The 115,343-nt window shown below is 42.9% G+C and carries 108 protein-coding genes and 1 riboswitch (1 of these 109 running past the window's edge); of the genes, 57 read left to right on the forward strand and 51 right to left on the reverse strand.

Going from position 1 to position 115,343, the window contains the following annotated elements; genetic code table 11:
- Positions 1-113: 113 nt before the first annotated feature.
- Positions 114-1,484, reverse strand: coding sequence for an exopolysaccharide biosynthesis polyprenyl glycosylphosphotransferase (locus Q0L00_RS09440; RefSeq protein WP_297336632.1), 1,371 nt, complete (start codon positions 1,482-1,484; stop codon positions 114-116).
- A gap of 157 nt (positions 1,485-1,641) precedes the next feature.
- Here Q0L00_RS09440 and Q0L00_RS09445 point away from each other — a divergent pair, with 157 nt between their 5' ends.
- The gene (locus Q0L00_RS09445; protein ID WP_297336633.1) at positions 1,642-2,310 is read left to right on the forward strand and encodes a methyltransferase domain-containing protein; all 669 of its coding nucleotides are present in this window, start codon (positions 1,642-1,644) and stop codon (positions 2,308-2,310) included.
- On the opposite strand, the gene Q0L00_RS09450 is transcribed toward Q0L00_RS09445, so the two are convergent.
- Positions 2,307-4,094: an ABC transporter transmembrane domain-containing protein gene (locus Q0L00_RS09450; protein WP_297336634.1), complete on the reverse strand. Its 1,788-nt coding sequence runs from the start codon at positions 4,092-4,094 to the stop codon at positions 2,307-2,309. The two genes, Q0L00_RS09445 and Q0L00_RS09450, sit on opposite strands and share 4 nt — an antisense overlap.
- A gap of 71 nt (positions 4,095-4,165) precedes the next feature.
- Positions 4,166-5,284: an N-methyl-L-tryptophan oxidase gene (gene solA / locus Q0L00_RS09455; RefSeq protein WP_297336635.1), complete on the reverse strand. Its 1,119-nt coding sequence runs from the start codon at positions 5,282-5,284 to the stop codon at positions 4,166-4,168.
- A 141-nt stretch (positions 5,285-5,425) separates the two neighbouring features.
- Between solA and Q0L00_RS09460 the strand changes: the two genes are divergently transcribed.
- A complete protein-coding gene (locus tag Q0L00_RS09460) occupies positions 5,426-5,659 on the forward strand; it encodes a hypothetical protein (protein ID WP_297336636.1) in 234 nt (77 codons plus the stop codon).
- On the opposite strand, the gene Q0L00_RS09465 is transcribed toward Q0L00_RS09460, so the two are convergent.
- Positions 5,660-6,256, reverse strand: a complete 597-nt coding sequence (locus Q0L00_RS09465) for a hypothetical protein (protein ID WP_297336637.1) — start codon at positions 6,254-6,256, stop codon at positions 5,660-5,662.
- A gap of 155 nt (positions 6,257-6,411) precedes the next feature.
- Between Q0L00_RS09465 and Q0L00_RS09470 the strand changes: the two genes are divergently transcribed.
- Positions 6,412-7,611 (forward strand): tetratricopeptide repeat protein, encoded by a 1,200-nt coding sequence (locus Q0L00_RS09470; RefSeq protein ID WP_297336638.1) that lies wholly within the window; start codon positions 6,412-6,414, stop codon positions 7,609-7,611.
- Positions 7,612-7,619: 8 nt separating this feature from the next.
- Here Q0L00_RS09470 and Q0L00_RS09475 read toward each other — a convergent pair whose 3' ends face one another.
- Together Q0L00_RS09475 and rbfA are read right to left on the reverse strand one after the other, a co-directional pair.
- Entirely contained in the window at positions 7,620-8,846 is a 1,227-nt protein-coding gene (locus tag Q0L00_RS09475; protein WP_297336639.1) for an FtsX-like permease family protein, read from the reverse strand.
- A 15-nt stretch (positions 8,847-8,861) separates the two neighbouring features.
- On the reverse strand, positions 8,862-9,245 hold the full coding sequence (gene rbfA / locus Q0L00_RS09480) for a 30S ribosome-binding factor RbfA (protein ID WP_297336640.1): 384 nt from the start codon (positions 9,243-9,245) through the stop codon (positions 8,862-8,864).
- Positions 9,246-9,329: 84 nt separating this feature from the next.
- Here rbfA and Q0L00_RS09485 point away from each other — a divergent pair, with 84 nt between their 5' ends.
- Together Q0L00_RS09485 and Q0L00_RS09490 are read left to right on the forward strand one after the other, a co-directional pair.
- A complete protein-coding gene (locus Q0L00_RS09485) occupies positions 9,330-10,721 on the forward strand; it encodes a hypothetical protein (protein ID WP_297336641.1) in 1,392 nt (463 codons plus the stop codon).
- 110 nt (positions 10,722-10,831) lie between these two features.
- Entirely contained in the window at positions 10,832-12,502 is a 1,671-nt protein-coding gene (locus Q0L00_RS09490; RefSeq protein ID WP_297336642.1) for a PQQ-dependent sugar dehydrogenase, read from the forward strand.
- A 48-nt stretch (positions 12,503-12,550) separates the two neighbouring features.
- Here Q0L00_RS09490 and secDF read toward each other — a convergent pair whose 3' ends face one another.
- The 4 genes from secDF to Q0L00_RS09510 all read right to left on the reverse strand — a co-directional run bounded on the left by secDF (position 12,551) and on the right by Q0L00_RS09510 (position 17,220).
- Positions 12,551-15,502, reverse strand: a complete 2,952-nt coding sequence (secDF, locus tag Q0L00_RS09495) for a protein translocase subunit SecDF (RefSeq protein WP_297336643.1) — start codon at positions 15,500-15,502, stop codon at positions 12,551-12,553.
- A 92-nt stretch (positions 15,503-15,594) separates the two neighbouring features.
- Positions 15,595-15,939, reverse strand: coding sequence for a hypothetical protein (locus tag Q0L00_RS09500; protein ID WP_297336644.1), 345 nt, complete (start codon positions 15,937-15,939; stop codon positions 15,595-15,597).
- A 57-nt stretch (positions 15,940-15,996) separates the two neighbouring features.
- Positions 15,997-16,617, reverse strand: a complete 621-nt coding sequence (gene udk / locus Q0L00_RS09505) for a uridine kinase (protein WP_297336645.1) — start codon at positions 16,615-16,617, stop codon at positions 15,997-15,999.
- A 21-nt stretch (positions 16,618-16,638) separates the two neighbouring features.
- The gene (locus tag Q0L00_RS09510; protein ID WP_297336646.1) at positions 16,639-17,220 is read right to left on the reverse strand and encodes a non-canonical purine NTP diphosphatase; all 582 of its coding nucleotides are present in this window, start codon (positions 17,218-17,220) and stop codon (positions 16,639-16,641) included.
- Positions 17,221-17,348: 128 nt separating this feature from the next.
- Here Q0L00_RS09510 and Q0L00_RS09515 point away from each other — a divergent pair, with 128 nt between their 5' ends.
- The gene (locus Q0L00_RS09515; protein ID WP_297336647.1) at positions 17,349-17,909 is read left to right on the forward strand and encodes a fasciclin domain-containing protein; all 561 of its coding nucleotides are present in this window, start codon (positions 17,349-17,351) and stop codon (positions 17,907-17,909) included.
- Between the two features lie 51 nt (positions 17,910-17,960).
- Here Q0L00_RS09515 and Q0L00_RS09520 read toward each other — a convergent pair whose 3' ends face one another.
- The 3 genes from Q0L00_RS09520 to ytxJ all read right to left on the reverse strand — a co-directional run bounded on the left by Q0L00_RS09520 (position 17,961) and on the right by ytxJ (position 22,536).
- Entirely contained in the window at positions 17,961-19,046 is a 1,086-nt protein-coding gene (locus Q0L00_RS09520; RefSeq protein ID WP_297336648.1) for a BF3164 family lipoprotein, read from the reverse strand.
- A 190-nt stretch (positions 19,047-19,236) separates the two neighbouring features.
- Positions 19,237-22,083, reverse strand: coding sequence for a TonB-dependent receptor (locus Q0L00_RS09525; protein ID WP_297336649.1), 2,847 nt, complete (start codon positions 22,081-22,083; stop codon positions 19,237-19,239).
- Positions 22,084-22,200: 117 nt separating this feature from the next.
- Positions 22,201-22,536, reverse strand: a complete 336-nt coding sequence (gene ytxJ, locus Q0L00_RS09530; protein ID WP_297336650.1) for a bacillithiol system redox-active protein YtxJ — start codon at positions 22,534-22,536, stop codon at positions 22,201-22,203.
- Between the two features lie 70 nt (positions 22,537-22,606).
- Between ytxJ and Q0L00_RS09535 the strand changes: the two genes are divergently transcribed.
- Positions 22,607-24,019 carry a DUF4403 family protein gene (locus Q0L00_RS09535; RefSeq protein WP_297336651.1) on the forward strand — a complete coding sequence of 471 codons (1,413 nt, stop codon included), beginning with the start codon at positions 22,607-22,609 and terminating at the stop codon, positions 24,017-24,019.
- On the opposite strand, the gene Q0L00_RS09540 is transcribed toward Q0L00_RS09535, so the two are convergent.
- The 7 genes from Q0L00_RS09540 to Q0L00_RS09570 form a co-directional block, all read right to left on the reverse strand.
- Positions 24,008-24,682: a 3'-5' exonuclease gene (locus Q0L00_RS09540; protein WP_297336652.1), complete on the reverse strand. Its 675-nt coding sequence runs from the start codon at positions 24,680-24,682 to the stop codon at positions 24,008-24,010. The two genes, Q0L00_RS09535 and Q0L00_RS09540, sit on opposite strands and share 12 nt — an antisense overlap.
- Positions 24,679-26,610: a DUF294 nucleotidyltransferase-like domain-containing protein gene (locus Q0L00_RS09545; protein ID WP_297336653.1), complete on the reverse strand. Its 1,932-nt coding sequence runs from the start codon at positions 26,608-26,610 to the stop codon at positions 24,679-24,681. The genes Q0L00_RS09540 and Q0L00_RS09545 overlap by 4 nt, the downstream gene beginning before the upstream one ends.
- Positions 26,611-26,767: 157 nt before the next feature.
- Complete coding sequence (gene acs, locus Q0L00_RS09550; RefSeq protein ID WP_297336654.1) at positions 26,768-28,660, reverse strand: acetate--CoA ligase; 1,893 nt, start codon at positions 28,658-28,660, stop codon at positions 26,768-26,770.
- A gap of 29 nt (positions 28,661-28,689) precedes the next feature.
- Complete coding sequence (locus Q0L00_RS09555; RefSeq protein WP_297336655.1) at positions 28,690-30,375, reverse strand: sodium:solute symporter family protein; 1,686 nt, start codon at positions 30,373-30,375, stop codon at positions 28,690-28,692.
- An 11-nt stretch (positions 30,376-30,386) separates the two neighbouring features.
- The gene (locus Q0L00_RS09560; protein WP_297336656.1) at positions 30,387-30,650 is read right to left on the reverse strand and encodes a DUF4212 domain-containing protein; all 264 of its coding nucleotides are present in this window, start codon (positions 30,648-30,650) and stop codon (positions 30,387-30,389) included.
- Positions 30,651-30,844: 194 nt separating this feature from the next.
- On the reverse strand, positions 30,845-31,597 hold the full coding sequence (locus Q0L00_RS09565; RefSeq protein ID WP_297336657.1) for a zinc permease: 753 nt from the start codon (positions 31,595-31,597) through the stop codon (positions 30,845-30,847).
- Between the two features lie 152 nt (positions 31,598-31,749).
- Positions 31,750-32,814 (reverse strand): FAD:protein FMN transferase, encoded by a 1,065-nt coding sequence (locus Q0L00_RS09570; protein ID WP_297336658.1) that lies wholly within the window; start codon positions 32,812-32,814, stop codon positions 31,750-31,752.
- 124 nt (positions 32,815-32,938) lie between these two features.
- Between Q0L00_RS09570 and ruvB the strand changes: the two genes are divergently transcribed.
- A complete protein-coding gene (gene ruvB / locus Q0L00_RS09575) occupies positions 32,939-33,973 on the forward strand; it encodes a Holliday junction branch migration DNA helicase RuvB (protein WP_297336659.1) in 1,035 nt (344 codons plus the stop codon).
- Positions 33,974-34,005: 32 nt separating this feature from the next.
- Here ruvB and Q0L00_RS09580 read toward each other — a convergent pair whose 3' ends face one another.
- Both Q0L00_RS09580 and Q0L00_RS09585 read right to left on the reverse strand, forming a co-directional pair.
- A complete protein-coding gene (locus tag Q0L00_RS09580) occupies positions 34,006-34,509 on the reverse strand; it encodes a hypothetical protein (protein WP_297336660.1) in 504 nt (167 codons plus the stop codon).
- 66 nt (positions 34,510-34,575) lie between these two features.
- Positions 34,576-35,139 carry a TIGR00730 family Rossman fold protein gene (locus Q0L00_RS09585; RefSeq protein WP_297336661.1) on the reverse strand — a complete coding sequence of 188 codons (564 nt, stop codon included), beginning with the start codon at positions 35,137-35,139 and terminating at the stop codon, positions 34,576-34,578.
- Between the two features lie 253 nt (positions 35,140-35,392).
- Between Q0L00_RS09585 and Q0L00_RS09590 the strand changes: the two genes are divergently transcribed.
- Entirely contained in the window at positions 35,393-36,421 is a 1,029-nt protein-coding gene (locus tag Q0L00_RS09590; RefSeq protein ID WP_297336750.1) for a phenylalanine--tRNA ligase subunit alpha, read from the forward strand.
- A gap of 54 nt (positions 36,422-36,475) precedes the next feature.
- Here the strand turns inward: Q0L00_RS09590 and radA are convergent, their stop codons facing one another.
- Positions 36,476-37,849 (reverse strand): DNA repair protein RadA, encoded by a 1,374-nt coding sequence (gene radA / locus Q0L00_RS09595; protein ID WP_297336662.1) that lies wholly within the window; start codon positions 37,847-37,849, stop codon positions 36,476-36,478.
- A gap of 95 nt (positions 37,850-37,944) precedes the next feature.
- A complete protein-coding gene (gene polA / locus Q0L00_RS09600; protein ID WP_297336663.1) occupies positions 37,945-40,770 on the reverse strand; it encodes a DNA polymerase I in 2,826 nt (941 codons plus the stop codon).
- Positions 40,771-40,917: 147 nt separating this feature from the next.
- Between polA and Q0L00_RS09605 the strand changes: the two genes are divergently transcribed.
- Positions 40,918-41,229: a hypothetical protein gene (locus Q0L00_RS09605; RefSeq protein WP_297336664.1), complete on the forward strand. Its 312-nt coding sequence runs from the start codon at positions 40,918-40,920 to the stop codon at positions 41,227-41,229.
- 70 nt (positions 41,230-41,299) lie between these two features.
- Here the strand turns inward: Q0L00_RS09605 and Q0L00_RS09610 are convergent, their stop codons facing one another.
- Positions 41,300-41,746, reverse strand: a complete 447-nt coding sequence (locus Q0L00_RS09610; RefSeq protein ID WP_297336665.1) for a hypothetical protein — start codon at positions 41,744-41,746, stop codon at positions 41,300-41,302.
- A 74-nt stretch (positions 41,747-41,820) separates the two neighbouring features.
- On the opposite strand from Q0L00_RS09610, the gene Q0L00_RS09615 reads away from it, so the two are divergent.
- Complete coding sequence (locus Q0L00_RS09615; RefSeq protein ID WP_297336666.1) at positions 41,821-43,497, forward strand: amidase; 1,677 nt, start codon at positions 41,821-41,823, stop codon at positions 43,495-43,497.
- A gap of 70 nt (positions 43,498-43,567) precedes the next feature.
- Here Q0L00_RS09615 and Q0L00_RS09620 read toward each other — a convergent pair whose 3' ends face one another.
- Together Q0L00_RS09620 and gpmI are read right to left on the reverse strand one after the other, a co-directional pair.
- Entirely contained in the window at positions 43,568-44,134 is a 567-nt protein-coding gene (locus Q0L00_RS09620; RefSeq protein ID WP_297336667.1) for a hypothetical protein, read from the reverse strand.
- On the reverse strand, positions 44,134-45,657 hold the full coding sequence (gpmI, locus tag Q0L00_RS09625; RefSeq protein WP_297336668.1) for a 2,3-bisphosphoglycerate-independent phosphoglycerate mutase: 1,524 nt from the start codon (positions 45,655-45,657) through the stop codon (positions 44,134-44,136). Before gpmI ends, Q0L00_RS09620 begins: the two co-directional genes overlap by 1 nt.
- Before the next feature lie 87 nt (positions 45,658-45,744).
- Here gpmI and Q0L00_RS09630 point away from each other — a divergent pair, with 87 nt between their 5' ends.
- Entirely contained in the window at positions 45,745-46,176 is a 432-nt protein-coding gene (locus tag Q0L00_RS09630) for a DUF4783 domain-containing protein (protein ID WP_297336669.1), read from the forward strand.
- Positions 46,177-46,228: 52 nt separating this feature from the next.
- Complete coding sequence (gene nadC, locus Q0L00_RS09635) at positions 46,229-47,086, forward strand: carboxylating nicotinate-nucleotide diphosphorylase (protein WP_297336670.1); 858 nt, start codon at positions 46,229-46,231, stop codon at positions 47,084-47,086.
- Here the strand turns inward: nadC and corA are convergent.
- From corA to Q0L00_RS09650, 3 genes are all read right to left on the reverse strand, one after another.
- On the reverse strand, positions 47,083-48,189 hold the full coding sequence (gene corA / locus Q0L00_RS09640) for a magnesium/cobalt transporter CorA (RefSeq protein WP_297336671.1): 1,107 nt from the start codon (positions 48,187-48,189) through the stop codon (positions 47,083-47,085). The two genes, nadC and corA, sit on opposite strands and share 4 nt — an antisense overlap.
- 4 nt (positions 48,190-48,193) lie before the next feature.
- On the reverse strand, positions 48,194-49,135 hold the full coding sequence (gene queG, locus Q0L00_RS09645; protein WP_297336672.1) for a tRNA epoxyqueuosine(34) reductase QueG: 942 nt from the start codon (positions 49,133-49,135) through the stop codon (positions 48,194-48,196).
- Positions 49,136-49,801: 666 nt separating this feature from the next.
- Positions 49,802-50,032: a hypothetical protein gene (locus Q0L00_RS09650; protein WP_297336673.1), complete on the reverse strand. Its 231-nt coding sequence runs from the start codon at positions 50,030-50,032 to the stop codon at positions 49,802-49,804.
- A gap of 140 nt (positions 50,033-50,172) precedes the next feature.
- On the opposite strand from Q0L00_RS09650, the gene Q0L00_RS09655 reads away from it, so the two are divergent.
- The 3 genes from Q0L00_RS09655 (at position 50,173) to Q0L00_RS09665 (ending at position 55,478) form a co-directional block, all read left to right on the forward strand.
- The gene (locus Q0L00_RS09655; RefSeq protein WP_297336674.1) at positions 50,173-51,273 is read left to right on the forward strand and encodes a VWA domain-containing protein; all 1,101 of its coding nucleotides are present in this window, start codon (positions 50,173-50,175) and stop codon (positions 51,271-51,273) included.
- A gap of 9 nt (positions 51,274-51,282) precedes the next feature.
- Positions 51,283-52,806, forward strand: a complete 1,524-nt coding sequence (locus Q0L00_RS09660) for a magnesium chelatase (protein ID WP_297336675.1) — start codon at positions 51,283-51,285, stop codon at positions 52,804-52,806.
- Between the two features lie 54 nt (positions 52,807-52,860).
- A riboswitch (TPP riboswitch) is annotated at positions 52,861-52,957 on the forward strand.
- Positions 52,958-53,090: 133 nt separating this feature from the next.
- Complete coding sequence (locus Q0L00_RS09665) at positions 53,091-55,478, forward strand: TonB-dependent receptor (protein ID WP_297336676.1); 2,388 nt, start codon at positions 53,091-53,093, stop codon at positions 55,476-55,478.
- A gap of 90 nt (positions 55,479-55,568) precedes the next feature.
- Here Q0L00_RS09665 and Q0L00_RS09670 read toward each other — a convergent pair whose 3' ends face one another.
- The 3 genes from Q0L00_RS09670 to hflX form a co-directional block, all read right to left on the reverse strand.
- Complete coding sequence (locus Q0L00_RS09670) at positions 55,569-56,048, reverse strand: hypothetical protein (RefSeq protein WP_297336677.1); 480 nt, start codon at positions 56,046-56,048, stop codon at positions 55,569-55,571.
- 74 nt (positions 56,049-56,122) lie between these two features.
- A complete protein-coding gene (locus tag Q0L00_RS09675) occupies positions 56,123-57,184 on the reverse strand; it encodes a PAS domain-containing sensor histidine kinase (RefSeq protein ID WP_297336678.1) in 1,062 nt (353 codons plus the stop codon).
- A gap of 34 nt (positions 57,185-57,218) precedes the next feature.
- Positions 57,219-58,478 (reverse strand): GTPase HflX, encoded by a 1,260-nt coding sequence (gene hflX, locus Q0L00_RS09680; RefSeq protein ID WP_297336679.1) that lies wholly within the window; start codon positions 58,476-58,478, stop codon positions 57,219-57,221.
- A gap of 183 nt (positions 58,479-58,661) precedes the next feature.
- Between hflX and rfbC the strand changes: the two genes are divergently transcribed.
- The 7 genes from rfbC (at position 58,662) to Q0L00_RS09715 (ending at position 64,978) form a co-directional block, all read left to right on the forward strand.
- Positions 58,662-59,216, forward strand: coding sequence for a dTDP-4-dehydrorhamnose 3,5-epimerase (gene rfbC, locus Q0L00_RS09685; RefSeq protein ID WP_297336680.1), 555 nt, complete (start codon positions 58,662-58,664; stop codon positions 59,214-59,216).
- Positions 59,217-59,963, forward strand: a complete 747-nt coding sequence (locus Q0L00_RS09690; RefSeq protein ID WP_297336681.1) for a CpsB/CapC family capsule biosynthesis tyrosine phosphatase — start codon at positions 59,217-59,219, stop codon at positions 59,961-59,963. It begins immediately after the preceding gene.
- Between the two features lie 3 nt (positions 59,964-59,966).
- Positions 59,967-60,917 carry an NAD-dependent epimerase/dehydratase family protein gene (locus Q0L00_RS09695; protein ID WP_297336682.1) on the forward strand — a complete coding sequence of 317 codons (951 nt, stop codon included), beginning with the start codon at positions 59,967-59,969 and terminating at the stop codon, positions 60,915-60,917.
- A 128-nt stretch (positions 60,918-61,045) separates the two neighbouring features.
- A complete protein-coding gene (locus Q0L00_RS09700; protein ID WP_297336683.1) occupies positions 61,046-62,461 on the forward strand; it encodes a tetratricopeptide repeat protein in 1,416 nt (471 codons plus the stop codon).
- A gap of 17 nt (positions 62,462-62,478) precedes the next feature.
- Entirely contained in the window at positions 62,479-63,249 is a 771-nt protein-coding gene (locus tag Q0L00_RS09705) for a phosphosulfolactate synthase (protein WP_297336684.1), read from the forward strand.
- A 59-nt stretch (positions 63,250-63,308) separates the two neighbouring features.
- Positions 63,309-64,244, forward strand: a complete 936-nt coding sequence (locus Q0L00_RS09710) for a DUF368 domain-containing protein (protein WP_297336685.1) — start codon at positions 63,309-63,311, stop codon at positions 64,242-64,244.
- Positions 64,241-64,978 carry a shikimate dehydrogenase gene (locus Q0L00_RS09715; protein WP_297336686.1) on the forward strand — a complete coding sequence of 246 codons (738 nt, stop codon included), beginning with the start codon at positions 64,241-64,243 and terminating at the stop codon, positions 64,976-64,978. Before Q0L00_RS09710 ends, Q0L00_RS09715 begins: the two co-directional genes overlap by 4 nt.
- Positions 64,979-64,996: 18 nt before the next feature.
- Here Q0L00_RS09715 and alr read toward each other — a convergent pair whose 3' ends face one another.
- Positions 64,997-66,151 carry an alanine racemase gene (gene alr, locus Q0L00_RS09720; protein WP_297336687.1) on the reverse strand — a complete coding sequence of 385 codons (1,155 nt, stop codon included), beginning with the start codon at positions 66,149-66,151 and terminating at the stop codon, positions 64,997-64,999.
- An 87-nt stretch (positions 66,152-66,238) separates the two neighbouring features.
- Between alr and Q0L00_RS09725 the strand changes: the two genes are divergently transcribed.
- Entirely contained in the window at positions 66,239-66,826 is a 588-nt protein-coding gene (locus Q0L00_RS09725) for a DNA-3-methyladenine glycosylase I (RefSeq protein WP_297336688.1), read from the forward strand.
- A gap of 13 nt (positions 66,827-66,839) precedes the next feature.
- On the opposite strand, the gene Q0L00_RS09730 is transcribed toward Q0L00_RS09725, so the two are convergent.
- The 4 genes from Q0L00_RS09730 to Q0L00_RS09745 all read right to left on the reverse strand — a co-directional run bounded on the left by Q0L00_RS09730 (position 66,840) and on the right by Q0L00_RS09745 (position 71,600).
- Positions 66,840-67,409, reverse strand: coding sequence for a hypothetical protein (locus Q0L00_RS09730; RefSeq protein ID WP_297336689.1), 570 nt, complete (start codon positions 67,407-67,409; stop codon positions 66,840-66,842).
- Between the two features lie 112 nt (positions 67,410-67,521).
- Positions 67,522-69,045, reverse strand: a complete 1,524-nt coding sequence (locus Q0L00_RS09735) for a sodium:proton antiporter (RefSeq protein ID WP_297336690.1) — start codon at positions 69,043-69,045, stop codon at positions 67,522-67,524.
- Between the two features lie 181 nt (positions 69,046-69,226).
- Complete coding sequence (locus Q0L00_RS09740) at positions 69,227-70,453, reverse strand: Glu/Leu/Phe/Val dehydrogenase dimerization domain-containing protein (RefSeq protein WP_297336691.1); 1,227 nt, start codon at positions 70,451-70,453, stop codon at positions 69,227-69,229.
- Between the two features lie 73 nt (positions 70,454-70,526).
- On the reverse strand, positions 70,527-71,600 hold the full coding sequence (locus tag Q0L00_RS09745; RefSeq protein ID WP_297336692.1) for an anhydro-N-acetylmuramic acid kinase: 1,074 nt from the start codon (positions 71,598-71,600) through the stop codon (positions 70,527-70,529).
- Between the two features lie 100 nt (positions 71,601-71,700).
- Here Q0L00_RS09745 and Q0L00_RS09750 point away from each other — a divergent pair, with 100 nt between their 5' ends.
- The 11 genes from Q0L00_RS09750 to Q0L00_RS09800 all read left to right on the forward strand — a co-directional run bounded on the left by Q0L00_RS09750 (position 71,701) and on the right by Q0L00_RS09800 (position 81,547).
- Positions 71,701-72,417 (forward strand): type III pantothenate kinase, encoded by a 717-nt coding sequence (locus tag Q0L00_RS09750; RefSeq protein ID WP_297336693.1) that lies wholly within the window; start codon positions 71,701-71,703, stop codon positions 72,415-72,417.
- Complete coding sequence (locus Q0L00_RS09755) at positions 72,407-73,690, forward strand: hypothetical protein (RefSeq protein ID WP_297336694.1); 1,284 nt, start codon at positions 72,407-72,409, stop codon at positions 73,688-73,690. Before Q0L00_RS09750 ends, Q0L00_RS09755 begins: the two co-directional genes overlap by 11 nt.
- Before the next feature lie 71 nt (positions 73,691-73,761).
- A complete protein-coding gene (locus Q0L00_RS09760; protein ID WP_297336695.1) occupies positions 73,762-75,066 on the forward strand; it encodes a tetratricopeptide repeat protein in 1,305 nt (434 codons plus the stop codon).
- A gap of 90 nt (positions 75,067-75,156) precedes the next feature.
- Positions 75,157-75,696: an LPS export ABC transporter periplasmic protein LptC gene (gene lptC, locus Q0L00_RS09765; protein ID WP_297336696.1), complete on the forward strand. Its 540-nt coding sequence runs from the start codon at positions 75,157-75,159 to the stop codon at positions 75,694-75,696.
- Positions 75,693-75,905 (forward strand): hypothetical protein, encoded by a 213-nt coding sequence (locus Q0L00_RS09770; RefSeq protein ID WP_297336697.1) that lies wholly within the window; start codon positions 75,693-75,695, stop codon positions 75,903-75,905. The genes lptC and Q0L00_RS09770 overlap by 4 nt, the downstream gene beginning before the upstream one ends.
- Positions 75,906-75,907: 2 nt before the next feature.
- A complete protein-coding gene (locus Q0L00_RS09775) occupies positions 75,908-77,188 on the forward strand; it encodes a hemolysin family protein (RefSeq protein WP_297336698.1) in 1,281 nt (426 codons plus the stop codon).
- A gap of 84 nt (positions 77,189-77,272) precedes the next feature.
- Positions 77,273-79,381 (forward strand): peptidylprolyl isomerase, encoded by a 2,109-nt coding sequence (locus tag Q0L00_RS09780; RefSeq protein ID WP_297336699.1) that lies wholly within the window; start codon positions 77,273-77,275, stop codon positions 79,379-79,381.
- Between the two features lie 67 nt (positions 79,382-79,448).
- Entirely contained in the window at positions 79,449-79,715 is a 267-nt protein-coding gene (locus Q0L00_RS09785; protein ID WP_297336700.1) for a DUF493 domain-containing protein, read from the forward strand.
- Between the two features lie 13 nt (positions 79,716-79,728).
- Positions 79,729-79,962 carry a 4a-hydroxytetrahydrobiopterin dehydratase gene (locus Q0L00_RS09790; protein WP_297336701.1) on the forward strand — a complete coding sequence of 78 codons (234 nt, stop codon included), beginning with the start codon at positions 79,729-79,731 and terminating at the stop codon, positions 79,960-79,962.
- On the forward strand, positions 79,959-80,696 hold the full coding sequence (gene rsmI / locus Q0L00_RS09795) for a 16S rRNA (cytidine(1402)-2'-O)-methyltransferase (protein WP_297336702.1): 738 nt from the start codon (positions 79,959-79,961) through the stop codon (positions 80,694-80,696). Before Q0L00_RS09790 ends, rsmI begins: the two co-directional genes overlap by 4 nt.
- A 47-nt stretch (positions 80,697-80,743) precedes the next feature.
- Positions 80,744-81,547 (forward strand): inositol monophosphatase family protein, encoded by an 804-nt coding sequence (locus tag Q0L00_RS09800; RefSeq protein WP_297336703.1) that lies wholly within the window; start codon positions 80,744-80,746, stop codon positions 81,545-81,547.
- Here the strand turns inward: Q0L00_RS09800 and Q0L00_RS09805 are convergent.
- Positions 81,539-82,447, reverse strand: coding sequence for an AEC family transporter (locus tag Q0L00_RS09805; protein ID WP_297336704.1), 909 nt, complete (start codon positions 82,445-82,447; stop codon positions 81,539-81,541). The genes Q0L00_RS09800 and Q0L00_RS09805 overlap by 9 nt on opposite strands.
- Before the next feature lie 105 nt (positions 82,448-82,552).
- On the opposite strand from Q0L00_RS09805, the gene Q0L00_RS09810 reads away from it, so the two are divergent.
- Positions 82,553-82,780 (forward strand): hypothetical protein, encoded by a 228-nt coding sequence (locus Q0L00_RS09810; protein WP_297336705.1) that lies wholly within the window; start codon positions 82,553-82,555, stop codon positions 82,778-82,780.
- 64 nt (positions 82,781-82,844) lie between these two features.
- Here the strand turns inward: Q0L00_RS09810 and Q0L00_RS09815 are convergent, their stop codons facing one another.
- Positions 82,845-83,219, reverse strand: coding sequence for a UDP-glucuronosyltransferase (locus Q0L00_RS09815; protein WP_297336706.1), 375 nt, complete (start codon positions 83,217-83,219; stop codon positions 82,845-82,847).
- A gap of 167 nt (positions 83,220-83,386) precedes the next feature.
- Here Q0L00_RS09815 and glyA point away from each other — a divergent pair, with 167 nt between their 5' ends.
- The 7 genes from glyA (at position 83,387) to Q0L00_RS09850 (ending at position 89,725) form a co-directional block, all read left to right on the forward strand.
- Positions 83,387-84,655 carry a serine hydroxymethyltransferase gene (glyA, locus tag Q0L00_RS09820; RefSeq protein WP_297336707.1) on the forward strand — a complete coding sequence of 423 codons (1,269 nt, stop codon included), beginning with the start codon at positions 83,387-83,389 and terminating at the stop codon, positions 84,653-84,655.
- 14 nt (positions 84,656-84,669) lie between these two features.
- On the forward strand, positions 84,670-85,527 hold the full coding sequence (gene tatC / locus Q0L00_RS09825) for a twin-arginine translocase subunit TatC (RefSeq protein WP_297336708.1): 858 nt from the start codon (positions 84,670-84,672) through the stop codon (positions 85,525-85,527).
- 12 nt (positions 85,528-85,539) lie between these two features.
- Positions 85,540-85,977 carry a ribose 5-phosphate isomerase B gene (gene rpiB, locus Q0L00_RS09830; protein WP_297336709.1) on the forward strand — a complete coding sequence of 146 codons (438 nt, stop codon included), beginning with the start codon at positions 85,540-85,542 and terminating at the stop codon, positions 85,975-85,977.
- Between the two features lie 760 nt (positions 85,978-86,737).
- Complete coding sequence (locus Q0L00_RS09835; RefSeq protein WP_297336710.1) at positions 86,738-86,992, forward strand: hypothetical protein; 255 nt, start codon at positions 86,738-86,740, stop codon at positions 86,990-86,992.
- 330 nt (positions 86,993-87,322) lie between these two features.
- Positions 87,323-87,691 (forward strand): DMT family protein, encoded by a 369-nt coding sequence (locus tag Q0L00_RS09840; RefSeq protein ID WP_297336711.1) that lies wholly within the window; start codon positions 87,323-87,325, stop codon positions 87,689-87,691.
- Between the two features lie 57 nt (positions 87,692-87,748).
- Entirely contained in the window at positions 87,749-89,206 is a 1,458-nt protein-coding gene (locus Q0L00_RS09845; protein WP_297336712.1) for an aminotransferase class V-fold PLP-dependent enzyme, read from the forward strand.
- Between the two features lie 72 nt (positions 89,207-89,278).
- A complete protein-coding gene (locus tag Q0L00_RS09850) occupies positions 89,279-89,725 on the forward strand; it encodes an outer membrane insertion C- signal (protein ID WP_297336713.1) in 447 nt (148 codons plus the stop codon).
- A 35-nt stretch (positions 89,726-89,760) separates the two neighbouring features.
- On the opposite strand, the gene Q0L00_RS09855 is transcribed toward Q0L00_RS09850, so the two are convergent.
- The 10 genes from Q0L00_RS09855 to Q0L00_RS09900 all read right to left on the reverse strand — a co-directional run bounded on the left by Q0L00_RS09855 (position 89,761) and on the right by Q0L00_RS09900 (position 99,802).
- Entirely contained in the window at positions 89,761-92,163 is a 2,403-nt protein-coding gene (locus Q0L00_RS09855; RefSeq protein ID WP_297336714.1) for a TonB-dependent receptor, read from the reverse strand.
- Between the two features lie 80 nt (positions 92,164-92,243).
- Complete coding sequence (locus tag Q0L00_RS09860; protein ID WP_297336715.1) at positions 92,244-92,945, reverse strand: fatty acid desaturase; 702 nt, start codon at positions 92,943-92,945, stop codon at positions 92,244-92,246.
- 26 nt (positions 92,946-92,971) lie between these two features.
- Positions 92,972-93,817: a 4-hydroxy-3-methylbut-2-enyl diphosphate reductase gene (locus Q0L00_RS09865; protein ID WP_297336716.1), complete on the reverse strand. Its 846-nt coding sequence runs from the start codon at positions 93,815-93,817 to the stop codon at positions 92,972-92,974.
- 113 nt (positions 93,818-93,930) lie between these two features.
- Positions 93,931-94,641 carry a lycopene cyclase domain-containing protein gene (locus tag Q0L00_RS09870; RefSeq protein WP_297336717.1) on the reverse strand — a complete coding sequence of 237 codons (711 nt, stop codon included), beginning with the start codon at positions 94,639-94,641 and terminating at the stop codon, positions 93,931-93,933.
- Positions 94,641-95,483: a phytoene/squalene synthase family protein gene (locus Q0L00_RS09875; RefSeq protein WP_297336718.1), complete on the reverse strand. Its 843-nt coding sequence runs from the start codon at positions 95,481-95,483 to the stop codon at positions 94,641-94,643. Before Q0L00_RS09875 ends, Q0L00_RS09870 begins: the two co-directional genes overlap by 1 nt.
- A 21-nt stretch (positions 95,484-95,504) precedes the next feature.
- Positions 95,505-96,989, reverse strand: coding sequence for a phytoene desaturase family protein (crtI, locus tag Q0L00_RS09880; protein ID WP_297336719.1), 1,485 nt, complete (start codon positions 96,987-96,989; stop codon positions 95,505-95,507).
- Positions 96,990-96,993: 4 nt separating this feature from the next.
- Positions 96,994-97,506, reverse strand: a complete 513-nt coding sequence (locus Q0L00_RS09885) for an RNA polymerase sigma factor (RefSeq protein WP_297336720.1) — start codon at positions 97,504-97,506, stop codon at positions 96,994-96,996.
- A 194-nt stretch (positions 97,507-97,700) separates the two neighbouring features.
- Complete coding sequence (locus tag Q0L00_RS09890; RefSeq protein ID WP_297336721.1) at positions 97,701-98,597, reverse strand: MerR family transcriptional regulator; 897 nt, start codon at positions 98,595-98,597, stop codon at positions 97,701-97,703.
- Positions 98,594-99,040, reverse strand: coding sequence for a sterol desaturase family protein (locus Q0L00_RS09895; RefSeq protein WP_297336722.1), 447 nt, complete (start codon positions 99,038-99,040; stop codon positions 98,594-98,596). Before Q0L00_RS09895 ends, Q0L00_RS09890 begins: the two co-directional genes overlap by 4 nt.
- A gap of 99 nt (positions 99,041-99,139) precedes the next feature.
- Positions 99,140-99,802, reverse strand: coding sequence for a carotenoid biosynthesis protein (locus Q0L00_RS09900; RefSeq protein WP_297336723.1), 663 nt, complete (start codon positions 99,800-99,802; stop codon positions 99,140-99,142).
- A gap of 101 nt (positions 99,803-99,903) precedes the next feature.
- Between Q0L00_RS09900 and Q0L00_RS09905 the strand changes: the two genes are divergently transcribed.
- The 12 genes from Q0L00_RS09905 (at position 99,904) to Q0L00_RS09960 (ending at position 112,317) form a co-directional block, all read left to right on the forward strand.
- Positions 99,904-100,206, forward strand: coding sequence for a DUF4286 family protein (locus Q0L00_RS09905; protein WP_297336724.1), 303 nt, complete (start codon positions 99,904-99,906; stop codon positions 100,204-100,206).
- 2 nt (positions 100,207-100,208) lie between these two features.
- Positions 100,209-100,673, forward strand: coding sequence for a TspO/MBR family protein (locus tag Q0L00_RS09910; protein ID WP_297336725.1), 465 nt, complete (start codon positions 100,209-100,211; stop codon positions 100,671-100,673).
- A gap of 104 nt (positions 100,674-100,777) precedes the next feature.
- On the forward strand, positions 100,778-101,920 hold the full coding sequence (locus Q0L00_RS09915) for a DUF4221 family protein (RefSeq protein WP_297336726.1): 1,143 nt from the start codon (positions 100,778-100,780) through the stop codon (positions 101,918-101,920).
- A gap of 5 nt (positions 101,921-101,925) precedes the next feature.
- Positions 101,926-103,077, forward strand: coding sequence for a DUF4221 family protein (locus tag Q0L00_RS09920; protein ID WP_297336727.1), 1,152 nt, complete (start codon positions 101,926-101,928; stop codon positions 103,075-103,077).
- A gap of 10 nt (positions 103,078-103,087) precedes the next feature.
- Positions 103,088-104,299, forward strand: a complete 1,212-nt coding sequence (locus Q0L00_RS09925; RefSeq protein WP_297336728.1) for a DUF4221 family protein — start codon at positions 103,088-103,090, stop codon at positions 104,297-104,299.
- Between the two features lie 32 nt (positions 104,300-104,331).
- Complete coding sequence (locus tag Q0L00_RS09930; protein ID WP_297336729.1) at positions 104,332-105,468, forward strand: DUF4221 family protein; 1,137 nt, start codon at positions 104,332-104,334, stop codon at positions 105,466-105,468.
- A gap of 3 nt (positions 105,469-105,471) precedes the next feature.
- Complete coding sequence (locus Q0L00_RS09935) at positions 105,472-106,620, forward strand: DUF4221 family protein (protein WP_297336730.1); 1,149 nt, start codon at positions 105,472-105,474, stop codon at positions 106,618-106,620.
- A 4-nt stretch (positions 106,621-106,624) separates the two neighbouring features.
- The gene (locus tag Q0L00_RS09940; RefSeq protein ID WP_297336731.1) at positions 106,625-107,776 is read left to right on the forward strand and encodes a DUF4221 family protein; all 1,152 of its coding nucleotides are present in this window, start codon (positions 106,625-106,627) and stop codon (positions 107,774-107,776) included.
- A gap of 3 nt (positions 107,777-107,779) precedes the next feature.
- Positions 107,780-108,925, forward strand: a complete 1,146-nt coding sequence (locus Q0L00_RS09945) for a DUF4221 family protein (protein WP_297336732.1) — start codon at positions 107,780-107,782, stop codon at positions 108,923-108,925.
- A 10-nt stretch (positions 108,926-108,935) separates the two neighbouring features.
- The gene (locus tag Q0L00_RS09950; protein WP_297336733.1) at positions 108,936-110,069 is read left to right on the forward strand and encodes a DUF4221 family protein; all 1,134 of its coding nucleotides are present in this window, start codon (positions 108,936-108,938) and stop codon (positions 110,067-110,069) included.
- A complete protein-coding gene (locus Q0L00_RS09955) occupies positions 110,062-111,216 on the forward strand; it encodes a DUF4221 family protein (RefSeq protein ID WP_297336734.1) in 1,155 nt (384 codons plus the stop codon). The genes Q0L00_RS09950 and Q0L00_RS09955 overlap by 8 nt, the downstream gene beginning before the upstream one ends.
- Before the next feature lie 6 nt (positions 111,217-111,222).
- On the forward strand, positions 111,223-112,317 hold the full coding sequence (locus tag Q0L00_RS09960; RefSeq protein WP_297336735.1) for a DUF4221 family protein: 1,095 nt from the start codon (positions 111,223-111,225) through the stop codon (positions 112,315-112,317).
- 229 nt (positions 112,318-112,546) lie between these two features.
- On the opposite strand, the gene Q0L00_RS09965 is transcribed toward Q0L00_RS09960, so the two are convergent.
- Positions 112,547-113,149 carry a trimeric intracellular cation channel family protein gene (locus tag Q0L00_RS09965; RefSeq protein WP_297336736.1) on the reverse strand — a complete coding sequence of 201 codons (603 nt, stop codon included), beginning with the start codon at positions 113,147-113,149 and terminating at the stop codon, positions 112,547-112,549.
- 227 nt (positions 113,150-113,376) lie between these two features.
- Here Q0L00_RS09965 and Q0L00_RS09970 point away from each other — a divergent pair, with 227 nt between their 5' ends.
- Complete coding sequence (locus Q0L00_RS09970; RefSeq protein ID WP_297336737.1) at positions 113,377-114,720, forward strand: hypothetical protein; 1,344 nt, start codon at positions 113,377-113,379, stop codon at positions 114,718-114,720.
- Between the two features lie 12 nt (positions 114,721-114,732).
- Positions 114,733-115,343 carry the start of a BCCT family transporter gene (locus tag Q0L00_RS09975; RefSeq protein ID WP_297336738.1) on the forward strand. 979 nt of this gene lie beyond the right edge of the window, so 611 of the gene's 1,590 nt are visible here — the first part of the coding sequence; the start codon lies at positions 114,733-114,735; its stop codon lies off the right edge, out of view.

Genomic DNA, 115,343 nt, shown 5'->3' on the forward strand with positions numbered 1-115,343 from the left:
GCGTGTTCGGGACTTGCACCCTATAGCTATCGCCCATGCTGGGCACACCGAAAAAGCCCGATGAAATACAAAACATTTCATCGGGCTTTTCATTGTTTTGTGGAGTAGTGAAATCAATAGGCATTTTCACGATTGAATACCAATTCATGGATGGTCTTAATCATGATGCCCATATCCAGGAGAAATGACCAATTGTTGATGTAAAAGGAATCCAATCGCACTCGAGACCGAATCTGAAATGGATTTTCAATTTCACCACGATACCCTCGAACCTGTGCCAAACCAGTAATTCCTGGGCGGATTTTATGCCTGGAATTATACCGCTCAATTTGGGTCTTAAAGGTTTTATTCATCGGAATCGTATGCGGACGCGGCCCCACGATTGACATATCGCCCAATAACACATTGATAAATTGCGGCATTTCATCCAGAGAGGTCGTCCGTAAAAAAGATCCAATTCGTGTGACCCTTGGGTCATTTTTCACCGCCTGAACGGAATCTGCATAGTCATTGGGGGTCATCGAACGAAACTTCAGGCAATTGAACTCTTTGTTATTGACACCATTTCGCTTTTGAATAAAAAACACAGGCCCTTTGGACTCCCATTTGATCAACAGCCCGACCAAAGGAATGAGCCAAGAAAGAATAAAAACTATTACCAAAGAGGCAAAAATTACATCAAATAATCGCTTGGCTAAACTATTAAATGCGCTATCAAGCGGAATTTCATTGACATTGATCACAAAAAATTCACCATACTTCGAAAAGGATAAATTTTTCTCCAACTGAAGACTTCCTCCTGGAATCATCTTGACTTTGATGTAGTTTTCATCCGCAAAATCAATCACTTTTTTGACCAGCTTAGGCTCCAAATGTTCGTGGATGTAAATTAAGTCCAAGTCAAGTGAACTGGCTTCTTTGAAGAAATCTGCAATTCCTCCCCGTGTTTGGTTACAGTTGGCCTGATCATCAAAATATCCGAGAAAATTAATCCCAAAATCCTTCCGGATGCGGAACACATCGGCCAATTTAGGACTGGTTCCGCCTTTACCGACAATAACCGCATTCTGAAAATTATGACCCTTGGCACGGTACTTCCGCAAGCTCATGTGGACAGCAATTCGAAATGCTCCCATTAAAACCAACATGCCAATTCCCAAAGTCAAGACGGGAATGACCTGTAGTTGAGGAGTCTGAAAAGGAAGCCACAAAATCGCCGATGCTCCCACAAACCAAAATACCGTGACCAGCAGTTGACTCAGCGTACGCTCATACTCATCGGTCCGACCGATTTTATAATCTTTCCGAAGACTTGAAATCAATAACCAAAGCAAGGATAAAGGCAAAAAAGCATCAAATTCGGCACCTTCAAAAATCCCCAAAAAGCTTAAAATCAGATTTAAAGCCAACAAGGAAAGTAATGAGATTATAAAATCACTTGTCGTAAATAACCACGGGAAATATTTATCAAATCTTCGTTTCATAAAAATGCCTACGCAAACAATCTGAACTCTTCAAAAACCAGGCTAGGTTGATCCTTGTATTGGAATTGCTCATTTTCGTATCCAAAATTAAGAAAAGAATCCTCAAGCATGATTACTTTTGATATTAATTTATACCCAAAAAACCAATTGGTCATTCATGATTTCATTTTCTGATTTAGTTGATTCATCCGAAAACCCTAATTCATTAGGAGCAAAATTTCGCCAACAACGTCAAGCTGTATTTGAATCACTTTTTTTTAGTCATTTTTCAGCAGATCAATCCATTTCAATTTTGGATGTGGGCGGCACACCTGAGTTTTGGAAGAAAAGTAAAATCCTTGACTTGCCGCATCTAAGCATCACCCTACTCAACCTCTCCCAATCCAAAACTTCTCAGGCAAAACTAATCAGTGTAACCGGAGACGCTACGGCCATGCCCGAATATCCGGAGGCATCCTTTGATCTGGTTTTTTCCAACTCAGTCATCGAGCATTTGTATACTTTTGAAAATCAGCAGAAAATGGCTTCAGAAATTCTCCGTATCGGTAAAAAATATTTTGTACAAACACCCAACCGCTACTTTCCCATAGAAGCTCACTATGCTTTGCCTTTTGCACAGTTTTGGCCTAAGAAATTACTTTTCAAAACCTTAACTCAAACCAAACTCAGTCGACTACATCGTTGGCCGGAATCAGCTGCTCAACAATATTTGGAAGAAATCAGACTTTTGGATCAAAAAGAAATGAAACAACTTTTCCCTGACAGCAAACTCTACCTCGAAAAAGTCCTCGGGCTCTGCAAATCCATCACTGCACACAATTTTTAGTCTGCAAACTGAAGCCTGACTAGATTGGCATAAAACCCATCTTCCCGATCCAATAGCTCTAAATGATTACCCTGCTCCACGATTTTACCTTCACTGAGCACGTAAATGCGATCTACTTTTCGAATAGTCGCCAATCGATGTGCGATGATGATAGTCGTGCGACCCTTCATAAGCTCATCCAAGGCCTCCTGTACCAAAGCCTCTGACTCTGCGTCCAGAGAGGAGGTGGCCTCATCCAAGATCAAAATAGACGGATTCTTTAAAATCGCCCTAGCGATGGCCACACGTTGCCGCTGACCTCCGGAAAGCTTTACCCCGCGCTCACCCACCAGGGTATCCATCCCTTCTGGAAACTGGGAAATAAATTGCCACGCATTTGCTTTTTTTGCTGCCAGAATGATTTCCTCCTCGGTAGCAGTTGGTTTGGCATAAGCGATATTTTCTCGGATAGAACCACCGAAAAGCAGGACTTCCTGTGGCACCATCCCGATATGACTTCGCACTTCCTCCAAGTTCCACTGGTCAAGGGCTACATGATCCAGTCGGATCTGCCCGGAATTGACTTCATAGAATCGAAGTAAAAGTTGGATAATGGTCGATTTTCCAGCTCCCGAATGCCCAGCAAGGGCCACTTTTTCACCAGGATTGACATAAAAGGAAAGCGACTGGAGCACCTCCACTTCGGGCCGAGTTGGATACTGAAAAGTAACCTGATCAAACTCAATTTTTCCCTCGAAACCTACTTCTTTTCGACCACTCGAAGTTTCGGGTTTTTCATCCATGATTTCCAAAACCCGTTCAGAACTACCGATGGCTTTTTGCACCTGTCCATAAATATCTCCCAGTCCGGCAATGGATCCTCCAATGAAGGTCGTGTATAATACAAAAGACACCAATTCGCCAGTACTCATTTCTCCAGAGGCCACCAAACTGGCCCCATACCACATCACCGCAACGATTCCTCCAAATAAAGCAAAAATGACAAAGGAGATAAAAGCTCCGCGATACTTCGCGGACTTCAAAGCAATCGCCACGACATTGTTGAGCCCCTTGGAATAGCGCGCAGACTCATATGTTTCACCCACAAATGACTTAACCGTTGCAATGGACTGCAAGGTCTCCTCAACGATGACATTGGCTAGCGCAAGTTCATCCTGGGTCTTTTTGGAAAGGCTGCGGATAAAGCGTCCAAAAACCATGGCTAAAATTACCAATACAGGGAAAGTCCCCAACATAAACAAGGTGAGTTTTGGAGTGGTGAAAATTAAAAATCCTACTCCTGCGACCAAGGTAACCACCTGTCTGAAAAGCTCTGCCAATGTTACCGAAAATGTATCTTGCAAAAGACTTACATCTGAAGTGATTCGGGAAATCAATTCTCCCGTTCTTCGTTGGTCAAAAAAGGTCATGGGAAGCCGAAGCAATTTGCTGTACAGCGCCTGACGGATATCCCTCATGGATCGTTCAGAAACCAATGCAAAGGTCCAAACGCGAAAGAAAGAAAATAGACTTTGCACAGCCAAAATCCCCAACAGGATTAAAGCAATGGAATTAATGTCAGAGACAATCCAGTCGGAGCCCTGAGCAGTATCAATCAGTTTGCCAGCTACGAAGGGAAAAGTAAGCAGAGTCAGGGAGGAAAGGAGTAAAAATACCAATCCTAAAATAAAGGTACCCCGGTAAGGGAGCATAAACTGGAAAATCCCTCCCAGCTTTTTGAAATTCTGCTTATTCAATCGCCGCTTTTCATGCTCTTCCAAAGCATTCCCTCGTTTTTTCGCCATACTTGATCGTCCTTCAATCCGCAAAATTAGGCCTTTTCACAGGAATACCATGCACTTATTTTTCTTACTCGTTAAAAGCGCATTAGAAGTTCTCCTGCTAGCTCTTCACCCAAGGCAGAAGCGTGCTTGAATCCATGTCCCGAACAAGCAGACACGAACTTAACCTGATCCATCTGGGGATGATTTCGGATGACAAATTTCGCATCGGGTGTAAGCGTGTAAAAACAAACCTCACTTCGTTCGAATTTAGGCAACAACCCCTGAAATTTCCCCTGAAGTTTTTCTTCCCAAAATCGTTCCTTTTCCCTGCGACTTACCGAACGTAAGAGCAAATCCGGATGCCCAGAATCTTCAAATTGTTCAGTGGCAATTTTGATCGTGCTTCCATCCAAACTCGGAAAACCATAGAGAAAATCGGAGGGATTGGGCCCAAAGCCCCACATAAATACTGAATTCAATTCTGCCATCGGGCTTCCCTTCTCAAAAGCGATCCAATGGAGGACTTGTCGGGAAATTTTTAACCTTTCTTTTTCCTCTTTTTCCAAAAAATCCAAGATCCACCCCCCTGCAGCAATCACCACCTGCCTGGCTCTAAACCGCTCGTGTATTAGATCAATTTCCACCCAACCGTTCCTTTGCTGAATGGACCGAACAGGCTGATTAATACGAATTTTTGCGCCGTTTCTTTCGGCCAAATCTAGCTGGGCCCGAATAATCCGCTCGGGAAAAGCATAGCCTGCCGAACGCTCCAAATATCCTCTCGCTTGATCGCTAAGCACAAATGCCGGATAGCGCTTTCGGATCGATTCCTCACTCAAAATTTCATGTTGTATTTTCTCGGATTGGGCGATTTGGCAGGTGGTATCAAAAAAACTGCTTCCCCCATGTTTAGTCCAGGGCCGAAGGCCAGAATCGATCAATAACCCGCCTGTCTGACAAAACAATTGTTGGGAGCTTTCCTGTCCCAGCTGATTCCATATCTCCTGTGAGCGCCTAGCGAGTTTTACATATTCCTGTCCCTCTCCCACAGCAAGGCGCGAAATCCGCGTTTCCCCATGGGAAGAACCCATCGGGTGAGGCGGATCAAAACGATCAATACCAAGCACCTGAGTCCCATTTTTGGACAAAAAATAGAGGGCCGCAGAACCTACTGCTCCCAATCCGATGACGATAGCGTTGTATTCCTTCATGAAAACCAAAGCATTTTGAAGGGCTTAATTAACCAAAAAATCATCTTTTCCCAACACAGAATAAATGGGGCTTGGCAATTAATCATTCGTTCTGACTATCCGCAAGAAAAAAGATAGCTTGAAGTTCAAAAAACTTGTCTTATGGTTGGTTTCATCATCACTTTCTTAGGAGCTTACCTAGCCTTTCGGGGCTACAAAATGCTGGATTTACTCAAAAAATATGAGTTCGAAAATACCACTCAGGGCGGCGTGGTCGAATTTGATTCCTACGAAAAATCAAAAAAACATGAATCCAAAAAAGTAATCGGCCGGATCATCTTTTTTGCCGGAATTAGTGTGTTTTGGATTGGATTTCTGATTTGGGTAGCCTTTTGATCAGGATTTTCCCATTTGGGCATCGATCAATTCCCGCTTAAGTTTTCGCTCCCGCTCAAGTGTGTTTTTTCGATGCTGATCAAACTCTTCCTGCAAATCGGCCAAATCACGCTGGGCTTTTTGGATTTTTTTGAAGCTTTTGAAATACTGAAAAGAAAAGAAAGCCAAAGCCAGTGCAAGCCCTGCCACTAAAATCCACATGATGGAAGAATAGACTCCTTTTTGGATTCCCATCCCCAAGAAAGAAAAGTTATCCTTAGCGTCGATGGCCTCTTGCTTCTCGATTTCGGATTGTTCCAGACGCTGATTGATAGCAGCAATGGAATCATTTTGACTTTTGATTTGATTTTTGATATCGAGGACTTCGGCGCGCATCGTCTGCATTGAATCCAAAATATTGGATTTGAGTTGGTCTAGATTGCTCCGTTTTACTACTTTGTATTCCTGAAAATTATTGGAAACCTCATAGAGGTAATCAAACTGACTGTCAATGGTCCCCGATTGGAGCGAATTTTGTTGATCCGAACTATTCTGAGCTACTGACTGAAAAGCAATGGTTAAGAAAAAGAATAGAATGCTTCGGTTAAATTGTTTCATGTATCGTTAAATTTGAAAGGCTAGGGTGATTGCCTGAAAATCAATAAATGTGCCTAAGGACAAAAGTAGGATGTTTTTTTGAAATTAAGCCTAAAAAACATCCTACAAATTGCTCAAATGAATTGATTTTCAGCTGATTGAAATCAAATGAATTTATGAAAAATCTTCTTTTAAGTCTCTGTTGTGTCCTGTTTTTTAGCACCTTAATTGCTCAGGAGGTACATCCGGATTCGGAATTCGACCTGGGAATCGAGGCATTCAATCAAGAGGACTATGAGACGGCCTATTTACAGTTCGAAATGTGGATTCAAAAGAATCCCCAAGACCCGCTTGGCTATTGGTATATGGGACAGGTCTACGAAAATTTTGAGGGAGATGGGGTACAATTTGCGTTAGAAAATTACGCCATCGCCCTCGAGTTGAATCCAGAATTGGCCGAAGTGTACATGAGCAGAGGAAGATTAAACCTGCGCCTGGAGCGCTACGAACTAGCGGAAAAAGATTTTCTCACCTACCACCGACTTCCCAAAGGGGAAACCACCCAAATCATCTATAAAAAATCAGCAACCGACCGTGGATTTTCTGGTGTTTTCACCGCCCAGACGCCCAATCCTTCGGAGGTATGGTACCATTTGGGATTGAGCCGAATGGGCATGCAAGATTTTCCAAAAGCCTTGACCTATCTGGATTCGGCGATTTTATATCAGGACAATGTGGCTGATTTTCACGCTGAAAAGGGAAAAGTACTGATGGAAATGGGTCAAGAAACCGAGGCTTTGATCGCTTTAAAAAAAGCCGTGGAAATTAACCCCAATCATTACCTGGCCCGGCAGCGAATTATTTTAGTAGAAGAGGGGGGAGACAAGGAAAAGCTGGAAATCTTAACTCAGGCCATTTCGGATGATCCCGAAGATCCCCAAGCCTGGAAATTAAGAGGATATCATCGCCTGACCCACGAGGATTACCCAGGAGCAATCTCAGATTTTACCGAGGCTATTTCCATTTTTCCCGAAGATGTGGAAAACTGGGATTATCGGGGAAATGCATTCGCAAAACTAAAGGAATGGGAAAAAGCCGAAAGGGACTACTCCAAGGCCCTTTCCCTCTCGAATCAGGATCCTTTACTCTTGCTCAGAAGGGGCCAAGCCCGCTATTATCAAAACAAATCCGAGGAGGCTTTAGCCGATTTTGTCCAATTGATCGCCCTAGACCCTCAGAATCCAACAGGATATTTTCACCGGGGAATTACCTTTCATCGATTAGATCGGAACCAAGAAGCCTGCCAGGATTTAAATCAGGCACTGTCCATGGGAATGGAGGAGGCAAAACCGATTTTGGATAAAATCTGTAACTAAATTTTTACCTAAAGCTCCTTTACCGAATCCACCCGAGCGGCGATCAAAGCGGGACGCCAAGAAGCAAGCAGGGTTATCCCCACAACGGCCAAACTAATCCAGATAAAATCCCAAAAAATTATTTTGACGGGATAGGCATCCACTAAAGCAGATGAAATGCCCAGTGAAACCAAGCCAAAATTCTGCTGTGCCAGACAAACCAAATACCCCAGAATTAGTCCACTAAGCGCACCGCTAAAAGCAATCAAGGCCCCCTGTTTTAGAAAAATTCGTCGAATCAGTTGATTTGGTGCCCCCATTGCTTTCAGTATGGCCATATCCTTTCGCTTTTCGATGGCCAGCATACTAAGGGAAAAGAAAATATTGAATGAAGCAATTGCTAAAATAAAAGTCAGGGTAAGGAACACGAAAAGTTTCTCGAGCTTTACCGTCCGAAGTAAACCGGCATGCTGCTCATCGGTATTTTTTACTAAAAACTCCTCGCCGAGCTCCTTTTTTAGCCGCTCCTGAACTTCGGCTACCCGGTAGCCGTCAGCGACTTTGATTTCAAGGGACGTTCGTTTATTGCCATAATTCAAGAGCTCTTGAGTAAATCTGAGTGGAGCAATGATGTACTCATCATCAAACTGCCGGTCTACTGAGAAAAAAGCCACAGGCTCTAAGATGGCCGAAGCATACAACTGGGACGGATCAAGGGAAGCTGCACTACGAGGCGCTTTGGGATAAAAAACCTTGAGTGGAACATTAAAATCATCGAGATTAACCGAGAGGAAAAACGCTACCCCTCTTCCCAAAATCGCTGCAGGACGCTTAGCTGTACCCAAGGTCGTATCTCCCCAAAAATATCCTTTGGAAAATCTGTCCTGATCCAGAAAATTGTCTGAAACTCCCTTGATCGTGCCCACCATTTGATTCCCCCGATAATCCAATAGCGCATGATCTTCAATCACTTCGGTCAGGACGGCTACACCTTCCATTTGCCGGATTCCTGCAAGCCACTCTTGGTCCACCACAAAGCTTTTTCCTACAGAGGCTTCAATTTTCAATTCTGCATCAAAACTCGCAAAAATACCCCGAATCAAATCTTCCAGCCCGTTAAATACGGACATGACAATCACTAATGCCATCGTCCCCACTGCCACTCCAACCATCGAAATGGTGGACAGCACAGCAATGAAATTTCGCTTTTTTTTACTGCGAAAATATCGGGCGGCTATGAAGTAACTGAGATTCAACAGATCAATTCGTCATTAATTTTCCTCATCTTCATCTTCCTGCTCGGGTGCGGGAGGAATATTCAAGTCACCAATTACTTTATCCATATATTGAGCATAGGAGGCGGATTCATCCGGAAAAAAAGCAAGTTCGGGGATTATCCGAACGGATTTTCCAATACGCTTACTTAAATAAAGTCTGATCTCTTTCTTGTGATCATTGACCAGGTCATAGATTTCCTTTGGCTCAGCCAGCAAAACACTCAAATAAACTTTGGCGACTCCCAAATCCGGGCTGACCATCACTCGTGTGATCGTAACCATGGCACGGCCGATAAGGTGACGAGCTTCCTTTTGGAAGATCTCTCCAAGCTCTTTTTGAAGAAGTTTTGCGTGTTTTTGTTGTCTTTTACTTTCCATCTGAAGTATTTATGGTACAAATTTAGCGAAATACTTGGGTAAGCTTTAATTTCGAACCCAAGCAATCTTTAAGACTTCCTATCCTTGTATCAATTTTTCAAAGTAAACGACCCTTTCCGACTCATTGGTGTGAGTTTGTTCCTCATTTTGTGGACCTTGTTGTATTTGGTCTTTTCTGATTTTCCGATCACCGCCCCGCAATTGGGTTGGATGCTATTGGGACAGCGCCTAGGAGATGGATATTTTCTTTACCAAGATATTATTGATGACAATGGACCGCTTTCGGCGGGATTCTTTTTATTTCTGGATTGGATTTTTGGTCGAAATGTAATGGCCTATGAACTCGTTGGGAGAGGTTTCATCATGTTTCAGGTGATCTATTGGAACTTTACTTTAATTCGGTACCGCGTTTTTGACGAAAACACCTATCTGCCAGCTATGGTTTTGCTGGCGCTCTTCCATTTAAGTTTTGATCTGCTGGGGCTGACTCCGGCTCTTTTGGGAAGTACCTTCCTTTTATTGGCTTTAAATCAGCTTTTTTCACAAACTGTCCTACAAAAGGACAGTAGCGAGTCAACTTTACTGATCGGAATTTACGGCGGTTTGGCTACTGGTTTTCACCCAATTTACATCGTCTTTTTACCCTTTATGATTTTTGCGGGAATCGCAATCAGCGGATTTAGCTTTCGTCAACTCGTACTTTCCCTGGCAGGTTACCTTTTGCCTCTTCTTCTGATTTCAGTTTTCTATTACTGGAATGAAGGCCTAGACGAGGCTATTCAGATTTGGCCCTTAATCTTTCTATCCGAAAAATATCACTATCAACCCTATTCCCTTTGGCTGGGGCTTGCAGCAATTCCCCTTTCATTGGCTTTATTGGGCTTTTTGGTCAGTTCTATTTTTAGAGGGGCGACGATCAATCAACAAAAACAACGACAGATCATGTTGATCTGGATGATTTTTGCAGGCATCGGAATATTCTTTGCCAAGCGTCAAGCCACCTATCAGTGGGTCAGTCTTTTACCTATGCTCAGTTATTTGATTACTTCTTTTCTGATCTACACCAAAAAGAGCGTGCTTGTCCGGGTTTCGTTTAGTGTTTTAATATTTCTTCTTCCATTGGGTTGCTGGTGGGTCATGCGTAGTCAACCCGAATTAAACGAGCAGTATTTTGTCGATCAAAAATCAGGACAGGAAAATTATCCCGATGGTGTGATGATTCTGGGGGATAGGCTTAACGGATACTTGAACAGCAGATTTACGGGACCTTTTTTAAATTTTCACCTCAGTAAACTTTTTCTCGAACAAGAACGAAACCTTACCCAACGGGCCAAACTATTCACAATGATCCATTCCCAAAAACCTCCAGTAATTCTGGATCCGGAAGGAGTGTTTGAACGGCTTTTGGAAGATTATCCGGAATTGGAGCGTGAATATGCACAACCTACTCCTGGGGTTTATCGGCTCATTGACTAGGTTCTGTTTTAAAATTCAGAAATCCATTCCGTAATTTTTACCATCCCTTTCTCTCTTTTATCTACACATTATTTTGAAAGGTTCACAAAATCGGCTAATTCGTAGGCACGATGAAACAATGGCAAATTTATATCGGGTTCAGTTGGGCTCTTTTTTCCTGCGATGCAGCAAATGAAAACAGCAAAGGATCTGAATATTCTACAGATCCTGCCCAAATCCAAGAGGGAAAAGTACTTTTTCAAACCAATTGTGCGGCTTGTCACAGCTTCTCCCAAACTACCATCGGTCCAAATCTCAGTGGACTAACCCGCCAAGTAGATCAATCCTGGATTAAACAATTTATTACCAATCCAAGCAAATTAATTGATTCCAAAGACCATAGGGCAGTTTCCCTTTTCGAAGAATTCAATAGCTACATGCCCGCCTTTCCACAGTTAACAGCTGAAGAACTAGATGCTCTGCTGGCTTACATGCATTCTTTTTCCAAAAGCCCAAAAGCCCAAAATGAAATGGCGATCGATGATCCGATTCCAGATTCCCTTTCGGATTCTGGAATCGATCTGCCTATTGAGTTTTTTACCCAGATTCCTGCTAGCGACACCATCCCTCCTTTGGCTAAAATTACCAAGCTGGAATCAGAACCCTCTTCGGGAAGGATTTTTGTGCAGGACCAACACGGGGTGCTATACGAATTAGTAGGAGACCAACCCGAAGTCTATTTCGATTTGAAAAGACGCCGGCCCAAACTGATCTCCAAACCAGGACTCGCTACCGGTTTTGGAAGCTATGCCTTTCACCCGGAATTTCGTGAAAATGGACTACTCTACACCTCGCATACTGAACCTGGAGGGACTGCACCTGCTGACTTCGCCTACCCAGACAGCATCCCGGTTTTGATGCAGTGGGTTTTGACCGAATGGAAGACTGATCAGCCGGAAAAAAGGCCCTATGAAGGAATAGGAAGGGAATTGCTGCGCATTAATGTGGTCACCCAAATTCACGGCATGCAAGAATTAGCCTTTCGGCCAAAAGCCAAAAAAACCGATTCTGATTTTGGCTTGCTTTACATCGGAATAGGTGATGGAGGCAGCGCAGAAAGTGGCTTTCCTTTTATCGCCGATCATCAAGGAAGAATGCCTTGGAGCAGTATTTTGAGAATCGATCCACTGGGAAACAACAGTAAAAATGGAAAATATGGTATCCCTGAAGAAAATCCATTTGTAGCCGAAACACAAAAAGCCGGAGAGGTATTTGCTTACGGATTTCGCAATCCCAATCGAATTTTTTGGGATGAAAAAGGGCAAATGTACGCCACCGACATTGGTCATCAACAAATTGAAGAACTCAACAAGATCGAAGCTGGGGCCTTTTACGGTTGGCCGCAACGGGAAGGAACCTTTGTTATCAATCCGTACGGAAATATGGATGAAATTTTTGCCCTGCCGGAGGATGATGATCAACTCAATGCCCACTATCCTTTGATTCAGCTGGATCATGATGAGCTGAATGCGATCATCGGTGGCTATTTTGCAAAAAATGGACCTTTAAAAGGAAAGTGGCTTTTTGGAGATGTTCCAAGTGGAAAGTTATTTTTTGCAGATTTGAATGGTGAAGGCTCACCATTAGTAAAAACCTGGAACCTAATCCTTAATGGGGAAAGAATAAGCCTCCAGCAGATGATCGGTGGAGGTCGAGTAGATTTGAAATTTGGGCAGGATGCCAGCGGCCAAGTTTACCTGATGACCAAGGCCGATGGAAAAATCTATAAAATCAAAAGCTAAAAAAAACGGCTCCCAAAATTGGGAGCCGCTTTTGATTTTTAGGGTGATTTAAGCAACTTTCTCTTTTTCTTGGTCCAATTCCCTTTTCATCAGATCGACTACTACAGGAGTGGCTATATAAATCGAAGAATAAGTACCCACTACAATCCCGATAAACAAGGCAAAAGAGAATCCTCTTAACACCTCACCACCGAAGATCAAGAGTACGATCACCACAATCAAGGTAGTGAAGGAAGTAATCAAGGTTCGACCAAGGGTCAAATTGATCGCTTCATTGAATACCTTGACCAATTTGTTGGTTCCTCGGAGTTCGATATTTTCTCGAATTCGGTCAAATACAATCACCGTATCATTGATCGAGTAACCAATCACAGTCAATACTGCAGCGATAAACACCTGATCGATTTCGAAGGTCGCACCAAATGCACTGGCTATGGCAAAAGCTGAAAGCACAAACAAGGTATCGTGGATCAAGGCGATAATCGAAGCCAGGGAATACTGCCACTTACGGAATCGAATCAAAATGTAAAGGAAGATCGCAAGAATAGCGACTACCATTGCCTCCACAGAAGAGGCTTTGATATCATCAGCGACAGTGGCGCCAACTTTGGAGGAGCCGGTAATGGCAAACTGTCCTTCGGTTAGGTTTCCACTATCTTCAGTAAAGTTAAACCCAGTTACGGTCGCTATTCCTTCTTTTACTTTTTCCTCAACTGCACGATTAGACTCATCATCATCTTCATTGATCAGGTAAGAAGTGGTCACTTTTAGGACATTATTGGATCCGTAGGTTTTCACTTCTACCGAGCCGTCAAATTCCCTATCCAAGCCTACTTTAAGTTCAGAAGGAACCATTGGCTCCTGGAAAGCCACAATGTAGGAACGTCCCCCGGTGAAATCGACACCGAATTTCAGTCCATTGATTGCTGCGATTCCTAGACCTAGGATAATCACTCCGGTGGAGATCAAATAAGCGAATTTTCGCTTGGAAAGGAAATCAAAGTTTAAGTCGCTCAATGCGTTTTTAGCAAATGGGGTCGCAAAGCTAAGCGAACTCTTTTCTCCCTTCTTGGTCATCCAAGAAACAATCACTCGTGTGATGAAAACTGAGGAAAAGAAAGAAGAAGCGATACCGATCATCAATACCACGGCAAATCCTTTTACGGGACCTTGCCCCAAAGCGTAAAGAATAGCACCAGTCAGGAAAGTCGTGACGTTGGAGTCAAGTATAGCGGAGAAAGCTTTATTATACCCCGCATTGATGGAGGCCATCAGCCCGGCACCGTTTCGCAATTCTTCTTTAATCCGCTCAAAAATCAGTACGTTGGCATCAATTGACATACCGATAGTCAGTACAATACCGGCAATACCCGGTAGGGTCAATGCCGCTCCCAATTGGGCCAAAATACCCAGAATAAAGAAGATGTTGAAAATCAAGGCTGCTACTGCTACAAAGCCCCCTTTGGAATAATAGGCAACCATAAATAACACCACGATCAACAGCCCTGCGATCATGGAAATGATACCCTGACTTTGTGCTTCTTTACCAAGGGTAGGACCGATAATGCTTTCCTCTACAATTTGTGTAGGTGCGGGCAAGGATCCTGATTTTAGGATATTTGCCAAATCTTGAGCCTCCTGAATGGTGAAATTTCCAGCGATTTCTGATTGCCCGGAAGGAATTTCTCCATTTACCACAGGAGCGGTGTACACAAAATCATCCAATACCACAGCGATTCTTCGCCCAATATTAGAACCGGTAATCTGTCTCCACTTTCTGGCTCCTTCTGCATTCATCTGCATGGATACCGCCGGTCGAGAGGTCTGATCCAAAACCTGTCTGGCATCAGTCACTACATCGCCTTCAAGAGGGGCTTGTTCTGTTCCTCTTGGTGCATTGATTGCATAAAGCTCCAGCACCTCGGTGCCATCTTCCATGACAAAAGGTTTGACTCCCCAGAGGAATTTGATATCACGGGGAATAAGCGAGCTGTAATTCTCGTTTTGAAGAATTTGATTGATGGTAACCGTATCTCTTACTTGATAGGCAAGTCCCATATTGGGCTGCAGTAAGCTGTAGATCGGAGAAACATCGTTATTTTGATTCATCGGATCAATTTCTTCCAATTGCTTTTCAAGTGCAATTCGAAGTGAATCCTCCTCAGACATTCCTTCTTCGTATTCTTCAACAGGTTCTTCTTCTGTCCCCTGATTATTCGCCACCCAGGCACTATTGATGGCATCTAGCGCACCGGAAATCTCATTGATTTCAGCAACTTCCCAGAACTGAAGTTTGGCCACCCCTTGAAGGAGGTTTCTGACCCGTTCCTGGTTGTCGACACCTGGAAGTTCGATTTGAATCCGACCAGATCCCTGAATCCGCTGAATATTGGGCTGTGAAGTACCAAATCTGTCAATACGAGTTCTGAGAATATTAAATGAACGGTCGATGGCATTTTCCACTTCCGTATCAATGATATCCAAAATTTCACTATCGGGTGTTTCCAAAGAAATCCTTCCTCGATTGGCCGCTGTAGCAAAAATGCTGCTGAGTTCTTTGCCGGGATTGTTCTTTTGCCACTCGGCATAGAAAATATCCACAAACTTTTCATCGGAGGTTTTGGCGATTTCACGGGCGTCATCTACCGATTTGTTGAAAGCCGGATCTTTGGGGTTTCCAGCAATACCTTTGACAATTTCCACCGGAGAAACTTCCAAAGTCACGTGCATACCTCCTTGCAAATCCAGACCTAGACCTAGCTCGGTTTCTTTGATTTCCTGATAGGTAAAATCAGCACCTAGAAAATTGTAAACGGGCTCTCTCCAGATCGAATCCAGATAAACCCTTCTTTTGACAAAGTCAACGTTGCCGCTGGCATCAGTGGCGTATTCATTTGCGCGCTGCTGAATGCCGTTGGATACAAATGTGAATGACAGATAATACAGACAAAGCGCTGTAACAATCACTGTCAAAAACACAATGACACCTTTATTTTGCATGAGAAATTATATTAATTGTTATTTAGTAAATACACAGAATTAGCGGACAGTCTAAGCTGACTGCCGGGATGAATTGAAAGAAATGAAATGATTTAGGGCCCTTTCGTAGATATAATCCGCTCAAAAAGTACTTGGACGTGTTGATTGTAATCAAAAATCTCAACTATCTCAGCCAGGTATGAACTCGGCTCAAAATCGACAATTTCATAAATGAGATAAAAAGCCGTTTGGGTAACCTCCAGTGCAAAAGGCACCACCGCATCCACTGCCACGCTGAGGAACGTTTCTGATGAATCCGAAGGGTTTTGCTGCTCGGTGGAAACAGCATCTTCAAAGCCAGTATATTCTACTGAAGACACAAAAAAACAAAGCAAAAGCGCAAGCACCACCATCAGGCGCTGCTGGATCAGTTTACTATGTTGTTTATTCGAATTCATGCGGGGCAAATATAGCCATTATTTGAAATTCAAACAGTACCTCGCTGATTTTTTGCATTATCGACCTGACTTGGCCCAGAGAAAAGTCCGGATCACGTCAAGAGCCTTGTCAAAACTTTGATTGTTTGGCACAATCAAATCGGCATCATTCTTAAACGGTTCGATGTATTTTTCATAAGTCGGCATTACATGCATTTCATAGCGATACAACACATCATCCAAATCATATCCTCGCTCCACCTTATCCCGGATGATTCTGCGTTTTAACCGAATGTAATCTTTAGCGTCAATAAAAATCTTCAGGTCCAACAATTTGGCTAATTCCGGATAGTACAATACAAAAATCCCCTCCACTACAATCACGGGCGCCGAGGCAAAGGTGAGCATCTTCGGCTTTTTGGCGGCATTATTAAACGTGTATTCCTCACGCTGAATCGTCTCTCCCGCCTGTAGCCTTCGGATATCTGCTGCATATTGCTCAAAATCTATACTTTGAGGCATATCAAAATTGTGTACACCCTGTGCATCGACAGGCTGCAGGTGTCGTGGCTTATAATAATTGTCCTGAGAAATCAAACACACCTCATCGGGTTCGAATGTACTGAGCAAACGCTCCAAAAATAAAGTCTTTCCAGAGGCCGAACCCCCAGTGATCCCGACGATAAATGGTTTTTGCATGGGAACAAAGGTAAATGATTTTCAGGATTTCCTTTGGTTCAAAAAATCAATCAATGCCCTAACAGCCTTTCCCCGATGGGAAATTTCATTTTTTTCCTCCATACTCAGCTCCGCAAAAGTCCGCTCAAAGCCTTCCGGACGAAAAATGGGGTCGTATCCAAAACCTTTCTCACCCACTCGCTTTTCGAGAATTTCCCCTTCGGCAATTCCTTCAAATTGAAATTCCTGCCCTTCCAAAATCAAGGCAATCACGGTACGAAACCGAGCCTTCCGGGAAGGTATTCCTTCCAAATTTTTCAATAACAATTCAATATTTCGCTCATCGGATCGAGGCTCTCCTGCATAGCGTCCTGAATAGACCCCGGGAGCTCCATTTAGAGCAACCACTTCCAAGCCCGTATCATCGGCAAAGCAATCTACCCCAAAATTGTTCTTTACGTAGCGGGCTTTTTGAAACGCATTGTGGGCTAGCGTTTCTCCCGTCTCGGGGAGTTCTTCCTGGCATCCTATTTCTGCTAAGGAAACAACCTGAAATTTCTTGCCCAAGGCAGCTTTCACCTCTTCAATCTTATGGGCATTATTGGTGGCAAAACAAATTTTCATGCTTCAAAAATAGGGGTTTTGATCAGAGAAAGAAGGGGAATCCAACCTAAGAAAAAAATATCACTTCCTGAGCAATCCAACTTGAATCCCCTCCTCGTATTTCAATCCAAATCAAAAAAAACAAAACCATGAACAAACTATTCAAAGTGGCTATCACAGCCTTCGCCTTTTTGTCAGCCAACCTGGCTTTTGCCCAGATGGAAAAAACCGTAGAAGTGGGTGGAGCCCCGATGTATCCCTCCAAAAACATTGTGGAAAATGCCGTTAACTCAGAAGATCACACCACTTTGGTCGCTGCCGTGAAAGCTGCAGGATTGGTGGAAACACTTCAAGGAGCTGGTCCATTTACTGTTTTTGCGCCCGAAAATTCTGCATTTGCCAAATTGCCTGATGGAACCGTAGAAACGCTGTTGAAGCCTGAAAACAAAGGCCAATTGACCGCGGTGTTGACTTATCATGTAGTTGCTGGTAAAATGGGTTCCAAAGACATTGCCGATGCCATCAAAAAAGGAAACGGAAAAGCGGTATTAACCACCGTACAAGGCGGAAAGTTGACTGCTTGGATGAAAGGAAAAGATCTGTATATCACCGACGAAAATGGCGGTCAATCCAAGGTAACCATTGCCGATGTATGGCAATCCAATGGAGTAATCCACTCGGTCGACTCGGTCGTCCTTCCCAAGATGTAAGTTTGCTGGACATGTTTAAGCCCCGCCTCATTTGAATTGGGCGGGGCTTTTTTAAGGTCGTTTTAAACTAATCTTCTCTGGAAGATCGAAAACCGCTATTCCCGGATTTTCGTCGACGGTAAGGCCGTAGATTTGGTTGGTTTTCTCATCAAAAACCATTTCGATGATAGATCGATCCAGTTTCAAGTTCCAAAGCGGTTGGCCACTATGATCAAAAATCAAGATATCCTCAGCGATTTTTCCTGTTTGGGTAAATTCAGGGTAACTATACCCTCCGTATAGTGCAAAGATATAATCTGTTGTAATGATTACATCGCGGTAACGATAGGTGGATTCGGGTTTCACAAAAATGGATGGCCCGGCAGTTTGATGGATATCGAATAAGGGCAATGCTAAGTTTGGACCTTGAATGGTGATCCACTCTTTGCTTTGATAATCAAAAATCTTGAGGATATCCCGAAATAAGGTGGCAAAAACAAAGAGATTTTCCTTCGGATTTCCTTTGAACCAACCCGTATTTAATTCCGAAATATCTTTACTTGTCAACTCAGGTCGTTCCGGTATGGAGTCCCACTTTCCATAGGAGCCCAAAGAATTGCCTAGGGAATCCAATTCCTCAAGGATATACGCTCCCTCCCGCAAAATGGCCAAAAAACTTCCTGCTGTAGTATTTTCAAAGTTTTGGATGATGGGCATATTTTCTGGTAACTTCCATTCATTCCTTCCCAAAAGTGAACGGTCAGTGGTTGAGAATCTAACCACCTTTCGAGCGTTAATGGAATAAACCCAAAATTCACCCTGAGCAGAAGCCCCCAAAAGCTGTCCCACATCTGAAATTTCAAATGGGCCCTTTCCATATTTTCCTTTTGGCTTGTCGTAGGTCCAATTTTTTGCATCGATCAGGTGCATTCTTGGAAACTCCTCAGGAACCCGCCATGCTTCGGTGAGGATTATTCTATCCTGATGAAAGCCAATTGAGGAAGGGTTGATAACTTCCTCGAAATAATGTTTTTCAGAGTTTATCGGAATGATTTCAAAATCTTCCCAGGTGATGATCCGATCGTTCATCTCATCTTTTGGAGCCGCGCAGGAAGCAAAAAGAAACCCAGCTAACCATAGAGTGGAAGAAATTCTCATCGCTAAAATTTTAAACTAAAATTAATTCAATTTTACGACAGTTCAAAACCTAGGAGAGTTCATTTATTCATGAATAGGAAATCAATTTCAACCAAGACTTAACTGGCTTCTCCAAATAAAACCCCACTAAAATTGAATTAGCGGGGTTTTACCAGTAAAAATTTCAGCCTGTTAAATTCTCCTTTCTAAACTACCAAGTCCTTCCACCAGTTGGACGCATTCTTTGCCAAGGGCTATTTCCTTCATTCTCAGGCTGCTTGAAGTTGCCTATGATGTAGGTAAAGGTCAACATCCCATATCGAGTGAGCACATTGGTAAAGACATCGGTGACGGCTACGTCAGAAATCGTCCTACTGATGCTATTATTTTGGTTGAGAAGGTCAAATATGACTACTTTCAACTCGGCTTTGTTGTTTTTGGCAAAGCGGAATCCACCCTCAATATTCCACAGCCAGAAGTTTTGGTCAAAGCCTTCGGAAAGTCCTTTGTACAAACTGTGATTCACCGTGTTGCCTAAAAAAAGCCTCCCATTATTTGGGGAATAATACAATCGAATATTGGACTCCTGCACGTAGTAATTGTTGTTCAGGTCTTGCTGCAAACTGGAGTTTACAATATTGTAAGTACCTGTTGTACTGATGGAGAAATCCACATTTTTGCTGATGTTACTGCTTAGTGTGATTCCCTGGCCCAAGTCAATATTATCATTGAAGTTGGACTCTCCGTTGATCATACCCGGAGTACGATTAAAACCTAGTCGGGTATTGGTATTAAATTGCATTTTCAGCTTTGGAATTGGTGCACCATAAGTCAAGAAAAAGCGAGTTCTCCAATTGCCGTCCAAATTGACAGGCTGAGAAATTTGTCCTCCAGGCCTGAGTAAAATCTCCCCATTTATCAGCGTGTCTTGGGTAGTCAGGAAGGTACTATTTCCGATAAAATTGCTGGTCGAGGAGTAATTGACAAACAGGAAAAGTGTCCGGGATTTTTCCAGGTTGACTTTACTGATGTTGGCGAAAATATTGTGGTTGAAGCTCTGCCCTAAGTTTGGATTCCCGACGCTTAGATTGAGCGGATTTTGATTATTGACCACATTTTGAAGTTCGTTCACACTGGGTTCATCGGTATCGGTACGGTAGCGAACTCTCCAGCTGAAACCAGATTCCCGGTTACGGTAGCCTATATTTGCACTTGGCAATACATTGTTGAAATCACGCTTGAACACTCCTTCTGTTGGGAAAAAGGCCTCATTATCCAATCGGGAATTTTGATAATCCAAATTTAGATTGACATTCCAACCCTCCTTGTTGTAGGCATATCCAGTTCGTAATCGCTGCGTAATAAATTTATTATCAAATTCATTACTCAGGGCCGTATCTAAAACCGGGAGATTTTCTGAGTTGAATACTCGGGTTTTTTGATCCGCTCGGGTTTTGTTATTGGCTACCTGATAGCCCAAAGTCCCAATGGCTCGTTCCCCGAGCGGTTCGGTAAAAGTCAAGTTGACCCGATAATTAAACCCCTGATTCATTGAGTTGGTCTCTTGAACAGTCGTGTCCAAAACATCCCTTCGATAATCATTGCTCGCTGCGTTTAGGTCAGAAAACTGGTCACGATCACTCCAACTCGTATTGATATCGGTAGAAAACGTTCGCCTTGGCTTCTCAAATTTGTAGCGATAAGTCAAATTATTAGAGATCGATAGTGCCTGCGTTTCTGCATTACTGACCGAACGAAGTGCAGATAAGGTATCCGCATCACTTCCTACTGTTAAGGCGTCGCGATCCGAAAAGGTATTATTTTTTTGGAATGAAATACTTGGGGTGAGAATAATACTGTTCTTATCATTCAAATCCGCTTCGATTCGAGCATTTGCTCGGTGATTATAATTATCCACCGTGTTAATCAGGTTTTCCTGATAATTCTGCCTAAAATCCTCATTGACGACCGTCTCCCGATTGGTGATTTGCTGAAGCGAATTAGTGGAATTATTGAAAAAATAGCTTCCGGTAAAATTGACTTTATTACCCCATTTATCACTGTAGTTCAGCCCCATCGCGTTGGTAGCGACGATTCCGCCTGATCCACCGACGAAGAAATTGTTATTTCCTCCTCCCCAGCGACCACCCCCTCCGCGTCGTCCACCTCCCGCATTGGCACTGAGACCTGCGAGATCTTGGGAGGAGAAATTTTGCTGATTGACATTATTAAACAGGCCTAGGATCGAAATCCGCTGATCCCCGTTGAACAGATTCAAGCTACCTCCGGCCAGGTAGCGATCATCGGTGCCATAGCCACTGTAAACCCGGCCAAACTGTCCGTTTTTACGATCTTCCCGAAGAATAATATTGATGGTTTTGGTGTAATTGCCATCATCAAAACCCGTTAATCTACTTTGATCTGAACGCTGATCAAGGACCTCCACCCGATCAATCGCATCAGCAGGTAAATTTCTCAGGGCAATATTCGGATCATTCCCAAAGAATTCCCGACCATCAACCAGTATTTTTTGAACAGCCTCGCCTTGCGCCTGAATCTGTCCACCCTGCATGGTAATCCCAGGCATTTTTCGAATTAAATCCTCGGCCTGCGCATTTTCCTGAGTTTTAAAAGCATTGGCATTGAAGGAAGTGGTATCCCCTTTCATTTCTCCAACAGGAACCTGCCCCTCGATCAGCACTTCACCCAATACTTTGGCATCCTCCACAAGGATAATTTCTCCCAAATCAAGAGACTCCCGAATGGAGTGGATTTTACTTACCGTACGGTAACCGATAAAGGTAATTTCAACCTTGACCTGAGGAATATCCGGTCTGATCACTTCAAATTTTCCTTGTCCGTCCGTCACCCCACCGCGAAGAAGGGAATCCGTGACGGTTTTGACCAGGACATTGGCTCCGATCATAGGCTTGTTTATCGTGCCGTCGATGACCGTTCCTTTAAATTTTAGCTCCTGACCTTCCCGGTTTTGAGCAAACACTGAAAAAACCAATAAAAAGCTAAAAATCAGTGTAATAAATGGGTACTTCTTTTTCATAGACTACTTGTTATCCCTCTTTGACTGAATCAAAAAGGCAAAGGTTTAGTCTACCGTACTAAAAAAATTAGAATGGAATTTTAACTGGATGGAAGGCAAAATAAAGGGTTGGAATTCTCAAAGCTTTTCCATGATTCGATCATAAGAAATTCCAAAATGACTATCTTCAAAAACTGCCTTTCCTTGCTTAATCAAAATTACTTGAGGGGACTGATGAGCTACGGCAAAGTCTGATTCAATTTGATCCGAAATCGATCGATAAGCAATTAAGTCCAACAAATAGGGTACAACTTTGGCCTGATCCTCTTCTTTCCAATTTCGAAGTAGTCGGTCTAATGACATACTGCTGATGGAGCACCGGGTACTGTGCTTGAAAATCAAAACAGGACGCTCCATGCTGATGCTTTTAAGCTCCTCGATTTGATTATGAGTTGTTAATTTTATCCAGTTCATTTCTAATTCTCCTTATTTGGGTCAATACTTGCAGGGGAGTTTACGTTCAATTCCTGAATCTATACCATTCATGAAATTATTATCCGCAACACAATTGCAAAAATACATTTTCCTTTCGATTTTATCCAGCTTCCTATTCTTAGGTTGCAAAAGTTTGGATATTTCCAATCCTGGTCCACTGCCTGACCTTCCCAGTCCCGAGTCTGAGGTAAATGTCCCCTTTGTTTTCCCCAAAGAAACCCTCCACCGACTTATCAATAGTCAAATCCCCAATCAACTCCTCACTCAAGATGAGTTGGAAATCGGGAATGGAATAGAAGCAAATTTACAGCTTTCGCGCAATGGCCAAATCCAAACAGCAGCCCTGGATAGTCAACACATGACCCTTCAGCTTCCGATGAAAATTCAAGGGGAAATCGGCTTATCTCAAAGCGGTTTAGGAAGTCTTTTCCGGGGCAAAGTCCCCCTAGACAATGAATTTGCTCCGGTTTTTAAAATCAATCCTGAAATCAATCCCGATTGGAGTCTGAGTGTTCGTGATTTTGAACTTATGGAACTGGGTGGCAACCTCACTTTGGACGTATTGGGGATGAAAGTCGATCTCAGTGGAATGTTAGAGCGGGAATTGAAAAAATGGGCGGCAGAAAACTTAGGAGAAGAAAAGAAAATCGCACGGCTGAAACCTTGGGTGGATTTGGTTTGGGAGCAGGCTGGAAAGCCATTCCAAGTAAGCATACAAGAGCAGAAAGTGGGTTTTTCGATTCGTCCGGAACGCGTACTTTTCAAGGAGTTTTTTGATGCCGACCAAAACCTCAACCTTTGGTTGGGACTACAGGGTCAAGTCCAAAGTCATCCCGGTGACGCCATGCCCAGCCGCGCTTTCCCCCTACCTCATTTAGGTCCGAACACCAACGACAATAATCAGTTGGAAATTCTCCTTCCATCAGCGATTTCTTACCAGGAATTGGATGAAATTTTAGGGAAAAATCTCAATGGAAAAAGCTTTCGAGTGGACAGCAAAACCCTTCTTACCTTGAAGGAAGTCAAGTCCAAAGCATTTGGGGAGTTGATGGCTATGGAGACAGATTTTGCAGCAGAGCGATCTAACGGGAAAACGGTGGAAGGACGACTTTTTGTGGTGGGCAAGCCCAGTTTTGATCAGGAATTACAGTCCCTGACTTTTGAGGATGTCAATTTCAAAGTCATCAGTAATCAGGCTTCGGCAAATTTTGGAATTGCTTTAAAAAAGCGAAAAATCATCCGTCAAATCGAAAAAATGGCCGTTTTCCCTATTGGAGATTTGCTACAACAAAGTACCGAAGGTATTCAAGACCGGCTTGGATTGAACACTCCAATCGCAGATTTGGAAATTGAAAATCTGAAAATCATTCCTGAAGGATTTTATCCAACGGTCACCGGACTTCGCATTTATGTCCATGCCAGTGGCAATATTGGGGTCAACTGGAAATCATTAGCGCATTAGATCCTGATAGGTACGAATTCCCTTTTTTTGTGCCAAAGCCAAAAGCTTGAGCAAGAGCTGTGCGGTCAAAAAGGCATCTCCCGCTGCGGTATGCCGATCTTCCAAGCGGATTCCAAAACGAGCACAGACCTGGTCAAGCTGATAGGCTTCAGGTTTGAAATGGTTGAAATCCGCTCTTGGACCGTGTTCTAGTCGAAGGGTAAGGATTTTGGTGTCGATGACTGGATTGGGGAAAGCATCCAAGCCAAATTTTCTTCCTATCCGAAGCAACATCTCCAAATCAAATCCGACATGATGCCCAACAATAATTCCATCTCCGAGGTAGGCGAGAACTTTTTGAAAAAAAAGACCAGGCTCCAACTGATTTTGGGTTTGAACGAGTCCATGAATGGTTGCGGCTTTCTCCCCTTTCATGTCAACCTGTGGATACCATTCAACACTACTGGAGATCAAAATAGATTGATTTTGGATTTTTACGGCTCCAAAGGATAACACCTCATCTTTATTCGTATTCCATCCACTGGTCTCCGTATCCAAAACAACAAAGTTCAATCTAGAAATCTCACGAATATTCGGGATGGATATTCGATTAGATTCCAGGTACTTGCGAACAAAATCAGCTAGTTCTGCTGTGTTTTTTCTTCCAAAAGGCCACCAGCTCATGAGCGAAAATAGGCTAATTGAAATCTAACTTCGACCAAACTCTGAAGCTCCGAAAGCGGAACAAAGGCATTTTTAAGCAATTGGCGTTGGATTTTCCCCAAACTTTCCGGATCAATATACCTGCCACTGTTTTGGTGCTGTAGCCCTTCCAAGGCTCGCATCCGCATCAAAATCTCATATGCTTTTCCCGCTTGGGAATAGAGTTCGGACTGCTGTGGTTCGAGTTCTGCTAATCGCTCAAAACGACGAAACGTATTATTGATACCGACTACACCATGACTCAAAATCAGCAATCTTGCCAAGTCAGCCATAGGCATCATCGCACGGGCTTTGATGTCGAACTGATCCCGATGCTCCCCGGATTTTTCAACCATAAAACCTTTGAAAAATCCCAAAGGAGGGGGATTTTTTAGCGCATTTAATCCCAAGAAACTTAGGAAGGCTTTCTTTTTCTGAACTTGATCATAAATATGAGCGCTGAGGGATTGGCTAAGCGAAGTCGAGCCAGAAATGGCCCTGAAGTCAAAACAAATGGAAGCTTTGAGTAATGCGTCTGCGGTCGGGGTTAAAATCCAATCTGAAAAATACTTTTTCCAACCCGATAATGGCTGTACCCAACGCGGATTGGAGGCCATCATTTCACCGGGGCAAGGGGAAAATCCACAGGCAATTAAAGTCTCTACAATTCCCGTTCCCAATGCAAGAAAATAAGCCTGAGCCTGTTGATGTAGTGCTTCGGGAACATCCTCATAAATCAAGGCATTATCCTGATCGGTACGCAGCAGCTGCTCTTCCCTTCCTTCTGAACCTAAGGACAAAAAAGCAAAATTAAGGGATCTGCATTCCGGATACTTGGAGTCCAATTCCTTTTTGACACGCTCGGCAGCCTTCTGAATAATGGTATCATTGATCTCTGTCATAACCGAGGAAACAAAATCCATGGCCACTTCATTATCCAAGTAATAGCGAAGCATCTGCTCCGCCCGATCGCGGATTGCCCGCATTTCTGCTAAAGAAGCCGCATTATTCAAGGCGTGAACCACTACTGCAGGACTATTTCCCATGGAAAGTAGCACATCGTGATCGGAAATAATACCACAAACAGGACTTTGTTCGGTACCATCTTCAGTCAAAATCAAATGATGAAGCCGATGCTTGATCATGGTTAGGTAAAGATCCGAAAAGTCGGCACCTCTGGGCTGAGTGACCACTGGAGTGCTCATGATTTCTCCCGCAGTTCTGGAGACGTCTTTCGCCTCTGAGACTACTTTATTGCGCAGGTCCTTGTCTGTGATGATTCCCAAGGGAAATCGATTGGCGTCAACCAAAACCAGGGAACTGACTTGATGAGCACTCATTAACTGTGCGGCATGTTGAATCGAAATATGAGGCAGAGCAACTAGGACATTTTCCGAAACTTTAATTTGGGATTGGTCCGAAAAAATTAGAAGCGAATGATCTTTGGGTTGGGTTTTAAACGTTTTTCGGGCGATTTGACCTTGAGAAAGATCTTGCCTGACGACCACCTGACCGGAAGCAAAACCCGCGGCAAAATAAAGAGCCACTTTGCTGTTTTGATTCAACATCTCCTCAAAAACTGCGACTGGAACGGCATAAATTAAAGCGTCCTCCACTGCTTTTGCGCTCAGAAGATAGGGCCTTTTTCCCAGCAATGCCAATACTCCAAAAACATCGCCTTCCTCACAATATTCCTTGATTTCCATGCCATCAAGCAATTCTATTTTCCCTTCTTTGAGTACCAAAAAGTGAGGAAGCGGGTCCTCTCCTTTTTGGAAAAGGAATGCTCCTTTTTCATAATACCGGACCTCTACAGAACGCGCCACTAAGCTCAAATTTTCTTGGGAAAGAAAGGAAAATGGAGGATACCCCTTCAAAAACTCTGCAACCCGGTTGACGATGACGTTCATATTTTTCAAATTAAAAACGAGGAGGCCTCAACGGTAATAGACAACTTTTAAAGTTGTTTTAAGAGACGAAAACAACCCTTACTCTAAGTATACGTAAAGCTGAGCATTTTTTGAGGTCAGCTACTTCTGAGACCATCTCGTTTTTAAGGCAAGAATCTTATTTCCTCCCAGCAATAATTTGCTCAACCACTTCTGGATCTAGCAGCGTGGAAGTATCCCCCATAGTTTCCATATTTCCTTCAGCCACCTTTCTAAGAATTCTTCGCATGATTTTTCCAGAACGGGTTTTTGGTAATCCGGGAACAATCTGAATTTTGTCGGGTTTGGCGATCGGTCCGATGATTTTCGAAACGGTATCCTTAATTTCATTAATCAGGTTTTCTTCTGTTCGGTTTGCCATATCGCAGATTACATAAGCATAGATTCCCTGCCCCTTAACCTCATGAGGGTATCCGACCACTGCCGATTCGATAACTTTAGGATGTTCATTAATTGCATTTTCCACCTCGGCTGTTCCCATCCGGTGTCCAGAAACATTGATTACATCGTCCACCCGTCCGAGAATTCGATAATAGCCATCGTGGTCACGCTTTACCCCGTCTCCGGTAAAGTACATGTTCTTATAGGTAGAAAAATACGTTTGCTTGCATCGCTCATGATCTCCATAGGTGGTACGAATCATGCTGGGCCATGGGAATTTGATGCAGAGATTTCCCTCTACAGAATTTCCCGTAAGTTCTTTCCCTTCCGCATCCACAATACACAACTGTACACCCGGTAGGGGCAAAGTCGCGAAAGCTGGCTTGGTAGGTGTAATTCCTGCCAAGGGCGAAATCATGATTCCGCCGGTCTCAGTTTGCCACCAAGTGTCGACGATGGGACAACGGGTTTTTCCGATATGGGTATGGTACCAATGCCAGGCTTCTTCGTTAATCGGCTCGCCCACCGAACCCAGGACTTTCAAAGAACTCAAATCATACGGCTCAATCGGATCCGTACCATAAGCCTGCAAGGCCCGAATAGCCGTTGGGGCAGTATAAAACTGATTCACTTGGTACTTGTCCACAACCGCCCAGAATCTCCCCGCATCCGGAAATGTCGGAACTCCCTCAAACATCACTGAAGTAGCTCCAGCTAGTAAAGGCCCATAAACAATATAGGAATGCCCGGTGATCCATCCGATATCGGCGGTACACCAATAGACATCTCCGGGGGAATATTGAAATACATTCTCAAAGGAATATTTGGTGTAAACCATGTATCCTCCTGTGGTATGAACCACTCCTTTGGGTTTCCCAGTTGATCCGGAGGTATAGAGAATGAACAACAGGTCTTCACTATCCATGGTTTCAGCCTGATTGGTGTCATCCACACCCTCAATAACCTCATGCCACCAGTGATCCCTTCCGGGTTGCATGGTAACTTCTTGCTGGGTTCGCTGGTAAACGATGACTGTTTCCACCGGTGCTTTTTCCAGGGCTTCATCCACGACCGATTTAACTCCAATTTTTTTATTTCCTCTAAAATTCCCGTCAGAAGTCAACACCCCTTTTGCCCCACAATCGATGATTCGATCCGAAAGAGCCGATGAACTAAATCCAGCAAATACCACAGAATGAACCGCTCCGATTCTCGCACAGGCCAGCATGGCAATAGCCGCTTCAGGGACCATAGGCATGTAAATGATTACTTTATCCCCTTTTTGGATCCCTTTTGCTTTAAGCGCATTGGAAAATTTACACACCTCATGATAAAGCTCCCGGTAGGTGATCGTTCGGCCCTCCTCCTTCGGGTCGTTGGGCTCCCAAATAATGGCGGGTCGGTCACCTATGGTAAATAGGTGTCGCTCCAAAATATTTTCGGTGATATTGAGTTTTCCATTCACAAACCATTTGACATCAGGACCTTCAAAATTCCAGTCCAACACCCGATCCCAACGCTTTTTCCAATGAAATGAATCTGCGATTCTGGCCCAAAATTCCTCGGGTTGGGCTACTGATTTTTGATATTCATGAAAATACCCACTCAGGGTATGAAGTCGATCACTCATGGTATTTTAGGTTTAATTACAAATTCAAATTAATGGTCAGATGCCTTTCCTGCCCCTCTTGGAATTCTGATTTCCTGAATCATTTCCTGCACTTGGTTTGGTGGAGGTGGAGTGATTTTGGAAACCCCAAAACACACCAGAAAATTGATCATCATTCCCAAAGATCCTATTCCTTCAGGCGAAATCCCAAACCACCAAAATTCCTCAGAATTGGTTTCTGGACTGATAAATTTAAAATAAATGATATAAATCAGGGTAAAAACCAAGCCACTGAGCATTCCTGCAATGGCTCCTTCCTTATTCATACGAGTAGAGAATATCCCCAAAATAATCACCGGGAAAAAAGAGGCTGCTGCCAACCCAAAGGCAAAAGCCACCACTTGAGCCACAAATCCCGGCGGATTTACTCCAAAATATCCAGCCAAAATAACCGCTCCTGCGGCCGCGAGACGCGCAATGCGCAATTCCTTTTTTTCGGAAATCTCCGGTTTAAAGGTTTTGACCAAATCTCGGGAAACAGAGGTAGAAATCACCAAAAGCAATCCCGCAGCAGTAGACAGAGCAGCGGCCATAGCTCCGGCAGCTACCAATCCGACCACCCAATTGGGGAGTTTGGCTATTTCTGGTGAAGCCAAGACCATGATATCCCGATCGATATTCAACTCATTTTCTTCTGAATTAGCGAGGTACTGAACTTTTTTATCTCCATTTTTATCGTTGACAGAAATCAAACCAGTCTTTTCCCAAGTACTTATCCAGTCGGGCAAGGCATCTATACTTTTTTCAGAGGTGCTCTCAATCGTATTGTAAATTCCAAAAGCCGCGATCGCTGGAGCAGTGGTGTAAAGAATCGCAATAAAAACCAAAGCATAACCTGCCGAAAGCCGCGCATCTTTTACCCTGGGAACAGTAAAAAAGCGCACAATTACATGAGGAAGTCCTGCAGTCCCTACCATCAGGGCAAGCGTGATCATCAGCATATCGGTCAACCCTTTTCTCCCGGAAGTGTATTGGGCAAACCCCAGCTCTGAGAGCACTCCGTCCAATTTATCTAACAAAGGGGTTCCATCTGCTAAACTTCCCCCCAGTCCCAACTGCGGAATCGGATTACCGGTGAGTTGCATGGATATAAAAATTGCCGGAACCATGTAGGCAAAAATCAACACACAATATTGCGCCACTTGGGTATAGGTGATTCCTTTCATTCCCCCCATCACCGCGTAGAAAAACACAATTACCATCCCAATCACCACACCCCACTCAATCGGCACTTCCAAGTACCTGGAAAACACAATTCCCACTCCCCGCATTTGACCGGCTACATAGGTAAATGAGATAAATAGGGCACAAATCACCGCAACAATCCGAGCAGTATGGGAATAATATCGATCACCTACAAAATCAGGGACGGTGAATTTCCCGAATTTTCTCAGGTATGGGGCCAGCAAAAGCGCCAAAAGCACATAACCTCCGGTCCAACCCATCAGGTAAACTGACCCATCATAACCCGCAAAAGAAATGATTCCAGCCATAGAAATAAACGAGGCCGCTGACATCCAGTCTGCCGCCGTTGCCATGCCATTTGCAAGGGGGGATACTCCTCCTCCTGCCACATAAAACTCTTTGGTGGACCCAGCTCTAGTCCAGATGGCTATTCCTATATACAAGGCAAAACTTAATCCTACCAACAGGTAAGTCCAGGTCAATATTTCCATGCTTGGTCTTTTTATTCTTCGTTGACGTCAAACTCACGATCCAGGCGGTTCATCCGCCAGACATAAATAAAAATCAAAATCACAAAGGTGTAAATGGCTCCTTGCTGTGCAAACCAAAAGCCCAGTTTGAAACCTCCCAATTTGACCTCATTGAGTGGTTCTACCAGCAAAATCCCAAACCCAAAGGACACCATAAACCAGATCAAAAGTAAAACGAGTAGAGTTTGAAGGTTTTTCCTCCAATAGGCTTTCATTTTTTGCTTTTGACCGTCCATGGGATGATAATTTTAAGGGAAAAATCATTTATTCCTAAAATAGGGATTAGAAAAGTCGAAATGCAACCTGTTTTAGATTAATGGATCGTTTTTTTTCTAAATTCTTCCGCTTATCCCCATTTTTCTTCGGGTTTCAAAAAAATTAAATTTTATCGAAGCGTTTGAAAGTAAATCCGAAAGTTCAAATCCAATTTTTAGAGGAAAAACTCGGAAACTATCGCCAGTCCAGCGGCTAAAAAGCTGACCAAAAGTTTATTGACATGAAGTTTATGCTGCGGACTGCTTTCAAAAAAAATCGTGGTGGAAATATGTAGAAAACCACCTGCCACCAAGCCATATAATACCCCAATTCCGTCCCTGTCCAAAAGTCCGGATTCAAATAAAAAAGCACTACCGAACATCCCCAAGGGAGAAGCTAGCGCAAAAACAGTCAACAGCATTAACGTCCATCGTTTCGATAGTACCGAAGAAAGCACCGCTGAGAGAGCAAATGCAGCCGGACCCTTGTGCAGAATAATACCCAGCAATACGGTTTTTCCACTGTGCACATGCCCAAGAGCCACATTTTCCTCCAATAAGCTCCCATGAGAAAGCAAAGTGCCTTCCAGAAAAGCATGAATAAACAATCCCAGCATCACGGTCATTACCCCACTTTTAGACTGCCCCTGGTGGTGCAGGTGAATGTGGCCGTGTTCAATTCCACTGGATAAATACTCCAAAAGTTGCTGGAAGAGAAACCCAATCAAAATGTACAACCCCATTTTGGACCCATCGATTCCATTGGTAAAGAGCTCTGGGATGATGTGGAGAATGGTAATTGAAAAAAGATAAGACCCGGCAAAAACCAAAATCAACTTAAAATACTTATCGCGGAATTTAGGCGCAAAAAAAACCAAAGATCCTGCGATCATGGCAGTCAGAAATAAAAGAAGAAAATTAATGCCCATGCCTAGTATGTCCCTCTCCGGAATTGTCATTAGAAAAGAGATGATGGTATAACCGTCCTAAAGGTAATAAAATTCAATAATGTTGCATTTAAATTCTGCTTTGCTCTAAAACAAAACCAAAACCCTTGAATATCAACTAAAAATAATTTGGTCTAATCCACATCGAAGGAAACATAGGGCTTCAAGCGTTCACTAAGGTAAGTACCGTAGCTGCCATCATCCTGACTGTAGATCAAAAAGACGTCAATTTCATCTAGTCGATTAGCTAATGCTATCGCCTCTTCAGTCCCCATCACCATCATCGCTGTAGCAAATGCATCTGCAGTCATGCAATCCTTTGCCAAAACTGTGGCGCTTAATAAATTATGAGTAACAGGGTAACCGGTTTTTGGATTGATGGTATGAGAGATCTTGATCGAATCCCGCACATAAAAATTCCGATAATTACCCGAGGTAGCCATGCCCCGGTTATCCAGCGCTATAATACTAAACAATTCCGAGGCGGTGGCTTCTTCTTCCGGGCGGTTTACCCCCACTTTCCACAGTTCTCCTTTATCATTGACTCCTCGAGCGACCAGTTCACCACCGATTTCCACCAAAAGATTTTCTATGCCTTTTTCCAGTAAAAAATCTGCGATTACATCCACCCCCTGACCTTTGGCTATTGCCGAAAAATCTAAATAAAGCCCAGAAACTTCTTTCCTCACCTGATTTTGATCCCAATTGATTTGATCAAATCCCACTAGACGAACCAAGTCATTTATCTCTACCGAGTCTTTTAATTGAGGCCCACCCGGTCCAAAACCCCAACTATTGACCAGTGGCCCTACTGTTGGATCAAATGCCCCCCCTGTCAACTCAAAAACCTTCTTTGAGCCCTCTAAAACCTGAGGAAGGTAAGGCAAATTAAAGTTTAAGGTATCCCCTGCATTGAAGCGACTCAACTCAGAATCTGGAATGTAGGTGGAAAGGCTTTGGTTAAAAACAGCGAGTAGGGAGTCAATTTCGGTTTGAAAGTTTCTTCCCTCCTGGTCGAGATAGGTGATTTGATAACTCGTCCCCATGGTCTGCCCCGAAAAATTGATCTTAAGATCTAAGTTGACGTGTTCAGTTTCTGGGATTGCGGGTTCCTCCCGGTTTCTCCAAGAATAAACCAAAGCAACCATGGCCAGTAAAACCAAAGAATAAATAATATTTTTTCGTGCGTTAGACTGCATAGGAAATAAATTTTGGTCCAAATTTAAGCCTTATTTCTTCGGGATGTTACCGAATTCATGACTGATTTTAAGGCTCCTTTTAGCTCCCGTAATTTTCTATATTTGTAAGCGATTCAAAAATGCTATGAGAGAAGACTATCTAAGTGGAGAAGATGAGAATTTGAGCCCAAAAGATCGGGAATTTGAAAAAGCACTGCGTCCGCTCAGTTTTGAGGATTTTACGGGTCAGGCTAAAATCGTTGAAAACCTTAGAGTCTTTGTGCTAGCGGCAAAAAACAGAAACGAACCCCTGGATCATGTACTCCTTCACGGACCTCCCGGCCTTGGAAAAACGACGCTTAGTCACATCATTGCCAATGAATTGCGGGCAGGAATCAAAATTACCTCGGGCCCTGTTCTCGACAAGCCTTCGGACCTAGCCGGACTTTTAACCAATCTGGAAGAAGGAGATGTGCTTTTCATCGACGAGATTCACCGTCTCAACCCGATTGTAGAGGAATACCTGTATTCGGCCATGGAGGATTTTCGCATTGACATCATGTTGGATTCCGGTCCAAATGCTCGATCGGTACAGATTTCCCTCAGCCCTTTTACCCTTATCGGAGCGACCACCCGATCTGGTCTGTTGACTTCTCCCCTCCGTGCCCGATTTGGCATCAATTCCCGATTGGAATATTACGATGCCAAGTTACTTACAGATATTGTCAGTCGATCGGCAGGAATTTTAGACACTCCCATCGATGAAATTGCTGCCTACGAAATCGCGCGAAGAAGCAGGGGGACCCCTCGGATCGCAAATATGCTTCTCCGGAGAACTCGGGATTTTGCCGAAGTAAAGGGGAACGGAACGATAAATCTGGAGATCGCCAAGATCGCGCTCAATGCCCTGGATGTAGATGAAAACGGATTGGACGAAATGGACAACCGCATTCTTTTGACCATCATTGAAAAATTTAAAGGAGGACCTGTGGGCCTGGGAACCATCGCAACCGCCTGCGGAGAGGAGGCTGAAACGATCGAAGAAGTTTACGAACCCTTTTTAATTCAAGAAGGCTACCTCAAACGCACTGCGCGGGGAAGAATGGCTACCGAAATGGCATATAAGCACCTTAAAATCAAGCCAAACCCCAGCAGCGGAAGTCTTTTCGAAGGAATTTAATCAGAAATTAGAATGGGGTTTAGTCCAAAAATTTACCCCACTTTTAATCTCAATTCCCCTAGTCGCTTGACCACCCGTACCTCAAAAAACTGATTGATAAATGCTTTGCAGTTATTCTCTGACCATGCTGCACGAGATTCATTGTCAAAAAGTACAGTCATTCTCAGCATGGTTTTCACGTAAGGTTCGTGCTGCCCAAGCTTTTGAACATATTCCACCAAGGCCATGGACCAGTCTTCCTGAAATTTTTCACTATGTGACCGCCCGTCGAATAAAAATTCCAACTGATTGTCTCCGTGCTTATAGCGGTAAATTCCACAGAGCTGCCGATAAATCAAGCGAACCCGATCCCGGGGAAAATCCATGGTATCCAAAATTCGTTCATAGGTCGGATCCATCAGACGAAGTGGATTAAATAAAAAAGTGTAGGAACGCTTCAACTCAAAAACCATCCGATCAATTAGCTCCTCTTCTAGGACAGATTGAGCCTGCCGAAGAATGTAATTTTTGTCTAGTGGGAAAAGCTTTTGGATCATCTCATTGAAATACGTTTACAAAAGTAAGGATTTTCATAAAAAAACGCAGTTTTAATGAATTCCTTCTTACCAATCCGCCGGTCTTCTTGCTTGATAGTCGGCCATTTTATCCAATAATTCAGCGGGATCATCCGATACTATGAGCAGTTCCTCCTGCTCAGGATAGAGAAACCCTTCGGTTTTGGCATGATTCAAAAAGCCCAATAGTTGGTTAAAATACCCATTCACATTATAAATGGCCAGCGGCTTTTGGATGTAATGGAGCTGATTGAGGGTCATGATTTCAAAGAGTTCTTCCAAAGTCCCGATTCCCCCCGGCATGGCAATAAATCCATCTCCACGCTCAGCCATCAGCCACTTACGATCCCGCATCGTCTCCACGATGATTAATTCAGTACAGCCATGATGTGCCACCTCTCGGTCTACGAGTTTTTGAGGAATGATACCCAAAACTTCTTTGCCTCCGGCGAGCATTTCATCAGCGATCACTCCCATCAAACCCACTCTACCAGCACCATAAACCAACTCCAAATCGCGTTTGATCATTTCTTGCGCCAAGGCTTTAGCTGAAGCTTCATAGTGGGCAGAAACTCCTTTTCTTGAACCGCAGTAAATCGTAATTTTTTTCATAGGCCTAGGCTTGATTTTTAAAGGTGACCCAAAATCCGGCAGGGCTGATCCCCATCGCCATGGGTGACTTGTTCGTCCTACTCGATTTCATCTTATTTGGGAGTTAAATTTACCCTCGAAGGTAAGTCAATTGATTTTTTCATCAAACACATTAAAGAAATCGAAAGGCTTGTTATACCTGGCCTTATTATCTGTAGAATGCTGTAAAAAGGGACAAAAATTGTAGCTTTGTGGCTTGTTTAAGAGTAATCGCATGTATCAGGATAAAATCGAAGCCATCAAAGCCGCTATTGCTGCTGCCCAAGCCAACAACCCAGAAGAACTGGAGGCTTACCGTATGGAATATATTTCCAAAAAAAGCGTGGTTGGGGCACTTTTTGCCGACATGGGAAAAATCCCAAATGAAGAGAAGCGTGCTTACGGACAGAGGGTCAATGAGGTCAAACAACTCGCTGAGGAGAAATTCCAAGAGCTGATCGATCAGGTGAATAAGGCTTCCAAAAAAGCGAAATCGGCCTCCATCGATCTTACGTTACCACCCTCCAATCATACGATCGGCGGAATCCATCCACTCACAGCTACGCGACAGCGGATCATTGATGTATTTGAACGGATCGGCTTTAACCTTTCCGAAGGTCCCGAAATCGAGGATGATTGGCATAATTTCACGGCCTTAAATTTTCCAGAAAATCATCCGGCCCGTGAGATGCAGGATACCTTTTTCATCGAAAAAAACCCGGATATCGCCCTTCGCACCCACACCTCCTCGGTTCAGGTGCGTGTGATGGAAAATCAAAAGCCCCCAATCCGTACACTTTCCCCGGGGAGAGTATATCGGAATGAAGCCATTTCTGCTCGGGCACATTGTATATTTCATCAAGTAGAGGGCCTTTACGTGGATGAAAATGTAGGCTTTGCTGATTTGAAAAATACGCTTTACCATTTTGCCAAAGAAATGTTTGGTAAGGAAACTAAGGTACGATTCCGACCTTCTTTTTTCCCTTTCACTGAACCCAGTGCAGAAATTGATATCTCGTGTTTACTTTGCGATGGCAAGGGCTGTAATGTCTGCAAAGGAACCGGTTGGGTGGAGATCGGAGGATCTGGAATGGTCGATCCCAATGTCTTGGAAAACTGTGGAATCGACTCAAAAAAATATACCGGGTTTGCATTCGGAATGGGGATAGAGCGAATAGCTATGCTCAAGTATCAAATCAAGGATTTACGGCTTTTCACCGAAAACGATGTTCGCTTTTTGCGCCAATTTAGATCGTTGATTTAAATTCTAGGTTGAAAATAATGAAAAGAAGCTTTCTAAGGAGAGCTTCTTTTTTAATCAAAAAATCTTCGAATAAACCTCTTCCAGCTTACTCACAGCCAAAATCTCAATTTGAAACTTCTTTAAATCCAAGCCCTTCACCGCATACTTGGAAACTACTATTTTTTTGAAACCTAATTTCTCAGCTTCAGCAATCCGGTTTTCGATTCGGGATACGGCTCGGATTTCTCCTCCAAGTCCAACTTCCCCAGAAAAACAAATTTGCTCGGAAACCGGGGTATCCTCATAGCTGGAAATCAAGCTCGCACAAACCGCTAAATCCAATCCGGGATCATCCACTCGAAGCCCTCCGGCCACATTTAAAAAAACATCCTGATTCCCCAAACGCATGCCTCCCCGCTTCTCCAAAACTGCCAAAAGCATATTCAGCCGCTTGGCATCATGACCCGTGCTACTTCGCTGCGGAGTTCCATAAGTTGCTGGACTGACCAAAGACTGAATTTCGATCAGCAAGGGTCGGTTGCCCTCCATCATTGCACCGATAGCAACCCCATTGAGGACTTCTTCCCGCTGGGTGAGCAGAATTTCTGAAGGATTAGCCACCGATCGAAGTCCCTCAGCGCGCATCTCATAGATTCCCAATTCATGCGTGGAACCAAAGCGGTTTTTTGACGTACGTAAAATTCGATAGGTCAAATGTCGGTCTCCCTCAAATTGCAGGACCGTGTCCACCATGTGTTCGAGCACTTTTGGACCGGCGATTGAACCATCTTTGGTGATGTGTCCGATCAAAAACACGGGGGTACCCGTTTCTTTGGCAAATTTCATCAACTCCGCGGTACATTCCCGAACTTGAGACACTGATCCTGCTGCTGACTCCACATATTGACTGCTCAATGTTTGAATGGAATCGATCACCAAAAAATCAGGCTTCAAAATTTCCACCTGCTGAAAGATCTGTTGGGTATTGGTTTCTGAAAGCACATAGCAATCGGGATTTTTTGCACTCATGCGATCGGCCCGCATTTTTATCTGTGATTCAGACTCCTCCCCTGAGACATAAAGTACTGTTCTGCCCGACAAAGTCAACGCAATTTGAAGCATCAAGGTAGATTTTCCGATCCCAGGTTCTCCCCCTATTAAAACCAAAGACCCCGGAACGATTCCCCCACCAAGAACCCGGTCAAGTTCCGGGTCCCCGGTAATCCATCGTGGCTGTTCTTGGTAAGTAACGTCCGTAATTTTTTTGGGGCTCGTGCTTTTTTTATGAGCACCTCCACTGGGCTTCCAGCTTCCTTTTCCACTTTCTTCTTTTTGGATGAGTTCTTCCACATAGGTGTTCCATTGTCCGCAAGCAGGACATTTACCCAACCATTTTGGACTTTGGGCTCCGCAGTTTTGACAGAAGAAGGAAGTTTTTACTTTAGCCAACTGATTTGAAGTTTTTTAGGATTTACAGGGCTTAGGAATGTGCTCCCAGTAAACCCCTTGTCTCGATTTTTATTTTTTACGCTTCACTTCTTGCGTTAGTGTGCTTGGAGCCAATCGTTTCCGATGCCTACCTCCACTTCGATGGGTACAGCAATATCAATAGCCTCGGACATAAGTTTGGGCACCTCTTTTTTCAAGAGCTCGACTTCATCCTGATGTGCATCAAAGACCAATTCATCATGTACCTGCAGGATCATTTTTGATTTGAGGTTTTCTTTCTTTATCCACTCATGAACCCGAATCATGGCAACTTTGATCAGGTCAGCCGCAGAACCCTGAATCGGAGCATTAATGGCATTTCGCTCAGCAAAACCACGCATGGTTTGATTACGACTATTGATGTCTCGGAGGTAGCGGCGACGGCCAAGAATGGTTTCCACGTATTCCTCGGTCCTCGCTTTTTCGATTACCCCATCCATATATGCTTTGACCGCCGGAAATTCCTTGAAATAGGCATCAATAATTTCTTTGGCTTCTCCTCTAGGAATGGAAAGTCGCTGGGAAAGTCCGAAAGCGGAAATCCCATAAATAATCCCAAAATTGGCGGTTTTTGCTTTCCGACGCATATCCGAACTCACCTCCTCCAACGGAACTTGAAATATCTTCGCCGCAGTCGTGGCATGAATATCTCGCCCATTTTTAAAAGCTTCAATCATGGATTCATCCTTGGAAAATGCCGCCATAATCCGTAATTCGATCTGAGAATAATCTGCTGCCAAAAGCACATGATTTTCATCTCGGGGCACAAAGGCCTTTCGGATCTCCCGTCCCCGATCAGTTCGGATGGGAATATTTTGCAGATTGGGATTCACCGATGACAAGCGCCCTGTGGCCGCCACAAATTGATTGTATGTGGTATGAATGCGTCCGGTTTTGGAGTTAATCAAATTGGGAAGTGCATCCACATAGGTGGATTTGAGTTTGACCATCTGTCGGTATTCAAGAATCGCTCGGGCGATCTCGTGTTCGGTGGCCAGTTTACTGAGAATTTCTTCCCCTGTCGCATATTGACCGGTTTTTGTCTTTTTGGCTTTCGGATCCAGTTGAAGTTTTTCAAAAAGCACCTCACCAAGCTGCTTTGGAGAGGCGAGATTAAAGCGCACACCCGCTAATTCATAGACCCGCTTTTCGATTTCCAGACTTTCAGATTCCAGTGATTTACTGAGTTCAGCTAAGCTTTCAATATCGATTCGCACTCCTTCAAACTCCATTGCGGTCAAGACCGGAATCAGTGGGTTTTCCACTTCGTAAAAGAGCTTTTCCAATTCGTTTTCCTTGAGCATGGGATCAAACTTCTCTTTCAAACGAAGCGTAATATCCGCATCCTCGGCGGCATAAGCGGTCACGATGTCTTCCTCCACATCCCGCATATTGCCTTGATTTTTTCCTTTTTTTCCGATCAACTCCGTGATGGAGACCGGCTTGTAGTTCAGGTATTGCTCAGCCAATACATCCATGGAATGCTTACCCTCTGGTTCTATGAGGTAATGAGCCAACATCGTGTCGTAAAGCGCCCCTTTCACCTCAATTCCGTAATTTTTAAGAATCAAAAGATCATATTTGATGTTTTGCCCAACCTTGAGAATTGCTTCACTTTCAAAAAAGGGCCGCAATTGATCCAAGATTTTTTGAGTTTCACCCTGATCAGAAGGACAGGGAATGTAGTAGGCTTCACCTGGTAGATAAGCAAATGAAAGCCCTACGATTTCAGCATCCATGGCATTTAAAGAGGTCGTCTCCGTGTCAAAGCAGACTGCTTTCTGAACCTTAAGGAAATCCAAAAGCTCTTCGATCGCATCCTCTCCCTTGATTTTATGATACTGATGCACATGACTGTGAATGGTCTCCGGGACCACCGGAGCGGCTGTTTCTACACTTTCTTCCTCAAATTGAGGCGGAGTAGTGGACTGAGTAGAAGCAGCAGCTTCCCCAAATAGCCCTAGCTGTTCATTTTTCTGAATAACAGCCTTTTTCCCTTCATCTTTAAAAATTCGATTACTTAGCGTTCTAAACTCCAACTCCGTAAAAATCGCCCGCAATTTTTCTTCATCAAACCCGTCGTATCGGAGCTCCTCTTCTATAAAATCAACGGGCACATCAATTTTGATTGTCGCAAGTTCTTTGGAGAGAATTCCTTGCTCTGCAAAATTTTCCACATTTTCTTTTTGCTTGCCTTTTAGCTGATCGGTGTTTTTGATGAGCTCTTCTACGGTACCAAACTGCTTGAGTAATTTGGTAGCCGTCTTGGCTCCTATACCGGGAATTCCGGGAATATTATCCACGGCATCCCCCATTAATCCCAGGATATCCCGAACCTGGTCCACTTGCTCAATATCCCATTTAGCACAGACTTCCTTTGGCCCCATGATATCCACTGCATTCCCCATAAAAGCCGGTTTGTATAAGAAAATATGATCATCGACCAGCTGCCCGTAATCCTTGTCTGGAGTCATCATATAGACGGTAAAGGATTCACGCTCGGCTTTTTTTGCAATCGTACCAATAATATCGTCTGCCTCAAAACCATCCAGTTCCAAAAGCGGAATATTAAACGCTTTGACAATTTCCTTCACCCAAGGAATGGAAACGGTGATATCCTCAGGCTGTTCCAATCGGTTCGCTTTGTAAGCTTCAAACTGTACATGGCGAAAGGTGGGGGCAGAGGTATCGAATGCCACCGCGATATGGGAAGGCTTCTCTTTAGTCAAAACTTCCATCAGTGTATTGGTGAACCCGAGCATCACACCGGTATTAAGACCTTTGGAATTGATGCGTGGATTTTTACTGAAAGCAAAGTGCGCTCTGTAAATCAGAGCCATGGCATCGAGCAGGAAAAGTTTATGGGCTTGTTTTTGTGTCATTATCAAAAGATTTTCCTAGTTTAAGTGGTCAAATCAAGGTGTCTAAGTTACAAAAAATACCTGTCTAGACTCTGAAATTTTCTTTTGATGGGGGCTTTTGGCTTCTTATTTGACAGTAACGAATTTAACAACCAAAATCACAGATCAATGAAAAAACTGTTTGTAATTGCCTGTCTGTTCCTTTCTGCCCAGTTTTTAGTGGCCGCACCGGTTGACTCGGGAAAGGATACCAAAAAAGAGGAGCTCACTCCTGAGCAAATCGAAACCCTGGAGCGTATAGAAAATCGAGTGGAAGAAATCAAGGAAATGGATTTTTCGGAAATGTCCCGAGAAGAAAAGAAGGAAATTAGAGCCGAGCTGAAAACCCTGAGAACTGAGGCCAAAGCTAACGGTAACGGAGGAATCTATATTTCTACAGGAGCGATCATCATCATTTTGTTGTTGATCATCATTTTGTAATCTGACTTTCTCTCTAAATAAAAGCAAGTCTGAAATAAGACTTGCTTTTATTATTGTTTATCGGATTGAATTAATTTTCAACGACTTCATTTTTTTCCAGATAATCCTTCACTTGAAGCCCTCTCAAAAACACCAAAATTAAGGGAATCAACCAAGCCATTTCGTTGAAAATCAGATGAAAACCAGTTCGCTTATTCCAACCCAAATCAGGCAAAAAGCCTAAGCCAAACCAACTGGCTAAAATGATTTTTCCGGCCACTCCACCAATAATCAGGTAAACCCAAGAAACTGGGTAAAATGCTGAAACAAAAATCGCAAACCCGACAATAAGTCCCAAATTACCATACCATTGTGCTGGAAGCTCCAGCCCCAATCCCGTATCCATCGCCAACCAACTCAGCAGCGCCTGGCCGAACCAGCGAAAAAATGCTGACCAAGCGATCGTATACATGCCTGCCAAAAGAAGCAGACCTCTAAAATGCATGGGGAAAATGGGAAAGTTTGGTTTTTGATCCATGGACGGTTTGATTTTATTGCACTAAATAAACACCTTCGGTGCTTGCATGTTTCTGCATAATACAAAACTATACTATGGAAAGAAAAAACCGTCTCCGCTCCATGACCTTATTTGCGCTTGGGGCAGCCACTTTTGTGGGTTTAGGATTTAGTTTGGGAAAACTTAGCGGAGAAATCACGCCCGCTGCCATCGATGGAGCCTCGGATTTGATTGGCTTGTCCTTTACTCCATCGGAGAAAGACAGCATGGTTAATACGTTAAAAAATCAACTCAACAACATCGAGAATTCCAGAAAGGTCAAACTGGACAATTCTGTTGCTCCCTCATTGGTTTTTAACCCACTTCCGCGTGGATTCCAGCCCGACACCCGTCAAATGCCGCTGGACTTCGGAATTGAGGAAGATCTTCCTCTTCCTACACGCCAAGCAGATATTGCCTATTCTCCCGTTCATCATCTTGCAGGTTGGATCAAAAGCGGCAAACTCAGTTCGGAAAAACTAACCCAACTCTACCTAGATCGAATCAAAACCTATTCAGATACACTTCAGAGTCTAATCACACTCTTGGAAGATGAGGCACTGGAAAAAGCCAGGTTGATGGATGCCGAACTCGCTTCGGGAAGATACCGAGGACCACTCCATGGCATTCCTTATGGAATTAAAGATCTTTTGGCGGTGAAAGGCACAAAAACCACTTGGGGAGCAGCTCCTTTTAAAGATCAGGAAATTGACCAAACCGCTCAAATTGTAACCAAACTGGATGAAGCAGGCGCTGTACTGGTAGGAAAATTTACCCTTGGAGCATTGGCAATGGGAGATGTTTGGTACGGGGGGGTAACCAAAAACCCCTGGAATCTCAACCAAGGATCAAGCGGATCTTCTGCGGGTTCAGCGGCTGCGGTTTCAGCCGGGCTGGTACCTTTTGCGATCGGAACCGAAACACTTGGTTCCATCGTGTCCCCTTCCACGCGTAATGGCGTAACCGGTCTCCGCCCTACTTACGGCCGTGTGAGTAAACATGGAGCCATGGCGCTCAGCTGGTCCATGGATAAAATCGGACCGATTTCCCGATCAGCGCTGGATAATGGTATCGTGCTTTCCATAATCCATGGCAAAGATGAAAAAGACCCGAGCACCATTGCCGCTGCCTTTAATTTTGATGCCAAAAAAGATCCAAAATCCTTGAAAGTTGGCTACTTCAAATCGTTTTTTGAAGGAGAGCGTGTTTCTGAAAATGATAAAAATGTCATCGCCACACTCCAATCTCTAGGAATAGAGCTTCATCCCTTAGAATTGAAAACCTCTATTTCTGCAGGGCCGATTGTCATGATGCTGATGGTCGAAGGGGCTGCAGCATTTGATGAGCTGACTCGATTGGGATGGGATGATCAGCTGGTTGCTCAGGGACGAAATGCCTGGCCAAACTTGTTTCGTGCAGCCCGATTTATTCCTGCGGTGGAATACGTCAACCTAAGTCGTCAGCGGACGATCCTTATCGAAGAGATGAATGAACTCATGGAAGATTACGATGTGATCGTGACTCCGAGCTATGCCGGGCAGCAGCTTCAAATCACCAATCTTACGGGGCATCCCGCTCTCTGTTTACCCAATGGATTCAACCCAAATGGAAGCCCAACTTCAATTACCCTTCTAGGCAATCTTTTCGAAGAAGACAAACTGGTCCTTTTGGGAGATTTTATCCAAAAAAATACCGATTGGCAGGACAAAAGACCCCCGTTATTTGATCGGTAAAGAATTCAAAACCAAGAAAAAAGGCCTGCTAGCTTCAATTCCGGCAGGCCTTTTTTGAGCAAGAAGCCGATTACTTGACAGCTCCTTGAATCTTCATATTATTGGCTTTAAGAAACCATATTTTTTGAGTACTCTCAATGGAGTAATGATCGATAGTCTGTGTCCGATTATTAAAGTAAATTTCCCCCAACGTATGGGAAGTATAAAACGGACTTTCTTTGGACATTTTAAACGTGATCCATTTGGGTCTGTCCTCCAAAATCCTAATCCTAATTTCTTTAATCGGGGATTTCTCCTCAGGCTTGAGCCGGTGAATCAGCTCATCCTTGTCCACTTCGGTGGTAAAGGAATTTAAATAAGATGATTTATTAATATCCACTTCGAAAAAAGCATCCAACTCATCCATCCATTGCTCCTTACTCAATTTAACTTCAGTTTGATTACTCTGCCCGTTGATCCGGCTCGTTTTCACTACGAGCGAACCATCAAGTTTTTCTATTTCTTCTTCCAAAAGTCCTTTTATATCATAATATGGCAAGGTTTCGAGTTCTCCAGGCTTGGAAATACCTGGAGTATTTTCGCAAGAGACGAGAAATACAAAAACAAGCGAGAGTAAAATTAATCGAGTATTGATCATTAATTCAGGAGAATTTCACCGGTCATTTCTTCTGGAATATCCAATCCCATCAAGCTCAAGATTGTTGGGGCCAAATCTCCCAACTTTCCGTCTTTTACCTTTAATTGATCTCTTTTGTCCACCAGGATGCAGGGGACCAAATTAGTCGTGTGGGCGGTATTTGGGGTTCCGTCCTCGTTAATCATCATATCCGAATTACCATGGTCTGCAATAACGATGACGGTGTAGTCATTTTCCAGTGCGGTAGTAATGACATTTTCGGCACATTTATCCACTGCCTCACATGCCTTCACTGCGGCGTCAAAATCACCGGTATGCCCCACCATGTCTGCATTGGCAAAATTGAGGCAAATGAAATCTGCAGACCTTTTTTTGAGCTCAGCATTGATTTTTACAGCGATTTCAAAAGCACTCATTTCCGGTTTCAGATCATAGGTAGCGACCTTGGGTGAGGGGCAAAGAATACGAGTTTCCCCTTCAAATTCACGCTCTCTACCTCCGGAAAAGAAAAAAGTCACGTGAGGATATTTCTCGGTTTCGGCAATTCGAATTTGCTTCTTTTTTGCTCTCTCCAAAACTTCACCGAGCGTATTGTTTAAGTTATCTTTTTCAAATAGAACTTTTACCCCTTTAAACGTCTCGTCATAATTGGTAAACGTGATGTAGTCCAGAGCGAGCTTTTTCATGTTGTAATCCTCAAAATCCCGCTGGGTGAGCACTTGAGTGATCTCTCTTCCCCGATCTGTTCGGAAATTGAAACAAATTACCAAATCTTCTTCTTGAATCGTTGCGAGCGGTTTATTATCGGCGCCAACATGAATAATTGGACGAATAAATTCGTCAGTGACATGGTTGTCGTATGATTTTCTGATGGCTGCCAACAGATTCTTGGACTTTTCCCCTTCTCCATTGACCAAGGCATCGTAAGCAAGCTTGACACGCTCCCAACGATTATCTCTATCCATGGCGTAATAACGACCCACCACAGAGGCAATCTGACCTACGGAGGTTTTCAGATGATCTTCTAGGTCTTGGATATAATGAACCCCGCCTTTGGGATCAGTATCTCTTCCATCCATAAAGGCGTGAATGAAGACATTTTCCAAACCATGGAATTTGGCTGCGTCACAGAGACCTTTTAAATGAGAAATATGGGCATGCACTCCCCCATCTGAAACCAAACCGATGAAGTGCACTTTCTTTTTATTTTGCTTGGCTTTGGCAAAGGCATCCATCAATACTGGATGTTCATTCAGTTCACCATTTTTTACCGCCTGGTTGATTTTGACCAAATCCTGATAAACCACACGACCTGCACCAATATTCATATGGCCTACTTCGGAATTACCCATTTGCCCTTCCGGAAGACCAACAGCCAACCCGGAGGCCTCAAGCCTGGAATGTGGATACTTACTAAATAAACTATCAACAAAAGGCGTTTTGGCCTTATCAATTGCTGAAACAGCTGGATTGGTAGCAATTCCCCAGCCGTCCAATATCATTAAAAGTACTTTCTTATCCATGCCACAAATATATTACTTTTCCATCCAATACCGCCCGGATGCAAATTTTGAGAAAATCAAAAATAACTGAAAATTGCATTTTAAACCGTGAATTTTGGCGTAGTATTTGCCAAAATCAGCACAATGTTGCTTTTCAACTTAATATTGTCCTTGATGCTATGGGTAAACTTCCCAGAGGAGACCGCCATTCCCAAAGACACCATCGATCCGATTATTCTGGCCATTGACAGCGGGTCCAGCAGTGAATTAGCATACTATTTTGATGCTAGCATTTCCTTGAATATCAATGGACAAAAAGGTGACTTTTCCAAAAGTCAAGCAGAACTTGTGCTCAAAGATTTTTTCAAAAAAAACCCACCCCTTAATTTTTCTCTAGTATTTCGCAGTGAAAATAATCCAAGCCTAAGCTCTTACATTGGTGATTATCAAAGTGGTCAGGGAGTGTACAAAGTGTTTATCAAAGTCAATCAACAGGAGGCTAGCCCAAAAGTCTACAGCTTAGGCTTCGTAAAAGTCTGAGTAATTTCAAAAAAAGAAACTTGAAACGGTTGGCTTTCCGTATTTTTGCGGGATGAATCCCCCTTATCTCACAGCAAAGGCTTTAGACCAATTTATTCAAACAGCGATCGCCGAAGACATTGGCCCTGGCGATTACAGTTCATTAGCTGCTATTCCCTCTGAAAAAAGCGGCAAAGCCCAACTCCTGATCAAAAGTGAGGGAATTATCGCAGGGGTAGAAATGGCAAAGTTGATTTTCAAAACTATTGACCAGAGACTAACCGTTGACCTTCTAAAAAAAGATGGGGAATACATTCAGCCTGGAGATATCGCCCTGGTTGTTTCCGGACCCTCGATTTCGATTCTATCAGCGGAGCGGTTGGTATTGAATTGCATGCAGCGGATGAGTGGAATTGCCTCCTTTACGCATCGATTGACCCAAAAAATTATTCATACCCATGCCCGGTTGATGGATACCCGAAAAACTACACCCAATTTTCGACTCATGGAAAAATGGGCCGTACATATCGGAGGTGGAGTCAATCACCGGTTTGCGTTGTATGACATGATAATGCTCAAGGACAATCATGTGGATTTTGCCGGTGGTATTCCGAATGCCGTGAGAAATGCTCAAAAATACCTACGAGAACACGAGCTTGATCTGAAAATCGAGGTAGAAACTCGAAATCTTCAAGAAGTGCAAGAAGTTTTGGAAGTTGGGGGGGTGGATTTCATCATGCTCGACAACATGGACTATGCCACCATGCGAAAAGCTGTGGCCCTGGTCAATGGCAAAATGAGCATTGAAGCTTCAGGAGGAATTACCGAGGAAACCCTGGCTGAAGTTGCTGAATGTGGCGTGGATTTTATCTCCATGGGGGCATTAACCTATGGAGCAAAGGCACTGGATATGAGTTTAAAAGCTTGTTAAATCCATTTTTTCCAGCGGAAAAATCCTAACATACCGACAGTGGCAATACCCATGCCGGCCAAGACATAAAAATAGCCATAATGCCAAGTGAGCTCAGGCATGTACTCAAAGTTCATTCCATACACACCCGCCACAAAACTCAAGGGGATAAAGATGGTAGAAATGATGGTCAATACCTTCATCACATTATTCATGCGGTTGGATAGGCTGTTCATGTAAAGATCCAGAACACCGGAAGACATATCACGAAATACCTCTATAGTTTCGATGACCTGTATGGTATTTTCATACAAATCCCGAATAAATGGGCGGACTTCAGGGGAAATTTTATGCTCGGCATATTTGTCAAAAGAGCCGATGACTTCCCTGAGTGGATAAACCGAACGGCGCAGGTCCATCATTTCTTTTCGCTGCAGGTAAAGTGCATTAAGCGTCTCGTTTCCGGGCTCAAGCATGGCTTGTTGTTCCAGGTTTTCGATCCGCTCACCGATATTCTCCATGACGGTAAAATAGTTGTCTATCACCGCGTCCAATAAGGCATAAAGCAGGTAATCTGTTCTTCTTTGACGTATGGCTCGTTTTGGATCCAACAACCTATCCCTGACAAACTGAAATACATCTCCCTCTTTTTCCTGAAAGGTGATCAAGATGTTTTGCTCCATCAAAAAACTCACCTGTTCCTCCAGGATGGGAGCTTCTGGAGCATTACATTGAATCATTTTAAGGGTAGCAAAAATATAGTCCTCAAAGACCTCCATTTTGGGTCGCTGCTCCACACTGAGAATATCTTCAAGGGTGAGTTTATGGATTCCGAAAAGTTTTCCCAGCTCCTCGAGCAAAGTAACATCATGAAGGCCAACTACATCGACCCATACTACCTTTTTTTGAGCCTTAAGGTGAGGTTCAAGCTGGTGCAGTTCGATTCGCTCCTCGAGAAATTCTACTTCATCATAGGTAATAAGATTGATAAAAACCTGCTCTTGTTTTTGATCTCCCGTAAAAACCAAAGCAGCAGGGGGCAAACCCACTTTGTGGGTAGCCCTTTTTTTCCTTTTGGTTTTAAAAAGTTTTTGGAACTGCTTCAAAGCGGGTTTCTGCGGCATAAGCTCAGGGCTTGTTAGAAGTAATAAATTGGAGATTTCTTTTCAATCCAGCAAATTTGGTGCGTTTCACGGCGGATTTTTTGAAAACCTTCTGGAATGTCTCCTCGGTGATTTCCTGCCAATCTCGATGACTGAATTCCTTTAATTCGGGATGAGGATTAAAAGCAGGCTCCTGATGGGGTCGGGAAAATCGGTTCCAAGGACATACGTCTTGGCAGATATCACAGCCAAACGCCCAGTTTTCCAGTTGACCATTAAATTCAGTGGGGATGGCATCTTTCAGCTCAATGGTGAGATAGGAGATACAACGAGAACCATCTACCACTCCCGGCTGTACAATCGCATCGGTTGGGCAGGCATCTAGGCAGGCGGTACAGGTCCCACAATAATCTTTGGCGAGCGGCAAATCAACTTCGACTTCAAGGTCAATAATAAGTTCAGCTAAGAAAAAGAAACTTCCCATTTGCCGATTGAGTAGGAGACTGTTTTTCCCAATCCAACCCAAACCGGATTTTTGGGCCCATTGCCGTTCCATGACGGGAGCAGAATCCACAAATACGCGACCTTCAATTTCTCCGATATCCTTCCGTAGTCTTTCCAAAAAGGTTTTGAGCTTTTCCTTGATGACCTGGTGATAATCTTCTCCGTAGGCGTATTTGGCCAATTTAATATCCTGCTGATTTTCGGGAAGCCTTTGTTCTGGATAATAATTGTAAATAAGAGAAACCACCGTTTTGGCTCCGGGTACCAATTTGGTCGGGTCCAGTCGCTTGTCAAAATGATTAGCCAGATAAGCCATCTTTCCCTGATAGTTTCGATTCAGCCATTCTTCCAAACGTGGGGCTTCCTCCTCCAAAAACTCCGCTTTGGCAATCCCACAAAAGTCAAAGCCCAGCTCTGTTGCTGTGGACTTGATCAGTTGTGCGTGTTTTTGGGAGGGCTTCATAGGAATTCGAAAAGTACTTTAAATCCTTGTAAAGAAGAAACTGATCAGCATCTGAAGAACAAGCCAATTAAGTTTAATTACAGGTTATCCTTACAAAAAACTTTCCCTGTCCATTAAAAAGGAAGTAATTGCCTGTTTAAAGGAAATAGCAGCTGGTTTGGGGTACAAAAACCCTACAAACAACGAGCCGTCATCCGGTTTTGGGCAAGGCCTCACTATATTTTGGTTTGGTGTCCGAGCCTTCAACCCCAGAAAACAGGTATATTCCCTAGGTAAGGCAAGTCCAGCAACCATTCGGCAGTATATCCTTTTACAAGCTTAAAGGTCACTTCCATCCCGCCCACATTCTGATGGAGGGGGTTTAGGCTCCCTTTTATAAATGATGAAATACCCAAATCGAATAGTCGACACACAGGAGCATGATTATCCAGGGTATTCCATCTGACCGCTGAAGAACAAATTATAATCAGATGAAATCGAGCATGACTAAAGCGACACACAACGGGATGATTAGAATTGCGAGATTCCATATGACCGCTGAAGAACAAATTATAATCAGATGAAATGCGAAAGGAAAACTACCACATCCACCCAAACCATTCAAATTTTAGATCCGAATCAACAAAAATCCCGATCCTAACTCCAAAAAAATTTCTTCCACCTTAATCAATCTTCCCCTGTTCTCAAATCCGGCCGATCTTGATACCATTGATCTTCGAACGTCTCCTTGATTTGAACCGGAGCAATCAAAACCGACCAAACCATCCAAATCATCAAAAATGGTCCGGCAAGAAATAGCAACCAGATCAAAGGCAAAGCAACATTTAGCTGAATCAGGGTAACGAAAATGATCAAAACTCCCGTCACCAAGCCCACCGAAAATTTATAATTCTTCATCTTTTTTCTGTTTTTATTCCATTACTAAAACTCCTATCCCATTCACTTTGTTATAGGACCAGTTATTACGAAATAGACTGGATTCCAAGCTTTTTGGAATTTCCTTTCTGTTTCTTTTACCTATTATCTTACTTCTACCCATGAAAGGCTTTCGCTTTACACAATACATACCCCCTCAAGACCCAGAGAAAAACACCTTTGAGAACCTGCTCAATATTTTTCTCCAACTCGTTACGATGACGGGAGGTGATGCAGCAGAAGCGCTTAGTTGGCTGACTAACTTGGACAAGCGCTACAACCTCACCAATCCCAATTATGGCATCGGAGACTTTATTGAAGACCTTAAATCGAAAGGCTACCTTACTGAGGAAAACCAAAAAGGCGAGTTTAAAATCACGGGAAAAGCTGAACAAACCATTCGAAAGTCAGCCTTGGAAGAAATCTTCGGAAAACTCAAGCGTGGCAAATCCGGACAGCATAAGACCACCCACTCCGGTCAGGGAGAAGAGCGCGGAAGTGATCGAAGAGCTTATGAGTTTGGAGACAATCTGGATCAAATCGCATTGACGGATTCACTTCGAAATGCGCAGGCCAATCATGGATTTTCGGGAGATTACCTGTTGACAGAAAATGATCTCGAAATTGTAGAAAATGAATATCGCTCACAGACTTCCACTGTCCTGATGATTGATATTTCCCACTCCATGATTTTGTATGGAGAGGATCGAATCACTCCGGCCAAAAAAGTGGCCATGGCTTTGGCCGAATTAATCAAAACCCGCTACCCGAAAGATACCTTAGACGTGATCGTCTTTGGTAATGATGCCTGGCAAATTGAAATCAAGGATTTACCCTATCTTCAGGTAGGCCCTTATCACACCAATACGGTGGCCGGATTGGAGCTTGCCATGGATTTACTTCGGAAGAGAAAAAATCCCAATAAGCAAATCTTTATGATCACCGATGGAAAGCCTACCTGCCTTAAAGTGGGAATCAAATACTACAAAAATGCTTTTGGCATAGACAGTAAAATTCTGAGTGAAACACTCAAACTCGCTGCTCAATGTCGAAAATTAAAAATCCCTGTAACCACCTTTATGATTGCTTCAGATCCGTATCTGAAGGAGTTTGTCAAAGAATTTACCCAGGTCAATAATGGAAGCGCCTACTACAGTTCGCTCAAAGGACTCGGGGATTTGATTTTTGAAGACTACAGAAGAAACCGAACCAAACGCTTTTAAACCAAACGCATGGACTACCAAAAACTATCCGGAAAAGAACTCAAACAAATCCGCACACTAGGCCAACTTAAAGCAGCGGGTTACCAACCCAAATCCATTAAGGAAGAACTTCGAGACAACCTAATCGCCAAAATCAAGCAAAAAGAAAATGTCTTTGAAGGAATCTGGGGCTACCAGGATACCGTAATTCCAGACATTGAGCGAGCCATTTTATCCCGCCATAACATCAATTTGCTCGGGCTAAGAGGCCAGGCAAAAACCCGGATAGCCCGGATGATGACGCAGCTTTTGGATGAATACGTGCCCGTAGTTTTTGGGGCCGAACTCAATGATGACCCCTTGCAGCCATTAACTTCCTACGCTCGAAATCTCATCGAAGAACGCCGGGAGGATACGCCCATCATTTGGTGGCACAGAAATGATCGCTATACCGAAAAGCTTGCCACCCCAGATGTCTCAGTTGCGGATTTGATCGGGGATGTGGATCCGATCAAGGCAGCGACCATGAAGTTAAGCTACAACGACGAGCGAGTAATTCACTATGGATTAGTCCCTCGTTCCCATCGCTCGATATTTGTAATTAATGAGTTGCCCGATTTACAGGCTCGAATTCAGGTGGCTTTGTTTAATATTTTACAGGAAGGAGATATTCAGATCCGAGGATTCAAATTGAGGCTTCCCCTGGATATTCAATTTGTATTTACTGCCAATCCGGAAGATTACACCAACCGGGGAAGCATTGTAACCCCACTGAAAGACCGGATCGAAAGTCAGATCATTACCCACTATCCGAAGTCCATCGAAATTGGAAAAAAAATCACCGCTCAGGAAGCCAATTTGGAAGGAAAGCCTGTAGCGAATATTCATGTGCCTGAATTAATGAAAGATCTCATCGAGCAGATTGCGATCGAGGCAAGAGATTCTGAATACGTGGATGAAAAATCCGGGGTATCTGCACGACTGACCATTTCAGCTTTCGAAAATTTGATTTCGGCAGCAGAACGAAGGCTTTACCTCAATGGGGAAGAAACTACTACCGTACGAATTGCCGATTTAATCGGAGTGATTCCAGCCATTACCGGAAAGGTCGAGTTGGTCTATGAAGGAGAACAAGAAGGTGCCGGTTTAGTAGCCTATAATCTGATCGGAAAAGCCATACGATCGCAGTTTGTCAACTATTTCCCTTCGCCGGAACAAAAGAAAAAAGCCAAAGAAGGTAACCCCTATGTGATTCCTTTGGCCTGGTTTGGAGAAGGAAATGAGCTGGACATCTTGGCTTCTCAAGCCGACAAAGAATATAAGCAGGCCCTGCACAATGTCCCCGGACTAGAAGATGTAGTTACCGCATTGGTTAAAAATCTACCCGAAAAGGAAAAAGAGTTCTTTATGGAATTTGCCCTCCACGGTTTGGCCGAATATTCCCAGCTCAGCAAGAATCTGCTGGATACGGGTTTACAGTTTAAAGATCTATTCAGCTCCATGTTCAATATGGGGCCGGGTGAAGAAGACGATTTTGAAGAGGATGATTTGTAAGAAAGAGGCGAAAGCCTCTTTTTTGCTTTCCAACTTTTCCCTCTTAACTTTGCCTCAGATCATAAGGGGTGCCCTAACATTACGGGCTGAGATCATACCCATATTACCTGATCCGGGTAGTGCCGGCGAAGGGAAATGAACAAGCAAAGTAATCATTCAATAAATCAGATCTGGTACCGCCTGATTATTGGTTTTTGCTTTTGCGATACGGGTAAACAATCACGGAGGACTTCCCCTATGTCTTCCTATGTTTCACTCAATTACCCGAAAGGGATTTAATCAACATGAAAAATTTATGGCTTAGTCTGGCTTTTTGCCTGACTTTTACTGTGGCCTTTGCACAGCAACAAATCAAGGGAATAGTAGTCGATCAATCCACCAATTCCCCACTATTCGGCGCAGCCGTCTGGGCGGAGGGCACGGGCAGAGGAACCGTGACCGATTCGGAGGGAAAATTTAACTTGTCTAGATTACCTGAAGGAAAACTGACAATTAAAGTATCCTATTTAGGTTATGAATCAGTTTCCCGTGAAATCATTTTGCCTGATGCAGAGGAACTTGTATTCCGCTTGGAAAGTAAGGACTTACTCTCTGAGGAATTTATCGTTTCGGCAACCCGGGCATCGGAAAACACACCCACGACCTTCAAGACCATTGACAAAGTTGAATTGGAAAAGCGGAATCTCGGTCAAGATATCCCCATCTTACTAAATTTCACTCCTTCTGTGGTCTCGCATTCAGATGCCGGGGCGGGAGTGGGTTACACAGGTCTTCGAATTCGGGGTTCAGATCAAACGCGCATCAATGCCACCATCAATGGAATTCCGCTCAATGACGCCGAATCTCATGGGGTATTTTGGGTGAATATGCCTGATTTCGCAAGTTCGGTCGAAAACGTCCAAATCCAGCGAGGAGTCGGTACTTCTACCAATGGAGCGGCCACTTTTGGGGCTAGTTTGAACTTCCAAACCGATACCCGAAAGGACGATGCCTATGCTGAAATTGATCATGGTTTTGGCTCTTTTGGTACCTGGAGACATTCGGTTAAAGCGGGAACAGGCTTACTGAACAACCGCTTTGCAGTGGATGCCCGCCTTTCCAAAATCACCTCTGACGGTTTTGTGGACCGGGCTTTTTCGGATTTAAGTAGCTGGTTTGTTTCGGGAGGCTATTATGGGGAAAAAAGCGTGATTAAACTTGTCGCATTTTCCGGAAAGGAACAAACCTACCAATCCTGGTGGGGACTTCCTGAAGACAAATTGGAGGATGATCGAACCTGGAATTACTATACTTATGAAAACGAAACGGATAATTACCAGCAAGACCACTATCAGTTGATCTACACCGGTCAAGTGGGAAGCAATTGGAAAACCAACCTGGCACTTCATTATACTTATGGCCGTGGATATTACGAGCAATTTCGGGAAAACGACGACTTTGCCAGCTACAACCTGCCCAATGTCACCATCGGAGAAGAATTGATTAGCAGTACAGATATTATCCGTCGCAGGTGGCTGGACAATGATTTCTACGGTTTTGTGGGTTCAGTCAATTACATTTCTGAAAATGGTAAATTGGACTGGATCATCGGGGGAGGAGCAAATCGATACGATGGAGGTCACTTTGGAGAAATCCTATGGGCTCGGATTGCGGGAAACACCAACATCCGTGATCGCTACTATGACAATAATGCCATCAAGGACGATCGGAACATCTACACCAAAGCTACCTATGAAATCAGCCCAGGCTTGAATGTTTTTGGAGATTTGCAGCTTAGAGGGATCGATTACTCCTTCAATGGAGTCAATGATGATCAACGGATCGTAAACGGCCAAGAAAATTATACCTTTTTCAATCCCAAGTTTGGTTTCTCTTACCAAAATGGAAATCAAACTTATTACGCAAGCTACGCGGTAGCCAATCGGGAGCCTACCCGCTCTGACTTTACAGACAATCCCATTACCGAAGTCCCAAGACCTGAGCGGTTAACGAACATTGAAGCGGGAGTACGGGCGAGCAGCGGAGACTTTACCTACAATGCCAACTTCTATTTCATGGACTACAAGGACCAATTGATTTTGACTGGACAGATTAATGACGTGGGTGCCTATATCCGAGAAAACGTAGCTTCTTCCTACCGTGCAGGGATAGAATTGGACGGAGCCTACCAGTTGTCTCCCGTCTGGACCTTGGGGGGAAATATTGCCTTCAGCCAAAATAAAATCGCCGAATTTACCGAGTACATCGATGACTATTCTGTAGAAGAATTTCAGCAGGAGCAATTTACCTATACGGATACGGACATTGCTTTTTCACCCAATGTAGTCGGATCGGCAATTATCGAGTTTAATCCGACCAAAAACCTGACGGTAAATTGGTTGAGCAAATACGTGGGAAGACAGTTTTTGGACAATACCTCTAACCTAGACCGCTCTTTGGATGCATTCTTTACCAATGACTTGCGAATTAGCTATTCGGCTCAACCTCGCTATTTCAAAGGACTGGAAGTTAATCTATTGATCAATAATATCTTCAATGAACGCTACGAGCCCAATGGCTATACCTTCAGCTATTTTGTGCCGGGCGGAAATGGACGTGAATTGGTGACCGAAAATTTCTACTATCCTCAGGCAGGGACCAATTTTCTATTGGGGGTAAGTATGAAATTTTAAAAAAATAAAAGCCACAGATTCGTAGATCATCAATCCGTGAATCTGTGGCTTTTTCCTTAGTCAATATTTTTCTTTTGCGAAAGCAAGTTCTCACGAAAGCTTAAACCCATTTCGAATTATATTCAAAGCTGTTATCGCGTCCTTCTCTCTTGAATAATCAAAAACCATAACTTTTTCCCTATTGACCAGTAATACGCATTTATAAACAGTTACTTCCCCTGAAAGTGTTGGGCTGATTCCGTTTGGAGTATTGGATTCCATGTAGGTGTGGTGAATCAATTCTGCGTTTTCAATCGCTGGAAGACGTTGCCACTTTCCCCTCTTTATCCAAAAAATGCTTTGATATTTCTTTAGTTTATGGGCTTTAAAATCTATGAGAACTCCACCATATGTGGAAATAATAAATACCCCTGTGGTTAAGGGAATCCCGCTTACCAACAAGACTTTGCTAAAAGCTGTCTCTACATCTACAAAAAAAGGAATGGTGAACACTATCAGTCCAGTCAAGATCAGCATGCCGCCAAGTTTTTGTATTCCGTTTTTTCTCTTGATATAATGAAAGTGTCTCAAGATCCCTAGGTTTAGGGTTACCAAGTTAAGCAACTAATTGCAATCCATCTAGCTCAACCACTTCTAGCAGTATTTCAAAAAGTAATCGTAAACGTACTCCCTTTTCCAAGTTCGCTTTCTACGGCAAGATCTCCCCCCACACTTTTGATGTGGTTATACACCAAGTAAAGCCCAATCCCCTTACTATCGGCATGCTGATGAAAAGTCTGATTCATTCCAAAAAGCTTTCCCCTGACTTTTTTTAAATCCATGCCTTGTCCATTGTCTGATACCGTCAGGACGGTTCTTCCTTCCGATTTGAATGTCTTTATGCTAACTTCTAAAGGAACTTCAACACGCCGGTATTTCATGGCATTACTGATTAGATTTAAAAAAATACTGCCCAAATAAAGTCGATTGTAATGGAGCTCGGGAGCTTGAGCAAAATCAAAATCGATGTGCATATTGGTGGAAGAAACCAGTGGCTGAATAGTGGAAAGCACCTGAGCAAGTATCTCAGAAAAATTCAACAGCTCTAACTCAGATTTAGGCTTTTCTTTTTCAGCAATCAGCTCCAAATATTTATTGAGGTTGTCCTTCAGCCCTCTTGTGGAACGACTGATCAACTCTATGAGCTCTCGAGTTTCCTGATCGTCTATTTTATTCAAATCCAGTAATTCGAAAACAGATAAAATACTGGCCACTGGAGACCTCAAGTCATGTGCAGTAATGTAAGTGAGGCGCTTGAGTTCCTCATTTTTTTCAGAAAGTGAGGATAACAAAGCTTCCCGGGTTGATTCGTGATTTTTCCTATCCGTAACATTTTTGGCAATTGCAAAGACCAACTCCTGATCAGGGATGGGCCAGGACGTCCACGACAGCCAGATGGTTTTCCCGCTTTTGCTCACATAGCGATTTTCAAAATTGATCAATGGTTTTCTTTCCTTTAGCCGGTCTCGCTGAGATTGGGTGACTGGCCTATCCTCGGGATGGATAAACTCGTCTATAGGACGACTGTAAAGCTCTTTTTCTGAATACCCCAGCACCTGAGAAACAGCGGGATTGATTTTCTTAAAAAAACCATCGTAACCCGCCAAACAGACCAAGTCGGGGGTCAGGTCTAGAAAATCTTCAAAAGAAAATTGATGCTGGGTCATTAATCTAAACAGATGGACATACGATGAGTCAGGATCATAAATCTTTTTCTTCGAAAATCACCGTTTGATCCTCCAGGTAATGAGGATAAATTTTAAGGTGTTGCTTTTTAACCTCTTCGGTTAATCTTTTTCTAAACTCCTCCACATTTTCACCAGATCCAGCTGCCATAAATACGGGTTTAATCCCCGTTTTCTTTTCATAAGCATCCGATAAGGCATCAAAATCTTTGTAATCCGCTTCCTGAAGGTCCATTTCGGACATTTCCATGATTTTGTCCTCCGAAGGCATGGTCTCTACCAGGTCAATTTTATTAAAAACCAAAAGAATGGGCTTATCCCCAGCATTGATTTCACGTAAGGTCTGTGTCACCACAGCGATATGATCTTCAAAATTGGGATGAGAAATATCCACCACATGCACCAAAAGATCCGCTTCACGAATCTCGTCGAGCGTAGATTTAAAGGACTCAATCAAGTGGGTGGGAAGCTTTCGAATAAACCCCACTGTATCGGAAAGTAAAAAAGGCACATTTTCCAAAACAACCTTACGAACAGTCGAGTCAACCGTGGCAAACAATTTATTCTCTGCAAGAATATCGGTCTTGGTGATCAAATTCATCAGGGTACTTTTTCCCACATTGGTATAGCCAACCAAGGCGACCCGTACAATGCCCTGCCGGCCCTTTCGCTGGGTAATGCCTTGTTTTTCTATTTCTCTTAGCTTTTGCTTAAGCAGCGTAATTTTATTTCGGATATCCCGCTTATCCGTCTCGATTTCCTTTTCCCCTGCACCACCACGAGTAGAAGTTCCTCCCCGCTGCCGCTCCAAGTGCGTCCACATCCTAGTCAATCTGGGCAATAAATATTGAAATCTAGCCAACTCAACTTGGGTTTTGGCTTGAGCAGTCTGCGCCCGGTTCAGAAAAATATCCAAAATCAACAACGAACGATCGTAGACTTTAATCTTGAGTTCGTTTTCCAGATTCTTCATTTGAGAAGGAGAAAGGTCATCATCAAAAATGACCATATCCACCTCAAAATGCTCCACATACGCTAGAATTTCTTCCAGCTTCCCCTTTCCCACAAAGGTCCGAATATCGGGTTTCTCCATACGCTGGGTAAAGCGATAAACCGCCTTCACCCCTAGGGTTTCAGTTAAAAATGCCAATTCATCCAAGTGCTCGGCCGTTTCTTGGTCGCTTTGATTTTGGCGAATAAGTGAGACCAAGACAGCCGTTTCTTGCTTGGGGGCAGTGTCGTGTAGTTTTTGGAGCTTACGTGAAAATTTACTCATGAAGTATGTTTAATTCTTTTTCAGAATGAAAGAATTCCTAAAATAGTTTCATCTGTTAAAGATATCCTTGGTGTCCTGATTTTCAATTGAAAAGAAAAATAGTTCGGCATATTTCCTCAAAATTGTTTAGGATCGTGTAATTCCTAATGGTTATTTTACAAATTAATCAAAAAAACTGCTCTTATGGCCCAGATTTCAACGACAGTTTTGCCAGGCATTCTTGAGATTCAGCCCAGAATCTTTAGAGATGAGCGGGGCTATTTCTTTGAATCTTTCCGGAGTGATTGGCTGGAACCTCACGGTATTACTCACCCATGGGTCCAGGATAACCAGTCTTTTTCCCAAAAAGGAACGGTCCGCGGGCTCCATTTTCAGAAAGCACCTTTTGCCCAAGCTAAGCTGGTCCGTGTTATTCAGGGAAAAGTGTTGGACGTTGCAGTAGACCTGAGAAAAAACTCCCCTACTTTTGGCAAAAGCTATGCTGCAATACTTGATGCAGATCGTAATAATCTACTTTATATTCCCACTGGTTTTGCCCATGGCTTTTCTGTGCTAGAAGATGCTATATTTGCATACAAGTGCTCTGACTATTATCACCAAGCCAGCGAGGGAGGCATCAAATGGGATGATCCTGAGCTTGCCCTAGACTGGCAAGTGGAGCAGCCCATCATTTCTGCCAAGGATGAGACTTGGCCGAGCTTAAAAAAATTTACAGAAATAAGTGGAGGAGGATTATAAATGGGCATTCTAGACCTATTTAAACGCAAACCTGAAGTAATAGAGAGCTTGGACCTGAGCTGGTTGCAGGCTGACATGCATTCGCATTTGATCCCAGGGATAGACGATGGATCCAAATCCATGGAAGAATCACTGGTTCTAGTGCGGAGACTGGTTGACTATGGATTGAAAAAGATTATTACCACGCCTCATATTATGTCGGAGTACTACCGAAATACTCCCGAAATCATCGGCTTGGGGCTGGAAGATCTCAGAAAAGCCATCCAAAAAGAAGAAATTGACCTGCAGATTGATGCTGCTGCCGAGTACTATATGGATGAAATATTTCTTGAAAAAGTAAAAAGCGGGGAAAAACTTCTGACTTTTGGAGATCAGTTCATATTGGTCGAGACCGGATTTATCAATCGCCCTCAGATGTTATTGGAGATTTTTTTTCATTTGGAAATGGCCGGATACAAGCCCGTTTTTGCTCATCCGGAGCGCTATCAATACCTCCATGCGGACAAAGCTCTCCTTCAGGACTTGCTGGATCGCAATGTGATTCTTCAGATCAATTTACTATCTCTCACGGGTTTTTACTCGAAGCAAGTGAAAGATTTTGCAGAGCTTCTGTTGGAAAAAGGAAATGTGCAATTCTTTGGGACAGACTGCCACAATGAGCGGTACCTGGATATGCTCGAACTCTTGCCAAAATCCAAGCTTTACGATCGGATTCGCGAGAAAAATTGGCTCAATTCAAGCCTCTAAGCTATGAAAATCCTCATCACAGGAATCACCGGCTTATTGGGAAGCTACCTGGCCAAGGAATTTTCTTCAAAAGGAGAAATTCACGGATTTCGCCGTCCCCATTCAAGTGCGAAGCTATTGGATGAAAATCTACCGGTAATTTGGCACGAGGGCGAACTATCCGATATCGAGTCTTTGGAGTCTGCTTTGGAAGGCATAGATTTAGTTATCCACTCAGCTGGTTTGGTTTCATTTGATCCTAGAGAAACCAACGCTCTTTTTAAGGTAAATGTCACTGGCACCGCCAATTTGGTCAATGCCATGCAAAATACTGGAGTAAAAAAGCTCATTCACATTTCCTCGGTCTCAGCGATCGGTCGCAGTGCTGACCAATTTAAATTGGATGAGGATTTCAAATGGGTGGATTCCCCTCTCAACACGGATTATGCTATTTCTAAGTATTGGGGCGAACTCGAGGTATGGAGAGGACAGCAGGAAGGACTCCAAGTACTGATTATTAACCCCTCCATTATCCTAGGTAAAATCACAGATGATCGAAGTAGCACGGCCATCTACCACTACGTTTTGGAAGAAAACCGATATTATCCTACAGGGGACCTCAACTATGTGGATGTTAGAGACACCTCGACTGTAATTCGGCTGCTCTTTGAAAAGGAGCTTTGGGGGGAGCGATTCATCGTCAGCGCAGGATCGATTCCCTATCGGGAGTTTTTTGAGCGGATGGCAAACGTATTTGGCAAAAAAGCTCCAAGAATCAAAGCCAATCCGACTTTGCTCCGGTTCGCTGTGATTTTTGCGGGCATTATGCGAAAATTGGGATTGAGTAAAAATCCGTTGAATAAAAAAACAGCGATGATATCCTCCCAAAAAATTAGCTATTCTAATGAAAAAGTCTGTCAAGCATTAGATTTTCGCTTTCGTAGTCTGGAGGAAACCTTTTCTTGGGCCAAATAAACTTATTTTGAATAAGGTTCGTTAACCACAATCCGAATAGAATTCCTGTTAAAGATTTAAAAAAAAGAACAGTCTAGATTTGAGAATAAATAATATTCGGTAATTTAAGTAAACCTTAACACAAGCGAATGACCGGAGATCACGATCACGATTGGGAAAACGACAAAAAGCTGGTAGAGCGCTTTGAAAACTCCCTCAAGTCAAATCTTGACCTTTATTTTGACGAAGAAGAACTGGAGGACATTATCCGATTTTATTTTGAACAGCAAAAATTCCTAAAAGCACTTCGCGCTTCTGAATTTGCTTTGGAAAAATTCCCCTTTTCAGTAGAAATCAAACTCCTCAAAGCCCAATGCCTCATCTTCAATGATGAGCTCGAGGAAGGCTTAGAAATCTTGGAGAATATCAATACCATTTCACCCAATAATGAGGAAATCATTCTTGCGCTTTCCAATGCCTATATTCTTGCTGGAAACCCACAGGAAGGGATTGAGCTCCTAGAAAATTTTCTTCCGCTTGCTGAGGATAGGGCAGAAGTTTTTTATTCATTGGGAAATCTCTTTCGTGCCAAAGGCGACAATACCAAGGCCAGCTATTACTTTAAAGAATCCGTAAAAATCCGAATCAACCACGAAGACGCACTCTTTCAGCTGGCTATGATTACCGAGGAAGAGGGAAACTTTGATGAGATTTTGGAGTTTTACCAAGAATTTATCGATCAGGACCCCTACAGTGCCGGGGCTTGGTATAATTTGGGCGTGGTTTACAATCGATTGGGCCGATTTGAAGAAGCGATCAAAGCTTACGATTACGCCATCTTGATTGACGATTCCTTTGCTTCGGCTTACTTTAATCTGGGCAATGCCCTTATGAATACCCAGCAATTCGAGTTGGCTTTGGAAGCTTACCAAAATACCATTAATTGCGAAGGGGTAAATGCCGAAAATTGCTGTTATATGGGTGCGGCCTACGAAAAGTTGGGAAAAATCGACGAGGCGTTTAAGTACTTCAAAAAATCAGCAAAACTAGACGAGGAATATGATGACGCTTGGTTTGGCTTGGGAATGTGCATGCTAAAGAAAAATAAATTTTTTGAGGCCATTCATTATTTCAAAAAAGCAATCAAGCTCAGTGAAGAAAACCCCAATTACTGGGTAGGCCTTGCCGATGCGGAATTTAATCTGGGAAATCTCCAGGCCAGCTCTGAAGCCTATGAAGAGGCAATCAATTTGGAACCGGGAATTATGGAAACCTACGTCAACCTTTCGGTGATCTATTTTGATCAAAACCGCTTTGAGGAAGCCATTGACGTGATTCAAGAAGGAATTGACGAACTTCCCGAGGAAGCTGAGCTCTATTATCGAATGGTAGTTTACCAAATCAAAATGGGCAAATACAAAGAAGCGTTTTCATTTTTGGAAAATGCCTTAACTTTGAACTTTGATCGGCATACGATTTTGTATGAGCTGATGCCTGAGCTTCAAAAGCAAAAGGCCATCTACAAATTAATTGCCCAGTATCGAGATGAAAATCTCTTGCCCTAAAACTTAAAACCAAGCGAATGAATTATGTGCTAAAGAACATCCCCTTGCGAACTGAAAAGCCTCGCAATGCGGGGTTTACGATGGCGATGGACAAAGGCCTCAGCCTGAGAGAAGTAGAGGACTTTGTGGACAGCTGTTCGGATTTTGTCGATATTGTCAAATTAGGATGGGCCACCTCCTATGTGACCAAAAATCTTTCTGAAAAACTCGCCATCTACCGAGAAGCCGGTATTCCAGTTTATTTTGGAGGAACTTTATTTGAAGCGTTTATCGTCAGAGGTCAGTTCGACGATTACCGAAAAGTATTGGATAAATACAATCTGACTTTTGCAGAAGTATCCGATGGCTCAATATCCTTGAATCACGATAAGAAATGTGAATACATTTCTACCCTTGCCAAGCAAGTGACCGTACTCTCTGAAGTCGGGTCCAAAGATGCCGCAAAAATTATCCCTCCATACAAGTGGATTGAACAGATGCAAACCGAACTCGAAGCCGGTGCTTGGAAAGTTATCGGTGAGGCAAGGGAAGGCGGAAACGTTGGATTGTTCCGTGATTCAGGGGAAGTGCGTCAGGGCTTAGTAGAGGAGATTCTCACTCAGATTCCTGAAGAAAAAATCATCTGGGAAGCACCAATTAAATCCCAGCAGGTCTGGTTCATCAAGCTGCTTGGAGCCAATGTGAATTTAGGGAATATTAGCCCTTCTGAGGTAATCCCGCTAGAAACCATCCGTCTGGGACTACGAGGAGATACTTTCGATCATTTCTTAGGAGAAATCAAACTCTAACTTATCCATCCTAAAAGAAAGGCTGATCGAATTTGATTTTGGTCAGCCTTATTTTTACCATGAAATCATTGAAAAAAAACGGATTGACCTATCTAAAAGGGATGGCAATGGGCGCAGCCGATATTGTCCCGGGGGTCTCCGGAGGATCGATTGCCTTGATTGCCGGGATTTATCAGACGCTTTTAGAAAGTATTAATTCCTTTAATTTAGAAAACCTCAGCTTACTTAAAAACCTTGAGTTTAAGAAGTTTTATCAGGCTGTGAACGGGACTTTTCTAGCGAGCTTACTCTTGGGTATCCTAACTAGTATTTTTGCCTTGTCCAAACTCATCACCTACCTGATGGCAGAGGAACCGATTCCATTATGGTCCTTTTTCTGTGGTTTAATTTTGATCAGTGCTTTCTTAATTCTAAAAGACATCAAAAAATGGCACCTTGGAGTTTTTTTGGCTGTTTTGATCGGTACTGCCATCGCCTGGTGGGTAACCAATTTGCCTCCTACTACTTCTCCAGATACCCAATGGTTTATTTTTGTATCCGGGGCAATTGCGATTTGTGCCATGATTTTGCCTGGCATCAGCGGGAGTTTTATCTTGTTGATTTTAGGAAAATACGAAGTCATCCTTAAAGCACTATCTGACCGGGATATCCTTACCTTAGCCATTTTTGCAGCCGGCTGCGCGGTAGGAATTTTGACCTTTAGCCGCGTGGTTTCCTTTTTGCTTCGAAAATTTCATTCGGCCACAATCGGACTCCTTTCCGGTTTTATGCTGGGATCAGTCAACGAACTTTGGCCTTGGAAAGAAGTCATCGAATGGCGCACCTCCTCGAGTGGGGAAGCAAAGCCGTTTTTAACCGAAAACCTCCTTCCTGGGAATTATTTGGAGATTGTTGGAAAAGAGCCCCAACTGCTCTCCGCCGTATTGGCTTTTCTTTTCGGAATAGGAATCGTATTATTTATCGAATGGTTGGCACAAAAACTCCAGAAAACATGAGAAAATTCGGATTGATCGGTTATCCACTGGGCCATAGTTTTTCCAAAAAATACTTTGAAGCCAAGTTTGAAAAAGAGGACATTCAAAACTGCCGGTTCGATTTACATCAAATCGCCGAAATTAGTGCATTTGAAAAAATTGTAAATGAAAACCCAGAACTGGAAGGGCTTTCGGTAACCATACCTCATAAGCAAGCGGTCATTCCATTTTTGGACCGACTTGATCCAGCTTGCGAAAAAATTGGGGCCGTGAATTGCATCCACATCAAAAACGGATTAAAAATCGGCTACAATACTGACTACATCGGATTTAAGCAATCCCTTCACCAATGGTTGGGAAATCAAATCCCATCCGCGCTGGTATTGGGAACGGGTGGAGCCAGCAGAGCGGTCAAACAAGCACTGACCGATTTGGAGGTGGATTTTCTTTCTGTTTCCAGAAATCCTGGGTCAGGTTTAATCACCTATGAAGACTTAGCCAAAGATCCTTCCTTGATGGAAAATCATCCTTTAATCATCAATACCACCCCTTTGGGTACCTTTCCCAAAACCAATGTAATGGCAGAAATCCCGGTTTCGCAGCTGCATTCCGGTCATTTTATTTACGATTTGGTCTACAATCCAGCAATCACGCGATTGATGAAAGCCTGTCTCGACCAAGGAGGAAAAGTGAAAAATGGACAGGATATGCTTGAACTTCAGGCAGAAGCAGCATGGAAAATCTGGAATTCTTAGGTTTGCGTTTTAGCAGTTCTAAGGAATGATCTTTCGAGGAATATCTTTCGGTAGACGGGTCAACAACTCATAGTTTACCTGTTGGGTGGATTCCGAGAAGGAAGCCACCGTGATTTCTTTTGATTTTTGCTTGCCAATTAGGACGACTTCATCGCCAACCTGGACATTTTTTAGCGGAGTAATATTCACTGCAATGGCATTCATGGTCACCGTTCCGACTACTTGACAGTGCTGCCCACCAATTAAAACCTGACCGGAATTAGAAAGCAATCTACTGTAGCCATGCCCATAGCCAACCGGGACGATAGCCAGTTTCATGTTTTTCAACGCCATAAAGCTGTTTCCATAGCCAACAAATTCCCCCATTTTCACTTTCTTCAAGCTCATGATTTGACTTTTCCAAGTAATCAAACGCCTGAGCGGATTTTTATTTGTTTTAGGTAGGTCCTTTAGCTTAGCAAAATAGGTTTCTTTGGTAGGCCAAAATCCATAACCCGCTATTCCAATCCGGACCATGTCCATGATGGTTTCTGGAAAAATCAAGGTAGCGGCCGAACAAGCGGTATGGTAACGGTTGAAAAAGAGGTGGTGTTCCGACAGGTAATTTTTGAAATTGTAATAGCCTGAAATTTGATTTTTGACTCGCACATAGTTGCTGACACTTTCGGCTCCAGCATAATGGGTGCAAAGCCCTTCGAGAATCACATGTTCCTTTGCTTTTTGAAGGACCTGAACCAATTTCTGCCGATCCTCCCATTCAAATCCAGTCCGGTGAAACCCCGTTTCCAATTCGATATGGATTTTAGCGGCTTTTCCGATTTTTTTTGATGCGTCTACAGTTTTTTCCAATCGTTCAAAATCAAACACATAAAAACTGATCTCTGCGTTGATCAGCGCTCCTATCTCCTGATGATACAACATCCCAAGTATCATAATCTCGGAGTTTTTCTTGGAGTATTGTTTAACCAACCAAGCTTCATCTGAACTGAAGGTACTAAAATGCCTGACTCCGGCTTTTTCGGCAATTTGAACCATTTCTTCAATACCATGGCCGTAGGCATTTCCTTTGACCACAGCTGAAATAGTCGGCTTCGGGCCGATTTCGGATCGGATGTAACGGATATTTTGCCGATAGGCTTTGGCACTGATTTCCAAAAAAGACGTTGCGATCATAAATGATTTAAAGGGAAAGCCAAAAATTAAGGGAGGCAAAGCCCAATTCCCAATTCTTTTCTACATTTATTCAAAACTTTTGAAATTATGAAAGAACAATCACTGTCTCGATGTCCCTGGTGTCTGAGTTTTCCACAGTATAGAGATTATCATGACAACGAATGGGGGGTGCCAGTCTATGATGATCAGACCCATTTTGAGTTTTTAATTTTGGAAAGTGCACAAGCAGGCCTGAGTTGGGCGACAATCCTGAAAAAAAGAGAAGGTTACCGCAAAGCCTTTGCTGATTTTGATTATAAAATTGTGGCAGAATTTCCCGATAGCTATGTGGAAGAGCTCTTGCAGGATCCCGGCATCATCCGCAATACCTTGAAAATCAAAGCTGCCATCAACAATGCAAAGCGATTTATGGAAATTCAAGCTGAATTTGGTTCTTTTTCCGAATACATCTGGGATTTTGTCGGAGGAAAACCCATCCAAAATCAGCTTAAAAGTATGAAAGATGCTCCTGCCACCTCACCCGAATCCGATAAACTGGCCAAAGATCTCAAGAAACGAGGCTTTAAATTCTTGGGCTCCACAACGGTTTATGCCCATATGCAGGCCACGGGTTTAGTCAATGACCATTTGGTGGATTGTTTTCGTTACCAAGCGGTAAAGACTTTAGTGAAATAAGCCCTAGACGGATTTATTTGACGGTTAGATTAATTTCATCAAAATAGACCTTACCATAAGTAAGATCAGGAACATTTAAGCTTACCCTGATGGATTCCGCGTCCTCTGGAAAGCTTTCCAAGGTTGCTTTCAATAAATACCAATCAAAATTTCCCTCAATTTCATTTTGTGCTCCTGCGGATCGCCCTCCACTATCTTTAGAGGGGTCCACTCGAAAAAATACCGTTATTTTCCCGGTTGAGTTTGGTGAAGTCCTGATATTTTCCCCTTTGATAAATACCAAAAGCTCCAACGTACTTCCTGGGGCAGGCATCGGTCCTGTGTATGTTTGGGTCCAGTTTCCACCTCCAAGATAAGCCGTATCGAGACTTTGAATAAAAAGGGACCTATTGCCGGACACAAACTCGTCAGAACTGACCCCGGCTGAGCTATTATTGGAGGGAACCCAAGGAAAAACATTGTCAGGATAAAGGGATAAATTGGGATTCAACAGTAATTGACTTCCTCTAGGTGCAAAGTCTTCCTCCGTGCAAGAAACGAAAAACAAGATAATCAACTGAATAAAAACAGTTTTGAACCTCATGACCCTAGTATTAAATCATGGTTAAGATACGTTTTTTTAGTAGAATTAAATAAAAAAAACCGATCTGTTAGTTTATAAACAGGTCGGTTTTAAATAAGCGTTTGATCAGACTTTACGCAAAAGCGAAGAAAACCAACCAAACTAATATTAAAATCGGAAGTAAGATTGGAAGGGAAAACCGGATGATGTAACCAAAGAAGGACGGCATTTTGACGCCATTTTGCTCAGCTATGGATTTGACCATAAAATTGGGCCCATTCCCGATATAGGTCATCGCTCCGAAGAAAACCGAAGCAATGGCGATGGCCATCAGTTCAAACGCTGAATCTGGATAACCATCTGCCGCAAAAGTCCTAACATCCTCTATAGAATTAATGGAAGCCCCTTCAGAGGCCATGGCTGCGGCCAAGAAATTCAAGTAAGTCGGAGCATTGTCCAAAAATCCTGAAAGAATTCCCGTTCCCCAATACAAGGTGTTATGGGTAATTAAAGCTGCTCCCTCGGGAGACTTTGCAAAATTACCCACCAACTCCAGCGCTGGCATCATGGTACCAAATATTCCCACGAAAATGAAGGCTACCTCTCGAATAGGCTCAAAATTAAATTCATTTCCTTTGATTGCCCGTTGATCTGCAAAACGATAGGAAAGGTAAGCGACCGACAACATGATGATCTCTCTTAGGAAAGAAAACTTTTGCCCATCATAAACAATCGCTGGTACCCACTCAATGACATTTGGATCCAGAAAAACAGAACAGATTATAATAAATAACCAAGCAAAGTTTCTCACACCAATCAGCGAAAATTTATTGGTATAAGACGCTTCTTCTTCCGGCTCCAGCACATCATTTGCGCGCCCAAGTTTTCGATCAATGAAATAAAATGCCACTGAAAGTAGAATCAGGGCAAATAACCAATTGTCCCAGTTATACTCCAAGGTCCAGAAAAACGGAATACCCTTAAGAAACCCTAAAAATAGCGGTGGATCCCCGATTGGGGTTAGCGAACCTCCAATATTACTAACCATAAAAATAAAGAAAATTACATGGTAGGCCTGGATGTTCCCTTTGTTCAGCCGAATAAAAGGTCGGATCAAAAGCATGGAAGCACCTGTCGTACCGATTAAATTGGACACCAAAGATCCGATCAACAAGAGGGAAACATTGGCCATGGGAGTAGCCTTCTTATCGATTTCGATGAGTATACCTCCTGATGCAACATAAAGTGAGGCTAAAAGCGCGATAAACTGCACATACTCTGCTAAAGCATGAACCGGACCGTGGACATTACCTAGCACAAATAAGTAATAAAGAACTACCAATATGGCTAAGCCAATAGCGATTTTAGGGTAATTATGGTGCCAAAAATGCTCATAAAAAAGGGGGCCTGTGGCAATCATTAATAAAAGCGCCACAAAAGGAATCACTAACCAGCCCGGAGGAGTGTGATGCGCCTCCTGCTCATGTTCTTCATCCTGTTGTATTTCTACACTTGAACCGGCCTCCACCTGATCTTCGGCTTGAGCTACATACTCAGCAGCCGGACTGCTCATTTGGGCCAATGCTGGTACAGGTTTGATACTGGAAAAAATCAGAATTCCGAAAAGCAGGGATAGGCCAAGTATATAGTTCTTCATATGTTTAATAGGGATAAGCCGGGGTTTCTAGGGGGTCAATTTAAGCAAATATTCTTGGGTTGGAAACCTACTTCCCAATTTGCTAAACTACAGATTTTGCCTTAAAATGACACAAATCAAAGATCAAACCCGACGGATTTAACCAAAAGTTAAACCAGCCGGGCGAGGGATTCTATTAGTTTTACACGAGTTGACCCAAAGCTATTTTAAAGGAGCTTTCGGCTAGTTTAATTTTACCTGGATTTTCTGCGAAGGTCCTTTTCAGAGCGCTTTTAATCGTTTCACTTACATCCTGAAAAATTGCTTCATCGGTGACCATCGCATGATCGCTCATCAGGTAGGCAAAGACCCGAGCCATCCCACAGTTGGCAATAAAGTCGGGGATTACTGAAACCTGTTGATCAGCCCATACTCCGATTGGTCCAAAGAAAATCTCCGGATCAGCAAATGGCACATTAGCTCCGCAGGAAATTACCTCTAGGCCGGCATTGACCATTCGCTCAGCTTGTTCTCGGGTAACCAATCGTGAAGCTGCGGCAGGGATAAAAATTTCAGACTCCAAATCCCAGATTTGTGCATTGATTTGATCAAAAGGAATCAAATCATCAGCTACAAGTTGATTGCCATTCCGATGCACAAAAAGCTCCCGAACCTCATCCAAGGAAAACCCTTCCTGTTTGATCAAACCGCCTTCGCGATCGATTATACCCACGATTTTTACTCCTTCCACTGCCAAAAAACAGGCCGCCGCGGCACCTACATTTCCCCAGCCCTGGATGACCGCACGTTTTCCTTCCAGTTTTCCTCCCCAGATTTGATAATAATGACGGACCGCTTCGGCGACTCCGAAACCGGTAATCATATCTGCTACAGTATATTTTTGGGGGCCGTTTGGAGTGTATTTTGGATCTTCCAAAACTTTGGAAACGCCCTGTCTGAGTTGTCCTATTTTTCTGATTTTCTCAGGCTCAGAAGCATGAAAATGCCCATTGACAATCCCTTCCTGTGGATGCCAGATTCCATAGGATTCGGTAATTGGAATCACCTCATGGATTTCATCTACATTGAGATCCCCACCAGTACCATAATAATTTTTTAAAAGAGGCGTCACCGCTTTATACCACCTTTTCAGAACCTCTTTTTTCCGGGGGTCTTTCGGATCAAAATTTATCCCCGATTTGGCACCTCCTATAGCCGGACCCGACACGGTAAATTTGACCTCCATAGTTTTTGCAAGAGACTCCACCTCACGCTTATCCAGCCCTTTTCGCATTCGGGTGCCTCCACCTGCGGCGCCCCCACGAAGAGAGTTGATCACGACCCATCCTTCCGCCTCGGACTCAGAATCGGACCATTCAAAAATGATTTCAGGTTGTTTGTTTTCAAATTTCTTTAATAATTCTTGCATCTCGTATTTGGGTTTATATGCTGCGCAAAAATAGAAAAATATCCAGCCTTAACTAGTATGATTTTTTGGAAGATCAGCTATACCATACCCCTCCACAAGAATCTTCCGAGGCTCCAGTGACCGAGGCCAGGCAATTGATTTCATTTCGGATTCGTAGGGCTCCCAAAAAACCAAAAACCAATGCTTCTTTAAACTCAATCAACTCTTTGCTGGCAGGATGGTGGATCCATTTCCCATCCAAGTGCGCATCCAGTCGCTCTAGAAAAAATAAATTATATGCTCCTCCGCCGGTAATCAGCACCCTTGGCCTTTCTACCACCTTATACCGATGAATGATATCTGAAATTTGGAGGGCATAATGCTCCACCAAAGAGGCGAGTTTGTCCTGTGGGGAAATCTCAAATTTTTTGATCAGAGGTAAAAAATCCCGCTCCATATCTTCCCTTCCTAGAGATTTAGCTTCCGTAAGCTGATAAAAAGGAACCTGATTGAGTTGACCGAGAAGTTCAGCATTTACCTTACCGGATCGGGCCCAGTTTCCCCTGTCATCGTAGGAGGCTCCCAATTCTTCGGCTAGGGAATTAAGCAATAAATTAAAAGGGGAACAGTCAAAGGCCACTCTTTGTCCTTCATGCTCCATGCTGATATTTGCTATCCCTCCTAGGTTAATACAAAAATCACTATCGGAAAAGAGTAGGCGATCTCCAATGGGCACAAGCGGTGCTCCCTGCCCTCCCCGTTGGATATCGAGCATACGAAAATCATTGATTACAGGGAGATTTGACGTTGTCCGCAAGGCCCAGCCGTTACCAATCTGCAAGCTTAGCCCCTTAGAAGGTTGGTGGAATACGGTATGCCCATGCGAGGCGACAGCAAGCGGACGGATTTGATTTTTCTGACAGAATAACCTGACCTGCTGACCCATCCATTGGCCAAAGTCCACATCCAGCAAATTCAAATCCAAGGAAGAAAGGCGATGACTATTTGGTAATTTTCCTTTTAAATACTCTGGAAAAGGAATCGTTAAAGCCTTGATGATTTCATAGCTCCAGCTTTGGTCCAGGGTATATTGACAATAGGCAAGATCCAATCCATCACCGGAAGTACCGGACATCAGTCCAATCATGGGATAAACAGCCGTGCTCATGGGTTAATGTTTGTTAAGTAAAGGCGATATAAAGATAATTTTAGACGGGATAAAAAGCCTGCTTTTTCGAATTACTTAATTTGCAGGGATTATTTGTCAGATGCCAAACCTAATTATTGATATTGGAAATACACGAATCAAATCAGCTATCTTTGAGGGCTCGATTTTGATCCAGGAGTGGGTTCATCAAGAACTCGCTGAGGCGCAGGTGGATTGGAAAAAGCAGGCTTTCCATCAATCCATCATTTCCTCGGTGAGATGGACAATGGAAGAACTTTCCAAAATCCTCAATTTCGAATTTCTATTTCTCAATCATCAGACTGAACTCCCCATTCAAAATGATTATACCACCCCCCAAAGCTTAGGTCTTGATCGAATTGCAGCGGCTGTGGGTGCTTGGCAAATGGCAGGCAAACAAGAAGTGCTTGCCATAGACCTCGGCAGCTGCATGACCGTGGAGTTTGTGGATGATCAGCACCGGTATAAAGGAGGGGTGATCAGTCCCGGGTTGAAAATGAGAGCTCGGGCCATGCATGAATTCACCGCTAAACTACCCTTGATCTCGCTGGAAAATCCTTCTAAGGAAATATTGGGAAATTCGACGATTACCTGTATGGAGTCGGGAGTTTGGTTTGGAATCCAGTTTGAAATAATGGGTCAAATCAGGCATTATCAAAAAAAATATCCAAAAATTAAGGTCTTTGTTTGTGGCGGAGACGCACAATCTTTTGATTCATTGGCAAAAGACCACATATTTGTAGTCCCAAATTTAGTCCTTCACGGATTGAATTGCATTCTAAACCACAATGTTGAGTAAATTCAAATGGCAGTTATTGGGTGTTTGCTGCACCCTTTTCTTATTTTCTGAAGCAAAGGCACAGTTAAGTGCCTCGACCTATTCCGCTCTCGGGGTAGGGGAGTTCAATTATTCCGGTTTGACCCAAAATCAGGCGATGGGCGGTTTAGGGATCAGTTTCGGCACAGGTTGGAGCGCCAATGTGGTCAACCCAGCCTTACAAACCAGAAACACCATTTTTAATTTTCAAACGGCCCTCAACTACAAGCGCATCAATGCTTCTAATGGAGATCAGACATCCGAAGTAGATGGAGGAGGTTTATCCTATATCGCACTTTCTCTTCCCTTTAAACCAGGGAAATTCACAGCAGGACTTGGCTTAAATCAAATTTCCTCAGTCAATTATGATTTGCAGATCTCAAGTTTGGTCAACAATGAAGAATTTAATGCCATCAATGACATTACCGGAGACGGAGGGATATCCGAGGCTTACTTCAGTTCAGGATTTCTTTTAGCCAAAAATCTGAGCCTAGGAGTGCATGCTTCCTACCTATTTGGATCGACAATCCGGACCAATCAGCTTTCGATTTTCAATGAAAATGGTGCGCAAGTCGGAGCCACTTCAGAATATTATGAAAGATTAACAGTTAGCGATCTGGCTTATAAATTCGGTGCTCATTACAACTTTGAAGTGGGGAACGAAAACAAGTTCCATCTGGGTGCCATTTATCAGCACTTTGGGGATGTTAATGGAAAAGCCTTTGCCAAACTCGCTGCAATTGGCCAAGCTAGCGACCCCGATTCGGATGGGGACCTCATCGCCAACGACGAAAAGGGAAGTATCTATATTCCAGATCGTTATGGATTTGGGATTAGTTATGAAAAAGCCAACAAATATGTTGTAGGCTTAGAGGGTCAGTATCAGGATTTTGGAGACTTTCGGGATTTTTTAGGAGATCCCTTAAGACTAAACGAAACCGTAAAAATAGGCTTGGGATTTCAGATTGTACCGGATTATTTGTCAGTAGACAGTAACTTCAAGCGGGCGACTTATCGCTTCGGATTGGAGTTTATTAAGACTCCGTACTACCTTAACCAAACCAATATCAATGACCTTGGCATTAACTTTGGAACTTCGATTCCTGTGAATCAATTATCATTAATGAATTTAGCCGTGAAAGTGGGACAACGTGGAACCACCTCTGCTGGACTCATCCGCGAAAATTACGTGAACTTCACCTTTGGATTTTCGCTTAATGATAACAGTTGGTTCTACAAACGAGTATTTCAATAAGAAAATCTGAAGCAGCATGAGTCGCTGAATGAAAGAGAAGAGCAATTAAACCGAATTAAACAGTCAAAACCATGAAAATTAAATCAACCCTTCTGGGGCTTTCTGCCTTGCTTCTCGCCGGAATGGTTCAGGCACAGGATGGATGGAACTGGCCTGCTGACCAAGCCCAAGAGGCGAAAGCCCGTGAGTACAATGCCGCATATACTGATTATATGAAGGCGGATCAATTCATTGAAGCTACCAAGCCGTTACACTGGCTCTTAGTCAATGTACCCGAGCTCAATGAGTCCATTTACCAAAACGGTGTAACCGTTTACAAAGGGGCTGCAGACGCTACCACAGATGAAGCACAAAAAAGAATTTATCAAGATTCAGTTTTGGCGATCTATGATAAACGAGAAGAAATTTACAACAATGCAGAAAGGTGGATAGAAAATAAAGCCTACTATAATTATGGCTTCTTTAAAGGAACTAAAGAAAAATTAGCCGGGGTTGTTGCTGATTTCGAGCGAGCATTGGAAATAAATGGTGGTCTTTCCTTAACGGATCTATATGCGGCCTATTTTGATGCAGTTTACAGACACAATGCCTACAACAAAGTATATGAGCCAGAAGAAGTACTCGCCATTTATGACAAGATCCAAAAGTATCTTGAAACTGCCGAGGCTGAAGGAAAAGATGTTTCCAGTGCTAAGAGCACGACAGAAACCATCTTGGTAGCTATGGAGCTCATCGATTGCGATTTCATCGAAAATACCTTAGGGCCTAAATTGATGGCAGACCCTACCAACGAAGCTTTGGCTCAACAGATATTTAAATACTCTGTGCAGTATAAATGTTATTCTTCTGAGGCTTTCTTGTCTGCCCTAGAATTAATTGACTCAAATAATCCTACCTTCTCCACCTCTCAGGTGAGAGCGATGCGATACATGCAAAATAAAGAGTATGAAAAAGCACAGCCCGTGTTGGAAAAAGCTTTGGATCTTGCCGAAAACAATACCCAAAAAGGTGAAATCTACATGGAGCTTGCCAAAGTTCACGCAAATTTAGGCCGCAAATCAGACGCTCGAAATGCTGCAAAACAAGCAGCAAGTATTGACGAGTCACTTACTCAGGATGCCTATTCTATGATCGGAGGACTCTATATGAATTCCTTCAATGATTGTAGAGGTGGACAGTCTCGAGTCAAAGATAGAGCCATTTATATGGCCGCTTACAATGCCTACCAACGAGCAGGTGATTCTAAGGGAATGGCTTCTGCTAGAGCTCAATTCCCTTCCAGAGAAGAGGTATTCACAGAAGGTTTGGAAGTGGGCGCAACTGTCAGTACTGGATGCTGGATCGGGGAGAGCGTATCCATCGCTACCAGAGATTAATCCCATTCATTCTTAACTCAGTAAAGGCGGTCTTCGGGCTGCCTTTTTTTTATGATAAGATCAACTTTCTTTTCTTCTTATATTTGCAAAATGAAGAGGCTATTTCTTCTTGGTTATTTTGCGACTTTGGTGTTCTCCTCCTGCCGGGAAGACGTGGATGCCAATGCCCTTCAAGTGTACGAAGGGCCGGTAAATATCGGCATCAATATTCATGTTATTCATTCTGACTCTGCGATCGTCAGATCCGAAATCCGAGCCCCAAGACAACTCGAATTTTTAACCGGAAATATGGAGTTTCCCGATGGAATAGAAATTGAATTTTTTAATGTGGATGGAACTCTGGGCACCACATTAAAGGCCGATAGGGGATATTTTGACAAAGAAAAAAACCTTTATCGTGGAGAAGGAAATGTTCAAGTAGACAATGAAGAAGAAAATCAGCACCTCCAGAGTGAGGAGTTATTTTGGGATCCAACCAAAAAATTGATCTATACGGATGCTTTTGTGACTATCCGGGACAATGAACTATTGCTAAACGGTACTGGGATGGTCGCTGATGAAAGTTTTACCAATTATTCGATGAAGAACATCAGGGACAGCAGGACCATCCTACCGGGAGAAGAGCTATGAAACTCGCAGACGCATTGATATTATCCTTGGCTCTGGCACTGATCATTATCGGTATCCACCAGACGCTTACTGCTGGAATTGGATTTTCCTATTCCATCTTTATGTTTGCGGTTGCCTTACTTTTCTGGTTTCAATACCGGCGAGTAAAAAACCCCGAACCCCCTTCCAACGAAGAAAAATCAACCCAAAAGAAGAGGAAAAAACGCTGACTATGGAAACAACCTATTTGATCTATGTGATCATTACCCTGCTCTTTTCTGCCTTCTTTTCGGGAATAGAGATTGCGTATATTTCCTCCAATAAACTTCAAATCGAACTTCAGAGCAAACAAGGTCTGTTCAGCGGAAAAATCCTCAGCGGTTTTGTTCAGCGCCCCAGTCAGTTTATCGGGACTACATTGATGGGAAATACCATCTCCTTAGTTCTTTATGGTATTTTTATGGCCTTTTTGCTTGAAACCCCGCTACAAAATTGGCTTCCAGATAGCCTGAGTAATGCAGCTGTCATTTTAATTTTGCAGACCTTCATCTCCACAATCATTGTCCTGATTACCGCAGAATTTGTTCCCAAAAGCCTTTTTATGCTCAACCCCAATTCGATGTTGAGCTTTTTTGCAGTGCCATTTTTAACAATTTATTACCTGATGTATCCCATTGTATGGGCGGTCGTGGGACTATCCCGGTTTTTTATAACGGTGGTTCTTCGCCTGGAGTACAACGAGGATAAACCCGTCTTTACCGTGACTGATTTAAACAGTTTCATTCAAAACCACATGAATCAAGCACGATCAGAAGGCAAGGCGGAAATTGATACCAAAATTTTTGACAATGCAGTGGAGTTTAAAACGGTACGAGTACGGGAATGTATGATTCCAAGAACAGATATCGTGGCTGTTGAAATAGAAGACAGCATCGAAGAACTCAAGGAAGTCTTTGCCGAAAGCGGCCATTCCAAAATCATCGTGTACCGGGAAACCATTGACGATGTGATCGGATATTGCCATCAACTCGAGCTGTTCAAAAAACCAAAAACGATCGAAGAAATTTTGACTCCTATCATCATTGCTCCCGAGTCGGCACTTGCCAATGAGCTCTTGATTCAATTTATCCAGGAACGAAAAAGCTTAGCTTTGGTCGTCGATGAATTTGGTGGAACAAGCGGAATTGTCTCCATGGAAGACATCATTGAGGAGATCTTTGGAGAAATCGAAGATGAGTATGACAATGACGATCTGATTGAGCAAAAAATCGGTGAAGAGGAATATTTGCTCAGTGCCCGACATGAAATCGATTATTTAAATGATAAATATGAATGGAATTTACCAATTGGAGATTTTGAAACGCTTTCAGGATTAATCTTAAATTATACCGAGAATTTGCCCAAAAAGGGGGAGTCAGTAACAATAGGGCCCTATACTTTTACAGTAGTGGCCAAACAAGAGCACAGAATTGATTCAGTCAGACTCAAAATCAACCTTAACAGTGACTTTTAGGTAAGGGTTTGATTCAGAATATATTTTGAATTTCGTTACTAATGCTATTATTTTGCGACACTTCTAAAAAGCGTAGTAACAATAATGGCGTTAATTAAACAAATAAGACAGCGAACAGGTCTCGCAATCGGTGTGATTGCCGGCGGGTTGATTTTATTCCTTTTGGGAGGTGATCTCCTTAGTCCCAACTCCCAACTGCTTGGCGGAAGCCAAAATATCGTAGGAGAAATAGCTGGGGAGGATATCACCTACGAAGAATATGTGGCTAAAATCGAGGAATTCAGAGTTGCTTATCAGCAACGAACAGGCAGAGCACCAGCCGAAGTCGAAATGGTCTCGGTACGGGAGCAGGCTTGGCAAGCTATGATCGTAGAAAAAGTTTTCCAAGAAGAATACGAAGAGCTGGGCTTGACCATTTCTCCTGCCGAATTGGTAGATATGGTACAAGGTAAAAACATCGTACCTGAACTTCGCCAGCAACTGGTCAATCCTCAAACTGGGGAATTTGATAAATCCCAACTGATTTCGTTTTTACAGTCTTTAGAAACTGCCGATCCGGCACAGCAAGCATTTTGGGCTCAGCAAGAGCAACTTTTTGCCGATTCCAGACTTCGCGTAAAATATGACAATCTAGTGGCCACTTCAGAATATGCCTCCACAGCAGAAGCTAAAATGGCCTACAAAGCTGCTAATTCTACAGCTGAGGTTTCGGTACTTCATATTCCCTATAGCGCTGTTGCACCTTCAGAAGTCGAGGTGACCGATGCCGAACTTGAAGAATACCTGAGAAAAAACAAGGAAAAATTTGAAAGAGGGGCATTTGCGAGCATTGAATATGTAAACTTCAGTATTCTTCCTAGCCGGGAAGATTCCGCGGAGGTGATTACTACCATTCAGCAATTGACAGAGGAATTGAGAAGCAGCACAGAAGACTCTGCTTTTGTAAGTCGAAATTCAGAAGTCCGCCCTGCATTTTTGACCATTGGTCCAGGGGAAGAGCTTCCTGCTGATCTAACCAACAATGTCGATGAAATCGTAGAGGGTGAAACTTATGGCCCTTTTGTGACGGCGAATTCCTCTTATGCATCGTATAAAATCACGGATCAATACGAAGGAACGCCTAGAATGCGGGCCTCGCATATCCTTTTTACTACAGAAGGAATGGACGATGCTGCTAAAGCTGAGGTGCGTGCACAGGCCGAAGAAGTGCTTGCCGATCTCAAAAACGGTGGAAATTTTGCCCAAGCTGCAGCTCAATACGGCCAGGATGGTACCTCACAACAAGGTGGAGATCTCGGATGGTATGCTCAGGAAGAATTCGTAGAGGAATTTGCTGATGCCACATTCGCTCGAAACAGTACCGGGCTTCTTCCCAATCTGGTGGAAACCGAATACGGGTATCACATCATCGAAGTCACTGAACTTCCTCAGACTGCCTACACCAAAGTAGCGGTACTTCAGCTAGAATTGATTGCTTCTGATGCTACTCGAAATGAGGCCTTCAGAAATGCAGATACCTTTGCTGCCGAATCAGGAAACAGAAATGAATTCACCGAAAACGCGCAGGAAGGTAATTATAGAATTCTTCAAGCCAACGAGGTACAGCCCTCAGCTAGAAACATCAACAACCTGAGCAATGCTCGGGAAGTGGTTCGATGGGCATTCTCTGAAGCCTCTCAAGGAGAAGTTTCTCCGGTATTTGAATTGGATAATTCATACGTAGTTGCTTCTCTAGTTAGCAAAAAAGAAGAGGGTGAGGTGTCTTTGGAAGACGTCAGAGCACAAGTAGAGGAACAAGTTCGCAATGAAAAAAGAGCAAAAGTGATCATGGATGCAATTGCGGGCAAAACAACGCTTGAGGAAATGAAAGCAGTATATCCTGAGGTTGCCGCTATCAATGAAATCCCGGATTTAAAATTGAGTTCCTCTGTGCTTTCAGGAATTGGCTTTGCTCCCAAAGCGATCGGAGCAGTATTCGGAATGGAACAAGGTCAAATTTCGCAGCCTATCCAAGAGGATATCGGGATAATCGTAGCTAAGCTTAACACCCTTACTCCAGCAGGAGAAATAGGTGATTATACTGCCTACCAGGCTCAACTTACCCAGGGAGCTGCACAGCGCACCTCCTATCAAGTGATGATGGCGCTTCAGGACTTGGCCGATGTAAAAGATTATCGATATAAATTCTTCTAACAAAAATTGGAACCCATGCCCATCAGCATGGGTTCTTTGTTTGTATTCCATAAAGGAGGAAAAGAGAATGCAACAAAAATTCAACAAAGAAACCTTTAAGGAGAAATTGGAAGCCAATGGGCAATTTCCAATGCTCTATATGTTTAAATTTATCGTTCCTAAGGGTAGGGAACATGAGGTTGGGACCATTTTTCCCAAAAATGAAATCACGCTCAAACCTAGCTCCGGAGGCAAGTATATCAGCACCACTATACAAGTTATGGTCGAAAGTGCCGATGAAGTCATCAACTACTACGAGCAAGCTTCCTCCATTGAAGGAGTGATCTCACTTTAAAAACCAAATCATCATGTGGAAAGAAGAAGACAATACACTCAAGCGCACCTTTAAATTCAATGATTTTCAGGAGGCCTTTGCTTTTATGACCCGGGTGGCATTTTTGGCCGAAAGCCAACAGCATCATCCTAACTGGAGCAATGTTTACAATACCGTGGAAATTGAACTCACTACCCATGATGCTGACAATACCGTGACTGAAAAAGATCGGAAGTTGGCCCAAGCAATTGATGCAATTGTTAAATGAGCGAAAATCTCCCCATCAGCCTTTTTTTGGTTCCCACACCAATTGGTAATCTAAGGGACATCACCCTCCGGGCCTTGGAAGTGCTCAAATCTGTAGATGTAATTTTAGCAGAGGATACGCGTACGACGGGGATTTTGCTTAAGCATTTGGATATTACCAACTCCCTGCAATCGTATCATATTTTCAATGAGCATAAGGCTGCTGAGAAATTGGTGGAGCGTATGAGAAAAGGGGAGGTCTTTGCCTTGGTTTCAGATGCAGGAACTCCAGCCATCTCAGACCCCGGATTTTTGCTGGTCAGGGAAGTGATTGCCGCAGGATTGGAAGTTCAAAGTTTACCTGGACCCACCGCTTTTGTGCCTGCACTTATAAACTCGGGTTTGCCTAATGACCGCTTTGTATTCGAGGGGTTTTTACCACATAAAAAAGGCAGAAAGAGCCGTATTGATGCTTTGGCAGAAGAAAGCCGAACGATGATTTTTTATGAATCTCCACACCGGCTCATCAAAACGCTGGAGCAACTAGCCGAAGCCTTTGGTCAAGATCGTCAAGCCTGCGTTTCTCGCGAACTCACCAAGTTACATGAGGAAAATATACGGGGAAGTTTAATTGAGCTCTCCGAATATTATCAAAATCATCCCCTTAAAGGTGAAATTGTCCTAACTGTGGCTGGAAAAACCGAACAAAAAGAAAGTCGTGAAGAAAAACGAGCCGCGAAATATGGAAATAAATAGCAATACTCTTAAATCAGTATTAGTTTTCGGCAACTAAGAATTTTGAAATGCATCAAGTAGAATTAAAAAAACTTTTAGAGCGAACTCAAGTCGTAGCTAAATCAGTAGGGGCTTTTATTCGAAAAGAACGGCAACACTTCGATGTCAAAAATGTGGAACATAAAGGATTTAACGATCTGGTTTCCTATGTGGACAAAGAAGCTGAGCGACAGATTGTGGAACAGTTGGCAGAGATTTTACCTGAAGCCGGATTCATTACAGAGGAGGGCACCAATACGACACGATCGGAAAAATACAACTGGGTCATTGATCCCTTGGATGGAACGACCAATTTTGTTCACGGCTTACCGATATTTTCAGTTAGTATCGCCTTGATGGATGGGGAAGAGGTGATTTTGGGCGTAGTTTATGAAATCAACCTTCATGAATGCTTTTACGCCATAAAAGGCGGTGGTGCTTATTGTAATGAAACTCCCATACGTGTGAGTTCGGCCCCTGATTTGGCAGCTTCTTTAATTGCCACTGGATTTCCCTATTATAATTTTGAGTTGATCGACAAGTATTTGGCCACACTCAAATCCCTGATGCAATCCACCCATGGACTCCGAAGGTTTGGATCCGCAGCAGTTGATTTGGCCTATCTTGCCTCAGGTCGGATTGAGGGCTTTTTTGAATACAACCTTAACTCCTATGATGTGGCAGCAGGTTCATTGATCGTCCAGGAAGCTGGAGGAAAGGTCACTGATTTCTCCGGAGGTAAAAATTTTATTTTTGGAAGAGAAATCCTTGCAACCAATTCGACAATCCACGAAGAGTTTTTTACCGAGCTAAATCGAATTTGGTCAGCTTAAAAACCAATACCAAAATCCAAGAGTCACCACCGAAATCACCATTCCAAGACCAGATAAAAGTGCCGCTAACCTGGGAGCAAGATTGTAATTAATCGCAACAATTGATCCGGTAATCATGGGAGCCATCGCGGATTCCATTACGGTGATTTTAAAGGTTAATCCCTCTGGATCCAAAAAATTCTGATAAAGGAAAAACACGAGCAAAGGTGCCAAAACCAATCGGTAACTCAAGCCTAGCCAAAAGTAAGAAGAACGAAAATCCGCTTTTTCAATCCGAAAACGAAGACCAATTGCAAGCAAAGCTACCGGGGCCATAGTCTTCCCAATACTGGTCAGGAGCGGAATAAGAATCTCAGGTGTACCCCAGCCCATCAAACTCATCACTAGCGTACCCATCAAAAATCCAAAAGGCGGAAACCTGATGATCTTCAAAGGAATGGAGCTTAGTGTACTCTTTTGATGACTGTAAAGTGACCCCATAAGGATAGCCATGGAGGAAACCAGTAAAAATGATCCTCCCTGATCCATCAGCAATGCTACCGGCAACCCTGCCTTTCCATAAAGTCCTTCGATTACAGGAAAACCCAGAAATGAGGTATTGGCCAATCCGGCCACAATAGCCAAACAACCGGTGACTTGAGGAGTCCAATTCAAAAATTTTCCTGCCATTCCAAAGAGCAGCCAAGAAAGAAAAAAAGTCATCCAAGTAGCCGAAATGGGAATCAACAGATCCCAGCCCGGGGTGATCTGCGGAATATACAATAAGGCCAAGGCCGGAAGTACTAAGTTAAAAAGATAAGCATTCACCCAAGTAACTGCTTTGTCTGTGGGAAATCCATTCCTCCGCTGCAAAATCAAACCAGTGAGCAGAAAAAGAAAGGCGATCAGGGCTCCTATCATTCCGGAAAGTTATAAACTGCTTTTTTATTAACACAAATTTAATTTGGCATAATTGTAGTAACCTGAAAATCAGCATATTTTTAATCCAAAATAAACCCAAGCAGGATGAATAAACTAATACCGATTTTCATCAATGGAAAAAAATGGGTACAATTATCCCAACTCAGCAAAGACCAAGAGCGAAAACTTAAATCTTGGTTACCGGTCAATTGTCTCAAAAAAATCTTTTTCAATGGGATTGAATTAAAGGATTGTGTGGATTTTGAAACCTATGAGTACTGGTTTAAAAGCTCACAAGTTTACGCTCATAAGCAGGGCTCAATGGATTTTTGAAAGTTAAAAATCAATTATCCTCCTGAATGAACCTAAATTCAGCCTTCCCTCACATTTCTTTCCGCTATTCCAGTCCAAAATTTTTACGCTTTTCACTAAAATACTCCTCCAAATCCGGATAAAAATTGCTAGTCACCTGAGGAATCCCATCCAAAACCAACTCCATCTTACCTTCTAATTCATCTTGATTAAGTTGCATCCCCTCGATCAAAAAAATCAGCTCTTCTAAACTTAAGGGTTCTTCAATTTTGGAGGGATAAAGAAGGTAATCATTTCCGTAAAAATCCACCGCCTCCAACTGAATTTGAAAATCAATCTGGTGGGCATAAATACTAATCTGCTCACCCCAGGTAGACTCCGGATAATGAAGCTTAACCAGCAAAGCTGAGCTTGACTCCGCTGAGAAATAAGTGTCTGGTCGAAATTTAAAGTCAGCCATAATGCTAAATTACAAAGGAGAATTCAGCTTTTTACCAAAGTCTGGTCTCCATTCAATTTTCAATTCCAATCTACATTGGATTATAGGTACTTTCAGGCTATTTTTGAACTTGCAAAAGACAGCTTGGGCTGTGTTGAAATTGACTTGCTTTCGAACCCCCTAATTTTATGAAAAGAGATACCCTAGTATTTGATCTAATCAACCAAGAAGAAGATAGGCAAAAGCGTGGAATCGAGCTCATCGCCTCAGAAAATTTTACCAGCAAACAGGTCATGGAGGCTGCCGGTAGCGTCCTGACCAACAAATATGCTGAGGGCCTTCCCAAAAAACGCTATTATGGGGGTTGTGAGGTTGTGGATGAAATCGAACAGATAGCAATCGATCGTGCAAAGGAACTTTTTGGTGCTACCTGGGCCAATGTACAACCTCACTCTGGTGCTCAAGCCAATGCTGCAGTAATGTTGGCTTGCCTCAAGGCAGGTGATTCTATTTTGGGTTTTGATCTTTCACATGGTGGACATTTAACTCATGGATCTCCGGTTAATTTTTCCGGTAAACTTTATGATCCTCATTTTTACGGTGTTGAAGAAGAAACTGGAGTGATCAATTACGATAAAGTGGAGGAAAAAGCACTTGAAGTAAAACCGAAAATGATCATATGCGGAGCTTCTGCCTATTCCAGAGATTGGGATTATGAACGACTTCGAGCTATCGCCGACCAAGTGGACGCCCTATTATTGGCTGATATTTCCCATCCATCAGGCCTGATTGCTAGAGGTTTATTAAATGACCCTTTGGAATTCTGCCATATCGTGACCACTACCACACATAAGACCCTTAGAGGTCCGCGTGGAGGTTTGATTTTGATGCGGGATGATTTCGACAATCCTTGGGGAATTACTACACCGAAGGGTGAAATCCGTAAAATGTCGTCTTTGCTCGATATGGGTGTTTTCCCCGGAACCCAAGGAGGACCTTTGGAACATATTATTGCTGCCAAAGCGATTGCCTTTCAAGAGGCACTTTCGGACGAATACATGGAATATATTCTCCAAGTGAAAAAAAATGCATCCGTTATGGCAGAAGAGTTCGTAACTCTCGGATATCAGTTAATCTCTGGCGGGACAGACAATCACCTGATGCTCATTGATCTCCGCAATAAGGAATTGACCGGAAAACTGGCTGAAGAAACGCTTGGAAAAGTGGACATTACCATCAATAAAAACATGGTACCATTTGATACCAAATCCCCATTTGTGACTTCCGGAATGCGAGTGGGTACTGCTGCGGTAACCACGCGTGGACTCAAGGAAAACGATATGAAAAAAATTGTCCGCTATATTGATCAAGCATTGATGAATCATCATGACGAGGCTACACTTTCAAAAATCCGCTCCGAAGTCAATGAGTGGATGATTCAGTTTCCACTTTATTAATCCTAAAATTACCTGTGGCATTAGACCAATATCAAGACGAAGAGGAAGGAATGTCCTTTCTTGATCACCTGGAAGCGCTCAGATGGCATCTACTGCGATCGGTGGCAGCAATACTAGTTTTGAGCGTAATCGCTTTTCTATCCAAAAGTATTGTTTTTGGGATGGTTATTTTAGGGCCTTCCAAAGTTGATTTTCTGACTTATCGCGTGCTTTGCGATATCGGGGATTATTTTGGAATAGCAGCGTTATGCATTGAGGAATTGCCATTTACCATTCAAAGCCGCCAAATGACGGGTCAGTTTTCTATGCACATGACCTCGAGTTTTGTGGTCGGTTTTGTAGTGGCCTTTCCTTATGTCTTCTGGGAGTTTTGGAAGTTTATTAGTCCGGGACTATACGATCAGGAAAAAAATGCCGCCCGAGGAGCAGTCTTCTTTGTAAGTTTACTTTTCTTCTTGGGGGCGGCTTTTGGTTATTTTATTCTTTCCCCGCTTTCGATCAACTTCCTTTCCAATTACCAGCTGGATCCATCCATCCTCAACGAGTTTGATATCGGATCCTATGTAACCACTTTGATCATGCTGGTTTTGGCTTCGGCAATTATGTTTCAACTGCCGGTCGTGATTTACTTCCTTTCCATGTCAGGATTGGTGACAGCAGCCATGCTTCGTGCCTATAGAAGGCACGCAATCGTCGTAATTCTAATCATTGCCGCAGTGATCACTCCGCCGGATGTGATCAGTCAACTTTTAATCGCTATGCCGATTTTAGTGCTCTATGAGGCAGGAATCACGATTGCTAAGCGATTGGAAAAAAAGCGAGCAATCAAAGCCGCTGAGTATGAAAAACAATTTGAAAGAGACCCAGATTAAAGCCCTAGTATCATGAGTAAGAAAATAGCAATTGGAGGCGATCACGCCGGATATGAATACAAAGAAAAACTGGTTAAAAGCCTGGAAGATCTTGGGTATGAAGTGAAAGATTTTGGTCCTTACTCCAACGCATCAGTAGATTATCCGGACTACGTTCACCCCCTGTGTACTGCCCTGGAAAAAGGTGAATTTGACTTTGGAATATTGATTTGTGGGAGTGGAAATGGGGTGGCAATCACAGCCAATAAACACCAGGGAATCCGAGCGGCACTTTGCTGGAATGAAGATTTGTCCGCACTAGCCCGTCAGCACAACGATGCCAATGTACTAGCATTGCCTGCTCGTTTCATCCCTTTCGAATTGGCGAAAAAACTAGCCGAAATATTCCTAACCACGGACTTCGAAGGTGGCCGTCATGCCAATCGGGTAAATAAAATAGCCTGCGGTTAACCGCAGGCTTTTTATGTCCTATCGGGAAATCTTAGCTATCCATTTGCTAGCTTGTCATTTTTGTCACCGGACTGTCCCTGGTTAGCCTCGGGACAAGGTGGATTCGGATAGTAAACTTTCCCCAGGTTCAAATTGCCATTTCTAAGTTGCTCGCTATTTTTTGAAGTATTGCCATCTTGATTTTCAGAAAACACCTAAGTGGACTATACTTTTCCTTTTGGCCTCAGCACTGGTTTACCATCCAATTGGTTTTGGTCTGTACTCCACTTTTTTTCGACCAAAAGACCTCCATCAATTTTGGGAAGAGAACCGTTTCACCCTACTCCTTATCCCTATCCGGGTGGACAATGAAAATCAAGAGCGTTTTCATCTGATTATAATTTGTTTTTTAGCGGTCAGATGGAATCTTCGCAATTCTAATCCTTCCGGTGTGTGACGGGTACGTCGTGCTCGATTTCATCTGTTTATAATTGTTTTTTAGCGGTCATATGGAATCTTCGCATTGAGTATAATCATCCCCCTATGTGTCACTTTAGTCATGCTCGATTTCATGGGTTTATAATTGGTTCTTCAGCGGTCAGATGGAATCTGGCAATTCTAATCCTCCCGGTGTGTGACGGGTAGGTCATGCTCGATTGCATCAAAGGATTAAAGACAGCAAAACAGAAGAAGAATATCCGTGTTCGATCGAGCAGACTCAGGACCATACTTAGGCAATGATTCTTCGATCTAAACCTCCCCTTTCTGAACGTGCGGTAAATTGTTTGGTCAAGGATGGTGTCCCTTCGGTATTTGCAAAAGTCAGCCTTCTTCTGGACAGAAATTTGATTTTTACCGAATCCACCCCGAGCCCTTTAAGCCGGGCCCCGACAGCTTAGAGCGGGATGCGGCACGTTTGATCGTGGACCACGAAATCAAAGAGGCTCAAAACACCCGGGTAGTAGCAGGCGATCGATTTGATGTCAGCTGGTCGATTACTTCACCCCTTTTTGCGGAACTACAGCAGGCTGGTTAACCCAGGAGAAGGAAGAGGTCTGTTCCACACCTATAATTTCTTTTTGCCACTGGTTTTATCCCCATTGATCCCATTATTTATGTTGATCAATTCGGTTTGATCAAACTAGAAAAACTCGAAGGTATCGGTTCGGATCACCTTCCCTTAGGTATTGAGTTGAGCTAGGAACCAGATGGAGAGAATACCGAAGATCAATAAAACGGAGAGGTAGAAGAACAAATCGAGGAGGGAAAAGAGGAAAACAAAGGATAAAAACTAAGCCTACCCTTCTTTTTTTTCCCGCCTCTCTCAGAAATTTTATCCATTTTTGCGGGATTTAAATACTCAAAAATGAAAGCATTTCTGACTATTGCTCTTCTAATCCTGGCCAATACCTTCATGACTTTGGCCTGGTATGGACATTTGAAATTTGCCGAATGGAAATGGTTTAACAAACTCGGCCTGGTTTCCGTCATTCTTATTTCCTGGGGAATCGCACTAGTTGAATATTGCTTTCAGGTTCCCGCTAATAAGATTGGCTTCGCCGGCAATGGAGGACCCTTTTCCCTGGTTCAGCTCAAAGTGCTTCAAGAAGTCATCACCCTGGTGATATTTATGATTTTTACGCTGATTGCGTTCAAAACCGAGACCCTCAAACTCAACCATTTGATTGGAGCTATATTTTTGATTTTAGCCGTCTATTTTATCTTTAAAAAGTAAGGGAAAAGAGGTGGCTTTTCTCATCTTTGGTATTCAAAAATCCGAAGAATACCGAAGATGAATAGACCGCAAGATCTGACCTTGGATCCCGAAAACTGGGAAGAAATGCGACAGCTTGGCCATCAAATGGTGGACGATATGATCGACTATTGGAAATCCATCCGTGAGCAAAAAATCTGGAAACCAATCCCTACTGATGTCAAGGAGTTTCTCGATCAACCGCTACCTGCCAAAGGCCAAGACCCCAAAGAAATCTATGCTGAATTTAAGCAGTACATCTTTCCCTACAACAAAGGAAATGTCCATCCCCGCTTCTTTGCCTGGATTCAAGGTACAGGAACCCCCTTGGGAAGTTTGGCGGATTTTCTAGCCTCAGGGATGAATCCCAATACCACCATTGGAGAGCATGCTGCCATGTACGTCGATCGACAGGTGATCAATTGGTGCAAAGAATTGATGGGGTTTCCTGCGGATGCCTCTGGTATTCTGGTCAGCGGCGGATCGATGGCCAATATCACAGCATTGACGGTGGCCAGAAACGCTGTCGGCACCGAACAAATACGAAAAAAAGGTCTTCGGCAAACCGAATCGCAACTGGTTTTATACTGTTCTACCGAAACTCACTCCTGCATGGATAAGGCTGCTGAAATTATCGGTTTGGGAAGCGAGTCTGTTCGAAAGATTCCTGTAAATAAAAACTTTGAAATGGAGGTAGATCTGCTCGAGAAGCAAATCAAAGCTGATCTAGCCGCGGGATTCTCCCCATTTGCAATCGTTGGCACCTCGGGCACCGTGAATACTGGGGCAATCGATCCCCTGGATGAGATGTTGGCCATTTCTAAAAAATATAAGCTTTGGTTTCACATCGATGGAGCTTACGGTGCTTTGGCAAAGCTTGACCCGAGATTTCGGACCCGATTGAAGGCTATCGAATCAGCAGACAGCTTGGCATTTGATCTGCATAAATGGCTGTATGTCCCTTATGAAGTGGGCTGTACGCTGATCAAAGATGCCAAAAAACACCGGGATGCTTTTGCCATCACGCCTAATTATTTGCTTCAGGAAAAGCGAGGACTGTCAGGTGGATTAGACTCCATCAATCATTACGGCTTTGAGCTCTCTCGGGGATTCAAGGCACTTAAAATATGGATGTCACTCAAGGAACATGGGAGCGAAAAATATGCGCAACTCATCGCGCAAAACAATGATCAAGCGCTTTACTTAGCCCAATTGGTCAATCAACATCCTGAATTGGAACTTACCGCGCCGGTCTGTATGAGCATTACCTGCTTTAGAATGATCAAAACCGGAGCCGGTGAAGAATTCCTCAGAGATCTGAACCGTGAAATTTTACTCCGCCTACAGGAAGATGGAATTGCGTCCCCGAGTTCTACGACCTTAAACGGAAAATACACCCTGAGAATCGCCAATGTCAATCAACGAACCCGGATGGAAGACATGGATTTAATCGTTCGGGAAGTCCTCCGAATCGGAAGAGAAATCCTCAAAAATTGACTAGAAATGGAAAAATTGGCTCAATTTTCGTGAATGATTGCGTGACTTTTCTTTTACCAAAAACTACAATTTATGAATCTTAAAAAATTAATGTTGGCAGTGTTTTTTATGGGAACATTCGCCATTTTGGAATCTCAGGCACAAGAACTTGGCTTGCGTTTTGGAAATGCTAATGGAAATAACGTGGCCTTGGATGGAGTTTTTGCCTTGGGGGAATTTAGCCGAGTTCATGGAGATTTGAGCTTCGGTGGAGGGGGAGTAGGTATTGATTTACTCTGGAACCCGATTTACCGCCCTATTCCAGATACCGAGTTAAATTACTATTTGGGATTTGGTCCCTCCGTCTTTTTAGGCGAGCCTTTTCTACTGGGAGCGGCGGGAGAAATCGGTGCCGAATACGAATTTCCCGATTTCCCTCTGATTGTGGGCCTGGACTGGAGACCCTATTTTATGCTGGTTGAAACCACCTTTTTCGATGCAGCAGGATTTGGGCTTAACGTACGCTGGCGATTAAATTAGCATTGAAGACCGAGCAGAGTGCTCGGTCTTTTTTTTTAAAATTCGATGATCAACCCCAGCGTTGGAAGGATGCTCCCAGCAGTATTCTCAATTTCCCTGAGCAAGTATCGAGACGGATCATTGGGGTTCACCCTAAGCGCACCTGAATCGTCCCGGACCGGCACCAAAAGTGGTGCCTGCAAGGCCTGAAAATTGTAGGCATTTTGGATATCCACATACCAATTTAGGTTCCAATTTTTGAAGTAATATTTTTTATCCAGTCTTAAATCCAATTGATGAAAAGCCGGTAGACGAACAGCATTGATTCTACTGAAATCCAAGATCCCCTGATTTCGAAGGTCCCAGTTGCTGATTAAGGAAGACTCTTCTAAATCAAAAGGAGTGTAAGGAGTCCCGCCCAAAAACCGCCATCTTGCCCCGATTTCCCAATTTTTACCAAATCGTTTTCCCGCAGTAAGACTCACAATAAAGCGATTGTCCCAAGAAGAAGGAACAAAACCAGCCGTATTCGGATTGGTAAATTCGCTTCGCACCAGGGTCAAAGAAGCTATCCCATAAAAATCATTTAGCAAGCGCTGTTGGGCTAAAAACTCCAAGCCGAAAGCTCTTCCTTCAGCATTGGATAAAACCGGTTCGTTTCCAATCACACCAAAATCCGCCCCAAGATTTGCCAAGGCAATTCCATTTCGAATGGAAGAGGGATAATTGCTGTAATTTTTATAAAAAGCTTCGGCAGTAAACCTTCTGTTCTTGTCTGGAACTTGCCACTCTAGCCCCGCAATAAGCTGGGCATTTCGGATGAATTGCACATCATTTGTTTGATTGACCAATTCTCCCTCGTTATTTCTAAAACCTAAAACGGTGTAGGGAGGTTTTTGGTAATAAATCCCAGCATTTGCAGTAGCAAATAAATTAGGTCGAAGCTGATAAGATATTGAAAATCGTGGACTGATTTGATTCAGAGGGTTCCTTGCCGACTGGCCGAAATCTGCCCCATCCATTCTCACTCCCCCCGTCAACAACAGGCGCTCGCCCTTGAGGTATTTGCTTGCCGAAACAAAAGCTCCGTACAGGTTAAAGTTGGAGATGGAATTAATGTCTATTACTTGACTTTGTCCAGCTAGAGTAGCTCGGTCAAAATTGTCAATAAAATAACGGCTGTATTCATAATTGACCCCGTATTTGAGGGTATATCCAGATCCAAAAATTGAATTTTCGGCCCGAAACTTATTTTCCGACTCCTGAGAAGTATAATCAAAAAGCAGGTTTTCTAAAGAACTATCATCATTGTTGGCGTATTTAAAGGATCGATTGTTCAGCATATTTCTACTGAGTACAAAAGTCCAAAAGCCATTGTCACCGAAGCGCTTAAGCTTCACTCCCGTAGTATAATTCCATTGCTCTTGAATAGGGAGTACACCTAATAAATACAGGCGATTTTCGCGTTCTTCCTCATTTTCTTCATCAGGAACATCAAAGTTTAGCTTAAACTTGTCAATCGCTCCAACTCCCAAAAAAGTCAACTCCGTTTTTTTATTGATTTTGGTCACTGTCTTAAACTGAAAATCATTAAACGTGGGAAGAAAGGGAAGCCCTATCAACCGAAATAATCCCTGCAAATAGGAGCGCCTCGCAGAAAAAATATAACTGGTTTTTTTACTCAGTGGACCCTCATTGGATAAGGTCAATTCCGAAGCCCCAACGGTAAGCTGCGTAAACATTTTATCCCTTCGACCTTCTTTGAGACTAATCTCAAAAAAAGAACTCAAGGCATCCATCCGGTTGGCTGGAAAGCCACCGGTAATCAAATCCACATTCTTAATCAAGTTGACATTTAAAATGCCTACCGGACCTCCGGAAGAGCCCTGTGTGGCAAAGTGGTTAATAACCGGAACCTCGATTTCATCGATAAAAAATTTATTTTCATTGGGAGCTCCTCCGCGGATCAAAATATCATTTCGGAAACTAGGCGTACTTGCCACTCCAGGAAGGGCTTGAATTACCCTGGAAATATCCCGATTGCCTCCCGGATAGCGTTCGATTTCATTGGCATTGAGTTTTCTCACCGAGAGTGGAGTCTCTTCTGAACGTGAAAACTCCGAACTGACGACCACCTCACCCAATTCTGAGGCATCTTCCTGCAATTCAAAATCCAACTGAACGGGTCGAGCCTGTGTCACTTGAATCTCGTATTGGGTTTGGGATTTGAATCCAACAAAACTAGCCCGGACATTATAGAGGCCTGGAGGAATATTACTGATTTGGTAAGTTCCACTTTCGTCAGTGATGGCTCCAAGTTGGGTTTCCAAAACGGAAACATTGGCAAACGGCACCGGTTCATTGTTGACAGGATTAAACACTCTTCCTCGGATAACTCCTTGAGAAAACAGCTGAAATGCAATACAGAAAAAAGGGAAAAGAAGTAGTGATTTTTTCATAGTTGCCTCAATGAAATACAAATCGAAAAAGCCATGAATAGTTTGGTTCGTACTCGAATTTTTGACTAAAATCAATGGAATCAAGCAGTTTGTTTCTCCTTAACTCTCCAAAGCCTCCACCAGGGTGTCCCCGGAGAATCATGATGCTCGTAATGGTAGCCAAAGAAGTAACAACTCATAAATGCCCACAGGTGATTTTTAGGTTGGGATCTGGAATGATGCGCATTTTCACGTTCTCCTCGGTGAGGAAGATAGGTTCCAAAATAAAAAAGCTGAAGGGTGGAAAGTATTGCGGGAAGCATCCAAAACACAATCAAATTTTCGGTGGGTAGCCAAAGTTTGAGGATATTAAACGTGACCGCCATCAAAAGAAATTGCCAAATATTCAGGTACTGTTTGATGAAAGATAAATACCAAATCAAAAATCTACCGGAAGGATGATAATCGGGATCCTGTTCGGTAGCCACATGCCGGTGATGTTCATGATGTTTGGGAAACAGCCGCCAATAAAAATTATATGAGAATAAAATTGCGGCAATCCATCCAGTAAGGTGATTTGCTTTTTTGTGTGAAGAAACCACCCCGTGCATCGCGTCATGCGCGGTAATAAACAGACCGGTATAAAGATGGGTTTGAATTAAAACTCCTAGATATACCAACGGGTTAGTCCAACTGAAATCAAGATTCAATAATACCAACAAACTTGCCCACCATAAGACAATAATCGACCAGCCAATGATCATTCCTTTTGGGTCAATAATTCTTGTAGGTGTAGTAGGCATGTAATTTATCGATTTTGGACCTCTTTTTAGAAGGTCAAAATCCGTGTTTTGACCTGTTCCATGAGCCACATGGGGGTGGAAGTAGCTCCGCAAATACCCACTCGGTCGTTTAGTTCAAACCAATTTGATTCTATTTGATCCGGATTGGATACAAAGAAAGTGTTCGGATTTTTTTCCTTACAGACATTATAAAGAACCTTCCCATTGGAAGATTTGGTTCCACTTACAAAAATGATTTTGTCAAACTTTTCTGCGAAATCCCGCAGTTCTTTGTCCCGATTGGAAACTTGCCTGCAAATGGTATCATTGGTGTTGACTGTGATTCCATTTTGGCGAAGGATCTCATTGATCTCATAAAATTTATCGGTACTCTTGGTAGTCTGGGAATAGAGCGTGATGCTCTTGGGAAGGGTGGATAAATCCAGTTCAGAAATATCTTGAAAAACCACTGCTTTATTGTTGGTTTGACCCAGCAATCCGATGACTTCGGCATGACCATGCTTCCCATAGATATAGATTGTCTCGTCCTTGTCAAAGGAATTTTTTATCCGGTTTTGCAACTTTAATACTACCGGACAGGAGGCATCAATCAGCGTCAGATTATTGTTGATGGCCAGCTCGTAAGTTGAGGGAGGCTCTCCGTGAGCACGGATCAGCACCTTTTCATTTTTCAAGCCAAAAAGATCGCCATGATCGATAATTTTCAATCCCTTTCGAGTGAGTCGGTTGACCTCTTCATCGTTGTGGACGATATCTCCCAGACAGTACAAGTAGCCCTGCTCCTCTAAAATCTCCTCGGCCATCTCAATAGCATAGACCACTCCAAAGCAAAAGCCTGAATGATTGTCAATTTCTACGCGGAGATTTTTCATTGGATTAACGTTGATTTTTAATGTTCTGATCTTCAAGACCAGAGAAAGATAATCGGAAGCCGTTGATATTCAATTTTTTTTGTTGTGTCTGAGCACTACTGGATTTCATAAGTCTATAAACTCTTGAGTGAATGAATTGTTTTTGGTCTGCGTATCCATTCAAAGAAGGATATGTTCATGAGTAGCAAAGACATCGAATAAATACTATCTTCTATCGGTACAGTCCAGATTCTAATATCGAGATTTTCCGAATTATTATAAATCACTACCGGCTCTTCGGTCAAGCCTCCGGTGAGTACCCCGTTACAGAGAAAAAATGGAATCAAATGAACCAGGTATGCAAACAAAAATCTGCCCAAATAACGATCCCCAAATAGGAGGTAATGAACCGTCAAAACTAAGGCTCCCACAAAAAAATTGACTGTCGTGTACCATTTGTCCAAATGCAAGAAAGCCAACACCAATAGCGCAGGTATGAAGACAAAGACAAAGGGCTTTCCTAGTTTTTTAAAATAATCCTTAGGGAAGAAATAGATCAATACCTCATAGATAAATAGGCATGCAAAGGGAACAGCCACGAAAAACATCCACTCCTCAATGGGTAGGTTCCCAAGAAAAATACCGGTCAGGTAGGTTGAATTAAATTCCCACACCCCCATATGGGTAAACCATACATCCCAAATAATAAAAGATGCTGCAGTGATTAACATCCCCGGAAAAATCTGAGGCCATTTGGTAGCATAGCGAATTCTGTGCTCAAAGGATTGAGCCAAAGGATAAGAAATCGCAAAAAGTAACACCCCCAAATACAAAAACTTCTCCATCAGCTTATTCCTAATTTTGCACCGAAATAAGTACCCAAAAGCAATGAAATTTTTCGGGCATTGGGAATCCTGATCCGCTGCTGTGTGATCGTTTCAGCCGGAAGGCCCTTAATTTTATCAAAGAGCTTTTGATAATATAAATAAGCGACTTTCACTCCGAGCTTAGCCCCTTCGGGAAGTTGCTCTATCCCAATCAGGGAATCGTCAAAATCCTGCTGAATATCTACTTCAATTTGACTCTTGATCGCCTTATCAAACAACTTGTAATCCACCCCTGGGAAATACACCCGGCCTCTTTCCTCAAAATCACTCTTGATATCTCGAAGAAAATTTACTTTCTGAAAGGCTGCACCAAGTTTGCAAGCCGGGGCCTTTAATTTTTCATAAAGGGCAGAATCTCCTTCACAGAATACTTTCAAACACATCAAACCTACCACTTCAGCCGAGCCATAAATGTATTCATGATAACGTGAATCATTATAGGTGCGGAAATCCAAATCCATTTCCATGCTGTGCAAAAAAGCTTCAATCAACTCTAAATCAATTTGGTATTGATTAACAATTAATTGGAAAGCATGCAATACGGGATTGAGCGAGATTTTGGACTCAATAGCTTCGTAAGTGTCTTTTTTAAACCGCTTCAAAAGCCCCGCTTTATCCTGATCATGAAAGGTATCCACGATTTCATCCGCGTAACGAACAAAACCATAAACGGCATAAATAGGTAAATGGAATTTACGATCTAGGGTCTTAATCCCAAGCGTAAAACTCGTACTATACCGCTGGGTAATCAGCCGGCTACATTCCAACGTGGTTTGATCAAAAAGATTTTTAGCATCCATTGCTATAATATACCCATTTATTTACAGATTGTTTTCTTTGATCACCTCTTTTGCAACTACACCTCCCGAAATTAGGGAGGGAGGGACTCCTGGTCCCGGAACGGTTAATTGACCGGTATAATAAAGATTTCTGACCTTTTTATTTTTTAAAGCAGGCTTGAGAATAGCCGTTTGGGTCAGCGTATTAGCTAAACCATAAGCATTTCCTTTAAAGGCATGGTAATCGGACTTAAAATCCGAGTGCGCATAAGACCGCTTATAGATGACATGGGACCGAACATCCTGCCCAGTAATTCGCTCCAGACGCTCCATAATAATCGTGTAATACTTTTCGCGCATCTCCTCACTATCTTCCAAGTCCGGAGCAAGAGGAATTAGCAAAAACATGTTTTCCTTTCCCTCAGGAGCCACCGATGAGTCAGTAATCGAAGGGACCGAGGCGTAAAAAAGCGGCTTTTCCGGCCAACGAGGGTTTTTATAAATGGCATCAGCATGTGGGCCGAGCGGTTCGTCAAAAAATAAATTGTGATGTCTAAGGTTTTTCAATTTTTTATCGATCCCGAGGTAAAAAAGCAGACTGGAAGGTGCCATGACTCGCTTGTCCCAATATTGGTCGGAATAATTGCTGTATTTAGGGTTTACAAGATGCTTATCCACATGATGATAATCCGCTCCCGCAACCACTACATCCGCTTCTATTTTTTCTCCGGATACCAATCGCACTCGCTTGGCAACGCCGTTTTCGATTTCAATTTCTTCTACTTCGGCAGCATATCGGATTTTGACCCCTTTTTCTTCAGCAAGAGAGACCATCCCCCGGATGATTTCATGCATTCCGTTCATGGGATACCAAGTCCCTAAAGCAATATCTGCATAATTCATCAGGGAATATAGGGCAGGAATATTTTCTGCAGTTTCCCCAAGAAACAACACGGGAAATTCCATCAAACGAATGATCTGCTCGGATTTGAAAAATTTCCGGACATGCTTCGACATGGATTGAAAAATATCCATTCGTACCATATCGGCCAGCAAGCCGGGAGAAGCAAACTCAAAAAGGGATCGACTCGGTCTTTTGACCAAATCATGGATACCCACTTCGTATTTGTACTTGGCTTGTGCCAAAAATTTATCCAATTGAACTCCTGCTCCAGCTTCGATGCGATCGAGCATCTGCTTAAACTCATCCAAATTAGCCGGAATATCCAGCGTTTCCTTTTCGCCATAAATCACGGCGTAGGAAGGATCCAATCGAATCAGATCGTAATAATCAGAAGGGGTTTTGCCAAACTTGGCAAAATAACTTTCAAATACATCCGGCATCCAATACCAACTCGGCCCCATATCAAAAACAAACCCCTGGTGCTCAAACTTTCGCGCTCGACCTCCTGGGGTTTCGTTCTTTTCAATTAAGGTAACTAAACAACTTGTATCGTTTGCCAAATGAGTAGCTGCTGAGAGACCTGCAAATCCAGACCCTATTACTACCACGTGCTTTTGACTCATTTGATCAATTTTTGTGCTGATATACCGCCAAGTCCTCCTTGAGCAGCTTTCTGGCAATATGGATTCTATTCTTCACAGTTCCAATTGGAATCTGCAACTTATCGGCAATTTCATGATACTTAAACCCTCTGAAGTGCATCATAAATGGTGTCTTGTATACCTCATCGAGTTTACCAATAGCTGATTGCACATCGTCCATGGTAAAATTACCATAGGCTCCATTTTCAATCTGCGTATCGCTGGAATTAATGTAGTGCAAATTATCGGTAGTATCGACAAAAGTTCCTCTTCTCACCATTCGTTGATAGTTGGTGATGAAAGTGTTTTTCATAATCGTATAAAGCCAAGCTTTCAAGTTGGTGCCTTCGGTAAATTTATCCCGATTGGTAAAGGCCTTCACCATGGTGTCCTGCAAAAGATCATTGGCATCATCCATATCGCGAGTGAGTTTCAATGCAAATGGCTTAAGTGAACTTGAAAGCTTGTGAAGCGAGTAACTGAATTCTAGAGTTGTCATGGTAGTGATTGCTTTTTGTTTAATCAAACATAGGAATGATTAAACATTTTACCAAGCTTTTGTTGAGATATTTTTTAAATAAATTAAACAAAAATCTAGAAAACAGCTCTATTCACGCTAAATAGACATTCATACCATAAAAAAAGCATTCTTTGAGGAATGCTTTTGTTTAATAATTATGACTTATCTCTACACTATTTCTCTACCGGAACTCGGGCGAGCTCCTCCAGTAGGTCTTTAATTTCCCGAATGTAATTGAGCTTCTGCACATTTGAGGGAAACTTCAAGTCTTGGCCAATCACCTGATAACCCGTAACCAGGATGGTTGAATTGCTGAATCGCTCTGAAAGCGCATTAATATACTCCTGGGCATATTCCGAACTCGGTGAAGTCGTAATGATGGTAAGTAAATATTCAGGTTCATGTAATTTATATACCGAAAGCAAATCATCATTGGGAGTACTCTGTCCGAGGTAAATAACTTTGTGTCCTGCACTCTTGATCAGGTATGCCGCGAAAAGCAAGGAAATTTCGTGCAGCTCCCCCTCCGGAAGATAGAGCAAAAACTTTTTGCCCCCGCCATTGACAATCTGACCATCGATGGCCACGATCAGCTTCTGACGAACAAGGTTGGAAATAAAATGTTCCTGGGCAGGATTGATTGCACCGGTTTGCCAAAGCACTCCGATTTTTGACATGAAAGGATAAATAATGTTGAGCATCGTCTGCTCAAATCCCAACTTTAGTATGTTAGAGGAAAGAATTTTGTCAAATCGCTCCTCATCCATTTCAATCATACAAATGGTTAAGGCATGAATCTGATCATCATGAGTGAGTGATCGCTCAGTTAGCTTCATGACCTCTTCTTTAATGTCCTCGGCATCCATGGAAGCGATTTTACTGATTTTAAACCCATTGTCATTGAGCAGAGCGACATTGAGGATGAGCTTGAGATCCGCATCATCGTAATACCGGATATTGGTATCCGTACGCTTGGGACAGAGCAAACTGTATCGCTGCTCCCATATACGAAGTGTGTGGGCTTTAATGCCCGACAATTGTTCCAGATCTTTAATTGAATAAGTGCTCACTTTTTCTTTTCTTTAAAATACTCCTTGGGTACAACAAATAAACCAAACGATACCGCATCATCTCTCTGATTGGTGCGATGATGCGCTTGATGCGCTCGAAATATTCCTTTCAAAAAGGAATTTTTTGGTCTGTCAAACCACTTCAACCGACGGTGAACCAATACATCATGCAAGAAGAAATATAAAATTCCATACAAACTGATGCCTATTCCCATCCAAAACCGATAATCCAGATCCTCTATTCCTAGAAAGATCAAAATAATCGCAACACTTCCAAAGAGCAATGAAAACAGATCATTCAGCTCAAAGAAAGACTTGGATGGCTGATGATGCGTCTTGTGGATTATCCACAAAGGACCATGCATCAAATACTTATGAATAAACCAGCCAGAAAATTCCATCACCAGAAATCCCAGCCCGATAAAACCTATTGCTGCTAACATCACACAAACAACCAGATAGTTTTCAATTTGTTATAAGCTTATGGGAGTAAAATTGTTTAAATTTTTCATAAGATACACTTATGATAGCTATAAGCAGAGCTAAAGTATTGTTAAATTCAATACGGTGAAAAATAAAATCAAGGTTACCAAAAGCCAAATTGCCAATGGATTGGATTTTTCAAAATTGGCTTTGCGATAGATCAGGTGGATCAAAAACGAAACCCCAAACCAGCCGAGGTAATTGGTCCAAGGAATCAGCTCATTTTTCCAATACCAAAAATCTAAGGCCACGGCCACCGGTTCAATGATGTAATCAATAGCAGTCATGGCACATGCACTTAAAAAAGCCGCATAAAAATCATTGGAGATCTTACGAAAAGCCTCTCCTGTGGTATAAATCAACAAAAACCAATTCACCCCTATCACGATGGGCACCTCCCAAAGTTTGGGTCCCAAGGTCGGTCCATATACATAGTCCCCAAATAAATATCCAGTGTGAATCCCGATAATCTCAGCACCAAAACCAATCCAAAAAGCCGCAGCGGCGACGATGGGAAAGGCCTCATTCCATCCTCTATGAAAAAGCAACAGTAACACCAAGGAGCTCAAAAGCTGAACGGGGGTGAGTGCCAAAAACCAATCCCGGTATTCTGGCAAACTTAAGCCAATGGCTCCCACCAGATGGAGAATAATCACTACCGCTCGGGCAATAGTAAATCGTAAAGAAAATGAGGCAGATCGATCGGGCGCTACTTGGTGCATGACGGGTGCTTGAGCAGGAAATTGAAATTTTAAGTTTGGGATTCCTAACTTTGGAATTCCAAAAATGTTAATAAAAATAGAAATTTACCCCAATCAGCGATATGATTCTCTACAACGTCACCATCAACGTCTCCCCGGATATCGAAGCGGACTTTCTCGAATGGATGAGAGGCACACACATACCCGAAGTTATGGCCACCGGAATTTTTACCGAACATAAATTTTGCCGACTTATTCATCAGGCTGAGGATGGAAGTACCAACTACGCCATTCAATATTTCACCGAAAGCATGGCCAAAATGCAAGAATACGAAAGCAAATTTGCTCCAGCTTTACGAGCCAAAACACAAGCCCGCTACAAGGAAAAAGCATTGGCTTTTCGTACCTTACTTGAAATCCTGTAATCATGCCCAACTGGCTCAAATTGGTCATCAGTCTTCTCCTGCCTCAGCTAGTTGGAGGGACAGGAGCGCTATTTACCATCACTTCCATCGATAGCTGGTACCAAAGCATCACTAAACCCAGCTTTAATCCTCCGGGTTGGATTTTTGGACCGGTTTGGACCACCCTTTATGTATTGATGGGAATCGCCTGCTACCTCATCTGGAAAAGTGATCATCCTCAGCGAAAGAATTTGTTGACACTTTACTTTATTCAGTTGGGGTTAAATGGGCTTTGGTCCCCGGCATTTTTTGGAATGAAGTCCCCGATATTCGGTTTGGTGGTCATTCTACCGCTTTTGGTTTTGATTCTACGCTGTGTCAAAAAATTTAAAATTATTTCTCCCTGGGCCTCAGGCTTCATGATTCCCTATTTAGTTTGGGTCAGCTTTGCGGCAGTTTTGAATTTTTCAATTTGGTGGCTGAATTAAGGGCCGGAATAAAAAGCTGAATAATTTTTTACGAATTTAACATTGTTTCACTAGGTTTAAATCTAGATAAGTTTAGTTTTGCTTTGTACTTTTAAAAATATTCAATGAAAAATACCATTTATTTATGGTTCGGGATGCTCCTAATTTCCTGCTCAGAATCAAATGAGCAAAGTAATTCAGCTAATATTCTCTCTGATTTTAGTCTTCGCATAGACAGTCTAGTGATCGATTCGGGAGCAGAAATATTTGTTCCCGATATGGTTTATCCCCAAACACTCAGCGCAGACGGAAACCGTATTTTTTCCTTTTATGAGACTGATTTTGAGGTTTTTGAATTTTCCATCAAGGAGATGAAATTGCTTAAGCGTCACCCTTTCGAACAAGAAGGACCGAATGGCATCAAAGGCTGGGTTAGTTATTTTCAGGCCCTTCCCGGCGATGAATTGATGATCTATGACCAAGTCGCGCCCGCTATATTTACCCTGGATGGACAAAAAGTAAAGAACTATGACTTGGATTTTGCCGAATTGATTGATTTTCAGTCTGAAGATCACTTTATGGTACCCAACAATCTCCACCTCACGCCCGAAAAATCCCATTTTCTTTCCCTACCGATGGAATTCGGCAAACCGGTAGAGGGGTTGGCTGTAATTGATATTGAAAATAAGAGCGGAAAAGTCCATAAACTACCTGCTTTAGACTTGACCAACGAGTATCAAGTCGTATTCAGGCAAGGAAACTCAGCTTCTTTTTTCGGGGATGGCATTCGCCTCCAATGGCTCAATGGGCAGTTTATGGTCTACAGTTCCTCCACCGCGGATAGCTACACCTATAATCATGAAAATGATTCGTTAAACCTGATCACCTTTTCCCATCAACTGGTAGAAAACAAAAAAACCGGAGACTTTCCCAATGAAGTTGACTCCCGAGAGCGACAGCAGGAAGTCGTAAACCAAATACGAAAACAGATCACATTTGGGAAATTTTTCTGGGACGAAACCCGAAATATGTACTTCCGCTTTGCCACCAAAAATTATCAAGTTTCGCCGGATGGTAGTCAGCGAACGGCAGATTGCTACCTTTTTGCCTATGATGAAAACCTAAACTTGATCGGAGAAACCAGAGTACCTGAGATCAAGAATACACCATTTGAAGGTTATTTTTTAGATGGTCAGCTTTATTTCTATTGGCCGATGGGCGATCAGGGAGGTTTTATCCGCTTTACATTTGACTTTGGAACTGAATAATTGATATGAAAAACGTCTGCCCAATTTTACTCTCCCTTCTTTTTTTCGCCTGCGAAAGTGAAAATCAACATACTGAAAACAACAACTCTACAACCTATGCAGAAAATCAGCTCGAAAGCCTGGAAGTAAGCCTGGATACGGTCAAAGTAGACGTGGGAGATGAACTGATCATGTCGGGTGCCTATTACGGTTTTGGGCTGAGTGATGACGGTCAATCTGTGTATTTTGCCGAAGGCCAAAGCGTGGAAATCCATGAAATCGACCTCAATGAGCTGAAACTGGTCCAGCGAATCCAGTTTGAAAAGGACGGTCCGAATCAAGCTCCCAATTTTATTAATTACTTAGACGTACTGCCCAAAGGCGAATTTATGCTGGCAAACTATGCCATTCAGGCAATTTTCGATAGCCAAGCTGAAAAAATTCAAGACCTAAATCTCCAGGCAGAGGAATTTGAAGGGATCGATGAATCCATGGGCAGCCTTTACAATAACGTTTTAGTAAGCCAAGATAAAAAAAAGGCCTTTTCTCTCCCCTCCCCATTTGGTGAATTCACCAAAGGACTGGCTGTGTTGGACTTAGAAACCCGAAATGGTGAGATTCTACCGCTTCCCGAACTTGCCTTAACGGAAAATTATCAAGTTACTTTTTCACAAAATGGAGGAATGACGACCTCAGGAGATATGATCCGAATGCAAAAAATAAAAAATCAACTGGTCATATATTCCGGAAGCACAGCCGACATTTACTTATATGACATCAACACGGATTCTTTGAACTTCATCACTTTTAATCATCAATTGGTTGAAAACAGAAAGACCGGGGAATTTAAAACAGAAGCAGGCTCCAACGAAGAGCGTGTGGAAATATCAGCCCAAATGCGAAAACAGATCAATTTTTATGGATTCAATTGGGACGAAAGCCGGCAACAGTATTTTCGATTTGGAGCGAAGGAAAACGGGCTCAACGAACGTGGAGAAAAACTACCATCAGACATTTTCTTATTTAGTTATGATCAAAACTTTAATCTTTTGGGAGAGAAAAAAATCGAAGCGCTTTCCAATCTCTTTTTCAACAGCTTCTTCTTCGATGGCAAACTTTACAATTACAAACCGGTGGAGGAAGACCCCGGCTTTGTGAGAATGACCTTAAACTATTGATATAAAAACCATGAAAAAATTCCTTTTCCCCAGCCTTTTTGCTTCTTTGCTTTTTTCTTGTGGAGATGGTGGAGAATCTGTCGATTCAAGCTCAGATAATGTATTGGAGAACTTTTCTTTTTCGGTGGACACTGTGGTCGTAGATCCGGGGGAAGAGATTATCAATCTTTCCAGAGGTATCCGAAGTAGCGACATAGATGAAGACAAAACCCACTTGTATCTTTTTGATCCAGCCACCACAACCCTAAATAAGATCAGCCTGGACGAATTAAGACTTGTTGAACAAATTCCTTTTGAAAAAGACGGACCAAACGGTGTAGGAGAGTATTTATCAGCAGTCAAAGTACTCTCAGGAGAGCGCTTTCTTTTTGGGAGTTTTCGAAATACTGGAATTTACTCAAAATCAGGAGAGAAGATCCGCGATTTGACTTTGAAACCAGAAGAACTGGATATTGAGGGTTTGGAGGAAGGCATTGGATTTTCGCTGAGTAACTCCATGCGCCTGAGTCCCGACGAAAGCCATATCCTTTCGCTCCCCGGAGATTTTATGGAAGGAACCCGTCAGCTGGCTAAAATCAATTTGGAGGAAAAAAACGGAAGGCTCATTCAAATCCCAGGACTCGACAAGTCCACCGAATACCGGATTCTCCTGCAATCCGATCAAGCCATGTCCATTTTTGCAGACCCGACCCATTTTCAGGAGTTTAATGGAACATACTTCCTCTCGGCGGGAGCCACCAATTCCGTTTATTTATACGATTACAAAACGGATTCCCTGGACCTACGCACATTTAATTTTACCGTCACGCCTAACGGAAAGGAAATCCCCGTTCAGGGAAAAGTTTCTTCCCCTGAGGAATTTGAATCAGAAATGGAGAAGGCCATGACACAGGTCATGTTTGAAGAATTACTTTTCGACGATCAAAATGAGCGTTTCTATCGATTTGGAAGAATTATGGATCCGAAAATTGATGAGGAAACACCGAGAACTTCAGATGTCTTTCTTTTTGCCTTTGACCAAGAACTTAACCTCATTGGAGAAACAGCCATTCCCGAATTGGATGCCATTCCGGCTGAGGCCTTCTTCAAAGACGGAAAGCTCTGGTCCTATGTCAACGTAGATGACGAGCTGGGTTTTGCGGTGTTTGATTTCGGGTCCGAAACCACGAACAGTGGACGACGAAACCCTTCAGAAAAGGAATTAAAGATTACTAATGATTGATCCGGTGTGAATTCCCAATAAAAAGATAAAACATGCAAAAACTGTTTTTCTCCCTTTTTTTCGTTTCAGTTATTTTTTCTTGTCAGGAAAAATCGAAGGAAACCCCAGAGCAAACCAATCTGCTGGAAAATCTCTCTTTCTCAATGGATACGGTGGTGGTAGATTCGGGTGATGAACTTTTAAATCTTGGATTTGGAATTCGAACATTTGACCTAAGGGAAGGCAGCTTTTTCTTCTTTGAAAACAATCCTCCTGCTTTGGTCGAGGTAGATTTGGAATCGAGAACCTTAATTCAAAAAACCGAATTTGAGACCGAAGGACCCAATGGTGTTGGAAACTTTGTCGCCCAAATGTCAATAGGTCCAAATGAGGAAGTTTTTGTTTTGGGTGTTCCTCAACTCGGGATTTATGACAAAACAGGGCAAAAGCAAAAAGACTTGAAGGTGACTCCAACAGGAATTGATTCTGAGCTTGCCGAAAACTTTTTTGCACTTTATGGCAGCTCAACCTACGACTTCAAGCGAAATCAATTTTACTCTTGGCCGACGGGTGAAGAAATCGAAAATGCTGAATTAGTGATCATAGACGTCGATACTCAAACCGCCCAACCTGTCCCTATTCCTGAAATGGAAATTGTTCGAAAATATTCCTTATTGGCCAATGAAAACGGGAACTACATGGCTTCAAGTCAATCTGTACATTTCCTTATTCATCAAAACAAACTCCTGATCACGAACTCTGCTATGGGAAATTTTTATGAATATGATCTGGAAAAGGACAGGTTAGAATTGATCGAAGTCAACCACCGGTTAATTCCTAATCGACTCACTGGTGAAGTCACTCAAAATCTCAACTCCGAACAGGCTTTTAGGCAAGAAATGGCCAAAATCAATTCCCAAGTTATTTACCAAAAAATGATGTGGGACTCCAGTCATCACCTGTTTTTCAGGCTTGCGGCCCAAGTCCAAATGGGGGAGACTCGAAATGACCCGAATGAGTACAAGTATTTCCTGTTGGCTTACGATGAAGATTACAAGCTAGTGGGAGAAAGTCCTCTTCACGGTATTTCGAATCATATAAGCACCTATTTTCTTAAAGACGGCAAGCTCTGGTTGTATGTCAATGTGGAGGATGAGCTGGGATTTGCGGTGATGGATTTTAACATTTAGAAAATGAAAAAACTGATCCCCCTTATTTTTCTTCCTTTGATTTTGGCCTGTGGGGATAATTCTTCTAAAATTCCCAATTCTGGAAATGTGCTTGAAAACCTGACTTTTTCAATCGATACCGTACGAGTAGACCCGAAAGGTGAAATTTTTGATTTGGGGTTTGGAGTCCATAATTCTGCGCTCTCATTGGATAGGAAAACCTTTTATTTTTTTGATATAAGAAAGGCGGTAATGTATGAAATAGACTTGGACAGATTGGAGTTACTTGCCGTTTACCCGTTCTCCAAAGAAGGCCCAAATTCCATTGGGTTTAATCCACCAAAAATTAATTCCCTGCAAAATGATCGCTTTTTAATTACCTCTCCGGGTATAACTGTTGGGGTTTTTACCAAAAATGGGCAAAAGGAAAAAAGCTTAAAATTCAATTTTAGAGAAATTGAGGGATTGGGAGTCCAAGAGGAAGGCTTAATCACCAGTAGAGTCACCTTATCTCATGATGAGGAGCAAATGTTTGCTTTGACCAGAATAAGTGCTACTCAGACTGAAGTCAGGCTTTTGGTCATTGACCCAAATTCCAAAACGGGGAAAAGCATAGAATTGCCCAGCATGGACCAGGTAGTAAAATTTACCCTACTCCTTCAACAGCCAAAAAGGTTTTCAAGTACAGGTGAAAATATTTGGTTAAAAACACTTCATGAAAAGCTTTTCATTACCAGTTCGGTTACTTCGGATACCTATCTGTATGATTATACCAAAGACTCTTTGGTCCTAGTTGAATTTAATCACAAGCTAGTCCCAAAAAAGAAAACGGGAGATTTTGAACGTAATTTATTTACCGATGAGAAAGCATTTGAAGATGCGGCCGAGAAAAAAATCAATCAGGTTACTTTCAGGGAACTGATTTGGGATGATCAGCGAAAGCAATTTTTTCGATTTGCCTATAAGCCGATTGAGGATGCAGATGGCAACTGGTATCAACGTGCTGACGTTTACCTATTCGTTTATGATGCTGACCTGGTTTTGTTGGGAGAAAAATACCTTTTCGAACTACCCAATGTCCCCGAATTCACCTTCTTCAAAGACGGCAAGCTTTGGTCCTATGTCAATGTGGAGGATGAACTGGGCTTTGCGGTGTTTGATTTTAAATTTTAAGCATGTGAAAAAATTAACTTCCCTTATTTTCCTGGCCCTGATATTTTCCTGTGGAGGCAACTCTTCCGAGGATGCCAAATCAGAAAATATCCTTCAAAATCTGAGCTACTCGGTGGATACGGTGTTGGTGGACGCTGGAGAGGATTTTTTGAATTTATCCCGGGGAATTTCAATTCAAAGCCTTTCAGATGATTTAACCCGCCTCTATTTTTTTGAACGGGACCCTTATAAGCTAGTGGAGATAGATCTTGACCAGTTGAAGGTGATAAATAAAACAGTATTTGAAACCGAAGGGCCCGATGGAGTCGGGAACTACCTTTCCAATCTGGCGGTGGGCCCGGAGGGAGAACTTTTTTTAAAAAGTAATTCGGTCGTGGGAATTTTTGACCAAAAAGCCAAAAAATTACAAAACCTGAAGGTTCTTCCCTCAGGAATAGATTCCACCTTGGCTAAAAACTCTAGTGCCCTATATTCCAATGTGGTTTATGATTTTGGGACTCAAAAAATTTTTTCCCATCCCTATTTCAGAGATGCCGGCGATAATTTACTTCTAATCATCGATCCAAAAACAACGTCTGCTACCTCTCTTCCTGTACCAAAAATGAAAATTGTAGATGACTATACCGGTACTTTTACTTTTGAATCAGAAAATGGAACAGCCATCGCCTTTTACTTCGTCGGAAGCTTCATTACTTTATTGCCTGAGGAATTAATTCTATCGACTTCGGCGATGAGTGGATTTTACAAGTTGAATACACAAACCCAAAAGTTGGAATTCATAGAGGTGCAGCACCAAACAGTTCCGAACCAAATCCAAGTTGAAATCCCTCAAAACCCTTCCGGTGTTGAGGAAGTTCGAAAAATCCAAAATGAAATTTTTGCCAGTGTAAACTTCCTTGAATTCAAAAGGGACGATACCCGACAACTCTATTTCAGATTGGGAGAGCGAACGTTCAGAGGAGAGACCAGAGAAGATCCCATAAAATATGAATATCATCTTTTCGCCTATGATAAGGACTTTAATGTTTTGGGCGAGACAAAGCTCGAGGGGGTGGATTTTGCCTTGATGAATACCTTCTTTAAAGACGGTAAGCTTTGGTCCTATGTCAATGTGGAGGATGAACTTGGCTTTGCGGTGTTTGATTTTAAATTTTAGCATATGAAAAAACAACTTCTGATTTTGGTAATTCCGCTTTTGATTTTCGGAGCATGTGGGTCACCCGAGCAGAAAGAAAAGGGAGAAAACCAAGCATTCGATTTTGACTTTGAGCTGGATACTGTAAAAGTCAAGACAGGAGATCTCCTCCTTGCCGTGTCAGGAGGCTTATCAAGGATGGCCCTTTCTCCAGACCTAAACTCCCTCTATTTCTACAATGTGACCAATAAACGATTGGATGAAATCGACTTGGAAAGCTATTCCATCGTTCGCAGTATTGATTTCACCGAAGAAGGCCCAAAAGGCATCGGTTCGCTCAGTCCTTATGAATTTCACCTTACCGAAAAGGGAGAAATTTTCACTTCCTCTTTTGAGGCGATTCGCAAAATGGACCGCAATGGGAATTTAATTACTCGACTCAATTGGGATAAAATGGACTTTGTAGCCGAACAACTTCCCCCCATGACCATTACCAGCTTTGCCGGAGACTTCAACGATGAAGGCACCTTGTTTTTTGGCACCTATGGAGACTCTCGGGGAGGAAATTCATCTGGAGAAGGCTTGACGATTATCGATTGGGCTGATGAAAAAGTGATCGTCAAAAAAATCCCATTGCTGCAATCACTCAGCGAGTATGAAATTGTATTGGAGGGAGAAACGCAAATGAGTAGCTCCGATCAATTTTTTCTTCAGGAGTCTTTCGGCAAGGCACTAATTAGCACTAATGGAGTAAATGGAGTGGCTATTTATAACTACACGTCAGACTCTTTAGTTGAGAAAATCTTTTCTTCAGACCTTCTTCCCAAGCGAAGGGCTGGAGATTATCCACGAAAGGTCAACTCCATGGAAGCATTGGAAGCTGCGACAAAAGCCAAATACTCAGAGCATCAATTCGGTCCATTTGTTTTTGATGAAAAATCAAAGCGGTATTATCGAATCAGCTATTTCCGCTCGGTGTCTCCTGTTGATGGAGAAAAATGGAATTTCATTCTCAGCATTTTTGATCAAAACCTAGAGCATATTGAAGACATCGCAGACTTTCCTAATTTTTCGGGTAAGGTCTTTTTCAAGGATGGCATGCTACACAAAGGGATCAACCAAGACGATGAATTGTATTTTGTCCGCTTAAAGCCACGTCTTTCGCATTAACCCTTAATCCATGAAACGCTTTCTTTTCTTCCTTTTAATCCCATTTGTATTCTCCTGCTCAGAATCGCAAAAGCAGGAAAACACCCGAATCAATTTCTCCTACACCACCGACACGATGCAGGTCGATCCGGGAGAGCATTTGATCTTTATTTCAAGGTATATGAGCACTTCAGCCGTTTCGAAAGACCAAAAATGGCTTTATAATCTCAATGTCAGTGTCCCTGAAATGGAGTTCATCGACCTGGAAAACTTAAGATTTGATCGGGCGATACCTCTGGAAAAAGAGGGCCCCGATGGAATCGGCACTTCAGTTTCTGATTTGCATGTCTCGGATCAAGGTGAGTTTTTCTTTATCGGCTATCGTTCACTGGTTAAGGCGGATGCAGCCTTGAAAAACTTTCAGCACTACCGAATCGAACCCGATCAATTCAAGGGCGATAGTTTGGGAGATGCAGAAGGAGTGGATTTTGGGTATACTATTTCTCAGGATGGGGAAAAGCTTATGGGAACCTACTCCAAACAGCAATTCAACGGTCCTACCCGGGGCTTGGCCATTCTTGACTTGGCATCCATGGAGCTCAAAACTATCCCTATTCCTGAATTAGAATCACTGGTGGACTTCAACATCAGTCAATTCGACGGAAACGGGAATCCCCGAATGAGCACCATCGAGCGGGTTTGGGTCAAAGAGTTTAATGGAAAAATCTACGTAACCAACACGGCAAGAAATGAGGCCTTTATCTATGATCCCGAGCTCGATTCCCTAGCTCATCAACAGTTTCAGTCTACGCTTACCGCAAACGCCAAAAAAGGGCTCTATACCAAAAGCACGAACAGTGAAGAGGAAATGAGAAAAGCTTGGGACGAAAAACAAAATGAAGTGAGTTTTCAGGAGATTTTTTATGATCCAACTCATGCGAAATTTTGGCGGGTCAGCACCGAATTAGACCGGATGATAGGGGATTCTGCAGTCATCAAAAAAGTGCTGACCATTTTTGATCAGGACCTCAATCAGCTACACGAAGAGCAAATCAAATTCAATATTTCAGGAAGCTTGGCTTATTTCAAGGAGGGCAATCTTCACACCTTTATCAATTTGGAAGACGAATTGGGATTCCTACTCATCAAACCAACTTATGAATAACTTCAAAGCGCTTATTGTCTTGGTGATTGCTGGATCGATTGCCTGTAGCAGCCCCGAAAATGAAAAAGGGGAAAGGTCTTCTTTAGGAGTTTCCTATGAAATCGACACGGTCATGGTTGATGCAGGAGATCATTTCTTTTTTCTCAATTGGAATTTGGGCATATCGGACATCAGTGCTGACAAAAAAATCCTGTTTAATCTCAATCCACAAACCCTCCTACTCGAAGTAGTAGACTTGGATAATCTGAAGCTTATGGAGACCATTCAGCTCGAAAAAGAAGGGCCCAATGGCATCGGCGGCGGGTTTATTATGCGTATCCAGGTACTTCCCGATGAAAGTGTTGTTTTCTACGATTTCAACGGCATCCATCATGTCGCCAAATCAGGTGAAAAAATCGCTACCTTCCAATTGGGGGAAATCGAATGGGAAGGGGCTAATCTGCCAGAAGGGGAGGAAATCGATGTTTCCAGCTTGGATACCAAAGATGGAAAAACCTTCTATGGTTTCTTTGGTACTCAGGGCTTCGATAGCAAAAACTCCGGTATCGCCCAATTCAACGTGATCGAAAAATCCCTGAAGCTTTTACCATCGGATTTCTTACAGTTTACCTCCGCTTATGACATCAGTTTTTCAATGGACGGAAGAGGCGCAGCTAAATTTCCAGAACGAAACCGTATCCGAGTGGTAAACGATAAAATTCTAATTACCACCAGTGCCAAAAACGAACTTTGGCAATGGGATTTGGCCCAAGATAGCTTAGTATCCCATACCTATACCTCTCAACTGACATCAAATAGTAAGAAAGGAAATTTCCCCATACAGGTCAATTCCAATGAGGAATGGTCTGCAGCAATCAAAGAAAAAAATAAAGAGGTCAATTTTGGTATGTTGGTACATGCTCCCGATCTGGATATGTTTTGGAGATATCATAAGGAAATGGACCGCATGACGGCGGGGGATACGATTATTTACAAGAATGTTCTGACCGCTTTTGACGAGGACTTAAATCAATTAGGGGAAACCGCCTTACCGGAAAAGTTCAAAAATGCCGATCCGGTTTTTTACCTAGATGGTAAGCTTTGGCATTTTTTAAATATTGACGATGAAGTGGCTTTTGTACGGGTGAATCCAACGATTACTGAGTAAGCCACCATGAGAGCTCTCCTATTTTGTTGTTTAGCGCTAGGCATATTTGCCTGCGGGATTGACAGAAAAGAAGGACTATCCTGGACTGGGTTTTCGATCAAAATAGACACCCTTTCCATCGAAAGTGGCCAACATCTCCTCCATGTAGGCCAAGGGATTCCAAAGGCCAAGCTGTCTGAGGATGAACGTTTACTTTTCTTCTATGATTACACAAACCATTCGATAGAGACCATCGATTTGGAAGAAAAAAAATGGGTCGAAACGCTCTATTTGGAAAAAGAGGGTCCAAAAGGAGTACTGGACCGAAGTCGCTTTGACTATATTCCATTGACGGACAGCTCTTTTCGTTTTTTTACTCAGCGTAATTTTATTGAGTTGAATCAGCGAAATGAATTGCTTTTCGAGTCGCCACGATTTGACAGCATGGTACAGGTGGACCCCGAGAAACAATTTGAAGCCTGGGCTAAGCTCTCATCCAATGAGCAGTATTTATTTGGACTATCGTCCAGTTTCAAACAAAATCAAATGTTCGGTTGGATAGATTTTAAAGACTCTGTTTACCGGGAAGTGAGCCTGGATAGCATGAACTATCGAAAGAATTTTGAAATTAGAAACAGCCGAGTTAGTGTTTCCAGTCCACTATATGCCGCTTTTTACCAAGAAAAATTTTTTGTCTATCATCACGATGGAATTGATGTATATCGCATTGACCCCATAACCGAAAAGATTGAATTCAAAGACAATTCCCCCAGTTTAGCACCCAGGCGAAAATCCGGTAACTTCCCAAAAACTGCCGAATTGGGGGAGTTTTCAGCGGTTCTTGAAAAGCAAAAACTGGAAATCAATTACGGTGAATTGGTATATGACAAAAAGAATGAATGGTTCTATCGATTTGCCAGCCGAAATATGCCCGAATCAGACCGTATGGTCCAGTATTTTTTGATTTTTGATCAGGAAATGAAGCTGCTCCAGGAGCTAGACCTCAGTGATCGGGAGATTGGTTTTTTCCAATATTTCGTAAGAAAAGGAAAACTTTATGTCAGAAATCAAGAAACTGAGGATTTAGAGTTTTTTGTGATTTCGGTAATCGAAGAGAATTAGCTTTTGCGAGAAAGATTTTTGAGGTCTAGTGCTCTAGGAAAAAGCCTAGAATATGAGATTTATTTCACTTTTTTACCGATGGGATCACATCCTTTTTTTACCCGCTGCTTGTCGCTGATTTCCCAATTCTAATTCTCTTACTGCAAAGGTCTGAGCATATCTTTAATTACTCCGCTCATTAACGGGAGAACTTTTCAGTAGTACATACCGCTAAAGCGAGCTATAATACTCAATCCAATCGAGGCAAACTCAGTTTATACTTCATGGCGATCAGGCGGATGGAAATCACCGTAAAAATCGACAGCAGCAAATTCCACTCTCTTCCCAAACCAAAATAATTCAGAACCAGGTATAAAATTGCTCCTGCCAAACAGGCCGATGCATAAATCTCTTTCCGAAACAAAATTGGAATTTCATTGGTCAGCGTATCCCGAATGACTCCTCCCATCACGGCAGTAAACATCCCCATAATCGCGGCAATCTCCGGCCGGACTCCCAGACTTAAGGCCTTCTCCACGCCCAGAACGGTAAAGAAACCAATTCCCAAGGTATCAAAAAGAAAGAAAGTCCTTCGCAATCGACTCAGGAAATTGGGAAAAACAAAGGCCGTCAAAATTCCCAATAAAATCGCATACAGAAAATGAATATCTCCAATCCAGACTAAGGGATGCGCATCCAACAAAACATCTCGAAGGGTACCTCCACCAATCGCGGTGATAAAACCGGTAAATCCCGCCCCAAACAAATCATGTTCCCGCTCCCGTACCGCCAAAGCTCCGGAGATGGCAAAAACAAAAGTTCCGATGAGTTCTAAAGCGTATTGTAAAGTCATGGAATATTTTTTTCAAAGGTCAGGCTAATTATCAAATAAACAGCAATTAAAAGGCAATAAGACCGAATTTCTTGAAATATTTATTTGTAAAAAGCTATAAATCATCCATAAAATTCGTTCATCCGCTTAATTTTCTTTCCGAATTAATTTCATATTTGAATTGAAAGTAATACCTTAAAATTTCAGGTAAAAGATCACCTCTCTTTTGGAAAGCTAAAAATTAACCAATGAGAAAACTGTACCATTCTCTCTTTTTTTACCTGATTTTATTCAGTATTCCGATTTTGTCTCTGGGTTCTCCATTGGATTCAACAAATCGGGAATCCCCACTAACCCATCTATTTATCAAAGACTATGGCAATTCCAAAGCCACTTTGGAGTTTGCTAATTTTGCCGCTCAGGAAAGCAAAATGGATACGACTTGGCTCAAAATCGGAGGAGCCCTTCGGCTCAATACCATTTACACGCATTTCGAAGGACAGACTTTTCCGCTAGGTACCGAGCTCCGGAATGATTGGACTTGGGATACGTGGCGAATTAACGTGGACTCCTATAGTGATGGCCTTCAGTTGTCTTTTGAGTACCGATTTTATCCCACCTTCAATACCCACTTTTTAAAATACGGCTGGATTGGTTACCGCTTTACTCCTACAACCAATTTGCAATTTGGAATCACCCAAGTACCTTTCGGCCTGTTAACCTACGCTTCCCATAGTTGGTGGTTTACCACGCCCTATTACGTTGGACTGGAAGATGATCATCAAATTGGGTTTAATTTGACTAAAGACTACGAAGGCTGGCGCTTTAATGTAGCCTATTTTCTACTTTCCGAGCCCCGTGGTACCAACGAACTCAGTTTCGGGGTCCCTGCCTCTGCCCGTTATTCTTACGATGTGGTCCCTGTACCTGGTAACACCAATATCGAACGGAGGCAACTCAATCTGCGGGCGGCCAAATTATTTAAATCAGGCGAAATCGGACTTTCACTTCAAACCCATGAAGTATACAATCAGCAAACCTCTCATATCGGAAGGCAATTTGCCGGAGCCATTCATTATGAAAATAATTGGGGAAGGTGGAATTTAAAATCCCAGGCGCTTTACTACAATTTCAAAGATGTCAGAGATGACGCTGATACCCGGTTAAGCTATGTACAGATGGGCGCCTATGGTTTTGGCACCTACGATGTCGCAGCGGAAGCGGCGATGTATACCCTGGGCCTTTCTTACGACATTCCCGTGAGTTGGGGTCCTGTGCGCAATATCCAAGTATACACGGATTACACTTACATGGAAAAATTTGGAGAAATCGAGCTCAACGGCACTAGACATCGATTTGCTCCTACACATATGTTGGTCCCCGGGGCTCTAGTCAGTGCCGGAAAAATCTACTGCTATGTTGATATTGCCCAAGGAAGGAATCAACCTTGGTTAAGCGATATTTTTGGCGGCAATGCATTGGGAACTGGTCGGGGGATCGATTACCAAAAGCCCATTGGACCCCATAATCCTATTTCAGAAAAAGCTGCTTGGAATACCCGATTAAATATTAATCTCGGCTATTATTTCTAAACCTAACCGATAATGAAAAATAAATACATCGATATTCATCCTCCCGTCTTTTGGCCAGCCACGATTCTGATCATCCTGTTTATTGGCGTCACCCTTTGGGTAGGAGAACCCATGGAGCAGATTTTTGATAATATGAAAACCTTTATCACCGATAAGACTGGATGGCTATTTATTCTCGTAGTCAACGTATTTATTATTTTTTGCATCTACGTGGGATTTAGCAAATACGGAAAAATTAAACTTGGTGGTAAAGATGCAGAAACTGAATTTTCCACCTCTGCGTGGTTTGCCATGCTTTTCAGTGCAGGAATGGGCATTGGGTTACTTTTCTGGGGTGTAGCTGAGCCGGTCAATCATTATGCAAACTCTCCGATATCAGACGATTACAGCCCAGAAGCGGCCCAAAATGCCATGAACTTAACCTTCCTTCATTGGGGATTTCATGCATGGGCCATATACACTGTAGTAGCTCTTTCGTTGGCATTCTTTGCCTACAACCGAAAGCTCCCTTTAACGATTCGCTCGGTGTTTTATCCCCTTTTGGGAGAGCGGATCAATGGCTGGATCGGTGATGTCATTGACGTTTTTGCAGTATTGGCTACGCTTTTTGGGTTGGCAACTTC

This window comes from Algoriphagus sp., assembly GCF_024305035.1.
GTDB lineage: Bacteria > Bacteroidota > Bacteroidia > Cytophagales > Cyclobacteriaceae > Algoriphagus.

What these genes read in the sequence shown, in the direction of transcription:
- Q0L00_RS09920 (WP_297336727.1), top strand. Translation starts at nt 101,926, where the DNA reads ATGAAAAACGTCTGCCCAATTTTACTCTCCCTTCTTTTTTTCGCCTGC.
- Q0L00_RS09460 (WP_297336636.1), top strand. Translation starts at nt 5,426, where the DNA reads ATGGTTGGTTTCATCATCACTTTCTTAGGAGCTTACCTAGCCTTTCGG.
- alr (WP_297336687.1), bottom strand. Translation starts at nt 66,151, where the DNA reads ATGATCGCAACGTCTTTTTTGGAAATCAGTGCCAAAGCCTATCGGCAA.
- Q0L00_RS09815 (WP_297336706.1), bottom strand. Translation starts at nt 83,219, where the DNA reads ATGGCTGACTTTAAATTTCGACCAGACACTTATTTCTCAGCGGAGTCA.
- Q0L00_RS09740 (WP_297336691.1), bottom strand. Translation starts at nt 70,453, where the DNA reads ATGCAAGAATTATTAAAGAAATTTGAAAACAAACAACCTGAAATCATT.
- Q0L00_RS09465 (WP_297336637.1), bottom strand. Translation starts at nt 6,256, where the DNA reads ATGAAACAATTTAACCGAAGCATTCTATTCTTTTTCTTAACCATTGCT.
- Q0L00_RS09615 (WP_297336666.1), top strand. Translation starts at nt 41,821, where the DNA reads ATGGAAAGAAAAAACCGTCTCCGCTCCATGACCTTATTTGCGCTTGGG.
- Q0L00_RS09915 (WP_297336726.1), top strand. Translation starts at nt 100,778, where the DNA reads ATGAAAAATACCATTTATTTATGGTTCGGGATGCTCCTAATTTCCTGC.
- Q0L00_RS09905 (WP_297336724.1), top strand. Translation starts at nt 99,904, where the DNA reads ATGATTCTCTACAACGTCACCATCAACGTCTCCCCGGATATCGAAGCG.
- Q0L00_RS09500 (WP_297336644.1), bottom strand. Translation starts at nt 15,939, where the DNA reads ATGAATTCGAATAAACAACATAGTAAACTGATCCAGCAGCGCCTGATG.
- rsmI (WP_297336702.1), top strand. Translation starts at nt 79,959, where the DNA reads ATGAGCGAAAATCTCCCCATCAGCCTTTTTTTGGTTCCCACACCAATT.
- Q0L00_RS09735 (WP_297336690.1), bottom strand. Translation starts at nt 69,045, where the DNA reads ATGAAGAACTATATACTTGGCCTATCCCTGCTTTTCGGAATTCTGATT.
- crtI (WP_297336719.1), bottom strand. Translation starts at nt 96,989, where the DNA reads ATGAGTCAAAAGCACGTGGTAGTAATAGGGTCTGGATTTGCAGGTCTC.
- Q0L00_RS09870 (WP_297336717.1), bottom strand. Translation starts at nt 94,641, where the DNA reads ATGGAGAAGTTTTTGTATTTGGGGGTGTTACTTTTTGCGATTTCTTAT.
- Q0L00_RS09605 (WP_297336664.1), top strand. Translation starts at nt 40,918, where the DNA reads ATGAAAAAACTGTTTGTAATTGCCTGTCTGTTCCTTTCTGCCCAGTTT.
- Q0L00_RS09610 (WP_297336665.1), bottom strand. Translation starts at nt 41,746, where the DNA reads ATGGATCAAAAACCAAACTTTCCCATTTTCCCCATGCATTTTAGAGGT.
- Q0L00_RS09965 (WP_297336736.1), bottom strand. Translation starts at nt 113,149, where the DNA reads ATGACTTTACAATACGCTTTAGAACTCATCGGAACTTTTGTTTTTGCC.
- Q0L00_RS09910 (WP_297336725.1), top strand. Translation starts at nt 100,209, where the DNA reads ATGCCCAACTGGCTCAAATTGGTCATCAGTCTTCTCCTGCCTCAGCTA.
- secDF (WP_297336643.1), bottom strand. Translation starts at nt 15,502, where the DNA reads ATGCAAAATAAAGGTGTCATTGTGTTTTTGACAGTGATTGTTACAGCG.
- Q0L00_RS09555 (WP_297336655.1), bottom strand. Translation starts at nt 30,375, where the DNA reads ATGGAAATATTGACCTGGACTTACCTGTTGGTAGGATTAAGTTTTGCC.
- solA (WP_297336635.1), bottom strand. Translation starts at nt 5,284, where the DNA reads ATGAAGGAATACAACGCTATCGTCATCGGATTGGGAGCAGTAGGTTCT.
- Q0L00_RS09650 (WP_297336673.1), bottom strand. Translation starts at nt 50,032, where the DNA reads ATGAAGAATTATAAATTTTCGGTGGGCTTGGTGACGGGAGTTTTGATC.
- Q0L00_RS09715 (WP_297336686.1), top strand. Translation starts at nt 64,241, where the DNA reads ATGAGAAAATTCGGATTGATCGGTTATCCACTGGGCCATAGTTTTTCC.
- Q0L00_RS09790 (WP_297336701.1), top strand. Translation starts at nt 79,729, where the DNA reads ATGTGGAAAGAAGAAGACAATACACTCAAGCGCACCTTTAAATTCAAT.
- ytxJ (WP_297336650.1), bottom strand. Translation starts at nt 22,536, where the DNA reads ATGAACTGGATAAAATTAACAACTCATAATCAAATCGAGGAGCTTAAA.
- polA (WP_297336663.1), bottom strand. Translation starts at nt 40,770, where the DNA reads ATGACACAAAAACAAGCCCATAAACTTTTCCTGCTCGATGCCATGGCT.
- ruvB (WP_297336659.1), top strand. Translation starts at nt 32,939, where the DNA reads ATGAGAGAAGACTATCTAAGTGGAGAAGATGAGAATTTGAGCCCAAAA.
- Q0L00_RS09750 (WP_297336693.1), top strand. Translation starts at nt 71,701, where the DNA reads ATGCCAAACCTAATTATTGATATTGGAAATACACGAATCAAATCAGCT.
- Q0L00_RS09760 (WP_297336695.1), top strand. Translation starts at nt 73,762, where the DNA reads ATGAAAATTAAATCAACCCTTCTGGGGCTTTCTGCCTTGCTTCTCGCC.
- Q0L00_RS09950 (WP_297336733.1), top strand. Translation starts at nt 108,936, where the DNA reads ATGAAACGCTTTCTTTTCTTCCTTTTAATCCCATTTGTATTCTCCTGC.
- Q0L00_RS09930 (WP_297336729.1), top strand. Translation starts at nt 104,332, where the DNA reads ATGCAAAAACTGTTTTTCTCCCTTTTTTTCGTTTCAGTTATTTTTTCT.
- Q0L00_RS09755 (WP_297336694.1), top strand. Translation starts at nt 72,407, where the DNA reads ATGTTGAGTAAATTCAAATGGCAGTTATTGGGTGTTTGCTGCACCCTT.
- queG (WP_297336672.1), bottom strand. Translation starts at nt 49,135, where the DNA reads ATGAAGCCCTCCCAAAAACACGCACAACTGATCAAGTCCACAGCAACA.
- Q0L00_RS09730 (WP_297336689.1), bottom strand. Translation starts at nt 67,409, where the DNA reads ATGAGGTTCAAAACTGTTTTTATTCAGTTGATTATCTTGTTTTTCGTT.
- Q0L00_RS09850 (WP_297336713.1), top strand. Translation starts at nt 89,279, where the DNA reads ATGAATCTTAAAAAATTAATGTTGGCAGTGTTTTTTATGGGAACATTC.
- Q0L00_RS09785 (WP_297336700.1), top strand. Translation starts at nt 79,449, where the DNA reads ATGCAACAAAAATTCAACAAAGAAACCTTTAAGGAGAAATTGGAAGCC.
- glyA (WP_297336707.1), top strand. Translation starts at nt 83,387, where the DNA reads ATGAAAAGAGATACCCTAGTATTTGATCTAATCAACCAAGAAGAAGAT.
- Q0L00_RS09525 (WP_297336649.1), bottom strand. Translation starts at nt 22,083, where the DNA reads ATGAAAAAGAAGTACCCATTTATTACACTGATTTTTAGCTTTTTATTG.
- Q0L00_RS09580 (WP_297336660.1), bottom strand. Translation starts at nt 34,509, where the DNA reads ATGATCCAAAAGCTTTTCCCACTAGACAAAAATTACATTCTTCGGCAG.
- Q0L00_RS09960 (WP_297336735.1), top strand. Translation starts at nt 111,223, where the DNA reads ATGAGAGCTCTCCTATTTTGTTGTTTAGCGCTAGGCATATTTGCCTGC.
- Q0L00_RS09445 (WP_297336633.1), top strand. Translation starts at nt 1,642, where the DNA reads ATGATTTCATTTTCTGATTTAGTTGATTCATCCGAAAACCCTAATTCA.
- Q0L00_RS09865 (WP_297336716.1), bottom strand. Translation starts at nt 93,817, where the DNA reads ATGAAAAATCTCCGCGTAGAAATTGACAATCATTCAGGCTTTTGCTTT.
- Q0L00_RS09925 (WP_297336728.1), top strand. Translation starts at nt 103,088, where the DNA reads ATGAAAAAATTCCTTTTCCCCAGCCTTTTTGCTTCTTTGCTTTTTTCT.
- Q0L00_RS09845 (WP_297336712.1), top strand. Translation starts at nt 87,749, where the DNA reads ATGAATAGACCGCAAGATCTGACCTTGGATCCCGAAAACTGGGAAGAA.
- rfbC (WP_297336680.1), top strand. Translation starts at nt 58,662, where the DNA reads ATGGCCCAGATTTCAACGACAGTTTTGCCAGGCATTCTTGAGATTCAG.
- Q0L00_RS09520 (WP_297336648.1), bottom strand. Translation starts at nt 19,046, where the DNA reads ATGAGAATTTCTTCCACTCTATGGTTAGCTGGGTTTCTTTTTGCTTCC.
- Q0L00_RS09805 (WP_297336704.1), bottom strand. Translation starts at nt 82,447, where the DNA reads ATGATAGGAGCCCTGATCGCCTTTCTTTTTCTGCTCACTGGTTTGATT.
- Q0L00_RS09450 (WP_297336634.1), bottom strand. Translation starts at nt 4,094, where the DNA reads ATGGCGAAAAAACGAGGGAATGCTTTGGAAGAGCATGAAAAGCGGCGA.
- Q0L00_RS09675 (WP_297336678.1), bottom strand. Translation starts at nt 57,184, where the DNA reads ATGACCCAGCATCAATTTTCTTTTGAAGATTTTCTAGACCTGACCCCC.
- corA (WP_297336671.1), bottom strand. Translation starts at nt 48,189, where the DNA reads ATGCCGCAGAAACCCGCTTTGAAGCAGTTCCAAAAACTTTTTAAAACC.
- Q0L00_RS09855 (WP_297336714.1), bottom strand. Translation starts at nt 92,163, where the DNA reads ATGAAAAAATCACTACTTCTTTTCCCTTTTTTCTGTATTGCATTTCAG.
- Q0L00_RS09660 (WP_297336675.1), top strand. Translation starts at nt 51,283, where the DNA reads ATGGACTACCAAAAACTATCCGGAAAAGAACTCAAACAAATCCGCACA.
- Q0L00_RS09745 (WP_297336692.1), bottom strand. Translation starts at nt 71,600, where the DNA reads ATGAGCACGGCTGTTTATCCCATGATTGGACTGATGTCCGGTACTTCC.
- udk (WP_297336645.1), bottom strand. Translation starts at nt 16,617, where the DNA reads ATGCAAAAACCATTTATCGTCGGGATCACTGGGGGTTCGGCCTCTGGA.
- Q0L00_RS09560 (WP_297336656.1), bottom strand. Translation starts at nt 30,650, where the DNA reads ATGGACGGTCAAAAGCAAAAAATGAAAGCCTATTGGAGGAAAAACCTT.
- nadC (WP_297336670.1), top strand. Translation starts at nt 46,229, where the DNA reads ATGAATCCCCCTTATCTCACAGCAAAGGCTTTAGACCAATTTATTCAA.
- Q0L00_RS09770 (WP_297336697.1), top strand. Translation starts at nt 75,693, where the DNA reads ATGAAACTCGCAGACGCATTGATATTATCCTTGGCTCTGGCACTGATC.
- Q0L00_RS09900 (WP_297336723.1), bottom strand. Translation starts at nt 99,802, where the DNA reads ATGCACCAAGTAGCGCCCGATCGATCTGCCTCATTTTCTTTACGATTT.
- Q0L00_RS09535 (WP_297336651.1), top strand. Translation starts at nt 22,607, where the DNA reads ATGAAATTATTATCCGCAACACAATTGCAAAAATACATTTTCCTTTCG.
- Q0L00_RS09775 (WP_297336698.1), top strand. Translation starts at nt 75,908, where the DNA reads ATGGAAACAACCTATTTGATCTATGTGATCATTACCCTGCTCTTTTCT.
- Q0L00_RS09885 (WP_297336720.1), bottom strand. Translation starts at nt 97,506, where the DNA reads ATGACAACTCTAGAATTCAGTTACTCGCTTCACAAGCTTTCAAGTTCA.
- Q0L00_RS09725 (WP_297336688.1), top strand. Translation starts at nt 66,239, where the DNA reads ATGAAAGAACAATCACTGTCTCGATGTCCCTGGTGTCTGAGTTTTCCA.
- Q0L00_RS09540 (WP_297336652.1), bottom strand. Translation starts at nt 24,682, where the DNA reads ATGAGCTGGTGGCCTTTTGGAAGAAAAAACACAGCAGAACTAGCTGAT.
- Q0L00_RS09655 (WP_297336674.1), top strand. Translation starts at nt 50,173, where the DNA reads ATGAAAGGCTTTCGCTTTACACAATACATACCCCCTCAAGACCCAGAG.
- Q0L00_RS09710 (WP_297336685.1), top strand. Translation starts at nt 63,309, where the DNA reads ATGAAATCATTGAAAAAAAACGGATTGACCTATCTAAAAGGGATGGCA.
- rpiB (WP_297336709.1), top strand. Translation starts at nt 85,540, where the DNA reads ATGAGTAAGAAAATAGCAATTGGAGGCGATCACGCCGGATATGAATAC.
- hflX (WP_297336679.1), bottom strand. Translation starts at nt 58,478, where the DNA reads ATGAGTAAATTTTCACGTAAGCTCCAAAAACTACACGACACTGCCCCC.
- Q0L00_RS09590 (WP_297336750.1), top strand. Translation starts at nt 35,393, where the DNA reads ATGTATCAGGATAAAATCGAAGCCATCAAAGCCGCTATTGCTGCTGCC.
- Q0L00_RS09570 (WP_297336658.1), bottom strand. Translation starts at nt 32,814, where the DNA reads ATGCAGTCTAACGCACGAAAAAATATTATTTATTCTTTGGTTTTACTG.
- Q0L00_RS09840 (WP_297336711.1), top strand. Translation starts at nt 87,323, where the DNA reads ATGAAAGCATTTCTGACTATTGCTCTTCTAATCCTGGCCAATACCTTC.
- Q0L00_RS09955 (WP_297336734.1), top strand. Translation starts at nt 110,062, where the DNA reads ATGAATAACTTCAAAGCGCTTATTGTCTTGGTGATTGCTGGATCGATT.
- Q0L00_RS09490 (WP_297336642.1), top strand. Translation starts at nt 10,832, where the DNA reads ATGAAACAATGGCAAATTTATATCGGGTTCAGTTGGGCTCTTTTTTCC.
- Q0L00_RS09585 (WP_297336661.1), bottom strand. Translation starts at nt 35,139, where the DNA reads ATGAAAAAAATTACGATTTACTGCGGTTCAAGAAAAGGAGTTTCTGCC.
- lptC (WP_297336696.1), top strand. Translation starts at nt 75,157, where the DNA reads ATGAAGAGGCTATTTCTTCTTGGTTATTTTGCGACTTTGGTGTTCTCC.
- Q0L00_RS09620 (WP_297336667.1), bottom strand. Translation starts at nt 44,134, where the DNA reads ATGATCAATACTCGATTAATTTTACTCTCGCTTGTTTTTGTATTTCTC.
- acs (WP_297336654.1), bottom strand. Translation starts at nt 28,660, where the DNA reads ATGAGTGATCGACTTCATACCCTGAGTGGGTATTTTCATGAATATCAA.
- Q0L00_RS09470 (WP_297336638.1), top strand. Translation starts at nt 6,412, where the DNA reads ATGAAAAATCTTCTTTTAAGTCTCTGTTGTGTCCTGTTTTTTAGCACC.
- rbfA (WP_297336640.1), bottom strand. Translation starts at nt 9,245, where the DNA reads ATGGAAAGTAAAAGACAACAAAAACACGCAAAACTTCTTCAAAAAGAG.
- gpmI (WP_297336668.1), bottom strand. Translation starts at nt 45,657, where the DNA reads ATGGATAAGAAAGTACTTTTAATGATATTGGACGGCTGGGGAATTGCT.
- Q0L00_RS09545 (WP_297336653.1), bottom strand. Translation starts at nt 26,610, where the DNA reads ATGAACGTCATCGTCAACCGGGTTGCAGAGTTTTTGAAGGGGTATCCT.
- Q0L00_RS09875 (WP_297336718.1), bottom strand. Translation starts at nt 95,483, where the DNA reads ATGGATGCTAAAAATCTTTTTGATCAAACCACGTTGGAATGTAGCCGG.
- Q0L00_RS09810 (WP_297336705.1), top strand. Translation starts at nt 82,553, where the DNA reads ATGAATAAACTAATACCGATTTTCATCAATGGAAAAAAATGGGTACAA.
- Q0L00_RS09440 (WP_297336632.1), bottom strand. Translation starts at nt 1,484, where the DNA reads ATGAAACGAAGATTTGATAAATATTTCCCGTGGTTATTTACGACAAGT.
- Q0L00_RS09695 (WP_297336682.1), top strand. Translation starts at nt 59,967, where the DNA reads ATGAAAATCCTCATCACAGGAATCACCGGCTTATTGGGAAGCTACCTG.
- Q0L00_RS09860 (WP_297336715.1), bottom strand. Translation starts at nt 92,945, where the DNA reads ATGCCTACTACACCTACAAGAATTATTGACCCAAAAGGAATGATCATT.
- Q0L00_RS09565 (WP_297336657.1), bottom strand. Translation starts at nt 31,597, where the DNA reads ATGGGCATTAATTTTCTTCTTTTATTTCTGACTGCCATGATCGCAGGA.
- Q0L00_RS09515 (WP_297336647.1), top strand. Translation starts at nt 17,349, where the DNA reads ATGAACAAACTATTCAAAGTGGCTATCACAGCCTTCGCCTTTTTGTCA.
- Q0L00_RS09800 (WP_297336703.1), top strand. Translation starts at nt 80,744, where the DNA reads ATGCATCAAGTAGAATTAAAAAAACTTTTAGAGCGAACTCAAGTCGTA.
- Q0L00_RS09970 (WP_297336737.1), top strand. Translation starts at nt 113,377, where the DNA reads ATGAGAAAACTGTACCATTCTCTCTTTTTTTACCTGATTTTATTCAGT.
- Q0L00_RS09945 (WP_297336732.1), top strand. Translation starts at nt 107,780, where the DNA reads ATGAAAAAACAACTTCTGATTTTGGTAATTCCGCTTTTGATTTTCGGA.
- Q0L00_RS09895 (WP_297336722.1), bottom strand. Translation starts at nt 99,040, where the DNA reads ATGTTAGCAGCAATAGGTTTTATCGGGCTGGGATTTCTGGTGATGGAA.
- Q0L00_RS09510 (WP_297336646.1), bottom strand. Translation starts at nt 17,220, where the DNA reads ATGAAAATTTGTTTTGCCACCAATAATGCCCATAAGATTGAAGAGGTG.
- Q0L00_RS09780 (WP_297336699.1), top strand. Translation starts at nt 77,273, where the DNA reads ATGGCGTTAATTAAACAAATAAGACAGCGAACAGGTCTCGCAATCGGT.
- Q0L00_RS09690 (WP_297336681.1), top strand. Translation starts at nt 59,217, where the DNA reads ATGGGCATTCTAGACCTATTTAAACGCAAACCTGAAGTAATAGAGAGC.
- Q0L00_RS09705 (WP_297336684.1), top strand. Translation starts at nt 62,479, where the DNA reads ATGAATTATGTGCTAAAGAACATCCCCTTGCGAACTGAAAAGCCTCGC.
- Q0L00_RS09700 (WP_297336683.1), top strand. Translation starts at nt 61,046, where the DNA reads ATGACCGGAGATCACGATCACGATTGGGAAAACGACAAAAAGCTGGTA.
- Q0L00_RS09935 (WP_297336730.1), top strand. Translation starts at nt 105,472, where the DNA reads ATGAAAAAACTGATCCCCCTTATTTTTCTTCCTTTGATTTTGGCCTGT.
- Q0L00_RS09665 (WP_297336676.1), top strand. Translation starts at nt 53,091, where the DNA reads ATGAAAAATTTATGGCTTAGTCTGGCTTTTTGCCTGACTTTTACTGTG.